This window comes from Dictyobacter sp. Z7_2 (genome assembly GCF_057551105.1).
The window spans coordinates 3,170,716-3,286,058 of sequence record NZ_BAAJPE010000001.1 but is presented as its reverse complement, the minus strand read 5'-3'; the positions used below and the strand labels follow the sequence as shown (position 1 = coordinate 3,286,058).

At 48.3% G+C, this 115,343-nt stretch carries 77 protein-coding genes (1 of these 77 running past the window's edge); 36 read left to right on the top strand and 41 right to left on the bottom strand.

Going from position 1 to position 115,343, the window contains the following annotated elements; all coding sequences use genetic code 11:
* On the bottom strand, window positions 1-37 hold the 5' end (the start) of the coding sequence (locus AC27N8_RS13005; protein ID WP_487067638.1) for an ABC transporter ATP-binding protein. Its footprint begins 1,727 nt before the window's first position; 37 of the gene's 1,764 nt are visible here — the first part of the coding sequence; its start codon is at window positions 35-37; its stop codon lies off the left edge, out of view.
* The gene (locus AC27N8_RS13000; protein WP_487067636.1) at window positions 34-1,824 is read right to left on the bottom strand and encodes an ABC transporter ATP-binding protein; all 1,791 of its coding nucleotides are present in this window, start codon (window positions 1,822-1,824) and stop codon (window positions 34-36) included. The genes AC27N8_RS13005 and AC27N8_RS13000 overlap by 4 nt, the downstream gene beginning before the upstream one ends.
* Before the next feature lie 666 nt (window positions 1,825-2,490).
* Here AC27N8_RS13000 and AC27N8_RS12995 point away from each other — a divergent pair.
* From AC27N8_RS12995 to AC27N8_RS12970, 6 genes are all read left to right on the top strand, one after another.
* Window positions 2,491-3,744 carry a cation:proton antiporter domain-containing protein gene (locus AC27N8_RS12995; protein ID WP_487067634.1) on the top strand — a complete coding sequence of 418 codons (1,254 nt, stop codon included), beginning with the start codon at window positions 2,491-2,493 and terminating at the stop codon, window positions 3,742-3,744.
* A gap of 107 nt (window positions 3,745-3,851) precedes the next feature.
* Complete coding sequence (locus AC27N8_RS12990; protein WP_487067632.1) at window positions 3,852-4,742, top strand: FAD binding domain-containing protein; 891 nt, start codon at window positions 3,852-3,854, stop codon at window positions 4,740-4,742.
* Window positions 4,739-5,263 carry a (2Fe-2S)-binding protein gene (locus AC27N8_RS12985; protein ID WP_487067630.1) on the top strand — a complete coding sequence of 175 codons (525 nt, stop codon included), beginning with the start codon at window positions 4,739-4,741 and terminating at the stop codon, window positions 5,261-5,263. Before AC27N8_RS12990 ends, AC27N8_RS12985 begins: the two co-directional genes overlap by 4 nt.
* Window positions 5,260-7,656, top strand: coding sequence for an aerobic carbon-monoxide dehydrogenase large subunit (gene cutA / locus AC27N8_RS12980; protein WP_487067628.1), 2,397 nt, complete (start codon window positions 5,260-5,262; stop codon window positions 7,654-7,656). Before AC27N8_RS12985 ends, cutA begins: the two co-directional genes overlap by 4 nt.
* Window positions 7,657-7,962: 306 nt before the next feature.
* Complete coding sequence (locus AC27N8_RS12975) at window positions 7,963-8,880, top strand: carboxylesterase family protein (protein WP_487067626.1); 918 nt, start codon at window positions 7,963-7,965, stop codon at window positions 8,878-8,880.
* Window positions 8,881-9,056: 176 nt separating this feature from the next.
* Window positions 9,057-9,974, top strand: coding sequence for a diacylglycerol/lipid kinase family protein (locus AC27N8_RS12970; protein ID WP_487067624.1), 918 nt, complete (start codon window positions 9,057-9,059; stop codon window positions 9,972-9,974).
* A 115-nt stretch (window positions 9,975-10,089) separates the two neighbouring features.
* On the opposite strand, the gene AC27N8_RS12965 is transcribed toward AC27N8_RS12970, so the two are convergent.
* Entirely contained in the window at window positions 10,090-11,052 is a 963-nt protein-coding gene (locus AC27N8_RS12965) for an alpha/beta hydrolase (protein ID WP_487067926.1), read from the bottom strand.
* A 295-nt stretch (window positions 11,053-11,347) separates the two neighbouring features.
* Here AC27N8_RS12965 and AC27N8_RS12960 point away from each other — a divergent pair, with 295 nt between their 5' ends.
* Window positions 11,348-12,286, top strand: a complete 939-nt coding sequence (locus tag AC27N8_RS12960) for a DUF4097 family beta strand repeat-containing protein (RefSeq protein ID WP_487067622.1) — start codon at window positions 11,348-11,350, stop codon at window positions 12,284-12,286.
* 12 nt (window positions 12,287-12,298) lie between these two features.
* Complete coding sequence (locus AC27N8_RS12955; RefSeq protein WP_487067620.1) at window positions 12,299-13,042, top strand: hypothetical protein; 744 nt, start codon at window positions 12,299-12,301, stop codon at window positions 13,040-13,042.
* A gap of 28 nt (window positions 13,043-13,070) precedes the next feature.
* Here AC27N8_RS12955 and AC27N8_RS12950 read toward each other — a convergent pair whose 3' ends face one another.
* From AC27N8_RS12950 to AC27N8_RS12940, 3 genes are all read right to left on the bottom strand, one after another.
* Entirely contained in the window at window positions 13,071-14,096 is a 1,026-nt protein-coding gene (locus AC27N8_RS12950; protein WP_487067618.1) for an NAD(P)H-dependent flavin oxidoreductase, read from the bottom strand.
* Between the two features lie 595 nt (window positions 14,097-14,691).
* The gene (locus AC27N8_RS12945; RefSeq protein ID WP_487067616.1) at window positions 14,692-15,636 is read right to left on the bottom strand and encodes a hypothetical protein; all 945 of its coding nucleotides are present in this window, start codon (window positions 15,634-15,636) and stop codon (window positions 14,692-14,694) included.
* A 549-nt stretch (window positions 15,637-16,185) separates the two neighbouring features.
* Window positions 16,186-16,572, bottom strand: a complete 387-nt coding sequence (locus AC27N8_RS12940) for a response regulator (protein WP_487067614.1) — start codon at window positions 16,570-16,572, stop codon at window positions 16,186-16,188.
* Window positions 16,573-16,838: 266 nt separating this feature from the next.
* On the opposite strand from AC27N8_RS12940, the gene AC27N8_RS12935 reads away from it, so the two are divergent.
* The 3 genes from AC27N8_RS12935 (at window position 16,839) to AC27N8_RS12925 (ending at window position 19,843) form a co-directional block, all read left to right on the top strand.
* A complete protein-coding gene (locus tag AC27N8_RS12935) occupies window positions 16,839-17,720 on the top strand; it encodes an intradiol ring-cleavage dioxygenase (protein WP_487067612.1) in 882 nt (293 codons plus the stop codon).
* Window positions 17,721-18,086: 366 nt separating this feature from the next.
* On the top strand, window positions 18,087-18,635 hold the full coding sequence (locus tag AC27N8_RS12930) for a hypothetical protein (RefSeq protein WP_487067610.1): 549 nt from the start codon (window positions 18,087-18,089) through the stop codon (window positions 18,633-18,635).
* Window positions 18,636-18,901: 266 nt separating this feature from the next.
* The gene (locus AC27N8_RS12925; protein ID WP_487067608.1) at window positions 18,902-19,843 is read left to right on the top strand and encodes an acetamidase/formamidase family protein; all 942 of its coding nucleotides are present in this window, start codon (window positions 18,902-18,904) and stop codon (window positions 19,841-19,843) included.
* A gap of 122 nt (window positions 19,844-19,965) precedes the next feature.
* On the opposite strand, the gene AC27N8_RS12920 is transcribed toward AC27N8_RS12925, so the two are convergent.
* On the bottom strand, window positions 19,966-20,511 hold the full coding sequence (locus AC27N8_RS12920; protein WP_487067606.1) for a P-loop nucleotide/nucleoside kinase family protein: 546 nt from the start codon (window positions 20,509-20,511) through the stop codon (window positions 19,966-19,968).
* Window positions 20,512-20,771: 260 nt separating this feature from the next.
* Between AC27N8_RS12920 and AC27N8_RS12915 the strand changes: the two genes are divergently transcribed.
* On the top strand, window positions 20,772-22,334 hold the full coding sequence (locus AC27N8_RS12915; protein ID WP_487067604.1) for a TMEM175 family protein: 1,563 nt from the start codon (window positions 20,772-20,774) through the stop codon (window positions 22,332-22,334).
* A gap of 92 nt (window positions 22,335-22,426) precedes the next feature.
* Here the strand turns inward: AC27N8_RS12915 and AC27N8_RS12910 are convergent, their stop codons facing one another.
* Entirely contained in the window at window positions 22,427-23,371 is a 945-nt protein-coding gene (locus AC27N8_RS12910; protein WP_487067602.1) for a diacylglycerol kinase catalytic domain-containing protein, read from the bottom strand.
* 37 nt (window positions 23,372-23,408) lie between these two features.
* Window positions 23,409-24,272, bottom strand: a complete 864-nt coding sequence (locus tag AC27N8_RS12905) for an SPFH domain-containing protein (protein WP_487067600.1) — start codon at window positions 24,270-24,272, stop codon at window positions 23,409-23,411.
* Window positions 24,273-24,588: 316 nt separating this feature from the next.
* On the opposite strand from AC27N8_RS12905, the gene AC27N8_RS12900 reads away from it, so the two are divergent.
* The 3 genes from AC27N8_RS12900 (at window position 24,589) to AC27N8_RS12890 (ending at window position 27,464) form a co-directional block, all read left to right on the top strand.
* Window positions 24,589-24,945, top strand: coding sequence for a MerR family transcriptional regulator (locus tag AC27N8_RS12900; RefSeq protein WP_487067598.1), 357 nt, complete (start codon window positions 24,589-24,591; stop codon window positions 24,943-24,945).
* 13 nt (window positions 24,946-24,958) lie between these two features.
* Complete coding sequence (locus AC27N8_RS12895) at window positions 24,959-25,900, top strand: LLM class F420-dependent oxidoreductase (RefSeq protein ID WP_487067596.1); 942 nt, start codon at window positions 24,959-24,961, stop codon at window positions 25,898-25,900.
* A gap of 445 nt (window positions 25,901-26,345) precedes the next feature.
* Window positions 26,346-27,464, top strand: a complete 1,119-nt coding sequence (locus AC27N8_RS12890; RefSeq protein WP_487067594.1) for an aminotransferase class I/II-fold pyridoxal phosphate-dependent enzyme — start codon at window positions 26,346-26,348, stop codon at window positions 27,462-27,464.
* On the opposite strand, the gene fxsT is transcribed toward AC27N8_RS12890, so the two are convergent.
* Window positions 27,432-30,128, bottom strand: coding sequence for an FxSxx-COOH system tetratricopeptide repeat protein (fxsT, locus tag AC27N8_RS12885; RefSeq protein WP_487067592.1), 2,697 nt, complete (start codon window positions 30,126-30,128; stop codon window positions 27,432-27,434). The genes AC27N8_RS12890 and fxsT overlap by 33 nt on opposite strands.
* 461 nt (window positions 30,129-30,589) lie before the next feature.
* On the opposite strand from fxsT, the gene AC27N8_RS12880 reads away from it, so the two are divergent.
* Both AC27N8_RS12880 and AC27N8_RS12875 read left to right on the top strand, forming a co-directional pair.
* Window positions 30,590-31,357, top strand: a complete 768-nt coding sequence (locus AC27N8_RS12880) for an alpha/beta fold hydrolase (protein ID WP_487067590.1) — start codon at window positions 30,590-30,592, stop codon at window positions 31,355-31,357.
* A 132-nt stretch (window positions 31,358-31,489) separates the two neighbouring features.
* Window positions 31,490-32,071, top strand: coding sequence for a TetR/AcrR family transcriptional regulator (locus AC27N8_RS12875; protein ID WP_487067588.1), 582 nt, complete (start codon window positions 31,490-31,492; stop codon window positions 32,069-32,071).
* Here AC27N8_RS12875 and AC27N8_RS12870 read toward each other — a convergent pair.
* The 6 genes from AC27N8_RS12870 to AC27N8_RS12845 form a co-directional block, all read right to left on the bottom strand.
* Window positions 32,068-32,262 (bottom strand): hypothetical protein, encoded by a 195-nt coding sequence (locus AC27N8_RS12870; RefSeq protein WP_487067586.1) that lies wholly within the window; start codon window positions 32,260-32,262, stop codon window positions 32,068-32,070. The genes AC27N8_RS12875 and AC27N8_RS12870 overlap by 4 nt on opposite strands.
* A complete protein-coding gene (locus AC27N8_RS12865; protein ID WP_487067584.1) occupies window positions 32,262-33,059 on the bottom strand; it encodes an SDR family NAD(P)-dependent oxidoreductase in 798 nt (265 codons plus the stop codon). The genes AC27N8_RS12870 and AC27N8_RS12865 overlap by 1 nt, the downstream gene beginning before the upstream one ends.
* A 147-nt stretch (window positions 33,060-33,206) precedes the next feature.
* On the bottom strand, window positions 33,207-34,574 hold the full coding sequence (locus tag AC27N8_RS12860) for a dipeptidase (protein WP_487067582.1): 1,368 nt from the start codon (window positions 34,572-34,574) through the stop codon (window positions 33,207-33,209).
* 203 nt (window positions 34,575-34,777) lie between these two features.
* Window positions 34,778-35,299: a DinB family protein gene (locus AC27N8_RS12855; protein ID WP_487067580.1), complete on the bottom strand. Its 522-nt coding sequence runs from the start codon at window positions 35,297-35,299 to the stop codon at window positions 34,778-34,780.
* A gap of 33 nt (window positions 35,300-35,332) precedes the next feature.
* A complete protein-coding gene (locus tag AC27N8_RS12850) occupies window positions 35,333-37,576 on the bottom strand; it encodes a glycoside hydrolase family 3 C-terminal domain-containing protein (protein ID WP_487067578.1) in 2,244 nt (747 codons plus the stop codon).
* Window positions 37,577-37,670: 94 nt separating this feature from the next.
* Window positions 37,671-40,430, bottom strand: coding sequence for a membrane dipeptidase (locus AC27N8_RS12845; protein WP_487067576.1), 2,760 nt, complete (start codon window positions 40,428-40,430; stop codon window positions 37,671-37,673).
* A gap of 311 nt (window positions 40,431-40,741) precedes the next feature.
* Here AC27N8_RS12845 and AC27N8_RS12840 point away from each other — a divergent pair, with 311 nt between their 5' ends.
* The gene (locus AC27N8_RS12840) at window positions 40,742-42,109 is read left to right on the top strand and encodes an MFS transporter (RefSeq protein ID WP_487067574.1); all 1,368 of its coding nucleotides are present in this window, start codon (window positions 40,742-40,744) and stop codon (window positions 42,107-42,109) included.
* 123 nt (window positions 42,110-42,232) lie between these two features.
* Here the strand turns inward: AC27N8_RS12840 and AC27N8_RS12835 are convergent, their stop codons facing one another.
* The 3 genes from AC27N8_RS12835 to AC27N8_RS12825 all read right to left on the bottom strand — a co-directional run bounded on the left by AC27N8_RS12835 (window position 42,233) and on the right by AC27N8_RS12825 (window position 48,535).
* A complete protein-coding gene (locus tag AC27N8_RS12835) occupies window positions 42,233-45,151 on the bottom strand; it encodes a malectin domain-containing carbohydrate-binding protein (protein ID WP_487067572.1) in 2,919 nt (972 codons plus the stop codon).
* A 1,016-nt stretch (window positions 45,152-46,167) separates the two neighbouring features.
* On the bottom strand, window positions 46,168-47,313 hold the full coding sequence (locus AC27N8_RS12830) for a cytochrome P450 (RefSeq protein WP_487067570.1): 1,146 nt from the start codon (window positions 47,311-47,313) through the stop codon (window positions 46,168-46,170).
* A 136-nt stretch (window positions 47,314-47,449) separates the two neighbouring features.
* A complete protein-coding gene (locus AC27N8_RS12825) occupies window positions 47,450-48,535 on the bottom strand; it encodes a peptidoglycan-binding protein (RefSeq protein WP_487067568.1) in 1,086 nt (361 codons plus the stop codon).
* A gap of 539 nt (window positions 48,536-49,074) precedes the next feature.
* Between AC27N8_RS12825 and AC27N8_RS12820 the strand changes: the two genes are divergently transcribed.
* Window positions 49,075-51,048: a glycoside hydrolase family 30 protein gene (locus AC27N8_RS12820; protein ID WP_487067566.1), complete on the top strand. Its 1,974-nt coding sequence runs from the start codon at window positions 49,075-49,077 to the stop codon at window positions 51,046-51,048.
* Between the two features lie 172 nt (window positions 51,049-51,220).
* The gene (locus AC27N8_RS12815; protein WP_487067564.1) at window positions 51,221-54,025 is read left to right on the top strand and encodes a tetratricopeptide repeat protein; all 2,805 of its coding nucleotides are present in this window, start codon (window positions 51,221-51,223) and stop codon (window positions 54,023-54,025) included.
* A gap of 88 nt (window positions 54,026-54,113) precedes the next feature.
* Here AC27N8_RS12815 and AC27N8_RS12810 read toward each other — a convergent pair whose 3' ends face one another.
* Window positions 54,114-56,306 (bottom strand): beta propeller repeat protein, encoded by a 2,193-nt coding sequence (locus tag AC27N8_RS12810; protein WP_487067562.1) that lies wholly within the window; start codon window positions 56,304-56,306, stop codon window positions 54,114-54,116.
* Window positions 56,307-56,687: 381 nt separating this feature from the next.
* Here AC27N8_RS12810 and AC27N8_RS12805 point away from each other — a divergent pair, with 381 nt between their 5' ends.
* Entirely contained in the window at window positions 56,688-57,503 is an 816-nt protein-coding gene (locus AC27N8_RS12805) for an MOSC domain-containing protein (protein ID WP_487067560.1), read from the top strand.
* A 92-nt stretch (window positions 57,504-57,595) separates the two neighbouring features.
* Here the strand turns inward: AC27N8_RS12805 and AC27N8_RS12800 are convergent, their stop codons facing one another.
* The 3 genes from AC27N8_RS12800 to AC27N8_RS12790 form a co-directional block, all read right to left on the bottom strand.
* A complete protein-coding gene (locus AC27N8_RS12800) occupies window positions 57,596-59,488 on the bottom strand; it encodes a protein kinase domain-containing protein (RefSeq protein ID WP_487067558.1) in 1,893 nt (630 codons plus the stop codon).
* Between the two features lie 253 nt (window positions 59,489-59,741).
* Entirely contained in the window at window positions 59,742-59,987 is a 246-nt protein-coding gene (locus AC27N8_RS12795; RefSeq protein WP_487067556.1) for a hypothetical protein, read from the bottom strand.
* Window positions 59,988-60,469: 482 nt separating this feature from the next.
* Window positions 60,470-62,176, bottom strand: a complete 1,707-nt coding sequence (locus AC27N8_RS12790) for a Na/Pi cotransporter family protein (protein ID WP_487067554.1) — start codon at window positions 62,174-62,176, stop codon at window positions 60,470-60,472.
* Between the two features lie 447 nt (window positions 62,177-62,623).
* On the opposite strand from AC27N8_RS12790, the gene AC27N8_RS12785 reads away from it, so the two are divergent.
* Window positions 62,624-64,363 carry an ArnT family glycosyltransferase gene (locus AC27N8_RS12785; RefSeq protein ID WP_487067552.1) on the top strand — a complete coding sequence of 580 codons (1,740 nt, stop codon included), beginning with the start codon at window positions 62,624-62,626 and terminating at the stop codon, window positions 64,361-64,363.
* A gap of 202 nt (window positions 64,364-64,565) precedes the next feature.
* Here AC27N8_RS12785 and AC27N8_RS12780 read toward each other — a convergent pair whose 3' ends face one another.
* Window positions 64,566-65,087, bottom strand: a complete 522-nt coding sequence (locus tag AC27N8_RS12780) for a hypothetical protein (protein WP_487067550.1) — start codon at window positions 65,085-65,087, stop codon at window positions 64,566-64,568.
* 449 nt (window positions 65,088-65,536) lie between these two features.
* On the opposite strand from AC27N8_RS12780, the gene AC27N8_RS12775 reads away from it, so the two are divergent.
* The 3 genes from AC27N8_RS12775 (at window position 65,537) to AC27N8_RS12765 (ending at window position 68,912) form a co-directional block, all read left to right on the top strand.
* On the top strand, window positions 65,537-66,304 hold the full coding sequence (locus tag AC27N8_RS12775) for an SDR family NAD(P)-dependent oxidoreductase (protein WP_487067548.1): 768 nt from the start codon (window positions 65,537-65,539) through the stop codon (window positions 66,302-66,304).
* Window positions 66,305-66,354: 50 nt separating this feature from the next.
* Window positions 66,355-67,581: an enolase C-terminal domain-like protein gene (locus AC27N8_RS12770; protein WP_487067546.1), complete on the top strand. Its 1,227-nt coding sequence runs from the start codon at window positions 66,355-66,357 to the stop codon at window positions 67,579-67,581.
* Between the two features lie 92 nt (window positions 67,582-67,673).
* Window positions 67,674-68,912 (top strand): cytochrome P450, encoded by a 1,239-nt coding sequence (locus tag AC27N8_RS12765; protein ID WP_487067544.1) that lies wholly within the window; start codon window positions 67,674-67,676, stop codon window positions 68,910-68,912.
* A 21-nt stretch (window positions 68,913-68,933) separates the two neighbouring features.
* Here the strand turns inward: AC27N8_RS12765 and AC27N8_RS12760 are convergent, their stop codons facing one another.
* From AC27N8_RS12760 to AC27N8_RS12730, 7 genes are all read right to left on the bottom strand, one after another.
* On the bottom strand, window positions 68,934-70,481 hold the full coding sequence (locus AC27N8_RS12760) for a glycosyl hydrolase family 28-related protein (RefSeq protein ID WP_487067542.1): 1,548 nt from the start codon (window positions 70,479-70,481) through the stop codon (window positions 68,934-68,936).
* 281 nt (window positions 70,482-70,762) lie between these two features.
* Window positions 70,763-72,103, bottom strand: a complete 1,341-nt coding sequence (locus tag AC27N8_RS12755) for an oligosaccharide flippase family protein (protein WP_487067540.1) — start codon at window positions 72,101-72,103, stop codon at window positions 70,763-70,765.
* Window positions 72,100-73,293, bottom strand: a complete 1,194-nt coding sequence (locus AC27N8_RS12750; RefSeq protein WP_487067538.1) for a glycosyltransferase family 4 protein — start codon at window positions 73,291-73,293, stop codon at window positions 72,100-72,102. The genes AC27N8_RS12755 and AC27N8_RS12750 overlap by 4 nt, the downstream gene beginning before the upstream one ends.
* Entirely contained in the window at window positions 73,290-74,993 is a 1,704-nt protein-coding gene (locus tag AC27N8_RS12745; protein ID WP_487067536.1) for an ArnT family glycosyltransferase, read from the bottom strand. Before AC27N8_RS12745 ends, AC27N8_RS12750 begins: the two co-directional genes overlap by 4 nt.
* A 183-nt stretch (window positions 74,994-75,176) precedes the next feature.
* The gene (locus AC27N8_RS12740) at window positions 75,177-76,331 is read right to left on the bottom strand and encodes a glycosyltransferase family 4 protein (RefSeq protein ID WP_487067534.1); all 1,155 of its coding nucleotides are present in this window, start codon (window positions 76,329-76,331) and stop codon (window positions 75,177-75,179) included.
* A complete protein-coding gene (locus AC27N8_RS12735) occupies window positions 76,331-77,083 on the bottom strand; it encodes a glycosyltransferase family 2 protein (protein ID WP_487067532.1) in 753 nt (250 codons plus the stop codon). The genes AC27N8_RS12740 and AC27N8_RS12735 overlap by 1 nt, the downstream gene beginning before the upstream one ends.
* A 26-nt stretch (window positions 77,084-77,109) precedes the next feature.
* Window positions 77,110-78,174, bottom strand: a complete 1,065-nt coding sequence (locus tag AC27N8_RS12730; protein ID WP_487067530.1) for an NAD-dependent epimerase/dehydratase family protein — start codon at window positions 78,172-78,174, stop codon at window positions 77,110-77,112.
* Between the two features lie 465 nt (window positions 78,175-78,639).
* Between AC27N8_RS12730 and AC27N8_RS12725 the strand changes: the two genes are divergently transcribed.
* From AC27N8_RS12725 to AC27N8_RS12710, 4 genes are all read left to right on the top strand, one after another.
* Complete coding sequence (locus tag AC27N8_RS12725) at window positions 78,640-81,741, top strand: winged helix-turn-helix domain-containing protein (RefSeq protein WP_487067528.1); 3,102 nt, start codon at window positions 78,640-78,642, stop codon at window positions 81,739-81,741.
* 133 nt (window positions 81,742-81,874) lie between these two features.
* Window positions 81,875-83,056, top strand: coding sequence for a cytochrome P450 family protein (locus AC27N8_RS12720; protein WP_487067526.1), 1,182 nt, complete (start codon window positions 81,875-81,877; stop codon window positions 83,054-83,056).
* 354 nt (window positions 83,057-83,410) lie between these two features.
* The gene (locus AC27N8_RS12715; protein ID WP_487067524.1) at window positions 83,411-85,261 is read left to right on the top strand and encodes a non-ribosomal peptide synthetase; all 1,851 of its coding nucleotides are present in this window, start codon (window positions 83,411-83,413) and stop codon (window positions 85,259-85,261) included.
* A gap of 20 nt (window positions 85,262-85,281) precedes the next feature.
* Complete coding sequence (locus AC27N8_RS12710) at window positions 85,282-89,352, top strand: non-ribosomal peptide synthetase (RefSeq protein ID WP_487067522.1); 4,071 nt, start codon at window positions 85,282-85,284, stop codon at window positions 89,350-89,352.
* Here the strand turns inward: AC27N8_RS12710 and AC27N8_RS12705 are convergent.
* The gene (locus tag AC27N8_RS12705) at window positions 89,346-89,972 is read right to left on the bottom strand and encodes a VC0807 family protein (RefSeq protein WP_487067520.1); all 627 of its coding nucleotides are present in this window, start codon (window positions 89,970-89,972) and stop codon (window positions 89,346-89,348) included. The two genes, AC27N8_RS12710 and AC27N8_RS12705, sit on opposite strands and share 7 nt — an antisense overlap.
* A 126-nt stretch (window positions 89,973-90,098) precedes the next feature.
* Here AC27N8_RS12705 and AC27N8_RS12700 point away from each other — a divergent pair, with 126 nt between their 5' ends.
* Complete coding sequence (locus AC27N8_RS12700) at window positions 90,099-90,500, top strand: VOC family protein (RefSeq protein ID WP_487067518.1); 402 nt, start codon at window positions 90,099-90,101, stop codon at window positions 90,498-90,500.
* 54 nt (window positions 90,501-90,554) lie between these two features.
* On the opposite strand, the gene AC27N8_RS12695 is transcribed toward AC27N8_RS12700, so the two are convergent.
* Entirely contained in the window at window positions 90,555-94,661 is a 4,107-nt protein-coding gene (locus tag AC27N8_RS12695; RefSeq protein WP_487067516.1) for an FAD-dependent oxidoreductase, read from the bottom strand.
* 407 nt (window positions 94,662-95,068) lie between these two features.
* Here AC27N8_RS12695 and AC27N8_RS12690 point away from each other — a divergent pair, with 407 nt between their 5' ends.
* Both AC27N8_RS12690 and AC27N8_RS12685 read left to right on the top strand, forming a co-directional pair.
* The gene (locus AC27N8_RS12690; protein WP_487067514.1) at window positions 95,069-96,952 is read left to right on the top strand and encodes a protein kinase domain-containing protein; all 1,884 of its coding nucleotides are present in this window, start codon (window positions 95,069-95,071) and stop codon (window positions 96,950-96,952) included.
* Window positions 96,953-97,171: 219 nt separating this feature from the next.
* Window positions 97,172-98,260: a Zn-dependent alcohol dehydrogenase gene (locus AC27N8_RS12685; RefSeq protein ID WP_487067512.1), complete on the top strand. Its 1,089-nt coding sequence runs from the start codon at window positions 97,172-97,174 to the stop codon at window positions 98,258-98,260.
* Between the two features lie 118 nt (window positions 98,261-98,378).
* On the opposite strand, the gene AC27N8_RS12680 is transcribed toward AC27N8_RS12685, so the two are convergent.
* From AC27N8_RS12680 to AC27N8_RS12660, 5 genes are all read right to left on the bottom strand, one after another.
* Window positions 98,379-99,284 carry an ABC transporter permease gene (locus AC27N8_RS12680; RefSeq protein ID WP_487067510.1) on the bottom strand — a complete coding sequence of 302 codons (906 nt, stop codon included), beginning with the start codon at window positions 99,282-99,284 and terminating at the stop codon, window positions 98,379-98,381.
* 3 nt (window positions 99,285-99,287) lie between these two features.
* Window positions 99,288-100,196: an ABC transporter permease gene (locus AC27N8_RS12675; RefSeq protein WP_487067508.1), complete on the bottom strand. Its 909-nt coding sequence runs from the start codon at window positions 100,194-100,196 to the stop codon at window positions 99,288-99,290.
* A 5-nt stretch (window positions 100,197-100,201) separates the two neighbouring features.
* On the bottom strand, window positions 100,202-101,359 hold the full coding sequence (locus tag AC27N8_RS12670; RefSeq protein ID WP_487067506.1) for an ABC transporter ATP-binding protein: 1,158 nt from the start codon (window positions 101,357-101,359) through the stop codon (window positions 100,202-100,204).
* A gap of 175 nt (window positions 101,360-101,534) precedes the next feature.
* Window positions 101,535-102,740 carry an extracellular solute-binding protein gene (locus tag AC27N8_RS12665; RefSeq protein ID WP_487067504.1) on the bottom strand — a complete coding sequence of 402 codons (1,206 nt, stop codon included), beginning with the start codon at window positions 102,738-102,740 and terminating at the stop codon, window positions 101,535-101,537.
* 382 nt (window positions 102,741-103,122) lie between these two features.
* Window positions 103,123-104,151, bottom strand: coding sequence for a LacI family DNA-binding transcriptional regulator (locus AC27N8_RS12660; protein ID WP_487067502.1), 1,029 nt, complete (start codon window positions 104,149-104,151; stop codon window positions 103,123-103,125).
* A 412-nt stretch (window positions 104,152-104,563) separates the two neighbouring features.
* On the opposite strand from AC27N8_RS12660, the gene AC27N8_RS12655 reads away from it, so the two are divergent.
* Window positions 104,564-106,480, top strand: a complete 1,917-nt coding sequence (locus AC27N8_RS12655; RefSeq protein ID WP_487067500.1) for a tetratricopeptide repeat protein — start codon at window positions 104,564-104,566, stop codon at window positions 106,478-106,480.
* 94 nt (window positions 106,481-106,574) lie between these two features.
* Here the strand turns inward: AC27N8_RS12655 and AC27N8_RS12650 are convergent, their stop codons facing one another.
* Window positions 106,575-107,138 carry a DNA-3-methyladenine glycosylase I gene (locus AC27N8_RS12650; protein ID WP_487067498.1) on the bottom strand — a complete coding sequence of 188 codons (564 nt, stop codon included), beginning with the start codon at window positions 107,136-107,138 and terminating at the stop codon, window positions 106,575-106,577.
* A gap of 263 nt (window positions 107,139-107,401) precedes the next feature.
* The gene (locus tag AC27N8_RS12645) at window positions 107,402-108,319 is read right to left on the bottom strand and encodes a class I SAM-dependent methyltransferase (protein ID WP_487067496.1); all 918 of its coding nucleotides are present in this window, start codon (window positions 108,317-108,319) and stop codon (window positions 107,402-107,404) included.
* Window positions 108,320-108,902: 583 nt separating this feature from the next.
* On the opposite strand from AC27N8_RS12645, the gene AC27N8_RS12640 reads away from it, so the two are divergent.
* From AC27N8_RS12640 to AC27N8_RS12630, 3 genes are all read left to right on the top strand, one after another.
* On the top strand, window positions 108,903-110,141 hold the full coding sequence (locus tag AC27N8_RS12640) for a cytochrome P450 (RefSeq protein ID WP_487067494.1): 1,239 nt from the start codon (window positions 108,903-108,905) through the stop codon (window positions 110,139-110,141).
* Window positions 110,142-110,480: 339 nt separating this feature from the next.
* Complete coding sequence (locus AC27N8_RS12635; protein ID WP_487067492.1) at window positions 110,481-111,491, top strand: hypothetical protein; 1,011 nt, start codon at window positions 110,481-110,483, stop codon at window positions 111,489-111,491.
* A 117-nt stretch (window positions 111,492-111,608) separates the two neighbouring features.
* Window positions 111,609-113,252: a hypothetical protein gene (locus AC27N8_RS12630; RefSeq protein WP_487067490.1), complete on the top strand. Its 1,644-nt coding sequence runs from the start codon at window positions 111,609-111,611 to the stop codon at window positions 113,250-113,252.
* A 136-nt stretch (window positions 113,253-113,388) separates the two neighbouring features.
* On the opposite strand, the gene AC27N8_RS12625 is transcribed toward AC27N8_RS12630, so the two are convergent.
* A complete protein-coding gene (locus AC27N8_RS12625) occupies window positions 113,389-114,615 on the bottom strand; it encodes an ammonium transporter (protein ID WP_487067925.1) in 1,227 nt (408 codons plus the stop codon).
* Window positions 114,616-115,343: the final 728 nt, after the last annotated feature.

Here is a 115,343-nt window from a genome sequence, read left to right as displayed (position 1 = left end):
TCAGCAGATAGTGCCAGGTTGGGAATAGCTTCTTCATAAGGAGACCTCCTCAGTGGCCACGCGCAACAATGCAGCAAAACGCGAGGCGGGATCAGCAGCGAGGGCCTGCCGAGGTCCATACTCGCGCACCCGCCCATCTTCCAACACCAGGATATCGTCAGCATATGCAATAGTGGCCAGACGGTGCGCCACGATGATGCCGGTACGGCCCGCGAGGAGCCGACCCAGCGCAGCCTGCACCAACCGATCAGTGGCCGGGTCCAGGCGCGAGGAGGCCTCATCCAGGATCACCAGATCAGGATCACCCAGCAAGACGCGTGCACACGCCAGTACTTGAGCCTGTCCAGCGGAGAGTCCAGTTCCACCCGGCAAGAGTAAAGTATCCAACCCATGAGGTAACTCCTTGAGCCAGTCAGCCAGACCCAGAGTGTCCAGCACAGAGTAAATCTGCTCATCTGGCACATCGTCCGCAAAGAGAGTAAGATTCTCACGCACACTGGCATTGAAGAGGTGCACCTCCTGCGTCACCAGACCGATACGCGTCCGCGCTGCTGCAACGCGGACCGTTCGCAGGTCCACACCTCCCAGGCGCACGATGCCAGCCGTTGGATCATAGAAGCGCAGGAGAAGCCGCGTCAGTGTCGTCTTACCGCTACCCGTACGTCCCACCACCCCCAACACACGTCCCGGAGAAATCGCGATGCTCACATTGTGTAGAACCTCCGCCTCCTCCACATAGCCGAATGAGACATTGTCCAGAGACACTGCGAGAGGACCTGGTGGCAGTGCACCATCAGGACCATCAACCACATGCGGAGCCATAGCCAGGAGTTCCTCGACGCGAGCGATGCTGGCATCCGCTTGCTGAAGATCCTGTACTTCGTTGCGGATCTGCTCGGTCGGCTGGCGCAGCATCTCGGTGCACTGAAAGATCAGATAGACGGTGCCGATAGTTAGCATGCCAGCCTTGAATAGCATGGCACTCAAAGCAAAAGCGACCGCTATGCCGAGCGCAAACAGCCCCTGACTGGTAGCGCTCATACCGTAGCCCCACATCTGTGCCTTACGGGTAATAGCCAGCCATGACCGCATCATCTCAGCGCAGCGACGCATCACAAACGCGCCCGCCCCACTGGACTGGATATCCTGTAAGCCAGTCAGATATTCGCCCAGGAAGCCAAAGAAATTAGCGCTGGCCTGGCGTTCTGCGGCCCATGAAGGTGTGGCAACGGCACGAATGCGCAGTATAGCGACCAGGGCTACGACAACAAAGAAGCTCATCCCCAGACCTACGTGCCAATCCACGTGGTAGAGCAACCCAAGCACGCCAACCAGCAAGACACCGTTGCTGAGCACATAGACAACAAACCGTGAGAAGAAGCGAGCCAGGGTAGCGACATCACCATCCACACGCTCAATCAACTCACCGGGTGTATGGGCCGTATGAAACCGGGCATCCAATCGTAACAGGTGGGCAACCAGGTCGGCACGTAGTGCGTTAGTAGCGATCCAACTCACATTTTCTGCCACGTAGGTTTCGGCCACAGCCAAACTCTGTCCCGCCAGAGCCAGCCCCATAGTCAGCAGCGCCAGCACAATCAGATCGTGCAGATCCCCACCAGAGGTGGCCTGATCAATGAAGTTGCTCGCCACCAGCGGTGCGGCTACTTGCACACCGATGGTAATGCATAGAATCAGGGCCAACAGACTCATTCGCAACCATTGGGGTCGCAGATAGTAGGATAATAGCCGCCAATAGCGACGTAGGGAATGAAAGAGGTCAGTGATCAGAAAGCGCCGATAGCGCCTCAACTGAACATGCATAAAATCTATTTTCTTTCTTTCGCTTATGAGCATAGCAATAACAATTTGCAAAATATGCTCGACATAAACAGAGGATAGCCCGCTACAAGATAAGGCTATATACAATGAAGGGGTGGTGCGGAATAGGTGGCTATATGCAACTGCATACTATAGGTGCAGGCAGACGAAAACAGCCCTTCGAGGCTAAGTGGGCTGGTAATGGAAGAAGCGAAAGAAATCCTACAGGATAAGCATAGCAAGTATCTGTAGCTTATCTACGAATAGGGCATGGTTGTATAAAGAAAAGCAATGATACGAATGTAAACAACCATGTTTTAATTATAGACGCAGCACACTTAGTTTGGCAACACCCTGGCTGTGGCTAATCGCATGATAAATGATACCTCCCTGTGATAGATTAGGTGAAGCATAACATATATTTTCCCCAAAAGCAAACCTGAAGAAGGCCTCACATATCATGCCCCAGTATTGTTTTCTCTACGCCAGAAAGCCACGCGTTAAAACAGCGGAACAGTTGCGTTTAACAGTGAAGAAACATTTCATAATTGGGTAGCAATGTTGGTAAATTATGGGATTGTTAAGTTGTGATAATACAAAAAAGACTTTGCTCAGGATTCTATCATCACTGGTTATGGCGGCACGAAAGCGCCACAATAAGGAGATGCTATGCTTACAGGACAAATACTTCTCCAGATTATCGTTATTTTGATCACTGTATTGATATTTGGATCTCTGTGTAAATACATCGGTCAGCAATGGGTGATCGGTGAAATCCTGGCAGGGTTAGCACTTGGACCTTCGCTCTTAGGCGCCTTCTTACCGGGTATCAAGATGGCTATTTTTCCCACATCGACCCTACCAACGCTCCAGACACTGGGTGACATCGGTCTTGTGCTCTATATGTTTACGTTAGGAACACGCCTTGATACTCATCTTATGATACAACAGAGCCGGATCGCTATTCTCACCTCCCTCAGCGGTATTCTATTACCCCTGATCATGGGAGCAACACTGGCCTTTTTCTTATTCCCAGAGTTCGCTGGATCAAAGGCCAACTTGGCCTCTTTTCTGCTGCTGATCGGCACTGCCATGGCAATCACAGCCTTTCCCGTGCTCTCGCGCCTGCTTACCGAAAAAAATATGCTGGGAACGAAGGTTGGAACCCTTGCCCTGACATGCGCCGCTATTGATGATATTCTGGCCTGGTGCTTGCTTGCCCTGGTCATCGCTATCGCTCAAGCGAGAGGTTTACCATCCGCCATACTCACAATAGGATTCACAATCCTCTTTATTGGATGCACACTTGCAATAGGACGCCCACTGCTAGCCTATTTGGACAGACACATCCACTCAACACATACAATGACCGTACTCAGCATCATCTTTCTATTATTCGGAGCGTATTGTACAAATACCATTGGTATCCATCCGATCTTTGGAGCTTTCCTGATGGGGGTCATCTTGCCTCGCAGAGTCAGGTTGATTGAATTCACTCGAAACATAGATCAGATCAACGGCATGATTTTTTTGCCACTCTACTTTGTCTATAGTGGCTTACGTACCCAGATCACATTGATTAACTCGCCCTGGTTATGGCTTATCTGCCTGCTGATTATCATGCTAGCGTGTTCAGGAAAGATCTTTGGAGGCATGTTTGCGGTACGAATCATGGGTGAATCCTGGCGAGACGCTCTCTCTCTGGGCATCTTGATGAATACACGTGGATTAGTTGAGTTGATTGTTCTCAATATTGGCCTGGACCTTGGTATCCTCTCACCAACCCTCTTTACCATTCTGGTCATAATGGCCCTGATAACAACTATGATGGCCTCACCTTTGCTACCATTACTGGGTTACAAACAAAAAATTTTACAGGATCTGTATGGTCGGAACGCGACACAGGGACAAGAACAAATTTAAGCAAGCCCTCTGTTTTGGCTGATTTGTATACTAATTACAAATAGTCAGAGAAAGAGGTCATTGTTTGTGACAATCAGAGGAGCGATGCGTAGCAGGCAGGCACAAAGATGAAGCCATCTCGCTTTCAATACTCTGTGCCAGAAGCGCTGGGAGAGGCTCTGACGTTGCTTGATCAGTATGGACCAGAAGCCAAAGTATTGGCTGGCGGTCAAAGCATCGTTCCCCGCTTAAATATGCGCCTGATCAGACCAACACATCTCATAGATATCAATCATCTTGCGGCGCTCAACTACATCGAAGCCAGAGATGGCTACCTGGCTATTGGGGCACTTACTCGTCAACGTGATGTTGAACAATCAGAGCTCGTCAGACTGGAACATCCACTTATTAAAGAAGTCATCCAGTACATCGGCCATCCCCAGATACGCAACCGTGGCACCATCGCGGGCAGCATCGCCCATGCTGATCCTTCGTCAGAGCTACCCGCATTACTTCTCTGTTTGGAAGGTGAATTAATCGCCCAGACAACTATCAACCAACGTACCATCAAAGCCAGGGATTTCTTTATAAATACTCTGACCACAACTCTAAAGACGCAAGAATTATTGACTGAAGTACGTTTTCCCTGGCTACCACCATATGCGGGTTGGGCCTGCCTGGAATTCGCACAACGTTTCGGAGATAGAGCGATTGTAGGAGCGATTGCAAGTGTGGTCACCAATGCCAATGGAATCTGTTTATCTGCGCGCATCAGCTATTTTGGCATAGCTCAGACCCCTGTTCGTGGGTACGCGATTGAAAAGCTTCTTCAAGGGGAAACATGGAACCATGAGCTTCTGCACTCAGCGGCAGAAGCCACTGCACACATGGTCAGCGATGGGATAGAAGACATACACGCAAAATTAGACTATAGGAAAGCACTCGTCAGTGAGGCAACATTGCGCGTCCTGACAACAGCCTGGAAGCGTGGCACATTTGTAGAAAGAGACATCAAATGAGAAATGAACCTATCATATTTGATGAGAGATATTCGCTCATATTGACAGTTAATGGAAAGCGCTACGAGCGTCAGGTGCCTGCTCGTCTACTTCTCTCAGACTTTCTACGCCACGACCTGCACCTCACAGGCACTCATGTTGGCTGCGAACACGGAGTCTGCGGATGCTGCACGATCCTGCTAAATGATAGAGCCATTCGTTCTTGCCTGATGTTGGCAGTGCAAGCCAATGAAATGGTCCTCACGACTATTGAGGGAATTGCGCACTCATCAGAAGTACTCCATCCCATTCAGCAAGCCTTCCAGGAGAAACATGGTTTACAATGTGGCTTCTGTACTCCTGGCATGATCATCTCTACGCACGCGCTACTGCAAGAAAATCCGCTACCAACAGAAGAAGAGATCAGGCACGGACTCTCAGGCAATCTTTGTCGTTGTACAGGTTATCAGAATATTATAGAGGCAGTCAAGCTTGCAGCAGAGTACCTGAACACAGATCAACAGAAAGAAGGTACTTCATGACAGCACCATGGATCGGAGCGTCGATACAGCGCAACGAAGATCCTCGACTACTGCGAGGTCAAGGCATATATGTTGATGATATAGACCTGCCAGATATGCTTTACGCAGCAGTACTCCGCAGCCCATACGCACACGCCAACATTGTCCACATCGATACAAGTCGCGCCCGAAGCCTGGTAGGTATCCACCTGGTCTTCACAGCCTCCGATCTCGGCGACATATTAGAGCCATCGCCGCTACTGATCCCCCATCAAGCCCTTACCCAGCCCCGCACCCAGCTTCCGCTCGCCCTCACAGAGGTCCGCTATGTCGGAGAAGCAGTAGCATTCGTAGTCGCTGAGAGTCGTTATCTGGCTGAAGATGCACTGGAACTTATCAACATCGAATACGAGCCGCTACCGATCGTCCACAGCTTAACAGTTGCCTCCTCACCCAAAGCACCACTTGTCCACGCGGACGTCCCGGCCAACATTGCAGCGCATCTGCTCCAAACGATCGGAACGCCAACCGAAGTGATAGCCCATGCTCCCCACGTGGGGCGCGAAACGTTCTCGATAGAGCGGGGAGCTGCGATGCCCATGGAATGTCGCGGAGTGCTGGCACAATGGGATCGCTATGAGCAGATGCTGACATGCTGGATATCGACACAGGGACCAATCCCATTACGCAATGGCCTGGCAGCGATCTTCCATCTGGCCGAACACAAAGTACGTGTGATTGCCCCTGACGTGGGAGGCGGCTTCGGAGCCAAAATCATGCTTTTCTACCCCGAAGAGATTTTGACGCCTTTGGCTGCCATGCGTCTGGGGCGACCTGTCAAGTGGATTGAGGATCGTCGGGAAAACTTTATTGCCACCAACCACGAGCGAGGCCAACTACATGAGGTCGAATACGCTTTTGATGATCAAGGTCTGCTACTTGCTATTCATGATGTATTTTCCCATGACACAGGAGCCTACACGCCCTACGGTATTATCGTACCTATTATTACAGCGTGTTCCCTCCCAGGACCCTATCGACTCAGACACTACACCAGCGACTGCACCGTGCTTTACACAAATAAAGTACCAGTGAGCCCATATCGTGGAGCGGGTCGTCCGCAAGCCGTCTTCGTGATGGAACGTATCATGGATCAGATTGCGCTTGAGCTCCAATTGGATCGCCTGGAAGTACGTTCCCGTAATTTTATCCAGCCAGATGAGTTTCCCTGGGAGGTGGGGTTGGTCTATCAGGATGGAGGGCCAACCACCTATGACAGCGGGAACTATCCAGCCTCGCTGGACAGACTCAAAGTTCTCCTCGATTATGACAATTTCGCCATGCAACAGGCGCAAGCCAGGAAGCAAGGTCGTTATCTTGGGATCGGCATCGGCTGTTACGTCGAAGGAACATCGATTGGTCCTTACGAAGGAGCGCATGTCTGTATCGAACCAGATGGTCGTGTCTTTGCCTCTACGGGCGTCACCTCGCAAGGACAATCGCATCAAACAGTGTTTGCGCAGATCGTGGCTGATCAATTGGGAACTGATCCACAAAATGTCTTTGTCACAGCTGGCGACTCCCAGACTTTCAATTGGGGGGTCGGAACTTTTGCCAGCCGAGCAGGAACCGTAGCTGGCTCGGCGATGCATCTTGCGGCACTCAAAGTACGCACTAAAGTGATCAATCTGGCTGCAGAGCTGTTTGAAGCCTCGCCCGATGATATTGAGCTATCCCACGGCAACGTCTTCGTCAAAGGGGCACCACAGCATGCGCTCACTCTGGGTCAGATGGCAATCAAAGCGAATCCGTTACGTTATACATACGGCGAAAATGCCCGCAAGCTAGCCGCGATGAATATGGCGGAGGCACGCTCCGGTGCCGCCCTACCTTCTCACCGTCCTACCCCTGGATTAGAAGCCGATGGATTCTATAGTCCTCCACACGCCAGCTTCGCCAGCGGTATGCACGGTGCAATTATCGAAGTTGATCCTCACACCTGCATGATCTCCTTCATCAAATATGTTGCAATTCATGATTGTGGGCACCTGATCAATCCTATGATCGTCCAAGGGCAGATTCATGGAGGTGTCGCTCAAGGCATCGGAGGAGCTTTTTTTGAACGCCTCGTTTATGACCAGGAAGCACAACTTCTTAACGCCTCATTTATGGATTATCTCATCCCTACAGCTACTGAGATTCCCGCAATCACCACTGATCACATAGAAACGTTATCCCCGCTCAATCCACTTGGAGCCAAAGGGGCGGGAGAAGCTGGAGTGATACCTGTGATAGCGCTCTTTGCCTCAGCCATCGACGATGCCCTTACCCCATTTCATATACGCATCCGTGAAATGCCTCTGCATCCTTGCCGCTTGTACGAAATCCTGCAAGATGCATCAAAAAAAAGATAGGTATGATATCTATCTCTCCTCTTTTTCAGCTTAAACATATATTCATTCATATCATATCTTTTATCAAATTTCTGTAAAATTTTTTTGCCATTCAACAAAAATTCAGCTTTAAGCAGCTAATCTTTCAGGATCGGGTGCAAAGATACAAATAGTTCTACTTTTTTATGTGCTTTTTGTACGAGTAGTTTCAACATCGTCACGTTGGCTCTAAATAAAGGGAGAGGCGAAAAAGTTAGCTGCATTGTAAATGAAATTAGAGCTTTTAAGCTTGTCGAGAATCAAAAAAACAGTATAGGAGCTTCCATAGTGTCTAAAGTAAGAAGATATGTTTTTATAGCTATTATAGTGATAACTATTTTCTGCACTATTATGGGTGGAGATCTCCTTCTTGCACGAGTCAGGGATGAAGTAACCCAGATACCCACTACAAAGGAAACTTCTCAGACGCTAAGCAATGAAGGATTTTCTACAAATGTCTTTACAAATACTCAAGGCAATACTTTAATTTACTATCTCTACATACCAACTAATTATAATCCTCAAGAAAAATATCCGCTGGTCCTGGTAATGCCTGGTGGCGGCGAGCGTTATAATCCTACAAAGACAGCGCAAGAAAATGCCACTACCCAACTCAATGCAGCCTATGCCCGCGTCTGGGGCACAAACTACTCAGGCAAAAATAATCCGGACATTCAAAAAAAGTATCCAAGCTTTATCATCATTCCGCAGCTCGTGCAGAAGGAGCAGTGGGTTAACGTTCCCGTCAATCAAGGATCGTATACGCAGACAGCTCAACCTACGACCTCCTTACAGGACCTGAAAACGCTACTAGATCTCTTACAAACAAACTACTCAGGCATTGATGCTCATCGACGTTACATTACAGGGATCTCACTTGGTTCTTATGGAATCTGGGATGCGATTGAGCGTTGGCCCAACTATTTTGCAGCGGCCGCACCTATCTCGGGAGGCGGCGACCCCTCCAATGTCTCAAAGATTACGACTTTACCCATCTGGGTCTTTCATGGCGCAAAGGATACCACAGTCCCGGTCTCCGGTTCACGAGACATGATCGCAGCCTTACAGGCAGCAGGTGGTCATCCACTCTACACAGAGTATCCAAACGCCCAACATGGCATCTGGGATAAGGTCTACTCACTGCCGAGCACAACAACACCTGTAGTAAACTTTTACAGCTGGCTCTTCTCCCAGAAAACATCCTGAATGTCACCATGTTCTCTCAAGCCATAGTGTACTAGTAAAAAACATAATGAGAAGATATAATAACTCAATAGCTTAACATCATTGCTAGCCGTCCTAACGGCAAAGGATTTTTCAATGACGAACTTCCAGCTTTTCTCCTGGAAAATGTATCCGCAGCTATTGAGTTACTATCTTTTATGAAAAATTTATCATCCAGTACTAACACGCTTATCATACTCAACCCCGCCGCCAATCGAGGCAAAATGGGGAAGTATCGCACATTAGTCCACAAGCATCTAGAAACCGAATGTGCAGAATATCGAGAAACGACACAGCCTGGAGATGCGACAGAACTTGCCAGGCAGGCAGCTGAGCAGGGACATTCAATTGTCATCGTAGGTGGAGATGGCACGATAAACGAGGCAGTCAATGGCATCCTGAGCAGTGGAAGCTCTGTCCCTCTGGGTATAGTCGCAGCCGGTTCCGGGAATGATCTGGCCTGGAACACCCTTCATTTGCCTCGCGATCCTGAAAGCGCCATGCTACGCGCATTGAAAGGACAACCTATCAACATAGACGTCGGTATAGCTAACGGACGCTACTTCGCGGTTTTCTTCAGTGTGGGATTAGACGCCGATATTGTCATCACATCCGAGTGGATGAAAAAGATACCTTTTATGACAGGATCAAGACTCTATACCAGTGCAGCATTCAAGCAACTGCTATTCGACTACCAGCGTTGTCCGTGGCTCAAGCTGCACATCGATGATGATCAACCGCTGGAGCAGCAGCAATTCAAGCGCTATACATTAATGGTGGTCAGCATTGGTCCTACCTACGGAGGAGGCTTTCACATCAACCCCTCAGCCGATCACAGAGATGGACTCTTTGATATCTGCATGATTCGCTACACGCCTCGTCTACGTGCTCTGCGACTCCTACCCGTTGCCAGGCGCGGCGAACATGCAGATTTACCAGAAGTTACCTTTTATCGAGCCAAATCATTACAGGTTGAAGCGCAGCGAGTCATTAACACAATGGTAGATGGAGAGGTTATGAGTGCGCTAAGCAGTGATGTCAGGATTTTACCAGGAGCGCTTTGGGTGCGAACATAACAGGAACTCTGCCTCTGCCATCTTATACCCTCCCACATGAAGAAAACGATCAAGCATCCAGTGCAAGTCGGCAGATGAATGCTTGATCGTGATAAAACCATTGAAAAGTCACTGACTAGCTTCTGAATAAAGCTCGCGTGAGTGCATCCAGTTGATCACGCGCAAATACCTGTGAGACTTTTGCGTCAGCTACCATATTGAAACCATGGAAAGCGCCAGGATAGACATGCAACTCGGTAGGCACACCTGCCCTCATTAGTCGGCGAGCATACTCCAGATCTTCCTCCAGAAACAAATCAAGAGAACCAACGCTAATAAAGGTTGGAGGAAGCCCTTCCAGATGGTCAGCACGAGCCGCCGCAGCATAAGGAGAGACATCTGGTCCACCTGGCTCTTGCCCCAGCAGTGACGTCCACCCAAAGCGATTCGCATCTGGTGTCCAGATATACTCTCCAGTATAGGGATGAGGATCGCTCAGAGTAACCGTCCGATCGTCGAGCATCGGGTAGATAAGAAGTTGGAAGGCCAGCGGCACTTCGCCGCGATCACGGGTAAGCAACCCTAATCCAGCCGCCAAGCCACCGCCTGCACTGGCTCCGCCAATAGCGATCCTGGACGTATCCACGCCAAGTTCCTCAGCATGAGCATGCAGCCACGTTAACGCAGCATAGCAATCCTCAACTGGACCTGGATGAGGCGTTTCAGGTGCCAGACGATAATCAACCGAGACAGCAGCACACCCGACGGCTGAGACAATGCTCTTGACCTGAAGATCATCCTGGTCCGCCGAGCCAAGAACGTAGCCACCTCCATGAATCCAAAGCAGTGCTGGCAGCGGTGTTGGATGATCGGTAGGTAAATAAACAAGCACACGCACATCTGGTGCTCCCTGCGAGCCAGGAACAAAGCGTTCCTGCACAGAAATGGTGGAAAAAGCTGGCTGGTCAACAGATGTCAGGGAGTTCGCATCCGAGGGAAAGGCCCGAACCAGCGGCAATGATTCCGGAGTCAATATCAGCGCGGGAAAGATGTCGAGCATAGCAGCAAGTTCTGGATCAACAAGATCTCTGGTAGTCATCATTTTCTCCTCATCAAAAAAATGGAAAACAAGCCTTCTTCTCCGCTCTCATGGTGCTTCTTTGGCCTGAGAGGCGCGATATCTGAGATGGTATCCTTCTAATGCGGATCGAAGTCGGCTAATTAATAGAACAAGAACATCGCCCTGCCTCTATTCTACCATCTCACCAAGCTGGCGAAGATTGGCCACCTTCATTTTATCATCTCATCAGGCCAGGAAGTACAGCACAAAATTAAGGACTCAACAGCGTCTATAAGAGGAAAAGGTCATAGAGAGAGAAAAGGATATCGCTTCTATGTATAATGGGCCATCATCAGGTAATTATAGACAACCTTACGGCTCCCCATATAATAGGAGAGTCGGCCGCAGGAATGGCTACGGTGGGTGTATCTCTGGGATATTGGCACTACTTATTTTAGGCATTGTAGCACTGGTGCTTACCATCAGTATCCCACAACTCGATGTATTCCACTTCTTCTATGGGGCTATCAACAACGGCAACACGGTCGTAAATACGACAGCTCATCCAACGCTCATTGTAGAAAGTCAAACGTACAACAGGAGCAGTTTTAGCCATAGTGATGCGTCTCCCATCCATATTCAGGTAGGGAGCAGCACTCAAAGTATCACCATTCAGTCCGGGAACGTGACCAGTGATCCCAATCGAGATGATGAGTCCATCGTCGTCTATACCCAGACACCTGATCAAAGCATCACCTCATTGATGATCCATTCTCAACATGTAGGGGCCATCAATATTTTTGTCCCCGAACTTACAGACCTCAAAATAAAGACCAATACCAGCTCGATTGAAGTAGAGGGCATCAACGGCCAAATGATCTTGCAAACCATTTCAGGTCCGATAGCAATCAATAAAAGCTCGATCCTGGCAGCCTCTGTCCTTACCAGCAATAGCGGCACCATCAACGTGCAGCAGAGCAGCATTGCCAGTACCGCTACATTAGCTGAAAACAGTGGAGCCCTCACCTTCAATGGAACCTTGAGTCCCCAGGCCAATTGCCGCTTCTCTGCAAATAATGCTCCACTCGACGTCACCTTGCCACATGGCGCGAGTTTCCATATCGATGCAACGACAGCGGCCGGCTCACTACAGGCAAGTTTTCCGGGAGTCAAAGGCACAGCCAAAGAGGTGCATAACGATATTGGAACAAGCCCTCAAGCGCACATCACGTTATACAGTACAAGTAGTGTAATTAAACTGCATAGCGCATAAAGGGGAAAATCGATGAATTATACGACGAGGCCACCACGGCGAGGATGTGCTGGAGCAGGTTGTGTTATGAGTATCGTTATGCTCATCATGATAGGCGTCGGTGGTTATTTTGCCTATCAATTCTTCTCGCCACTTGTGCTGGGGAGAACATTCACAATGCGGAGCCAACCGACGCTTGTAGTAGACAATTATGCATTTGGGACACTACAAATTCTGGCTAATACAGGCGGCAATGATATCAAAGTAAACAGGACCTCATTAAATAGCAGCTACATCCAGGATCGAAGCGCGAATAGCCTGACCATCGACATGGCGGATACCCTCGATCTTGCCAGTATCACCATTACAGTCCCAGCGCACACCAACCTCGAATTAAATGCCGAAACGGTCAAAATATCAGGTATTACGGGGCAGATGCAAGTCGTGGGTAGCAGCGATACAACCATTACCCAAAGCACGCTCACAGGACAATCCAGCCTCAGCGGATCGCTTATTTTTCAGGGAAGGCTTGATCCTCATGCCAGTTGTAAGATCGACGAGAACAGTAATTCTGTGGACATGACCTTCCCCAAAGATCAAGCCTTCCATCTGGATATCGCAGGGATTATGGGGCCGTTATCTTCAAACTTTCCAGAAATCGAGAAGCATATCAACGATTCAGAAGTCAATGACATACACGCTGATGTTGGAAAGGGCCAACGTGCAACCCTTTCACTGCACGTCAATGATACTGTTCTCGTTTTCAAAGGAAAATAACGACCCCTCTTGATGATGGTTGCGGGCTTCATTCCATACCAGGAGAACTCAAGACACTGCTAAGGCGATGCTCGATGATCTGCCTTGCCTCCTCCATCATCTCGCGTACAATATCGCCTGCTGGCTTGATCTCCTTCACCAGCCCGACGCTCTCGCCAGCGGTAAAACACATTTCCTCCCAATCGCCAGTCGTATCGGGGGTGGGCAGGAGAGCGGAAAACTTTGGAAGTGGCACGGTCTGACCTCCCAGGAGCGTCTGCCCGATAAATGTATCTGGTTTGGGCGCATAGACCACCTCATCCTCGCGATCAATCCACTCGTTGACCACACGATTACGTATAACGCGCATCGGCTGGTGAGGCCACTCAGGGCCAAAGATCGTCGTACGAGCAGTCTCTGCGGCCTCGGCCCCGACGATACGCCGTTTGTACTCATCGTGAGCATACGCTTCATTGCTTGCGACCAGGCGAGTCCCGATCCAGACTGCCTCCGCCCCCAGAGCCAGCGCAGCGACGACACCCCGCCCATCAGCGATACCTCCTGCCGCAATCACCGGAACGGGCGCAATGGCCTTCACCACGGCGGGTACAAGCGTGAGCGTCGTTCCCGTGCTGCGATTATGTCCACCGGCCTCCTGTCCCTGCACAATGACCACATCTACGCCACAGCGAACAGCTTCGCGTGCATCCGACAGTGAACCAACCTGCATCCATACCTTCACACCCGCAGCGCGAAGACGACGAATAAAGGATTCAGGAGGATCACCCCAAAAGAAACTAACGACCTGGACCTGCTCCTCAAGACAAACATTTATCTGCGCTTCTTCGACAAACGGCGTGATGAAGTTCACTCCAAACGGCCGTGTTGTCATTGCTCGCACAGCATGGATAAGTTCACGTAACCCATCTGGAGGCACCAACGACGCCCCTAGAGTCCCCATCCCTCCGGCATTGGAAACCGCCGCCACCAGGGCAGGCATCGCCACAAAAGCCATTCCAGCAGAAATAAATGGCACCTCAAGCCCATATTCTTCTGACAAACGTGTCTGTAACATAAATTCCTCCAGGTAGCATCGTACATCCGGCACGCGCCACGATCAAGCAGATTACAATGCCTTAATACTCATCTCCCTTACAGATCCGCTCTACATAGCTAATACTTACCAGGCGTCTTCAACAGATCCACAACTACAGAAAACAAAGAACTGGCATTGACGTTATCATTTGTATAAAGAAGCAAGTACACATGAGGTGCAAGAATCTGGGAGATACGGGGTAGGAAATACTGATGGCCGATGGTCCATAGTTGATCGTCTCCCTTCTGGCTAAGAAAAGTACAACGCTGTACGAAATATCCGATATGAACAACACAAAATTGCAGCTATCCATATCAGACAAGATTGTAGGAAGAGTAAATTTTGATATCTAATTCATAGAACGCGCAAGCATAACAAAATTAGTAGATGAGATATAAGAAGCGAAAGACAGTAGCAAAGCACTTAACCATAGAGCTAAAGGCAGTCATCGTCGGACAAAGCCTCCGCGTCACATAGAGGAAGATCTGTTTGATGATGACCACCGATCCCTTCAATCCTAAAATGAAGGAGAGTGAGAAAAGAATAATCATTCAGTGCAGCTTATCACGTATATTTAGCCCTTCACCTGATTCGGCAAGATATGAAACACGCAATGTCCCGTGTGTGTTTGACTGCCACATTCCACCTCTCGAATATACCAATGTTGCTGCTGATTCGCCAGCCGTAGCATCAGATCGAAGGAAGATTGCCACATCAGGCAGACAGGCTGTGCATGTCCTAACATCCCATACACAAAAATATTACTGTAGAAGACGAAGATAAAGGAACCATCATCAAGACGCTTCCACTCTGTCAATTTCTCACCGCGTCTACTATCAACCTCATTCATCATGATATTCAGCAAAGCACGCATTGTTCGATCGACGCCAATCAGTTTGGGAACCTGCTGCATAAGAAAAATCAAAGCCGCTTTCTGCTTGGCATCTGCTTCGACCTGATTGGCCCAATGATACAGTTGCTGCATTGGCAGTTGAGGATTCGAAAACATAATCGCTCGTGAGAGTAATGAAAAATATTCAGGGGGAATAGTAAATTGTTCGATGAGAGGAGGCCAGGACTCCTCTTTACAAAATTGAGCCAATCCCACATCGGTCAGCAAATTATCCCACTGTTGGGGTGGAATAACTTGCTTTGCGGCCTTCAGCTGATAGTACAAATGAGAGGAGAGTGAACGCTTCTTATGCGTGACACGAGGAAGAAATCCCATCTTTGGCAGTATTTCTAGAGCCATCGTGTTTTCAGCTATCATCAATGGCATTTGCGCTGACGGCACTACCTGCCAGATCATCTCTAAAATCATACGATTCTTCTGTGCGATCACATGTGTAATAGTCGAAACCGCATCCTGAGCCTGCAAGGGTAGACCATCAAGGAGATGAAATGGAGCCATTGAAATAACAGGAGGTTCATACTGAAGCTCTTGCACCAGACGCTGAAAAAAACGGGAATAAAGTGTACTTGTTATCTCATCTTGTTGCCCTATAAGTATAGCCTGCATTGGAAAAGGTTCCTGGATAAAACGACTAAATGCCTGATACGTACTCTTAGTTACAATGGTCCGGCATCCTGCTAATGTCAATAAACAGGCAAAATTCTGAGCGCGCGTCTCATTTGCATCAATGATCAAAAAAATAGGTTCATATGCTTTTTTCTGTACACTATAAGAATTGTTAAACGGGGGTTCTGTGGGGATAAATGCCATAATAACGACATCGCTTTCTCATATGATAAAATGGGTCACTCATCCACTTGAGTGATTTGGAGTTGAAACATACATATAGATCGAGTGTATCTGTTTAATGAAAAAAAGTCAATATTAATTGAACTTTACAAGATATGAAAGGCATCCTATCTTTTCCACTATGAACACGATTGACATACTCTCAGGGTTTCGTCAGATACTAGAACATTTTCTAGTAGCAATTACTGGTATAATCAATCCTTATCTCTTTCACGATGAGACAAAATTTCATCTCACCATGAAGAGATATATGCCAGGAAAGATAGTTGGCCAGGCAGGATAAATAGATATGCTTAGATGGATGGCTTATGCCTGGGGAGGTCGTTCGGAGATGGTTTCTTTTAACAAAGCCAGGAATTCATCGATATCCATAGGCTTATCGAGAAAACGAATGCCACGTTCCATCAATTGCTCCTTCGGCAGTGTAGCACTCACCATGATTGCAGGCACCAGAGAAAAGGCAGGAATAGCGTGCAAACGATCATAGAGCTCGATACCATTCATCAGTGGCAAATGGTAATTGAAGATAAAAAGGAAGGGGGAAAGGGTCGCAAGCCTTTGAAAGGCTTTAAATGGATGGTTCACCACAACTACATCGTATGGTGTCTCCTCAGAGAGGATTTGTTGATACAGCTGCCCAATATCAGGATCATCTTCGACCACCAGAATCGTGTTATTATGCGTGTCATACATACCCAATTGTTCCTCTTTTTTGGAATAGCTACCCATTTATAGTACGTGAGAGGAGAAAAAATAGTGACACAAAAGTAGCTTATACTAACACCATAATTAAGAAGATATCAACGCTTAACCTCAGACAAAAGTAGACCGTATTACATACAGGATCAAATCTCTCTGCCCCACTTTTTTACTCTCTGGAAGCTTTCACATAAAGGAGAGACCATTTTACTCACATATTCTAGCGGATAAACAACCTGAATCGAGCAAAGGAGCTACCAATGAGTGATAACACCGAGCAACAGATTACTGAGAATGTACTTAACAGCATGGCCGCAGCGCCAAACGACCGATTAAAAGAGGTCATGACCAGTCTCATTACACACCTCCACGCCTTTATTCGTGAAGTCGAGTTAACACCAGAGGAGTGGGAGCAGGGTATTGAATTTCTTACGCGTACAGGTCAGATGTGTGATGATAAACGCCAGGAATTTATCTTATTTTCAGACATCACAGGCGTTACGATGCTAGTCGACGCCATCAATCACCGCGTCTCCCAGGGCAGTACCGAGAGCACTATCTTTGGACCATACTATCGCAGCGGAGCAGCAGAACTTCCCCTGGGGGCAACTATCAGCCGGGACGGTCGCGGAGAGCCCACCCTCGTATCTGGAAAGGTTCTTTCCACCGAGGGGACGCCAATCGCTGGTGCTTTATTGGATATCTGGGAAACCGACGAGAATGGTCTTTATGAACAACAAGATCCGGAACAACCTGATATGAATCTGCGTGGCAAGTTCCGTACAGATAATCAAGGAAACTATCATTTCATAGGCATTAAACCTGTCTCTTATGCCATTCCTGACGACGGCCCAGTTGGACAGTTATTACGCTCACTTGGTCGTCATCCTTTCCGGCCTGCCCATATACATGTACTCGTTTCTGCCGCTGGCTTTCTGCCTGTCACCACTCATCTCTTTGTGAAAGGCGATCCCTACCTCGACTCAGATGCCGTCTTTGGTACAAAAGATTCGCTTGTTGTTGATTTTGTGTCCACTCATTCTGAAGAAGAGGCGGCCCGCCATCATATCAAAACTCCATATTACACTGTCAACTATGATTTCGTACTTCAGCCACTTCCCCACAATCACCTGCCCTCTTGAACTGCCTCGCCCCTGATGCACATTGCATCCGGTACTTCGTTATCGAATAGACGACTTTCTAACGAGAATGCAGAATGCGGACTGAACAAAGAAACGCAGGACAAGCTTACATCCTGTGCTTCTTTGTTCAGTCCGCATATGATAGAAAAACAATTATGAGATTCTTTTCTATCATATGCGGATGTTACTCTGTTAATGTATATATTACTAAATAATAAATATGAAGTAATTTCTATTTTACAGGCTTCATATACTGTATATATGTAAGAGATACCAGATACTAATCTGAGAGTAGTAAGTGATGAAGTATCCAAAAATCTCTTATGGCTACATAATTGTTTCTTTTTTGAAAGGAAAGTCTGTATTATGCTACACAAATCACGCCTATCTCTCATCGCGGTACTTACACTACTCTCGATGGCTCTCATGCCACAGATCACAATGGCCTCGTCATCGCATTCGGCAGGTCAGCAGATATCCGTGCAAAACATAACTACCCAACAATCATTGCATAATGACCCACATCACCATCACCATCAACACCAACATCATCATTTCCCATTTCATCCTGGGGGTTTTTTCCCACCAGTTTTCCCGCCAATTTTCCCGCCTATCATTCCACCAGTTATACCTACAGTAAACCCTAACTGTACAATGGGAACCAGTTATACCTACAGTACACCTATTGCTGGTGCAGCTATTGTCAAAATCGTCGTTGATGATCCAACATTCTCAACAGCGACAATTTTCATTAATGGTTTCCCAGCAACCGTCACACCAGTCGCTATTGGCGCAGGTGGTGTGATCACCTTACCAACCAATGTTACCATCTTAGGACCTACCATTACACTTGGAGTCAATTCGGTCACCATCCAGGGAGTAACATATCCGCTCGTATCGGTCGCTTGCGCCTGATAGCACATTACAATTAATGATAAAAACATCCCGACTTCTTTTCTACATATTGCCTTGAACGTCTGCAACATGTAGAAAAGAATACAAAAAGATAAAAAGGTGAGAGCATCGAGCTTTCACCTTTTTATGCTGTCACATCTTTAGCAGCATCAGGGCCTGCCTGCAAGATGCGCTAAGAATGGGGCAAGGCTTGAAAATTTCTATGCCTGATGTTATCTTCGATAGAGAGATATCTCAATATTTTTATGCACGCATCAGGAGGAAATATGGCAATTTACACACTTGAACCAGAACAAGGAACCCTGCATGGAAGCTTTTCTCGTGAATTTCCCCCTGTGTTAAGCATCGATACAGGGGACACAGTCGTTTTTCGTACACTTGATGTGGGTTGGGGACTGGAACCGTGGAAATCACTCGACATACCGAATCAAAAATTTGCTCCCCGCGTGCCTGAACGCGACAATGGTCATGCATTATGCGGTCCCGTAGCGATTCGCGGCGCAAGACCCGGAATGACGTTGGAGATACGCATCAACGAGATCCGACCGGGCACCTGGGGTTGGACAAGCGTTAGCAGGAGGATGATCCAAAATCTGAAAACGTTAGGCGTTGAAGAACCAACCTTATTAGCATGGACATTAGATGCAGATACCATGACTGGTCGTGATCAACATGGCAGGACCATCCCTTTACGCCCATTCATGGGTATCATGGGCCTGCCACCCGATGAGCCAGGTATTCATTCCACCATCCCGCCACGCTTCTGCGGAGGAAATATGGATTGCAAAGAACTGGTGGTTGGAAGCACACTGTATCTTCCCATCACGGTACCCGAAGCTTTATTCTCGTGTGGAGACGGACATGCCGTTCAGGGCGATGGAGAAGTCAGCGGGGTTGGCTTAGAATGTCCAATGGAGCGTGTAAGCCTCACTTTTTCCCTCCGAGACGACATCCATTTAACCGTTCCCCGAGCGCTGACACCATCCGGATGGGTCACAATAGGCAGCCATCAAGATATGCATGAAGCTTCACTGATTGCATTGGGAGCTATGCTTGATCTCCTTGAAGATCATTATCGCCTCTCCCGTTCAGATGCACTGGCCTTTGCCAGCCTCGCAGTCGACCTACATATTTCCCAGATCGTTAACGGAGGAGTATTTGGAGTCCATGCCATCCTGCCTCCTGGGGCTATCGCAGGCGTACTCTAGTCTCCACCAATTGACCCTGGCATCAGATTGTGGCTGCGAAGTCCCTCATACGATCAGGAAAGTCCCAGCAGATGTAGTACATGGATAGACACATAACATTGAGACAAGTTTTGTCGACGCAGCTAGACGCTAATGTGGGATAAAATCTCCGCTACAATCTCCTCGGGACTTTTTTCATCGCTCGGGATCTGAACAGCGAAAGCGGGAGAGGCAAACGCAGAAACGCATCGCTCAAAGCGTCCCTCGATCCAGTTAAGAGCCTCCTCAGTATGTTCGGGCTTGCGCAATGCCAATCGTTGATGGAGGGTTTCCAGCCGAGCAGTGAGGCAAAAATGATAGAAATGAGCATCAATTTGCCGCAGCCCCAGTGAAATTTCCTCAAAATAGGGACGATGCCAGAGAGTCATAGGGATAATTAATGTCCGTCCATAGACCTGTTTCAGGACACGAGCCGCCTCTATCACCAGGGGACGCCAGGCAGTTAAATCCTGAAAATCTGAGAATTTCTCAATTGGCCCCACAATAGCAGCCAGCGCCCCTCCTACAATTTCTGGATCATAAAGCATACTATGATAAAGATGTTGAACGAGCAGTTCCGCGATAGTAGATTTGCCGACAGCAAAAGAGCCATTGATTAAAATGATCATGCGCGTCACTCTTTCTTTCATCGCTGTTATTTCCTCTCGCCGCATCCTCATTCCTATCTGCAACGAGATCTAGCCAAAACGATACATAAACGATGCCCGGACGATCTTTCAGTAGAGCTGAGCCGTTGATATATTTGATACAGAAAAAGGGCACTATCTTTGGGTCTTACGATCATATCAGCATACCATTTCTGCTAACAAAGAAGTGGTAATCCATCTGGAATCATCCAACTCATCATTTTATAACTTGGCATATAAAACGGCCAGAAAGATTCAACTTTATGGAATGTCAGAACTGTTCGACAACGATGCCGCAAGGTGCGCTTTATTGTGCGCATTGCGGTTCAAAAAATACAGATGCGCATGCACAAGATTCCCAGGCACGCAAAGCCTTTCCCACCTTGCATGCTCAATCCTCGGAAAAACAGCTAGCGAACAATGATGCCCAGCCAACGCGTTCTGGTGTATTAACAGCCTCTCCATACCAGGAAAGCGGGACCAGCACGATACACACAGAACCTGAAGAGAGCCAAGAGGAAGACGCAAATGAACGTCTCATGGTCTTCAGCGATGGAATTATCGCCTTTGCACTGACGGTTGCTGCGATTACCATCAAGATCCCAGCCTCCCTTGAGCAATTAGAAGCGAACAGCACCTCAATTGTGCTACGTTGCTGCATGTACATCATCGCCTTCATCATCGTCGCGGGTGCCTGGGCTGATCACCACAGCCTCTTTCACCACATCAAGCGCAACGATTTTATCCTTGTCACGCTCAACTTTTTTTATCTAGCCGCCATCGTCATGTTTCCCATCGGACTTTTTTTCATGGAATTCGGGATAGAGCTTACTGATATCAATATGGACGTTGCGACCAGTCAGTTTGTAAATGGGCTCCTGATCTTCCTGGGATCGCAAGCTGCTGGAGGCCTGGCACTATTATGCATATGGATATATTCTACTAAACGCTCTAAACTTTTAGAGAATGGACTTGAGCCACGTTTCATCAAATATACCAGCATGAGATTGCTCTCCAAACCCATCGCCTATGTTCTCGTCCTCCTGATTGGACAGTTTATCGACAATAAAATTACTGCACTGATCTACATTGCGATTGTTGCTGCGGCCTGGATCACATATCAGATCTATCTACGCTTTTATCGGCGCGGACTTGATCTCACCACAGGTAGCGAGGTAACTCAGCGCATTCAACTCTTCAGCGATGCCGTCATTGGTATTGCCATCACGCTCGCCGTCGCTCAGATTGAATTCCCTTCCCTCGGAGAGGATGGCAAGAAGGCATTAGAAGTTGTTGACGCTCAGGGACCACTCTTACACGCCTTCATGGTAGGTATTATCATCATGGGTACATACTGGCTCTTCCACTATAATCTGTTTCGCCTGATTAAACGTCACGATAGCCTGCTCGTCTTTCTCAACAGCTTCTTCCTGCTCGATATCGTCTTAATGCTCATACCTATCAACTGGTTTGTAAACTACTACAACCAGCCAGAAATGGACGCACATCTCTTCTTTGGCATCTGGCAAATACTCACCTCACTCGTACTCGTTGTCATCTGGTTACATGCCAAACATAACAAACGCCTCCTGGCACAAGAGATAAGCTCCCATCAAAGTAAGCAGACAAGCATCATTATCATTGCCAACCCCATCATCTTCCTGGCACTCACGATTTTCTCAAGCTATGTACCGCTCAAGCCAAGCTTTTATATTGGCACATACCTGATACTCATTGGCGGAGTATGGCTTGTCCTGCAATTGGGCAAGTATAGGGACAATAAGATTGCCTCGCAAAGCACAGTAACATCTGGCCTTCAGGCTTAATATCCATAAATACGGATCTATCAACCATAAGTAAAGCCTATCTCTCTGATTTGATCTAGGAAGATAGGCTCTTCCGTCGTAGGACACTGCAGCTAGCTTCGCGTGATTAGATGTGCTTTGCGATCAGCCAAACCGATACGAGCGACAAAGCCCGAATTGAAGTTGAGATAATCACTCTCGATACCATCGCTAAAAATGACCCCATAGTCAGGCATCTGTGAAGTGATAACCAGCTCTTCGCCTGCTGTAATCTGATCAAAGACAAGGCTCGCCTGCGCAGTCTTAGAAACAAAAGGCTCGCGCACTGTAAACCAGAGTTGCTCCGACTCCCAACCAAGCTCGAACTCTTGTACCGTTGGCGGTTCATCGCTAGAACCACCAAAACGATGCGAGATATACCAGGCTCCCAGTGTGATTGAACGCAGCCAACCAGTACAACCAGCTCCAGTTGAAACAATGATACCACTTGAGCTTTGTTGTTCGCGCCTCCCCCTAAAATGAAGGGAATAAAGAGCAGAGCCATGCGTGCGAGGCCCAATGAACAGATCATTCACTGCATACAGTTCCTGTCCATCATTCAAGCTCGCCTTCACCATCGAAACGCGAGCCACCTTCACCTTCCCACGCCGTGCACGCTCAAGCCACGCCCCCGCCTCCTCAAAGGAGAACGGTGTCAAGATGCCATCAACACGATCGGGATCAGGATTAAGCGCCAGAAGAGGCTGCGTCGTCAGATACTTCGCCGTATTCACCACCAATCCATCGGGTCCAACAGTTATCACAAGATCATGGTCATCGAACTGATACATAGGAAGAAACTCGCGATCGATGAATTGCTGCTTGATACTACGCGGCAACTGTTTTTTGATGGCATCGACTGCACGCTGATACTGCTGGTCGGCCAATTCATATTCGCTAAAAGAGATCTGGTTCTGCTCCAGATAAAATCTAGCCTGAGCTTTAGAGTTCAGGCGATACACCAACTCTTCAAGCGCAGTTTTTTTCGTGACGACCACAACTCTCTCGATCTCTGCCATAATCCAGCTCCTTTTTTATTTTCTCCCAGGCCCGACATTACGACTTCAGTAACTGCTCAAGGATCTCAGATGTGATGGTCAGGTTACCAATCTTCCGCGCATTTTCGGCGAAATCACGGAATGCGAGCGCGAGTATCTGACGAGCTTCCAGCTCCTGGAATGGTGCCAGTTGAATACGCATAGCTTCAGCTTCAAATTCTGCCTTTTTGCGCTCATTTTCACCTGTGAGGTTAACCAATTCGTTACGTCGCTGTTCGAGATCAACCGAGGTAGCAAGTTCATTCTGCTTAATCTTACGTTCCTGCTCGACGGCATCGGCACGACGTGCGTAGATAGCCTGATCGGCACGCATCTGCAAAGCCTCACGATATTCAGCTTCCAAAGCCTTCGTCATCTCGGGAGTGGCTCTGATCGTCGTATAAAACAGACCAACGCATTCGATCCCCAATGTCGCCAGCGCTGGCTCTTCAAGCAACGCAGCCAGTACGCTCCGTGCGAGACGTTCCGAACTATGCAGAGCGTCCTCAAGAGCCAGTTGTTGCAACTCTTTACGTGTATGCATTTGCACTATATTGACAATACGCTGATTGAGCTTATCAGGGTCCTCCGAGCTGTAAGAACGTGTCTGTGGATCAATCGTAAAATTGAGCAATTGCGCGATAGTTTCGGGTGCCGTAATCCGATAAGTGATCTGTCCTTGCAAAGTCACTGATTGGAAATTGCCCGTGAGCTCATTGAAAACAAATGGTGCATCGACCGTCGACGCAGGCACAAGAACGATAGATGTACTTGGTCCCCAGTACCAAAAAGCGCGGCCCGTGCCCTGCCGAAAGATAGCTCCGTTAGAATATGCCAGAATATATTCGGTAGGTTCCGATTTAAAGTAACCTAATAACGCCATAACAAGCTCCTTATTCATCCATGATTATATGTTTTTGACTTAGTGTATAAATGACACTAAGTCAAATATACCTGAAAAAGACAGCAAAGTCAAGCTCCTTCTAGCGTAAACACTCCTATCTCATCGCTGAGCTAGAAGCCCATCTCTACTATGCTTTTAACAGTCATCTTACTTCTGCTATATAACTCTAGACGAGGCGTAAAAAGAATTCTTCAAATAAAATGAAATAAAATTATTTACACACAGCGATTTTCAGGCTACCCAAATAACATATTCCTCTTGACTTTGAGCGCGCTCGAAGTTTTATACTCTATCCATGGACATCGAACTACTCACCATTGAACAAGTCGTACAGCGTACTGGCCTCAGCGCCCATACGCTGCGTTACTATGAACGAATTGGTTTACTTGCCCCGGTCGGCCGTGCGTCAAGCGGCCATCGTCGCTATGCAGTTAGCGACCTCGACTGGATCGAGTTTCTCATGCGACTCCGGGCAACTGGTATGCCAATTCGTCACATGCAGGAGTTTGCTGCCTTGCGACGGCAAGGCAAGACCACTGCTGCCAGGAGACACGCCCTCTTAGAAGCCCATCAACAAATGGTGCAAAAGCACATTGAGGAACTCCAGCAGAACCTGGAAGCCATTACGCAAAAGTTAAAGCTATTTTGTTAGGAGAAATCGAAGCATGAAATATGGCATTTTGCTGCCCCAAGGCTTAATGATGGATCTGGCTAGCATAAAAGATCCGATTGAAGCTTATGAAGCAATGACCCGCACTGCCCAGGCCGCCGATGAGTCAGGCTATCATTCGATCTGGCTCGTTGATCACTTACATACCATCCCTCCATCACAGGAATTTAACTTTGAGTGCTGGACCACCACGGCTGCCCTGGCCCGCGATACCAAACGCGTGCGCATCGGCCAGGCAGTGACCTGTAACGGCTATCGGAGTCCTGCCCTGCTAGCGAAAATGGCCAGCACCGTTGATGTTCTCTCGCATGGGCGCTTGGATTTTGGTATTGGCGCCGGGTGGTATGAGCATGAGTATCGTGCCTATGGTTATGATTATCCCACTGCCCCCGAACGTCTACGTATGTTGCGTGAAGCTGTCCAGGTTATCCGGGCGATGTGGACGCAGGAAGAGGCAGTTTTTGAGGGCAAATACTACCAGATCCATGGAGCGATCAATCAACCAAAGGGCGTACAGCAACCTCACATCCCAATGCTGATCGGTGGCAGCGGCGAGAAGGTCACGCTTAAGCTAGTCGCGCAGTATGGCGATGCCTGTGACATCTCTGGCGATCTTGCCACACTGAAGAGCAAATTTGCTATTCTCAAAGAGCACTGTGCGACAGTAGGACGCGATTACAATGCCATCACTCGGACAGCAAGAACAGTCTGCATTATTGCTGATAGCGATGAGGAAGCTTTAGCCAGAACACCCGAATTTATAAAAACTCTCTTTGGTAACGCCCTGGACTCTGTGCTGATCGGCAGCCTGGACACTATTCGTCAACGCATTGCTGACTACGAAGCTATCGGTGTGCAAGAATTGAGGATCATCTTTCCGGATGTGCTCCAGTTGAACTCGATCCGCCAGTTTGCTAGCGAATTCATCATCGCATAAACGGTAATGTGTGACTTGATTTCAGACACCACTTCTTTTGTGCCAAGCTAGTCATATACATGAAGTAAGCAATTTCTTTTGGTCATCTGGCAGCCTGTAACTTTGTAAGCTTGCAGGCTGCCGAGCACAGGAACAATAGTACATGCAAGACATCATCCCTTATCAGCATTAGCGGAGAAGATCAATTAATGGTCATCCAGCAATCCGGTACTGATCGCACACTGACGCAAATAGGATTAGCACCATCGTTAGCTCACATCAACTCACATCCACAAGCAAGCAATTTCTAGAATAGGTGAGCTCTTTGGGATATACTTCATATTGTCTCTTAAATGACCCTCAAGCAATGTTTTCAACGGAAGAGGAGCCTCACCAGGGCTAAACGCATTGCTCATTCGAACAAGAACAGGTAGCTCTCTGGCAACGGTAGAAAAGAAGGAATAGTATGAAGATCAGGCCATTTCAGATCGAAAGATTTTTCGCACGCTACGAATTCCACGCTCCATATCTCCTCTCCAGTTCCGACTGTGAAGCGCTCTCCATTCAGCAACTCCTCGATCTAGAAGAGGGGGCTGCCGAACAATTTCAGCAGCACTGGCTAGGCTACACGGAATCACAAGGATCACCCGAGCTACGCAAAGCAATCACGACACTCTATCAATCCATTGATGCAGAGCAGATCTTAGTCCACGCTGGAGCGGAAGAAGCAATTTTTACTTTCATGAATGCTGTTCTGGACAAAGGCGACCACATCATCGTCCATTTCCCCTGTTATCAATCGCTTTCCGAAGTTGCAAACGCCATTGGCTGTGAGATCACACATTGGGAGACGCATGAAGAAGATGGCTGGGAGCTTGATCTCGCCAGCTTACGACAAAGCATCAAAGGAAATACCAGAGCGATCATCATTAACTGCCCCCATAATCCAACCGGCTACCTGATGAGTCGAGCCAAGCAGCAACAGATCATCGAGATTGCCAGAGAGCATCAACTCATCATTTTCTCCGACGAAGTATATCGCGGATTGGAGCAGCATCCAGAGGACGCGCTCCCGGCCGCATGTGATCTTTACGAGCATGCGGTATCATTGGGAGTCATGTCAAAGACGTTCGGCTTGCCAGGATTGCGCATTGGCTGGATTGCCACGCGTGATCAAGAGATCCAGGACTCCATGGCAGCATTCAAAGATTATCTCACCATCTGTAACAGCGCCCCCAGCGAGTTTCTAGCAACCGTAGCCTTGCGCCATAAAGAGCAAATAATCGCCCGTAATCAGCAAATCATTAAAGAGAATATGGAAATACTCATCCCATTCTTCACAACGTATCAGCATCTGTTCAACTGGATCGTCCCGAAAGCAGGCTCCATCGCCTTCCCAGCGCTTCGCTTTGATCAAGATGTTGAACAATTTTGCACTGATCTGGTACAAAAGCAGGGCGTCTTGCTTCTGCCAGGTACCTGTTACAATTTTGGGTATAAGCATTTCAGAATCGGCTTTGGTCGAAAAAATATGCCAGAATGCCTAGAAAGATTAGAAATGTATGTTCGTTCTACCCATCTCTAACAGTACGGAGTGTAACCTGGTTTGCGTCTCGATCGTCCACGCGTGATCATGACCCACCTGCAATATACGTGTAGTCAACGCACGTTGATAGAGCAAGGCTGCCTCAGAAATATTGCCTTGCATATACTGAAAATCTGCAAAATCGTGCAGAAGCGCTGCTGTCTCCAGGTGCTCAGATCCTAATACTTCTTCTCGTAGACGAATGGCCCGCTGAAAAAATACGTCCGCCTCTTTCAGTTGTCCTTGCTGGGCAGAAAGCAGGGCTAATCCATGGAAGGGATACGCCAAATTGATATGTTCCGAGCCGAGAAGTTTTTCCCAAAGCTGCAAGGCTTGTCTTTCAAGCGCTTCTGCCTTTTGATATTGTTTACGTTTTGCCGCAACAAGAGCTAACCAATGGAGCGCATACCCGCTTTCAGGATGTTCTATCTCAGTCTGTGCATAAATGTGAAGAGCACGCTGACACATCTGCTCCGTATGTTCCTCCAACCCTTGCTCATAAGAGAGAGTTGCTAAATTAAGAAGAACCAACGCAACTAATAAGTGATCTGGCCCTAAATGCCGCTCACGAATAGATAAAGCTCGTTGAAGTAGTGGCTCGGCTTGCTCATACGCTCCCATATACCAATACAGAAGTCCCAGGCCATTGAGGACAAATGCGACCTCAAGATTGTCTGGCCCCAGGCGCTGCTCAAGCAGGCGGAGAGCTCTCAGGAAGAGTACCTCGGCCTGCCTGTACTTGCCCTGCGCTCGGTAGAGAGCGCCCAGGTTGTTGAGGGCAAACGACATACTGGGGCCCTCGGCCCCCTCCTCATGCTCAAATATATGCAATGCACGCTGAAACAGTGACTCAGCCTCACTATGCCTTCCTTGCAAGAGATAGTTCATCGCCAGATCATTGAGCGATGCTGCAACTTCAAGGTGATCTACTCCCAGATGCTGCTCACGAATGTGCAAGGCTCGCAAATGAAGCAAGCCGGCCTGCTCATAGTTTCCCTGGCGGTAATGGACGAGTGCCAGATGGTGAAGTGATAGGGCAGTGCTAGGATGATCAGAGCCCAGATGCCGCTCACGAAGCTGAAGCGCACGTTGCAAAAGTGGTTCCGCAAGACTATGCAGTGCTCGCTCTTCTAAATAGATGCCAGTGCAGTCAAGAAGATCCAATGCTTCGTCAAAGAGCAATTGATACTGCTGGATCCATCTATCACATGCCTGAGCTTGTTCCAGATAACGCAGACAGAGAGGCCAGGAAGAGTTATCATTCAGCTGGACGTCGGGAAAGAGGTGTTGTACCGCTAGAACAACGCTTCTCGCCCACTGCTGTTGCTCCTCAGGCAAGAGAGATTCCATTTGCACAACCTGTACCAGACGATGAATACTTAATTGCCGTTCTCTGGTATGGCGATGAATCAGGGAAAACCCGAGCAGGGCCTCTAACATTTCGTCAAAGCGCAAGGGATCGGTCACGGCCTGCTGTAAGATTGGAGTCCAGAAAGGGGCACCATCGACGAAGAGTTCTTCGGGAATGTGATCAGGAGCTAGAAAGGCACAGAGTTGGAGGCACTGTGCAGCTGCGGGATGATGCTGTTCGAGATACTGAAATGAAAGTGACCATGTGGTCGCCACGGAGTTCGGGTAGGACGTCGTGTGTCTGCCGCGACGTGCAAGCAACTCCCGTCGATGTTGATGATAGAGGTGCAGATAGTGGGAGAGGCTGCATCCAATTTCTTCAATGTAAGCTCCCGCCTGATCAATAGCGAGTGGAAACTGTCCCAACTCCATGACAATATTGCTCGCCTCATTGATATCATCATCAGAGGTCTGATCCAAGCGATGAGCTCGACGTAATAAGAACTGTGTCCCTTCCAAAAGACCCATTGTATCCACTTCCAGGGAGACTCCAAAGTTACCAACGGCACTGGCACGTGTGGTGAGCAATAGGTCACCATGTCCACGTGTAGGAAAATAGGGGGTTGCTATCTCAATCGTATCGGCATTATCGAACACTATCAACCAGGGTTCTTCACATTTTTCCAGCCAACGAATCACCAGCTTTGCTAGCTTCCGTTCATCTTGTTCACCTTGCTGGTCAAAATCGGGGAGCAGCGTCGACAACTCAGCAAAACTGGTGAGAATGGTTTCCTCGCTGACTGCACTGATCCAGCATATATGGATATACCGTTCCTCTTGCAGACAACGGTAGGCGTACTCAATAGCAATCTGGGTCTTACCAATACCTCCTAATCCTTTGATGACCTGCGCCTGGGTAAGAGCAGCCTGACGAATTGGTTGCTGCGATGTCCTGGAGGCGAACTGTTTATCCAGAGCAGCAAGAAGATCTTCACGTCCAGTAAACAGTGGATTGCGTGCGTAAGGCACAGTCCAGATGTGCATGTGTGGTGGTAAACTTTTGGCAGGGGCGGTGGGCGAGGTCGCAGATGGAATATTGGCTGGTAATGAGGAAGCCTCCTCGAGAAAGCCTAATTCATGAGGACTCAAAGCAAAGAGGGTACACAGTTTGGTACGATAATAGAGGCTGGGTTGGTGTGTGCCCCGTTCCCAACGCTGGATAGAGAGCACGGTAGTTCCGATATGATCAGCGAGATCTTTCTGACGCCAGTTCCGCTGCATACGTTTTTGACGTAGATACTCGTTTCTAGGCATATTTCTCCTTTTATTGATTCAGGGGGAATTTCTCCTCAAATGTGCCCGTACGAGAAAAATAAATGATGGATACACTCTTTTTTCCTTTGGTATCCTACCATACACTTTACCATGATGCAAGTAAGTACTTACCTACTTATTTGTAAATTTCTATAGTAAAACTCTTCCACAAAGTTTGATAGCATAGCTTTTTCGCTTTGTTTCTCTCCTTTTCCTCTTAAAACAACAACTGGTCCAATATTTTGATCGATGAATGATCGGTGAGTGATAGGTGATGATCTCTAAGAAAATGATGATAATAGATATACTTTTTACAGAAGCACTGATGGTGTTGAGTGAGAGACTCAAAAAGCCGGTGTTTCTCTCTGTTTACATACACATGACAAGCACAGTCAAATAGTATGAACATGCTTGCATGTCTATTGACAATTTTCGTCGTTAACAGAAAGGGATTTTTTCTCATGGATTCAGACACAATTGCCACAAACATAACTGACTCGGGATCGCAATCAAACGGTCCGACTGTCATCCTCGTTCACGGCGCATTTGCCGACGCCGCAAGTTGGGCTGAAGTCACAGAACGCCTGGTAGCTGCCGGAATACCAGTACGAGCGATCGTCAATCCCCTGCGTGGACTGCACTCAGACGCCGCATACGTAGCGAGCGTCATCAACCAGACACCTGGCCCGGTGCTTGCTGTTGGTCACTCATACGGAGGTGCAGTTATCACAAACGCTGTCACTGCCACCAAGAACGTTGTGGGGCTCGTCTACGTTGCCGCCTTCGCTCCCGATGAAGGCGAATCTCTTGCTGATATCGTAGGCCGCTCGAAGGACAGCGTTCTCACTTCTGCCGTCCAAGGAAGTCAATATCCAACGGGGCAGGGTTCGGAGACCGCTACTGAGCTACTCATAGATGCCGCCAGGTTCCGCGACGTGTTCACCGCCGATCTGCCCCAGTTACAGTCCGATGTCTTGGGTCTCTCCCAGCGGCCCATTGCCGCCGCAGCTCTTGCAGAGAAAAGCGGTCCGCCAGCATGGAAGAACAACCTGCCAGTCTGGTCCGCAGTCGGCACCGCAGATAAGGCCGCTGGCAGTGATGTCGTGCGGGCCATGGCTCAACGCGCTGGTGCCGATATCACCGAGATCGAAGGCTCACACGTTATCATGATCTCCCGACCCGACGCCGTCATCGACGTTATTCTCAAGGCACTCAAGCACGTATCCTAACCTGGACACCGGAACCCCACCATTACCCGTGAGAGGAACCTTGTGGCGCTATCAAGGTTCCTCTCACGGCCCGAACTGCAAGAAGATCATTCACTCATATTCTCTCACAAAGGCAAGGGGAAAGGAGCATTAATGGAAACATCTTCAGAAACCGCCAGGCGTATCCTGCATGCATTCTTGGATCTTGCCGCAGAAAGGGGAATCGTCGCCACAACCACAAGCCTCGTTGCCAAAGCAGCCGGAGTAAATGAGGTGACCATCTTTCGTCTTTTCAAAAATAAAGAGGGGCTTATCCATGCAGTCTATCAACATGCCTCGCTTGAGCCTCGCATTACAGAGTACTCACAGGCACTCGCTCTTGGAGCCTCTCATTCTGCACAAGCTATTGCAGAGTTGATCGCATGTCTGATGTTTTTATATGAGTGTTTCTCCGAGCATCCTCAATTATGGCTCGTTGGGATAAGCGAATTTTGGCATTTCCCCAACCTCTATCATGAGCTCGACCTCCATTTCCATGCAGCTCATCTTCTTATTGAGCAAGCATTATCTCAGGCGTCGCATCTATTTCGTTTGGAAGTGGATTATGCAGGCACAGCGCTCAGCCTGTTCGGACTGCTCTTCACAATCATCTCCTGGCGATATCGAGGCTGGCTCATACTGGCAGATGAAGAAATCAAACACATGCTATCAAGAGCTGTTCACCTCTTACTCTAATCAGACCAGTTATAATTACGACATGTATCGACATCGTAATCGAGAAAAGCCGAAAAACTATCCGCTGCCAGACCTGACACGGCGAGAGCTTGTTCGCGCTCACTCAAGCTTGCAAAGCTAATCGAACCGAGATACACAACCTTTGCTCCCGGGAGCCAGAGCAATACTTCGAGCGAACAATTTTGTGGCATCAGATGAGATCGGTCATTCTGGGTTGGATAGGCAACGTTGATGCACCAGCATCAATATGAAAGATACTACCCGTCATCTGGGTTGACTCATTGGAGGCAAGATATATCACCGCATAGGCCGTATCTTCAGGTGTTTGGTGCCGTCCTAAGGGTAACATTTTCCCTTCCCGCAGGAGTTCCTCTTCGCTGATGCCCAGACTTTGCTGCAAGGCCAGTTCTCCCTCGCTCAGCACCCATCCAGGAATAAGGTAGTTGGCACGAATCCTGTCTGCTGCATACGCCCCTGCCAGGGTGCGTGTCAGTGCGAGGAGTCCTCCTTTCGCCGCAGCGTAGGCAACGAGACTCTCATGCCCTTGAATACCGTGGAGCGATCCAATATTGATGATACTACCACCTCCCGCTTCACGCATGCGAGGGACAGCAGACTTGCAGCAAAAGAAAGCGCCTCGCAAATTGAGAGCCAGGACACGATCCCATAAGTCAGATGAGGTTTCTTCAAGGGTTGCACGGGGATACCAACCAACATTATTGACCAGCACATCAAGTCGTCCGTAGCGATGTACAGCGCTCTCGATCAACGTGGTACAATCCTTCTCTTCCATCACATCTACTCTTTGGAAAATCGCCTCGCCTCCAGCTTCACGAATAGCAGCGGCGGCGGCTTGTCCGGCAAGCTCCTGGATATCTCCGATGATTACGCGCGCCCCCTCTTGCGCCAGCATCTGGGCACATGCTCGTCCAATCCCTTGAGCCGCACCGGTAACAATGGCCACTTTGCCCTGCACTCTTTGTACCATTCTTTTCCTCCGATATCTCCCCTTTTTGGATGGATCGTCGTCTCTAACCCGTAGCCAAAATAGTTCCATGTATCAAGCGATGCGGGATCTATTACAGCTTGAGTGAAACAATGTTTGCTTGTTTCACTCAAGCTATGTGAGAGCTGATTACTTTTCGCTCAGGCGCTGCAAGATTTTACAATAAGCCACGGGACCTCGTCGGAAACTACTCAGGCGAAAGAACTCATTTGGAGAATGGAACATCTCGTCTGGCAGACCAAAGGCAAAGCCCACGGTATAGACTCCCAGGTAATTAAGAAAGAGCTCGCACACAGGGATGCTGCCACCAGTCCGCGAATGATAGGGAGCTACGCCATAGATCTCAGTCAACACATCGGCGGCCGCCAGGCTTCCCCAATGATCGTCAGGAATCCGATAGGGTCTGGCAGTGCCGGGCTGAGGCCGGACCGTCACACGCACGCCAGGCTGGACATGCTTCTCAATATGAGCAGTCAGAAGCTTGGCAATAGTAGCAGGGTCCTGATCGGCAACCAGGCGACAGGTAATCTTTGCGTGTGCCTCATTAGGCAAGACAGTCTTGACACCTTCCCCCTGGAAGCCACCCCAAATACCATTGACCTCCAACGTCGGGCGAGCCGCCAGATGCTCTTGCGATGTATAACCCGGCTCAGAGATCAGAGCATTGACACCGAGATTATCCATTTGAGCCTGAGCATCGAATGGAATCAGCGCGATCGCCGCACGATCTTCGGCAGAGAGCGGCACCACATCATCATAAAAGCCCTCAACAAGAATCTTATTATCGGGGCTACGAAAAGAGTCGAGTATATATGTCAGGGCATGGATAGGATTAGTCACGGCCCCACCAAACATCCCCGAATGCAAATCAGCATTGGCCCCTTGCACATCGATCTGCACCCCCACCAATCCCTTACACGCGATCATCAGCTCAGGATGATCCTCGCTATACTGACCGCCATCGGAACTAAGCACCAGATCACAAGAAAACAAATCTTTATACTTCGCAATAAAAGGCGGCAGATGCGGGCTCCCTATCTCCTCTTGCCCCTCAAAAAAGAACTTCACATTGATAGGTAATGCTCCCTCTTCTTTAAGCAGCGCCTCGACGGCCAGAATAGGAGTAAACATATTTCCTTTATCATCTGACGCCCCACGAGCATAGACCCGATCCTCAATAATCACAGGCTCAAATGGAGGGCTATTCCACAGCGCCAGTGGATCAACGGGTTGCGTATCAAAGTGCCCATAGATCAACACCGTTGGCTTTCCAGGAGCATGTAACCATTCTCCATAGACAACCGGATGCCCCTCAGTTGGTAAAATCTCCACCTTCTCCACACCAGCAGTCGTCAGGCGATCTGCAACCCATTGAGCAGCTTGTTGTACAGCAGCAGCATGCTCAGGTATCGAAGAGATACTCGCAATGCTCAAAAACTGTAGCAACTCATCCTGGTATTGAGGCTGATGCTCTTCAAGATACGTCTCCCATGTCATAACGTCACAACTCCAATTCTAGCAAAGGCGAGGACGACACACGCTCGTTATAACAGCGATGCATGCCTTTCTCTATGACAAAGTTCCTATTAGACTATACGGATTAGCTAACAACATTTCTCACTGAAAGGCAAACGAAGAACTATGTTTAGACAAATCCATCACATAGCTCTTCGCTTATCCAGATACCGACAAAGACCCGACTAGAAGCCCTGACGAAGCCCCTCCTCAATCCACGTCACATGCTGTGCCTCATGTTGAGCATTGGCAACGAACATATCTCCGACCGTCCTATTTGCCCCAAAGGGTCCACCAGCAGGTGCAGCCAATTGCTCATCAGTAAACTGTTCCAGCAGTGCAAGTGTCTGTTGACGCGCCTCTGCCAGATCTGCAAAGAGCTTTTCTACACTATCATCGTGATGAGCATTCACATAGGTTTGATTATCCTGATTGCGCCAGGCAACCATCTCCTCACGGCTCATCGACCCCAACTTGCCAAGCAGAGTCGTATCGCCCTCAAGGGTACCACGCATCAGTGCCTGAATCCCATATTCATTGGGAGTAAGATGCGCGAGATGATCCTTGATTCTCCAAGGGGCTTCACCAGCAACCCCACTCGCAGTACATGGATTCTCAATAGTTTCTGGAGTAAATTGCTGAAAATATGTAATGATCTCTTTTTGCGACTCCGCAAGAGCATCTTGAATTTCTTGACGTGTTGGCATTGTACTCTCCTCAAAAATTTATATACAACCTGATTATACAGCCTGATTAAGCAGCACAATCAGCCCATCCACCTGCTCATCCGTAAGCAAGCCAAAGGAGACAAGCTTCACAAGCGGCAGACTCATCGCCGCTTCAAGTTGGCTATTGACATCGGCCTCCGAGCCCAGATCCTGTGAAGCAATCACAGCGTGCATCACAGCGGCAGATGACGGATAGGCAAAGAGTTCTTTGAGCGTCAGCCACTTATTGAAGGTTGGTATGATTGGAGCAGTAGTGACAGAGACCTGAGTACGTTGTACAATTTGCGTGCTCGACTGACCAAGCAGGAGCTCAAAATCGCCAGCTTCGACGCGCCATCCAGGTAACGAGACATCATAGAAAGCAAAATTGCGCGGCTCCAGAGTGAGTACAACATCTTTCTCTTCGCCTGGTTCCAGAGAAACCTTGGCAAACGCTTTGAGCTCTTTGACGGGTCTGACAACGCTCGCCTCCAGATCACGTACATAAAGCTGGACAATTTCTTTACCTGCTCGGGAGCCCGTATTACGCACGCGTACGGTGACATCCAGGGTCTCCTGATCAGTGATGGATGTCTGACTGAGCCGAACGTTCGCATACTCGAACGTGGTATAGGAGAGTCCAAAGCCAAAGGGAAAGAGAGGTGTCACCTTTTTCTGATCATAATAGCGATATCCAACAAACAGGCCCTCGCCGTAGCGTACCTGCCCGAATTCACCTGGATAATTCAGATAGGCTGGAGTATCTTCCAATCGGTATGCGAACGTCTCAGTCAATTTGGCCGATGGATTGACCTTACCGAGCAGTACATCGGCGACGGCACCACCAGACGCCTGACCACCGAGACCGGCCTCCAGCACAGCCTTAGGACTATCAATCCAGGGCATAGTGAGCGCCGATCCATTACAAAGTACAACGACCGTATGCGGCTGAACACGGGTGACTTCCTCGATCAAACGATTGTGTGCTTCAGACATATGCAGATGTGTCCGATCAAAGCCCTCGGACTCTTCTTTATCAGTCAAGCCAGCAAAGATAATGGCAATCTCAGCAGCTTGAGCAGCCCCTACAGCCTCCTGCACAAGAGCCTGGCTCAAACTATGATCCTCAGCATATCCTTCAGAGAAGGTCAGGGATATTTTATCGCCGAGCAGGATTTGCAACTCATCGAAGGCATTATCCAATTGCAGCGGATTAACTCTCGCACTGCCTGCTCCCTGATAGCGGGGGTATTTAGCAAAGCGCCCGATGATTGCGATTGACCCAACGCTCTCCGCCTGTAGCGGTAGAAGATCAGCTTGATTTTTGAGGAGAATAATAGATTCTGCGGCGGCTCTGCGTGCCAGTTGATGATGCGCATCCTGATCGAAGGTTGCATCTGGCTGTCGGCCTGCTGATCCCTGAAAGATCAGACGCAGAACACGGCCAGCGGCCTCATCGAGTGCAGCAACAGATAAAGAGCCATCCTCAACGCGTTGGACAAGTTTCTCGCTATGATTTCCGGACCTACCAGGCATCTCTAGATTCAGCCCGGCAGATAAAGCACTCACCTTATCATTAACCGCGCCCCAATCGGAGACCACAAGACCATCATAGCCCCATTCCGACCTTAAAATCTGGCGCAACAGTTCTGGATGCTCACAAGCATAGGTACCATTAACTTTGTTATACGAGCCCATCACGGTCCAGGGATGGGCTTTTTTGATCACGTGCTCGAAGGCAGATAAATAGATCTCATGTAGAGTGCGTGGATCAACCTCGGAGCTGATCGTCATCCGTTCAAACTCCTGATTATTACAGGCGAAGTGTTTCAGAGAGGTTCCCACACCCTTGCTCTGCACCCCCTGAACGAAAGCCACCCCCATTGCACCCGACAGCATTGGATCTTCCGAATAATATTCGAAGCACCGCCCGCCAAGCGGGGTACGTTTAATATTGATACCAGGACCCAGCAACACCTGCACATCATGTGCCAGACATTCTTCCGCCAGAGCTTCCCCAATCTGCTCAACCAGCGCGGTATCCCAGGAGGAGGATAAGGCTTCGGCGGCAGGAAAGCAGGTCGCAGGATACGAATTCTCAGCTAATGCATTATCCTCTAACGGCTTACGCAGTCCACTGGGACCGTCATTGACAGCGATTCCAGAAATACCCAGGCGCTCAACCCCATAGGTATGCCAGAAACCATCGCCAATAGTTAACTGAGCTTTTTCCGCCAGCGTCATCTGATCAAGCAATGCTTGGATATGTGGTTCCATCTTGTGCTCCTCCACTATGAGATTACAACAATGGACACATTGTATGACCTGATCCTACAACGTGTCCATCCACACAATAGCAGCAACGCGACGCTTAGAGAGACTGGCTACGACTCACACATTTCTCCCAGGTCTGAATATAATCCTCAGCTGAATTGAACAGCGGAACCAGATCGTCAGCCGTCAATCCAACATTTTTTAGATCCTGGATCAAATCCGGAAGCATGCCATAATGAGCGACTCCATCGAGATTAATATCGAAATCGCGCTGGCCTGCATAACTACGCTGCAAGGGAGTATTATTGCCCTGCATTGCCAGCCATTTATTCCAGATCGCCAGCACTTTGGGGTAGATATCATGGACCGTTTGAGGGTCTCGATTCGAGGTGCCTGGAGTTTGTCCCGTCTTCACTAAAAACGCCGCTCGCTGTTCCCAGGGAGCATCACCAGTCAACAGACCTGGACGCAACAACTGTGCATCACTGGTCGCGAAGAAGCCTTTCGCAAAATTCGCAACGCGCCCATTTATATCAGGAATATTGAAATTTGTCCAGGGATTGAGTCCGGCATAATAGAGCCCAACGGCCTGCCAGATATCGCGATCCATCGCGTCATAGACATTCCCCTCAAGCACGCCCTCAAAGCGGTAATGACGAGCATCCTTGATTGGTTCACTATAGCGCACACCATTCCCCTGCGCCGCAGTCTGAGCAGCCCGCAAGGGATTGCGTTCCGCATCGGCCCCTTCACCACCAACATTATAATCCAGATAGTAGCTCGAATTGAGTCCGAAGCGTGGAGAGCTAAATTTTGCCAGGCCATTGGTATCCGTCCCAATGCCAACCCCACGGCCTCCCATCTTTTCCACTGCGTACAGATATGCCTGAGCCCAGGCAGTGGCGGAGCCAGCGGAGTCCGCACTTATCTTTCCCGCCAGAGAAGGTATCACATCTCCGACAGGGCGCAGATCCTTCTGATTAGCGATGGGAGCCACCATCCCACCCAGATTTCTAATCCGTTCCACCTGTTCCGCCGTTTTCGTCTGCTCGCCAGCACATTTATGGATACTCTGTGTTTCTTCCTCCCAATGCCAGGCCAACTCTTGAAACCACGAATGTCCAGAGATCACAGGATAATCATACTGCTCTGCCAGAGTCAGGGTTGCTTCGACGGTCTTGTGAGACATATGATCGACCTCGATCATCATGCCCAATTGCATCATCCTCTGGATAAAGAAGCTGCCCAGATTTGTCAAACTGGCTGCATTCATATGTCCTTTATTCAGCGATAGATACTCAGCGTCGGGAGGATTATATCCCATTGTCACACGTAGAATATCGACGGCTGGCCCTGGATCTACATCAAGACGGTATTGAAACCCCAAAGGACTGCCATCTTCTACCTGAAAATAGTCGCCATGCAAGTAGTAATTATCCACGTTGAACAGATCATTATAGATTGCCGTTCCTCCCAGGACGTTATTCGCCAGATGGACCGGGAAGAGATGCCGAATCCCCAGATCATTGTACAGATGATTAAGATAGGTAAGGACATCAGTCGTCGTGACCGTACTTGGATTTTTCCAGCCTCCAATCGAATCGACTTCCACGCCCAGAATAACAGCCAGCTTGTTCTGATGGATTAAAGCTCGTGCATCGGCAGGAGAATAGGCAATCCCCATCCAATCTGAATGGTTTGAGACCAGAGTTTTCATAGCGGCGATCTGCGTCTCGACCGCCGTCCTATCATCATATGGAGCCTTCCCATTATACTGACTGGCAAGCAGTTCATTATTGACGGCATGAGCCACCAGCAACCGCAGACCACCATCAAAGGCGCGACGAATCCAATCGATATACATCTGCTGATGGACCATCGTAGTGAATCTCGGCCAGCCATCGAATTCAGGATAGCCTCCCACGAGATGTCCAATTCCCGAGCCATAACCTGTCTGCTCAAAGAGAGCCATCAGGACATTGCCATTGCTCCCACCGATACCAGTACCGCCAGCCCCATGAGATGGAGTACACCAGGGCAGAGCGGTATCTATCGGCCCATCAGGCTGCCCCCAGAATATGACGCCCCCAAAGGCCAGGTGAGCCATGGGATGAGAATGCACATCAGCAAATCCCCACACAGGCGCGGCGGCATCCACCTGGATCGTTTCAGCCAGAAGAGTTTGAGGAACGGCCGCTGAAAAGTGAAAGTCGTCAACATTAATGTGGCCAGACGTCGCGTTATCGATAATATGGATACGAGCCTTCTCGCCAGCCAGCGCCTGCGTATTAAAAGAAACTCTGCGTAGCCTCTCATTGCCATGCCCGGTAGTCTCAAAGACCTTATAAAATTTCCCTTGAGCGGCTAACTGGACAACGGGATAAGTTCCCGCCAGCTTTTTCGCGTTGGCTGTCGTTGATTTAATGAGCAATGAAACGCTATGAGAAGCGCTATCGTCAGTCCCACCAATCAGATAATGCAGCCAGGGAGACGCGCTATCGAGCACAAATTCATCTGACGTCAGAGTACCAGTCAAATGATTCTCGGTACTGACCCAAAAATCCCCTTGATGGCCCACCGGATGAGGACCATCCCAATAATCCCCACCGATCGAGACCAGGCCCGGCCTCACCTGACTGGTGTTAAATTTATGGCCACTAATTGGCTGCTGGAGAAATGCCTCACCTTTGGCGGTCCAGAAAGATAAATCGCCAGACTCAAAATCCAGCTTGAGTGGACGAAGCACTGCGGCCTGTGGACTAAATAGTTGCTGCCACGGTGTCACCAGTAAGCCAAGCAGACTGACAGTCGAAGCTGCCATAAAGCGACGGCGTGAAAGCCACAGCTGCCAGATCATACGGGCGGGAGGCAAGCCCTGTGGGAGAGATGTTCTTGTGCCAGGAACATCTGCCCTTCTCCCAGATGCTTTTTCAAGGAGATGAATGGAGTTGCTTTGTTTTTCTATACATGCTTTACAAATACTTTCACCGTGAGGAAGTGCTTCATTACATTTCCTGCATTTAGATACGTCCATGTTCACCTGCTTTCGAAGTATTTGACAAGTAGAATATGTATATTTTAAGGTATCGCTAGAAGCAATACAAGATGTTGACTCATTGACAAGGATTTATCCTCTCACTCTCGCTCTGCGAGAGAAAGGAACGCATTATGGAACGTAGTGAAACCTCCAGTGCAGCAGTCTCGACTACCGTATCCAACACCGCACCAACACGACCAGTCTCGCTGCTCGCTCAGATAAACCTCAACGCCTTCTGGATTGCCAATAATTTCCATTGGCAGGCGTTACTGGCAATTGTTCTCCCCAGCATGGTCGTAAAATTTCTTGGGGACGCCGATAAAGACATCAACCTGGCACTCGTTGTTATCTGGGGCACACTTGTCGCAATCATCATCAATCCATTGGTGGGTGCACTATCCGACTACGCCACCTTTCGCATGGGCCGACGCCGTCCCTTTATGATCATCGGCACCATTTTCAACGTGATCCCCCTGATCTGTTTTGCCTTTGCACCATCCTGGTTCTCTTCGACCGAATTACTCATCACCTTTGCCATTCTCTTCCTTTTTCTGCAACTGACCAACAATTTTGCCAACGCCCCCTGGAGCGCCATCATTGCTGATAACGTACCTCCACACCAGCGAGGCATCACATCCGGCTTCAACGGTCTCTTCACCCTCCTGGGAACAGCATTAGGAGCAATTGTCGCAGGACTCATCGTCAACAAAAACGATTCCCTCCCGATTTATCGCAACGAGATCGTGCAAATTTTTCTGATTGTTGCTGTCGTACAGATCGTATTCGTGCTTTATACGGTAATCACAGTCAAAGAAACACCTTTACAAACCCACGCGACGTTTGAGCTTGGGCCAATTATAAAACGATTTCTCTTCAAGCCATCCGATTATCCCGACCTCTCCTGGGTCCTACTTGCACGCTTGCTGCTCATGCTAGGAATCTGGATGGTCTTTTACTTTTTACAGTACTACTTTGATGATGTATTAGGTGGCCCTGGAGTCAAGACAATTATTTTTGGCTCAGCCTTCACTGGAGAACAATTTAATGGGGCGCTTTTCCAACCCATCCTGCTACTGGCGGCACTCCCCACTGCTCTGCTTGCAGGCTGGATTTCAGACCGTTATGGAAGAAAGCGGCCGGTCTACCTCTCAGGTACCGTGATGTCAATCGTCTGCCTTATCTTTATCATCGCCCCCAGCCAGGGTTCTATCCTGCTGGGAGCAGTCTGCTTTGGGGTCAGCTATGGAGCTTACTCTAGCGTGGATTGGGCTTTGACATGTGATGTCTTGCCACCCACCGATGAGGCTGGTAAATTCCTGGGTATCTGGACCGCTATGGGCATTATTCCACAAGTGATCGGGATCACCCTTGGAGCAGTCATCCTCCAGGCGTTACGTGGCCTGCCCAACCATCTCGGATACAGTGTCCTGTTCATAACCACGCTTCTCTTCTTCACTGTGGGAACAGTGATTATCAAGGGAGTCAAAGGAGTCAAATAAGCAACAAATAGCAAGCCAGCAGAGAATGGCAGATATCCCTTCCTCTTCCTCATCAACCATCCATCCTGCCATATCTCTGCTGGCTGCATACCAGTACTAACTAATCATCGAGCCCGATACCTATCAGGAATAGAGCTCAATGCCATTAATAAATGGATTGTCTGCTCCTGCTTGCGTAAAAGCGATCACAATCTGTCCACTGCTATTCGCAGTCACCGTAAACGACTTTGTCAGAGCCTTCTTGTAACCCGCCTGCGCATAGACATCAAAGTTGCTCAAAACTGAGCTCCCATTGACAGCCACATTAAAGACACGAGCGCCAGAGCTCTGGAATGTCAATTCGGCCCAATCAAGCTGCAATGTATAAGACTTCCCGGCCGTTAAGCCTGGCAGAGTATAGGTAAACGCGCTATTCCAACGACACGTCTGCCAGACTGCCTGCGGTGCGGGATTCGTCACACCACTGGTATTAATCGAGGTAGAGGTATCGCTGAACTGATTCCCTTGATTGAAATCTGTATCGGCGACAAAGTTACCAGTTGCACCACCGCCAGCATTGATCGCCGTCACCAAAGTGCGTGGTGTTGGGGTTGGCGTAGCTGTTGGAGTCGGCGTCGGTGTGGTTGTGCCGCCGGTAGGATTCCAGACTTCGATACCATTGATAAATGGATTGTCTGCCCCTGCCTGCGTGAAGGCAATCACGATCTGTCCGCTGCCGTTCGCAGTCACCGTAAACGACTTCGCCAGAGCCTTCTTGTAACCCACCTGCGCATAGACATCAAAGTTGCTCAAGACCGAACTTCCATTGACTGCCACATTAAAGACACGAGCGCCGACACTCTGGAAACTCAGTTCGGCCCAATCGAGCCGCAGGGTATAAGACTTGCCTGCCGTTAAACCTGGAATGGTATAGGTAAACGCGCTATTCCAACGACATGTCTGCCAAACTGATTGTGGAGCAGGACTACCGACCAGGCTGGTATCAATCGAGGTAGAAGTATCACTGAACTGATTCCCTTGATTGAAATCTGTATCGGCGACATAACTACCGGAGGCACTTCCACCAGCATTAATGGCAGTAACTAACGTTCCGCCTGGCGCTGGCGATGGCGTTGGCACAGGAGTCGGAGATGGCGTCGGCGTCGGCGTTGTGCCAGGAGGTGGCGTCGGCGTCGGTGTTGGCGTCCCAACCGGGAAACCACAGGTTTGATTTGCTGTACTCCAACCGGTATTGCCTGTTCCCGATGTTATCTGCCAGGATTGTGATCCTTCACAACTCTCGATACTACCTACAGACAGATTACTGGCAGTCACATTGCTGGCCGATCCAGTGATACTATTCACTTTATTAGAGAACGCGAACTCCGCTCCATTGATGTTGACATTATTAAAAGCGATCGTGCCTATTGGATTACCACCGTCAAACGAGATCGCAGCGAAGTTACTATTATCAATCTCATCGTTCGAGACCGTAAAGGGAGCACTGATCGAACCATTATCGGCCCAGAACATCAGTGCGCCAAACTGCGTAATCCCTTGATCACCCCAGCCAGCGATCCAATTGATCGTATTATTCGTGATCGTGGTGGTACCACTAAAATTAGCCTCCGGGCTCCCAAAATCCTCATAATCCATCATGATGCCGCCACCACGATACTGAGAGCCACTCACGATGTTGTTAGTAACGCTGTCGCTCCCACCACCATAGACGGCAATTCCATTCGCCAGATATACTGACTGCACGGTATCATGATCAAACGTGTCGTTATTATCACCAGTGGACGCGCCATTCAAGTCCGACCACAGCGCAAGGCCATCGTCGCCAGTGCCGCGAATAACGCTCTGCGTGACGGTTGAGTTGGTGACGCCACGATGGAAGTTGATACCATCAGCAAGCGTGCTATCGATGCGGCTGCCAGTGATCGTCAGGCCACTGAAGGGACCATCGAACCACATACCAACCTTGGTATGCTCGACCCACATATTAGAGATGGTCGAGTTGTTCAGAGAACCACCGATACCATTGTCCTGTATACAGTCGATACGATTTGTGATCTGGCCTTCGATAGCGAAATTCGAGATCGTCACATTAGAGCTGGAGCTACCATCATAGACATCATTTCCATAGACGCCTACGCCATTGCCGGTGCTACTGGTGGGTGCTCCCCCAAGGACCGAATACCAGGGGCCTGCGCCTGTCAGCGTAACATTGTTGACCAGAATATGGCTTGTGACCAGATAGTTGCCTTGTGGAATGTAGACACCTTTACCAGCGGCCTCACCAGCGTTGACGGCTGCCTGGATGGCTGAAGTGGCATCTACGGCGCCTGTCGGATCAGCATTATATGGAGAGGAAGTAACCGAAATGTAGCCAGCAGGCTGACCAATTGGAGTGGCTACTTGCTGAAAGTCTGCTACATCGATGGCATACGATGAAGCGGTATTTTCAGAATCAACTTGCAATTTGACCGTGCTTCCCTGAGCCATCTGAGGCAAGAGAGTATGAATCTCATCAAATTGATGATGAGCAGTGCCGCCAGGGCTATTTGACCAGTCATTGCCGTTACAATCCCCGAAATTCGGTGATCCATACAGCCAACTATACTTGGAGGTAAGTTGCAGATCATTGGCTTGCTTTACGCCATTGATGTAGATACTCAATGAAGCGTTGATACCACCGCCGCTGGCAGAATCAGGGATACTATAACGCAGGTTGATTGAATTCGCTGCGCTTGGGAGCGTAAATTGAACGTATTTTCCCTGTGTCAACTGAACGATTGTGCGATCTACGGCATCCGAGGCCAGATCACCCAATTGCATGTCAGGACCAATGATTGTACCGTTCGTGGTAGCACTATGAGCTTCTAGCTCCGTATAAGGAAGGGTGGCACCATTGTTACTTGTCACGCTACTTGGACCCACCTTGGCCGCATTGACTATGCGTGGGAAAGTAAATAGAATTCCAACAGTACCTGTTACCAGGAGAAGTGCAACAATTGCTCCAAGGAGTTTATTGCGCTTTTTGCTCTTTGCATCCTGCATCGTGCAATTCCCTTTCAAGGCTTCTAATTTACACCATACCGCCAGCCTGAGAGACAGCATAGTTTATCTATATCGCTGGAATAATCAATCATGAGATAATCTGAATAACGGTATCGATTTTATCTGGAACCCGGATTGTTACCTCCTTTCTTCATCCAGAACGTCAGCACTCAAAGTAACGCAACCTGATAAAAGCTCTCCTTCAGCGAGAAATCTGCATAAAAAAGACATGATGTGTCTACGTCATGTTGTAAGTACGTCATAAAAACCAGGCAACATAACGAACTTCAATAAAACAACTTCAACTTTGAGTAACTTTCCTATGCAGGCGTTAACAATGCCAGAAAGTAATTAGTAGGAAAGACTGAAATGACATCTCATGTGGAAAGAGGGCTGAAATGATACATGCCTGCACGCAATGCCAAGCACGGAGGAAACAAAGAATGCCACAAATACAGAGAGAGTGCTGATCTGGAAGAAATAAGCATCATAGCTGAAAAACCTCCTCAAAGATATTTCGTCGAACATTGACGATAAACGCACGAAGCCAGAAACAGCTTTTATATGGGTGCGACAATATCTCATCTAGCCGCATCCATGCCAGTGAACATTCCTGCTTCCCTCTTGTGCTCCAGAGCCGCGAAACGATCATCCTTTATATTCGTTGCCCGGTAGACATGCTGTAAGAGGAAATTAGGGTAACGTTTACCTTTTTCTTGCTTAAAAGGAAAGGTAGCATAGAAAACGGAGATTGTCAAGATCCTTGTTCTTGGGGAGAATCAATTTCATACTGACCTATTGCTGCGTAAACAGCGATCTCTGCTACTATATATCAGTATCAGGAAGGATGAAGAGATCAAAAAACGAGCAAAAGAGGTGTCTATTTATCCCAGATTTTAGATAAACGATCCTCCGATTTATTAGGGAATCGTTTACCTAAAACCTAAAGTAACGCAACAAATCATAAGCACAAAACAGGTAAGTTAGCGAATTTTGATGCCACAAGCCTCTACGTATTAGACGCGTGTGAAGGTGATCGGCAAATGATGAACACCCCCACTCAAAGGTTTCACAATCCCTACCTTATTTTCGTCAGATGGATGGCAGGTGATGGTTGACATACGCTGAAAGAGCATTTGAAAAGCTATACGCGTCTCCAGGCGTGCCAGCGGTGCTCCCATACAATGATGAATCCCTGCGCCAAAAGTCAGATGACGATTAGGGCTGCGCCTGATATCAAATATCTCAGGATTAGTAAATTGTGCCTCGTCCCAATTAGCCGACAGAATCCATGGAGTTATCCATTGACCCGCTTTGACCTCTTGTCCATCGATAGTCGTGTCGATGGCCGCAATACGGGGAAATTGTGTGACAGGAGGCAGATAACGCAGCACCTCCTCCAGAGCGCCCGGTAACAGGCTCAGATCGGCCCGCACCTCTGCCAGAGCATCGGGATAGCGATCAAAGCATAACAGCGTGTTGCCAATCAAATTTCTGGTGGTCTCATTGCCCGCAATCAGCAACAAAAAGCAGAAATTTACCACCTCTTCCTGTGACAAATGATTTCCATCGATTTGTGCCTTAAGCAAGGCGCTGATTAGATCATCTTGTGGCTCTCTTCGTCGTTGCTCCGTCAAAGCGATGAAAAAGGCCGCCATATCATACTTTGCCTGCTCGGCGCCGGGATGCAGCACTGAAATAAACAGATCGGACCACTGACGCATCTGAGATAAATGCTCCTGTGGAATACCCAGAAGTTCCATAATCATCATCAATGGCAACGGGACAGCAAAATCCTCGATCATGTCCATTTCACCCCGATCAATCACCTGATCGATCAGAGATTGAACATGCGTTACCAGGCGCGGCTCTAAACGTTCAACCGAGCGCGGAGTGAAGGCTTGAGAAAGCAAAGTACGCATTCTACGATGCTCAGGTGGATCAAGATCAATCATACTCTTCGTACCAGGTTTTGTTTCACGTGGATCGAGATGCCCACCCCTTTGAGAGGTAAAGGTCTTATAATCGGAAAGGGCTCGCTGAACTTCAGTATAACCAAAAACCTGCCAGGACTGCCGCTCGGCATCATAATAAGCTTGCTTGTTTGGTGTGGGAAGTAGACCGGGCAGAAAATAACCAGTCTCTGCATTTCCTTGCAACATGTACTCTTGCTCCTTAGCGCGAGAAAAGATACGTATGAACATCTTTTCTTGAGTATAAAACATACAAGCAGAATTGAGAAGGATTAATTTCTACCCATGACAAGATTTAATCTTTACTACTTACCTGGATACATTCTCATCCTACCAGTTGCAACCACGTCTGAGGGCCAGCAATCCCATCAACGCCCAGTCCGTGAGCGCTCTGGAAGTCGCGCACAGCCTGTTCAGTTAACGGACCAAAGTTGCTGTCGACGCTCACACTCTCACCGTTGGCATTCAGTTGTCGCTGCAATGCCTCAACCGCCGGCCCCGTACTTCCATTACGTGTTTCAACGATCAGAGCTGGCCACGTCTGAGGTCCCACCATGCCATCCACGCCTAACCCATGAGCGCTTTGAAAATCTTCGACCGCAGATTTCGTGAGTGGTCCAAAATCCCCATCGACCGAGAGAGAATAGCCACGCGCATTAAGCATCAACTGAATGCTGGCCACATTCTCACCACTGCTCCCCTGGCCAACATTTGGCCACACCGCACTGGGAGAACCAGTACCACCAGAAAGTGAGAGATGGAGAATTGTTAGATCGCTATATCCCTCCGTGTAGCCCACATGATAACGAGCATTATTGTGTGCATCCACCAGGGGGCTACTACCAGTTTGTACAATGAGAGAAGTATGTCCTTCTCCCTCATGATAGATCACCACATCGGCCAGGGCGGCATTGGCAGGATGGTTCCCCACATCAGTACCTATATTGTTGTCTACCAGATATTGATACAGGCCATTAATGCCAGTATTATACCCGCCAGACGTTGTCCATCCGACCCAGAGCAGATCATATGTCCTGCCATTCTTAGCCACGTAATTTCCATAAGCTGATTGCGAAGAGCTTGTCGTCAATCCTGGTATCAGCCCTTCTGTCGAGAGGGCACGCGCGACGAATTCAGCACACTGAAAATTAGGTTGTGCCGAACCAGCTGATACTGTCGAAGTGCATGTAATATTCGCGCAATTCCAATAATTATCCGCATACGTCACAGCAGTATTACTGGCAGCATGAACCTGATTGAATGGAAAAAAAAGTACCAGGCCACCCAGGACAGCGGATAATACAATTACGCTTAGTGCTTTTAGCCAGATGGCACGTAGTAGCCATACTGGATGCCAGACATCGTCAGTCATAGACGACTGTAAGGTTTGCTTTTTCATCATGAAGTGCATCAGAACTTTCCTTGCTAATACAACCTATCATTCACAGTAATCTCTCCGCCACATCCTCCGCTGGGGAACAAGCCCTTTCATCTGTCTGCAATCCTTTCTACTTATCTTTTCTGCGAGGTCCGAAATCAATCATAGAGGAGAAATGTAGGATGGGGAATAACATTTAAGTATCATTTGGGAGACATTCCGTAGATGCCCATGGAATAGAGGTAGTTTCAGGCAGCTAGCGAAGACTTGACAGGACTTTATTTAATCCTTATAATAAGTGTAACATTAATTAAGCAATGTCCTCATGACAAGTGTCCAGATAAGTAAAATAATTGTAGAATGAGCTAGCTCAGTAAGGATACCGCAGTATTGGCGCTGCTCTTCCTTACCATCTAATCAGATCTCTGCCTCATACAAACATCGGGATAAATTCCCACTCGCCATCAGCCGCCCTCGCACTCGTCTCGTCATGAACGGATTGACTCAGCTTTAATGTTGCTACTCTTGGTAGCCATTCGTGTATGATCGACAAAATTATCAAGGAGGATTATATGTCTCGATTTATCCCGAAAATTGGCTTCGCTTGCCTGACTATTTTTTTAATGCTCGCCATGCTTTCTCCCACCATTACTGCACAAGCGCATGGGATAGACCAGAATGAAAAAAATGTCAATGTCTGGCTGACGACAGCTGATCAGAACAACCTGTTAAAACAGCAACCCTCCCTCGCGCTGTCAGGGAGTAGCACGCCACATGCAGCGACAATTACGGTCAACAGTGGACAAAAATATCAAAGTATCACCGGCTTTGGAGCTTCACTGACATCATCTGCGGCCGTACTACTCACGCAACCCAACGTGGCACGCACTCAGGTCATGAATGAACTCTTCAATCCTCGCAATGGTATCGGCTTAAGCTTCTTGCGCCAACCGATGGGCTCATCCGACCTTGCGCCTCCACAAGATGCCAGCAAGGGATGGGTCGGCGAATATACGTATGATGATATGCCTGCTGGTCAGACTGATCCTACACTGGCCCACTTCTCTATCGCCCAGGACGACAAATACCAGATCACCTCACTCTTGAGAGAAGCACTCCGCATCAATCCCAACCTCAAAATTATGGCGACCCCCTGGTCACCACCAGCCTGGATGAAACTGCCCGGTAATAGCTGGGGACATTGCACAGCCTGTGATAATGGCAATGCTGGCTACTACGATGGGAGCAATAGCTGGGATAACACTGCCAACGACTCCGTTTCGATCACCTTTCAGGGAACACAGATTAAATTCTATGGAGTTGTTGGAACCAGCCACGGTATCGGAGCCTTCTCGCTTGACGGCGGCACAGAATCCATGATCGACTTCTATGCTCCTACCAGCGCAGGTCATACGCTTCTCTACACCAGTCCAGTATTACCTGCTGGTCAGCACACCCTCAAAGTGCGTGTGACAGGCCAACAAAACAGTCTGGCAGACTGGAACGGCATCAATCCCGACAGCGTAGATATCATCTCAGCCAGCGGAGTTACCACCGTTGACGATAGTGTCCAGGGGGCGGGACTCAATCAATTCCTTTATGCCGGCGCCGCCACAGCCAGCATCAACCAGGGATATCTAAATCCTAAATATTACCAGGCTTATGCCCAATACTTTGTCAAGTTCATCAAAGCATACGAGCGCGAAGGCATTCCGATCTACGCGATCACGCCTCAAAACGAGCCCCAGAACGGCAATAACATGCCCACCATGCTCTTGCCCGCCACCAGCGAGACAGCCGCGGGACTAAACTCTAACGGGCTCGCTATCGGCAACGAGGCAGATTTCATTACCAGTATGGCCAAAGCCTTTCAACAGGGGCACGTCCACACAAAAATTTTAGCCTTCGATCATAACTGGGATACCCCACAATATCCGAGCGCCATTTTGAGCGGTGCGGCCGGCAAGTATGTAGACGGCATTGCTTTCCACTGCTATGGTGGTGATGCCAGTGCACAGGACGCATTTTACGGTGTCAAAGACATCTATGAGACCGAATGCTCAGGAGGTACCTGGGAAAACAACAATCAACCGACCTTTGCAGCCACCCTCAAAGACGTCATGGAGCTTGGCATCGATTCCATTGCCCACGGCTCCAAAACAGTCGTGCGCTGGGGGCTGGTACTTGATCCTGATGGGAATCCCCATCTCAACACCTCTGGATCATGTAGTACCTGCCGTGGTGTGATCTCCATTGCAGCCAATGGATCCGTGACCAAAAATTCTGATTATGCTGGTCTTGGACAATTCAGTAAATTTGTAATCCCTGGTGCAACACGTGTTGGTTCAACGAGCACAAGTAGCAATCTTGAAAATGTGGCCTTTACCAATCGTGATGGCAGCCAGGTCTTAATCGTCTATAACAGCAATGATTCCAGCAGCGGTACAGCAACAACCTTCCAGGTGCAGACAAACAGCAAAAACTTTACTTATACATTACCTGCTGGGGCAGCCGTTACATTCACATGGCCGAGCGGACGACACTAGTATTAGTAGAACAATTATAATCGAGAGCAAAGCGTATTAATGGAATATGCTTTGCTCTCTTCTCCTCCTTTTTCCTGGCCAGGAGCTAAAAAAATTGCATCTGTCAATTTGTCACGTTTTCTCCATAGACATTTATCTCTTCTTCTGTTTAAATTAAAAGAAGGAGGTTCTCATGACTGAATCCCATCCAGATCAACTACCAATCAGACGCATTGAGCAACATGCCCAGACTATTTATAACCAGTCTTTTAAGGACCCCTGGGCACCACCATTAATGTTACCGCCTCAAACTCAAACATTTGTCGGACATGAAGAAGACCTGAAATGGCTGATGCAGCAACTTACGACGCCGTCAGCAGATGACAATACGATCATTGCCATCTGTGGACCAAGTGGTATAGGCAAAACGACGCTTGTCGCTGAAGCAGTCAGACGCCTGAGCGATCAGGGAGCGTTTAAGTCGCGCTTTCCTGATGGTACCTTCTATTATTCTTTCAATACACACCCGGCGCCCTCTATGGCTTACGAGGAGCTGGCACATATCTTTGATATTTTTGATCAAGAGAAAGATGATGATCCACTACGTGCGGCTACCCATAGTCTCAGTCGTCGGCGCGCACTCCTGATCTTTGACGGACTTGAAGCGTTTGCAGAAGCATTGATCCCGACGCTCTGCTCCCTCGGGCAAGGGAATATGATATTACTGATCTCTCGTCGGCCCAAAGACGCATCATACGCAACATTAAAGCGTAATATTTCGCCACTCACACAATCTGAAGGAGTCATGTTGCTCCAGAAGATCGCTGAGACACAAGTCACAGATCAAGAAGCTGCGGGACAACTGGTAGCACAAATGAAAAGCATTCCGCTGGCACTCCAGTTCATTGGAGTTCACCTCCTGGTTCACCAGGAAAACGTTACGGACTACCTGCAATGGTTTGAGCGAGCGAAAAGTGCCGCGCTCAAGAAAGGGAAGCAACAAGCCTCAAGTCTCATCATGCTTCTTCAGCGTACCTACGATACACTTGATCCATGTGAGCAACAGATGTTCGCGCTCCTTGGACTCCTCGCCCCGACACCTTTTCCCAAAGACCTCGTCCAGCAGATATTAGGAGTCTCTCCCGAGACCCTACAAAAAGCCCTGGATACACTGGTAAAGGTCAGCATCCTACGCAAATCTGGCGAAAACTATGAAATCAGTCATCCACTCTTGCATACATTCGCCAAAGAATATCTCGCCACCCAGATCCATGAGCTCCCAGCCAACCTCACCTTTCCTGCGCCCACATGGATCAAACACATTACTCGCGTTGGTTCCATCCGACGCTCATCCTCACAGATCTATAGTACATGGCAAAATCAGCTCCTCACACTTTTACAAGCCCATTTCGCCAAAAATGATCCTCTGGATACAGCAATTGAGACTCTCTGGTTACCACAGGTACTTCCCCTGGTGGCAAACGAATACGAGACATCCCCACAAAGTCTGATCCTGGCAAATCTATTTAATAGTGCCGCCTTCACTGCCAGAGCCCAGGGAAAATATGTCCTGGCCAAACTCCTCCTGCAAAATGCGCTCGCTATCCGCGAAGAACAAGCAGGTGAAGATCACTCTGACACGGCACAAAGCCTCAACGATCTCGCGGAATTCCGTAGCAAGCAAAAGGACTATATAGCCGCTGAAACGATGCTTAAACGTGCTCTTGCCATCCGCCAGCAACATGTAGATCTCATCTATCCTGACACAGCACTCACGCTTAATAATCTAGGACTCCTCTATCAAACACTGGAGCAATATGATGAGGCTGCACCCCTCTTTAAACGGGCTCTCGCCGTCAGTAAAAAGCTGGCAGGTCCTGTCCATTCTGACACAGCATACATCATCAACAACCTGGCGCAGCTTTACATAAAGCAAGGAAAACATGACGAAGCCGACCCCTTATTACAACTCGCCCTTGCCATCAGAGAACAGCAACTAGGGCGCACCCATCCCGATACGGCACAAAGCTTTTATCTGCTCGCCGCTTTCTATCAGACACAGGATAAAGATGCTGAAGCCGAGCGTTTCTACAAGCAGGCACTCGCTATCCGTGAGGAACGACTTGGTGGTGAGCACCCCAATACCATCCTCAGCCGCAACACACTTGCCACATTCTATAAAGTCAGGGAGAGATTTGCCGAAGCCGAGCCCTTATTCCTGCGTGCCCTCACCATCCGTGATGCGCAGTCAGGTTCTCCTCACCCTGATACGCTTCACACCATAATCAATTTAGGAACAGTCTATTATGAGCAGCAGAAATATACTCTGGCTGAACCCTTATTCCAACGGGCTCTTACCATCTGTAAATTGCATGTAGACCCTATTCACCCTGACATAGTCCGTGTCCTCAACCTCCTTGCCACTCTCTATCAGGATCAGGGGAAATATGATCTTGCCGAACCTCTATTTCAACGTGCACTCATATTCTGCAAGCAACAGGTAGGGGCCAAACATCCTGATATGGCACACAACCTCACCAATCTAGCAACGGTCTATAAGGACCAACGCAAGTATGCCGAAGCCGAGCCCTTATTCCTGCGTGCCCTCGCCATCCGCGAACAGAGCCTGGGACACGATCATCCTGATACAGTGCAAAGCATCAACAATCTGGCCGCGCTGTACCGTACACGGCAAAAATATGCTGAAGCCGAACCGTTATTTCAGCGTGCCCTCACTATCCGCGAGGAACAGTTAGGACCCACTCATCCCGATACAGCCATTAGCCTTAACAACCTGGCCGCACTCTATAAGACCCAGGGGAAATATATTCTTGCCAAACCCCTCTTCCAAAGAGCTCTGGCCATCCTGGAACCATATCTAGGACGATCACATCCCACCACGATTACCGTCAAAAGGAATCTCGCCTCCCTCTCGCACTTAATTAACGAGGAAAAAGCGTCTGCCAAGCAACAGTTACAAGGTAGAGAAGGAGCATAGTCAGAAAACCACTAAAAAAGCAGCTTTCCTTGCCCATGATCCCTTGGATTGACACGGGCAAGGAAAGCTGCGGAGAGGATCAACCTACCTATGGTTCAGGGTCCAATGGCGCTGGCCCGGGAAGATGTGATGTACACAGATCCAACATGGGTGTTGTATCCACAACATACGAGCTGGGTGGGTCGCGTATAATATTCACCGTGCTATACGGCATCGAATTTTCACAATTGATGATAGCTTGATCACCATACATGCGTGATGCAACCCCTGTCCCTATAAAGAGATCGATATGCCCATCTGCTCCACAAGCCTGGCAACTATCATCGCGGATAAAGTACTTTTTAAATTCCGAGATGTAGACCCTCTCACCTTGCGCATAATTATTCGCAAACGCTCCATCATATGCAGATGCAAACGTGACAGGATTGTCATAGGTGCCCAGTCCACCGGCATGAGTACGACCAGGTATGGCGGAGCCACCTATATTATCCTCATCGGCCGGATCATTATCTGGATACCCATAAAAAGTGATGTTTCCATTTGTCCCACCAACGGGAATGACGTTTCCTGGAGGCGTTCCTCCCGCGCAGGCTGGCGGATTGGTTGGTGCATTCACCAACGTTCCGGCAGTTCGAGGTACATCTGGCGTGCGCGTCGCGTTCGCCGCTGGATAAACCTGCGACCAGGTCGCTGTATTGTTGGCGATCGTAATATGAAACAGCTTCGATCCATTCGTCGCCCAACCGACCGTATCACTTATGAAATCGAGATTACTTAATGTCGAGGGATTGACGACCGCAGTCAAATCGTCGGCAGAGATCGTACCATCAGTCGCATTCGCCAGAGTGATCCAATTGGTGCCGTCAAATTCGTACAGGTGCCCATCGCCGTACGTCCCATTGGTCTGCTCCTGGCCAATAACAAAAACATGATTCTTATCAGGAGCTGACAAAGAATGTTGCGAGTATATGATCGGTACACCAAAGGTAGTGGTTGGACTCAGCTCGCTAATCACATAGTTTCCATTGGCTGTCAGAATTTTTACGCTATACAGATGTAAGGTAAAATGCGTTGGATCATCCCCATCGGGATCGCTCTGTACTTGAATAGGAAAGATTCCTGTGCCATCTGAATACATAATCGGCGGCATCGACGCCACCAATGAGTCATTGTTCTGCTTAGCCGTGCCACCTGGAATAGGAACAAAATTTGTTCGCACCCACATAGAAGGTGCACCCATCTGCTGGCTCATCCACACACGAGCCCCATTGGTTTGCATGCCAGTCGCCATACCAACGTAGGCTCCAATAGTGTTTACTGTGCATCCCTGCACCGTGTCAGGAACAGGCGCGGGGCAATGAGCCGCATTGCCAATATTACACGTTGGAGTGATTGTCAGGCCAGACAGTTGTCCTTTGATAAAAAGTTGATCCGCTGCCGCTCGCTGAGACTGTTGTGTACTGTGCGATATAGCAGACGACACGGCAGAGCTCAACCCACTTAACGTTACAAAAATTCCGCCAGGACCACCTAGACCTGGGATTACAAAGGGTACTTGCTGGTTCCAGGTCACGCCCCCATCAAGCGTATGATAGATATCACCAACGGTGCTGCCATCATTGTTTGGCGCAAGCATTACTTCCAACCAACCCTCGTGAGCATTAATAAAATACGGCACAGCCAGGCCCACAATATTTTCGACCTTGATTGGCTTGGATGACATCCACGTCACACCACCATCAATGGTCGAACGCACAATAACGCTGGTGCCAAGCGGCGGAACATTGCTTGTATTCACCGTTACCGTGCCATTGGCACTAACAGTAGGTGCTCCTACCGCAGTTGACGCAGCATCAATATCACTCTGTGATACAGTTGTTTCTCCTATAATCCAGGCACGATTAAAATCCAAAAAATAAGCCCCGATGATTCCTTGCATTTGATCCGTAGACTTCGCAGGTGTATTGGCAGTCTCAGCCGTCTCCCAATCCAGAGGTGTCAGATCAGTCCAAGTCTTACCACCATCGCTAGTGCGCATAATCGACTGAGGCGTCGTCGCCCAACCATTATCCTTACTAAACATTTTGAGCTGTGAAAAATCGTTTTTACCAAAGACCTTATTCAACGTATTACTAGAAGATGACTGTGGGAGGGGTGGCGTACCAGAGTCTGTACCAGCACCTATACAGAGCGACCCCATCAGCAACGGAGCGACCATGAACACCATGAGCAAGAGAAAAGGTCTTTTCAGCTGACGCTTCTCATGCAATTTTTTTTCCATTGCACAAATATCCTTATCGACTACTTACTTTCCTGGCTTTTTCACTCTCACCATCGTTCCATTGCCATCCAGCACACACATTTACAGGCAAACTAGTACCTGATGCTTCATAACCATGTCAGAGCTACACATTTCAGGAAATTTACTGTTAAGGATTTACCTTAAATACGCAAACATATTCCTATCTTTTAACAGCACATATTCAGCGACAGCATCAATCGCATCAGACTCGCAGGTGTTAGAAAAATGCATATATATATAATAGAAGAAAGATTTCAAATACCTAGAGGAAAATAGGGACAAATTCATGGCATTAAAACTCCTTGCGCAGTGATATAATAATGTTGGAAACGTTCAGCATGACTAAAAGGAGCTTCTTTTGTGACGTCCGAGATGTTTTTAAGCCGTATTCGTATTTATCCCATTAAAGGCTGCGCTGGAACTGATCTCCAGCAAGCATCCATCGATAACTATGGCTTGCATTACGATCGGCGTTGGATGCTGATCAACGAGCAAGGCAGTGATCTGCACCAATTTGACTATCCACGACTTGTTAGCATAATTGTCTCGTGCTATGAATCCATACTCCACATCCAGGCCCCCGGCATGTCACCTCTTGCCATATCAGTACAGCCACAGCAAGCCGCTCCACTTGTCGTGCGCTGGTTCGATGGGATCAGCGAAGCCCTGCCAGTAAGTAGCCAGGCAGACAAATGGTTTCAAGACTTCCTCCACATTTCATGCCGACTTGTTTTTCTCCCCAGGGGCGTACAACGTGCGATAGAATCAGCTGATTCTACCGATCAAATATCCACAGCCTTCACAAGCCATCAATATCATCTTCTCGGCGATGGCTCGTTAGCCGACCTGAATCAGCGTCTGGAAACGCCTGTCTCCATCGAACGTTTTCGTCCCAACTTGATCATTGGCGGAGTCCCGGCCTTTGCTGAAGACAACTGGCGTACACTTCAGATCAATCAACAAACGTTCCAGATTGTCGGACCATGTGAGCGCTGTGCCATCACGACTGTCGATCCACTCAGAGAGGTGATGACTGGCAAGGAGCCTCTCAAGACACTGGCACGTTATCGCACCTTTAAGCGTAAGGTGCTTTTTGGGCAATACCTTCTCTCCAGAGAAGCAGGCACGCTCCATGTAGGCGATGCGGTACGTGTCTTAGGATATCAATCAACGTAATCAGCGGCAGCTGAAGAGGAGCCTTTTGGCATTAATATTAAAGGCATTGTCAAACCAGGCGATGGAAATAGCTCTAAGATTTCCTCTATTGATCAGGGAGAAACGCAAACCTGGATCATATCGCCGCCGCCGGAGGCAATATATTTCCCATCAGGTGACCAGGAAAGCGTTCGGATTGGAGCATTATGAGAAAACGTCAATAACTTGCGATTCGTCATCGTGTCCCACACCTCAACCATCTTATCTTCACAGCCATAAGCAAAGCGCCTTCCATCGGGAGACCAGACTACCACATCAAGGGGAGCAGGATAAAGATAACTCAATACCTCACGATTTGAAGAGGTATCCCACATCTGCACCTGCCCATCGGCTCTTCCGCAGCCAACGCGTGAGCTACTATATATATTTGACGCGGAAGAAACATTCGAGGCTGAAGTATATACATTCGGTGACCAGGCCACACTCATTACCTTCGTCGCTCCCTGACCCTCACCATACACAGCCACCTTTTTTGCTGCGAAAGCTTCCCAAATCTGAACCGAGCCATCATCGCCGCCTGAAGCGATCTGATAGGCGCGTCCAGGCAATGATGCCGGGCCACTCGGTGACCACGCCAATGAATTTACACTACCAGTATGATCACGATAAATCGAAACAACCTGCCCTGACGTTGCATCCCACACATGAACCGTACCATCAGCGGCAGCGGTGGCAAGCAATGATTGAGAAGGAGACCAGGCCATCGCATTGACCATCTTGCCAGCATGACCACGATATGTGCTTATCAGGCGATTGGTAGCGAAATCCCAGACCCACACCTGAGCATCACTACCAGCAGTTGCAATACGCGAGCCATCGGGTGACCACGCTACCACGCGCACAGCCTCGGAAGCATCTTGATAAGATTTATACTCGCTACCTGTCATAGCATTCCAGATATGCACCGTCTTATCATTGCCCGAAGAGATAATCCGCGAACTATCAGACGACCAGGAAAGGGAACGCACTTCATGCTGATGCCCCCAGTAGCGACTGATGATTGTTCCTGGCGGCCCCACCTGGACCAAAGAAGGTACAGGAGTAACAGGATAGACAGTCGGAGTTATGCTACCCTCAAAAGGATCACTCGATGGAAGTGCAGGTACAGTGCTAACCTGCTCGGGCCTGGAAGTTCCCACCTGGCTGGCCTGCTCAAGCGCCTGAGCAAAGGCACGAACATTGGCAAAGCGCTTCGTGGCATCCTTTTCCAGGGCAATCATCACCACACGCTCCACATCAGGAGTCACCCCCTGCATTTTTCCGCGCAACGAGAGAGGAGATGCCGCCAGATGTTGTGCTACGATCTCTGCAAGCGAGCCACCATAAGGACGCTTACCAGCTAACCATTCATAGGCGATGATGCCCAATGAGTATTGATCGCTTGCGGGACGAGGATAACCCTGTATCTGTTCAGGTGCCATATACGGCAACGTACCAGCCACATCCTGTACACGCTGAGATTGCAACGTCTGAGCCATCAGAGCGATACCGAAATCGCTGAGGAGCACCTCATCACGCCGCCCCAGCAACATATTCTCTGGCTTCACATCCCGATGGACCAACTTCTCATCATGAGCATACTGCAAAGCCTCAGCGATCTGCTTCACATAAGAGACCACTGTCGGAAGCGGAACAATCGTACCACCGGGATGGCGCTGACGAAGTGTTCCATTCGAAGCATAATCCATTACCAGGAACGGAGTCGTATCCTCAACGCCAAACTCCAGCACGCGCACAATATTTGGATGAACAAGATGCGCAATATTACGAGCCTCGGTACGAAACCAATCCAGCGAATAGTTTTCCGACTGCGCTTTAAGCACCTTGATAGCAGCCTGTGTACCCAGATAAATATGCTCTCCCAGGTAGACCTGAGCAAACGCTCCCTCCCCCAGGAGGCGGAGAAGTTTATAATTACCAAACTGCTTTTTTAAATAATCGTCCATACGGCAACCTCATCGAGTAGATGCACGTGATTCATCTTTTTACATCTCGTAGGGATAGCATAGCATACCAGGAATAAATCATCCACCCCTCACAAAAGTTGTGCGTCGTACGCTTGCCATACGCTATCCTGGACGAGATCGCCTGTTATGGAGGAAACAGAGGAAAAGTAGGAGTCAGGTAGGAGGTAAGTAGGGATGGTCGACATCATCGGCAAAGCATGGAGATCGTCCATCCCTACCATAAAGAGTTGTATCACTGTCCAGAAACACGCTTTTTATAAGCATTCCAAGCTCGCTCATCAATATTAGCCTTTGCTTTGAGCGCACATAAATCCTCTGAGCTCAAAAATTCCTCTGCGAGATAGCAATATCGCCCTAACTGTTCCTCTTTCACTGTACGTGTCATTGGCAGGACGCGCCATCCGCGGCTCCGAAGCTCTCGCACATCTGTGAGAGCCTGCAAGAAAAGTACCTCGACCGACTTGAATGTATTTATCATCTCTTTTTCCCTGCTATCCCTCAACAATGAGGGTCTAAAAGCTAGCAATATTCAATCCCGATGCAAGCATAGCACATTTATGATACGGAGAAAGAGTAGAACAATGGTGCAGAGCAATTTAGAGCAGGAGAAGAGACTTATTAATACTGAAGACCTTAAGCAATGATTGGATGAAAGACTTCAAAAATCGGTCAATCTACACAAATTTTTCTGTTTTTTCACGCCCTTTTTGTATGATCATTTTCCTTCGCGATGCCACTACATCGCATCAATAGAGAAATTTTGTGCAGAGTATACGAATTTTTCAGGAAATTTGTTTGTGCGAAATTTCCATGTTTTAGCTGCTGAAAATACTAATCCAATATCACACAAACCTCCTGACTAGCGTAGACGCCAGGACCCTCTGGAGGAGTTAAACGACGACATTGTCTCTCCTGCTCGCATAGCCATGCTAGTTATAACTCCTGAACTGCAAAGGCATCCTACCTTTTTTGCTCCGATGAAAGTAGCTCCGAAGCTGTCACCCCCTGCCAGTCGTTATCATCTATCTGTTCGTGCACTGAAAGGTTTTCCTGCACCACATGGGCAATCGCCGAGGCATGCGAAAGAAGAGTGCGCATAGCACTGAGCACATCGAGATGGAGGGCGCTCGACTCGACGCTCGAGGATATTCCCGACTGCACACGGCGCATATGTTGTATCTGTAGCAGACGTTGCTTCTGGCTAAGCATAGTCTTCTGAGTAAAAAAGTTTGCTGCTGCTTGAGCATCTTGTGCGGCCAACGAGGCAAAAGCAAGCTGCACCACAGCCATCAAATCGCGATGATAATCCACAATCTCCAGCCAATCCTGTTCAAAAAACACGATCTGCTTCCGGCGTTTGCGTCGAGCCAGACGCATCCACTGCTTATCCAGTAGATCGCCCATGGCTTCCAGATCGGCAATAATATACAGCAGCGCCACCTGACGCTGCTTTTGTGAGACTGTCATCTGCGCTTCATCGAGTTGAACAAGATAATATTTTAATGCTTCATTGAGCTCATCGAGATGATCATCTAAAGCCTTGATTTCTGTAGGGATATCAGAGCTTTTCTCCTCAAAGGCATGAATACTCTGCGCCAGCATCTCAGTAAACAGATCCGTCATATGTCCCACCTCGCGCATAGCCAGTCCGAGAGCCACGGCTGGCAGGACACAAAGATCGGTGCTCAGTACATGAGAGATGCTCGAAGCCATCGTATCCGGTTCGCTTAACAGTTTCTCGACCAGACTCGCCAGCGGTCGGGCCAGAGGAATGAATAACAGGGCCAGCACAAGATTAAAGCCAAGATGTGATAACGCCACTACCGTGGCTGGAGGTAGAGGAAGACGAGAAAGCATCATCGTTACAGGAGCAAGCACGAGCAAGCCAATACACGCGACCACAAGATTCGTGCCAGTATGCACCAAAGCAAGCCGTCGGCCTGCAATCGAGCCTCGCGAAAGGGCCGTCAGCATCGCAGTTACAGTCGAGCCAATATTAGAGCCCAGCATGAGAGCAACCGCCGCTACCAAAGGCAACGAACCATTCGAAGCTAAGACAATCACCAGACCAATACCAGCAATGCTCGAAGAGAAAGCCATCGTCAGCACCATCCCAATCAGAACCAGCACGAGCGGAGACGCCACCAGAGCATCAAAGATTAACAAGATAAGATGATTTCCCGCCAGAGGACGACTTCCGGCCTCAAGAGCAGCCAATCCAAAGATCACCAGACTAAAGCCAAAACAAGCCTGACCGATCCCACTTCTCTGACCATGACGTGTTATCATAGCCACAAGAGCGCCCACCCCCATCACGAAGCAAGCAAGATCAGTGATAGGAAAAAGTAGAAACTGCACCATAATAGCCGATCCCACATCTGTTCCTACCAGCGTGATAATCGCAATCGTGAGCGGAAGCACTCCTACACTAACAAGGCTCACAAGCAGAGAAGAGATTGCTCCACTACTTTGCGTCACCATCGTCATCCCCATGCCAACCCCAAAGGCCACCAGGGGATATCTGGAAAGAAATTGAATAGAGCGACGAAGTCTGAGTCCTGCATTATTTTGTAAGGCATCGGTGATAAGTCGCACACCATACAGCAGTGAAAGCACACCACCAAAGATTAACCCCAGGAGGGCTGTTGGATTAGTTGTCTGTAACATGAATATCCTTACATCATCAAAATAAAAGAGCCAACAAAATAAAAATACCAGGAGCCATGGATAAATTTCTTGCCGCTACCTAAAATTTATATTAACACATTATTAAGCGAATGTTAAGGGAATGTTAAATAGATCCTAAAGGCCCCTAAAAAGAGAGGAAGAGGCCATCGCCAACTATTTCAGCCAGCTACACACCTGATAGCTTCAGACAGCTTACTGGCCTGGCACTTGATCGGCTATGGACAGAAGCCGATAACAGACGTATCTTCACGACAGAACGTCGGCTTATTGAGTAAGACCAATGAGCTTAATGAAACCGAGAGCATCAGTAATTTTGCTTTTTTTCTTGACTTTTAAGTGTGCGACTAGTAGTATGGTGACACTGTTAAGAATGCATATACATTTTCTTTCGTTAAAGACTATACTACTAAAGTAGAGGAACCACTGTTGAAAGATGTTCGTCTATTCAATCGAAAATTTAATTCACATACCCTTATTGCAACTGCAATCATTGTATTTGCCGTAGTTTTGCGTCTGATTCTTGTCCTCTTGCATTGGCCCGCCACCAATAGTGATGAAGGCATCATGGCTATTATTGCCGATGATATCGCCTATCATGGTAAATTTCCCTTAATATTTTATGGACAAGACTATATGGGTATTACTGAAGCCTATCTAGGGGCTATTTTTTATCATCTGACTGGAGGGCCATCTATTACAGCTCTACGTCTAGGTGTTATTTTAATTGTTGGGCTTTTCTTTACCGTTATCTACCATCTTACCCGCTTAATCTACTCACCCAGATTAGCCTTAATCACCCTGGCATTTCTGAGTGTCAGTACACTTTCCTATGTAGGGCGTTTGGTTTTAGCAACGGGAGGATCAGCCGAGACAATCTTATTTGGTACACTCTCCTTCTTCATCGCAGCTCGTCTGGCCCATTCATACGAACGTGGAGCCAACAGACGTACACAACTTTTACGCCTAACGGGTTATCTCCTCTTTGGCATCGTCGTCGGACTGGGAATCTGGAGCGATATGTCGGGGCTTCCTCTGTACTCCATGTCCACTCTTCTGCTACTCATCTTTTGCTGGCGAGACATTTTCATCTGGGGAGGCTGGCTCACCGGATTAGTTGGAGGAGCAATTGGTCTACTCCCAACGCTTATCTATGCACGCCAACATCACATCAACCCGATCAATGACCTGTTTGCTAAAGCTGTAGCTACACGTGCGGTCGCGACTGTGGAGCAATTAACGCCCTGGCATAAAATCGTCGAAACCTTTCAGGTCAGCATCCCAACCATCACCAGCTCTCCTTTTTGCCCGGTGATTGAATACCCTTTCATGGGTGACAATACCCGCCGCTCTCTCACCTGTGGCATCATTCAGTCGAGCTGGAGTATCGGTTATATCCTGCTCATCATCGCCTCAATCACCATCACAGTTTTAGCCCTCAGACACCTCAAAACAAAGCATCCTGAACTAAGTGAACTTGAGCAATACAAGAAGCGCGTTGTCTACGTGACCCGCCTGTGTATGTTAGGCACGGCTGTTCTGGCCATCCTGGTCTATACCAACAGTGCAGGTCCAGTCAATCAGCCAGGTTACCATGCCCGCTATATGATCAGTCTGGTACCGATTATGCCTGCTATTCTGGCTCCTCTTTACTATGCAGCGCGTCGTCTGCAACCAGAGCTCAAATGGGCCAGCCTACGCCTCTATGGCAGCCGGGCTATTTTGGCCGTACTTGCAATCATTTTAATTGCCGGCACATGTATCGCCTTCATCGAAGTGCCCAAAGCGCAAGCAGCCAGTATGCGCCGCCAGCAACTGATTAGTCAGCTGATAGAACTCCATGTAACATATCTATATACTGATTATTGGACCTGTTATAACCTGATTTTTGCTACGATCAACACCGATCACCCAATTGTTTGTGCCGTCATTGATGATCAACTCAGTAACCGACACAATCGAATTAAAGACGACCAACTCCTGGTAGATCATTCAAAAAGGGCACCTTTTATGTGTGCATCAGATTTAAGTCTGACAACCAAGGATACTTACAATTGCTTACCAAGACTCACTGCCATGGTACAAAAAACTAATAGCCAGATAGGACCCTATTTCGTGCGCCATGTCCTGGATGGATATGTTCTTTATCGAGCCGAACCAAAATCCTGACAGCTTTTGAGCGTCAAAATATGAGAACATCGCCATCAAAACCCGTCCTTGCAAAAACATCAAAATACTACCAGGGTAACCACGATATAATGTCATGATTATCCTGGTACTAAATTGCCTCTCTCTGCTCCTCAAGATGCATGATCAAGCGCCATCAAATTTCATGGAGTGGCGCAGACCAGTAGAAGATTCCTTATCCTCGTTAGTGCAGCAAGAAGTTAGACTTTAAAATGCTCTCTATTGCACGGACATCATTAACAAGGCTCTTTTCGATCGGGCTACTTGCACATGATATATCTGGACTCCTTTTCCCCCCACTCGAAATATACATACTAATACCAAAGCTCGTTGATTTGAAACAGAATGTAGTCGGAAGTGCATCTAACGGTTGAGCGGCACGTATATCCCGAAAAAAAACTGTTGAAAGTTCTTGCGCAAGAGCGCGCTGACCTCGATGTGAACAGGTCACGTAAGTAGCCAGGCCTGATACATAGACCGTAATAGTAGATGAACAGGCATTTGTAGAAGCTGTGATCAGAATGGTTGCACTGTCATCGATGCGGTTAGCATAGATCATACTACGAGAAAAAGGGTTTACCTTGCTCATATGAGACTGAGCAGACTGAGCAACAAAAGCATGCGACATCTGAGGGTATATCAAAGTGAAACCAATAACACCTGATAGAGTACTACTAACAAGCATCGTCAAAAGTTGCGTACGCATAAGTATCTCCTCTTCTCAATCAAAACGACACTCAAACCCTCTCATCATTGCAGTGACAATCAAGTGGCAAGTACTGAGATAGGGCAAGAAAGTGCAGGTCTAAAAGCCCCCTATATCGATAAAAGATGAATATATCGCTACTGTAAAGATTACAGTCAATCCTTCATACGATCAAAATAACCATATGGCACAGTCAATATACACGAAAACTTAATTTACGTCAATTTCTATCTCAAAATACATCAAATCAAAAAAAATCATAATTACATATCTTATATATATCCAGCTACCGTATAGGTTCATAAAGAATTGGATTTATCAGCGCTTTCAAACAGAGCATGTCTATGTTATCGTTTAAGTGAAACCGGTGCTTCACAGTGAAGCTACACTAAAAGCCTTTAGTGCAAGATCCTTAAAAATTTTAGTTACCTGGGTAGCAGGAGTACTTTATGAGATTACAAGAAAAGATCGCTATCATAACGGGAAGCGGTAGAGGAATCGGGGCTGCCATCGCACGAGGATATGCTCGCGAAGGAGCTTCAGTTGTACTTGTGAGCCGTACAAAAGCGCAACTCGAAGAGCAGGCTCAGCGAATCCAAGCAATGACCTCAGTGAAGCCCTTGACGATCCAGGCCGATATCGCCGAAGTTAACGACATCCAGCGCCTCGTAGAAACAACCATCGCGACATACGGTAAGATTGACATTTTAACCAACTGTGCTGGAATCACGATGGTCTCTCCCTCCGAATCATTATCGCTTGAGAACTGGCATAAATGCTTAAGGATTAATCTCGATGGAACCTTTTTATGCTGCCAAAAAGTCGGACAGCATATGATTAAGCGTGGTGGTGGTGGAAAGATCATCAATATTACCTCCATCGTCGCGCATGCAGCGATCCCCGAACGCGCCGCCTATGCCGCCAGTAAGGGGGGAGTAATGCAATTAACACAAAATCTGGCCGTGGAATGGGCTCGTCACAACATTCAGGTCAACGCCATCAGCCCGGGCTTCATTCGTACCGAGATTGTGCAAAACCTGATTGAGACGGGTGTACACAAGCCGGATAAGATGATTGCCCGCATACCTGCGGGTAGGCTCGGTGAGGTCGAAGATATCGTTGGACCGGCCATCTTCCTGGCCAGCGAGGAAGCCAGCTACGTCACAGGGATCGTCATGAAAGTCGATGGCGGCTGGCTCGCCAATGGTTATGTCTGATACATATCCACGCCGGATAGGCACAATAACCACAGACGGGAAACAACACAATGAAGATCACTGACATCAAAGCCACCACAGTCACCGTTCCTCTGGAAGCTCCTCTGCGTCACAGCAATGGAGCTCACTGGGGCAGATTTGTCCGCACGATCGTCGAGGTGATGACCGATGAAGGCATTACAGGACTCGGCGAAATGGGAGGTGGTGGAGAAAGTGCCGAGCTCGCCTTGCAAGGACTCAAATACTACCTGGTCGGACACGATCCTTTTGAGCTCGAAAAACTTCGTTTCGCCATCACAAATCCCACAGCCAGCCTCTATAATAATCGCACTCAACTACATGCAGCCATCGAATTCGCCTGCCTGGACATTATCGGAAAAAAACTCGGCATTCCTGTCTATCAACTCCTTGGAGGAAAAGTCAGAGACGAAGTAGAGTTCGCCAGCTACCTATTTTTCCGTTATCCCAATGAGCAAACTGGAGAGAACGAAGTACGAACTCCAGAGCAACTGATAAATCATGCACGCAGCTTGAAGCACCAGCATGGCTTTACAACCCACAAGCTCAAAGCGGGCGTCTTCCCACCAGACTACGAATTGGAGTGTTATCTCGCACTGGCCAAAGAGTTTCCCCAGGATCAACTCAGATATGATCCTAATGCAGCCTTGAGCGTCGAACAGGCCATCCGCTTTGGTCAGGCCATCGAAGGGCTTAGAAATGATTATTTTGAAGACCCCACCTGGGGATTAAATGGCATGCGTCGCGTACGAGCCATGGTACGCATCCCCACAGCCACCAATACCGTCGTGATCAACTTTGAGCAGCTCGCCAGCAACATTCTTCATCCCGCCATCGACGTGATTCTGCTTGATACGACCTTCTGGGGAGGCATCCGACCGTGTATCAAAGCCGCCGGAGTCTGTGAAACCTTTCAGCAAGGTATCGCCATCCACTCCTCAGGCGAACTAGGCATTCAACTCGCCACAATGCTCCACCTTGGAGCCATTCTCCCTAATCTCGCCTTTGCGGGAGACGCTCATTATCATCAATTAACCGACGATATCATTCAAGGAGGCAAGATGGTCTACCGCCATGGAAAAATCGCAGTCCCCGATCAACCCGGACTCGGTATCGCATTGGATCGCGACAAATTAGCTCAATATGCAGAACTCTATCAAGAACTGGGAGGATATCCATACGATCGAGACCCACATCGTCCCGGTTGGTATCCACTCATGCCAAGCTCTTCTTTCGCCAACCCATATAACTCATTCTAAGTGCTGAATTGATACAATTCTGTTCCATGGCACTCTATACTAAACGCATAGGACGACAAGCTAAAAGAAAGCATCGAAATGGAGAAAAGCGTATGGATTCCTTGCCACATGCCCCAACTGGCAAGCAACAGGCTGAATTAAGTCTGTATCATCTTCTAGATCCAGAAGTGCTGGCAGATCCATACCCTTTATATCGGCGTCTGCGCAATGAAGATCCAGTGCACTGGGACCCATTTCTGCACGCCTGGGTTGTAACACGCTACAAAGACGTCCAGACCGTCTTCCAAAACTTTTCGGCCAACCGCACACCTACCCCCAAACAGCTTGACGCGCTTGGACTCTCGTCATTGAAACCCCTGGCACAGGTGATGGTCAAACAGATGCTTTTTCTCGATCCTCCGGCTCATACACGTATCCGTGGTATCGCCTCGAAAGCCTTCGCTCCACGCCGCATAGAGAAGCTACGGCTGCATATTCAAGAGATCGCCCACAGCTTACTGGATACCATCCAAACCTCGTCGTCTATGGATATCATTGCAGATTTTGCCTATCCCCTCCCTGCCATCGTCACAGCCGAGATGCTAGGCGTAGCAACCTCTGACTGGAAACAGTTGACGATCTGGTCAGCAGATTTTGCGCAGGTGTTAGGAAATTTCCAACATAATCCCGAGCGCGCAGCCCAGGTCATACACAGCCTCGAAGAGATGATCGCTTATTTCCGTGCCGCCATCGAGGACCATCGAAACCATGCCTACGACGATTTAATCAACGACTTTCTTACCACCGAAGTTGAAGGAGAATATCTGACTGAAGAAGAAGTGATTGCCAATACCATTGTTACCCTTGTAGGCGGTCAAGAAACAACCACTAACCTGATTGGAAACGGCATGCTCACATTATTACGCCATCCCGATCAACTCGCGAGAGTGCAAACTGACCCATCTCTGATGCCTTCAGCGATTGAAGAACTCCTGCGTTATGAAAGTCCGAGTCAACACACCGCTCGCCTTGTCACAAAAGAGACAGTACTGGGAGGGAAACAGCTTCATCCACGTCAGGCAGTCATCGTGATCATGGGAGCCGCTAACCGCGATCCCGCACGTTTCCCCGATCCCGACCTACTCGATATCACACGTCAGGATAATCGCCATCTAGCCTTCGCCTGGGCCAATCATTTTTGTTTTGGAGCACCGCTGGCCAGGCTAGAAGGAATTATCTCCTTCAGCACTATCCTCCAACGCTTCCCACAGATACAACTTCAGCCCGGGCCAATCTACTGGCGTGAAAATTTAGGATTAAGAGGACTCAAAGCACTACCTGTTCGATTATAGCAATCAAAAATATCCACATGATTAACTCGTATGCTGCCACACATCCGCACGAATAGTACCAACGTCAAGATCCTGGGAGACTTTTGATGCATTATAAAGTGTTACAGTAACTTTATCGGCAGCTGTAACGGCTCCAGAGATCAGCATACCAGCAGGCAGCGCTACAGAGAAGCCTGTGGCAACGGTATCACCCACTTTTGCCCCTGTAACGGTCACGGAAGTATTTGCCTGCATGCCAATCTCAATCGCTCCTGGCGTCCAGGATGCCGTCCCCGAAAGATGCTTACTGATCCAGGAGCCACCATTCCAGCGCACCTGTCCATCGTCCTGTATCTCAAAAATCGCTGCATCGAAGGAAGTATTCAAAACCTGAAAGATGCCATTGGCGTTCCTGATCCATTTCTCCTTAGCCGGACTCCGAATATCATCGAAACCAACGGCAGTAGAAAACCCTCCCTGACCATCCGTCTTAAATACACGTGGGCCAAGCTGCATCGTAAAGGAAGAGCGTCTATAAAGATTAATAGTAGTATCTGTGAACGGAGAATCTTCGAAGATCTGATATTGACCTAGGAAGAAATTTGCGCCACTACTCCCAACATGCATATGAGCCAGGGGAGAACCATCAAAATCAAGATTATCCAGCAAGACGCCGTTCGTTGTATCATTAATCGATAAATTATAGCCTTTCGTATTGCTATTAGTCATATAGGCCCCATCTATCTCAATCATATATCCATCACCGTCTATCAGCACCGTACTCGAATTTGTTGAGCCTCCAGCCCAGAGACGCAAAAAACGGCAGTGAGCGACATTATGCAGAGAAACAGCAGTCGTAGGATAATTATCAGCTACAACGTTGACAAACGCATGAAAGACAGCGGACGAACCACCAGCATAGCTCGATTCAATTTTGAAGCCTCCAGCACCACGTGTGTTATACAACGAACGAACATCCTTTAAATAAACCCCACCAGTATCCTTGATATTCGTACGCGTATAATGATATCCATATCCCTCATTGTTGCGACAAGTAATATTATCAAAATTTATTTCTGTTCCTGCAGGATCATCGCCATTGACGTAAATACCATCACCTGCAATATCGTTGATCTGCAAACCATTAATTCTGGAATCAAAATTCCCTGTGATACTCACACCACAGGTACCACCATGAATTTTTCCGTCTATCCTCAAATTCACGAGATTACAACGTGTGCAGCCTTTATAAATGAAGGCCGTATTGTGAGAAGTAGGAGCAATACAGGTTGAACCGCCATTGCCAGCAATACACAAATCGATCCGATCGATAATAGAGATGCCATCAACCTTATAGATGCCACTAGGAATAAAAAGGTTCCCTCCAGTGGCAGGCATACTACTGATAGCTTTTTCAAAAGCCGCAGTATCATTTGCGACGCCATCGCCCACAGCTCCATAATCCTGGACATTATAAGAGGGCTGGACACCTTTGAGCGTACCATCACTCCTATGTCCAACAGCCAGGAAATCATTGAGAAGCTTTCCCCAACGTCCTTCATCTCTGCCCGGTGTTGGTAACTTTATCATGATACACATGCTTTCTATCTACCATAAGTGCCTGAGCCATATGCCTTCGAGGCAACCTCACGTTCAATTTTTATATGAAACAGATCAAAGAAAGAAGTACAAGATCCACTCATTAAAAAAATCGTTATTGATAAGAAACACTTTCTACTTATCTTGCGCCCCATAATTTCTTCGAAATTTTTTTTATCCATTTCTATTACTATCCTTTCCTATAAGCTCAACACCTTTAATCCACTGTGTTCTGATTACAGTATACGGAAAAACTGAAATGAATAAACAACTCACTCCAACATTATTTTTACGCTCTCAATCCTTCTACCTTTTTGATACACAATCCCCCATACAATCATTAATGCTATCACAAGTGCAGCATTGGCAATCAGTACGCTATTTACTATTTGAGCAATCGTATTGTGGTGCCAGCAGATCAGCACGATTTGTAATATACATGCAATCCCGATCACCAGTACAAAGATACGGTTGCCGATCGCGAGAAAATACATGGTTATCACCTGCGCAAAAGCCAACAACAACATAGCAAGGCCATAGAATGGCAACTGCCCGGCGATAGCAAGAAAATCCCGACCAAACATGACGCGTGTAATTAATGCCGGGGCCACACAGAATGCAATCTCCACCACAACTGCCAGCACGATAACCCCTAGCAATGCCTGGACCACAAGATGGGTGTGGGGCTCATTGCGCTCATGGAGTGTAATAACCTTTGGATACATGATGATGGCAATTCCACTGGTTATAAATAAGACAATCCGCCCCATTGTCGCTAAGGCAGCATATAAACCGGCATCTGAAGCTGACAAAAAATGTTTCGCCAGCACGGTATCTATGCTATAGAGAATCACTATTCCCGTTGCCGCAACCGCAGTAAAGGCCGAATATATCCACAAGCTACGTAGCGAACCAACACGTCTGCGTGGTCCACGCAAAACGCTGCGCAACGGAAGAAAGCTAATCAGATAAGCGCAAAATGTACTCAACACAATACCTAATATTGCGCCTTTAACTCCAAGGCCAAATAACACAAAACCAATGGCGAAGATCAGACGTAAGAAGGCCAATATGAGCGTGACCATCGCATACCAGCTAAAGGACTGCAATCCTTGTATCACTCCCTGATTTAAAGGCACTACGAATGAGACAATAAAGATCACGCCGAATAATATGACCTCCTGCTGCGAGTCAAAATGGAAGAACGAGGTTATTGGGCCACTGACAAGCATATAGATACCTGTTCCAACAGCTCCAATGATCAGTAGAATGAGCGTCAGACGCCTGATAAAATCATTCAGCTGAGCATAGTTTTTGCTCGTCGGCAAAAATGAAGCGTATTTGGCAGCAACGGTGGCAACAACCTGTGTAGGAGTGGCTAAGACGAGTGATAGAGAAATGAAGGTTGCCACCTGGCCATACGCTTGCAGGCTCATCATCCGTCCGAGGAAAGGGTGCAAAAGATAGGCAAAGACACCGGAGAGCACATTTGTGACGAGTAGCAAAAGATTCTGGCGCAGCGATGTATTGGCGATCACCTGCCTGAAAAGTCGCCGTCGTGTACTCAAGAGCTTCAAGCCAGGTACGCTAGCCTCCATGGCATATTTTCTCATACCTTGATCGCATCCTTCCTGAAACTATGGATCTCTGCGCTCGTGGAGATCTCAATAGATGCATAAGCCTTAAGTGTTTCTCTCGCGACACATTCCCATTCAAACATGCGCACTCTCTCTAAACCACGTTGCTGCATGGTTGTTTGTAACGTGGTATCGCTCAGGAACCTCTGCAAAGCTAAAGCCAATTGTTGCACCTCACGTGCCTCAAAGACCAATCCCGCATCGCCAACGACTTCAGCAACGGACGGCGTTGACGAGGCGATCACTGGTGTGCCACATGCCATAGCTTCCAGAGGAGGAAGTCCAAAGCCCTCTACCAGCGATGGAAAAACAAAGAGATCTGCAAGACTGTAGACAGCAGGCAGATCCGCTTCTCGAATCATACCGAGCCGTAACACGCGCTCCTCAATTCCATGCGCAGCGATGCGCTCCCCTACCACATCAGGAAAACGCGGATCACGTTCTCCTCCAAGCACCAGATTTGGAGTCAGAGCAGGATCAAGGCAAGCAAAAGCATCCACCAGCGTCTCCACATTTTTATGCGGGCGACCCGCTCCCACAGTCAGAATAAAATGTTCAGGTAAACGATAGCGTAGGCGCACATCAGCCAGCACAATGGGATCGTGTATCCGACAAAACGTCGCATCGATGGCATTCCCAATCATACGGATACGTTTCTCATCCACGTGATAGTACTCCTGAATATCACGGCTGGTCGTCTCGGAGACAGTCAGAATCAAATTAGCCCGCTTGATACTCATTCGTGTCACTGGCCCATAGAACTTTTGCAGATAGCTTTGAGGTCGATATTCAGGATAATGTTCAAAGATGAGATCATGGACGGTAATTAACATGCGCACACGTGATAACATGGGAAGTACAATATAAGGCGAGTGGAAGAGATAGACGCCAGCCCGAGCCAGTAAAGACGGCCAGATGCATTGTTCTTTCGGCGAATATAGTGGCAGTCGTACTGTCCGCAACTCCAGATTCGGGCGCCCCTTTAACTTCTCCATATCAAAGCGTGTGTTTGGGTAGTCGGGGTTATAAAAAGCGATGTATTGACGACGCGTGTCGAGTTGAGAGAGCGCATCCAACAAATTATAGGCATGGCGTCCAATGCCATGATAGCGGTCATTGATGTAACGGGCATCGAAGGCAACGATTTGCTTTAGATTCATGTTCATTGTAGCCAGCCTCCCTTCCAAATAATTGATACACGCTGAAGAGGACGTAAACCAAATGGATATCTCGCTATAGAATCTTCCTGCCACACAGGCACTGATAGACTTGAAGAAGCACCTGGCACCACTCTCTCTGACATCGGTTTGATTATGCCAGAATTAAACTCATACAGACCCACCGTCCAGAAGCTCGCATCACTCTGCACAAAGAGAGGATGGCTATTCTTTATAATCCAATTGTAGAGTTGAGGTGTCATAGCATCATATCCTCCCCAGGCATCCTTAGCACTCAAGATGAAATAGCGTGCATGCCTATCGATTATCGCGTGCGTATCGCGATCCAGCAAAATATTATATGGCGGTGATAGATAGTAGACAGCCACGTCATCACTTGCTTCTATATCCGTATTATGTGGAATATGCTTTTCTACATACCTGATGATATTCATATAAGCATTACCAGAGCCAAGCACATACGCACTTGTCCAGACATACCCATTGTAGAGAAACATCAATATAAAGAGTATAAAAATTGGCCTCCACATCCTTTGATAGACATAAGCAACTGAAGCTTGAGAAAATAAGCGGCCACCTGGCTTGACAAGCTTATGTTTGCGAAAAGAGGCAAAAGCAATATCAAGATGCAAAGTTAAAACATATCCAACAATCACAGTCGAGGGTACAATCAGATAATAAAAGTACTGATCGCTGACATTTCCCACTACCAGGCCGAAAATTAAGCTGATGATTCCCCAGATTGTGAGATATCGCGCTACCAACAGATGTCTGAGCCGCAGCATCATCAGACATGTAAAGAGTGCAGCAAAGGCAATCAGCACATAGCTTGTTCCATACTGAGAAACTCTTAACCACAAACTATTGAGTATGTAGCCCTGACTCGCGGCTACGAGCGTAATCGAAGATGAATGTGCCGAATGATGAGTAATCGAGCCAATGACACGTTGTATCCCAAACAAAAAATAGACTAAGAAATTCTCCTCCTGCCCCACGGAAATCAGCCACAGTGGGTAAATAAGATAGACAGCAAACGCGATGAAGATAACCCATACAATGTCATGCAATCGACGACGTCTGAAACAAAACACGTAAACAGCCAACGTGAATAGTTCAATTAACATAGGTTCTTTCGTCAAAAGCGCTAGTCCAAAGGAGATCCCAGAAGCCACATAATGCCACCTGCGCAAACGCAGACGGCGTGAAAAAAAGAAGTAAAATCCCAAAAGCACGAGCAGCATAGAGAGAGTCTCAAGCATATTGCGACGATTAATACGCTGCACATATGGGTCCATCAGGAATAACATAGCCATAAGCATGCCTGCCTTATAGCTATGTAACTTACCACCAAAGAGTACGAGTACCCCTGCGGTAAGAGCAGAAAAGAAGACATTGATATACCTGACAGAAAGCCCTGCTACCAGTATGTTGGCATTAGTAAGTCCAGCCAGCCTGATATAAACAGACTCTAGAATCATAAACAGGGGAGGATGCCACAAGAAAACTTCTTTGCCTACCTCCAGTACAGGTCCAAACCCTTTGGCTATGTTCATGCTAACCAGCAAGTACACACCTTCATCCGAGAAAACGTCGGGAGAAAAACTTAGGCGATATCCTTGAATCAAAAAGGTCACAACGCACACCACAATGAACACAACGCTCAGGGGTACACGGATCAGAACGGTCATAAATCTCTTTAAGTACAAGAATACCGTTAGTTGATCTATCAGCTTAGGATCCTGAGACATTGAGATCTTCAACTCATGCTGTGCTTCGTTAAGCTCAATGAGAGCCTCATCTTTGGTGCGAGCCGATCTCTTATCTAAGGCTGATACGTTATTCTCCTCCTCCTCCATGAATTGTCCCCTTCCTCACACCTCATACGAGGCAATGAGTTTCATCATGACACGCTCATACTCGCGAATAGTGTACTCTTTATCAAAATCTGCCGAGCGAATACGTGCACCAGTTGCAAGTTGCTGTACAAGTGCAGGATTATCACGCAGGTTACGCAAGATAGTGGCAAGTGCGTCTTCATCTCCTTGAGGGAAGAGAAAGCCATTTTGTCCAACCACCTCGCGCACACCAGGCAGATCCGATGCAACGGGTATACAACCCGCGGCCATACCCTCTACCAGAGCCAATCCAAATGCCTCCAGACGTGATACCGAGGGCACAATCACGACATGAGCCCGCTGATAAAGCAAAGGAAGCTGTTCATCATCGACCCGAATGTGAAACTCTACCCCCAGGCCAAGTTCAGCCGCTAACGAGCGATAAGCACGTTCCTCCGGCCCTTGACCGGCCACAATCAGATGAGCATCCGCCACCTGAGACATGGCTCGTAACAGGATATCCACACCCTTCCAGGCACGAAACTGCCCGATAAACAAGACCGTGAACTGCTCATCTTTTGGCTGGGTAGAACGAAAATGTGCCAGGTCTATCCCATAAGGAATCACAAAGCCTCGGCGAACATTTCCCAGCAAATTCAAAGTATCTCTTGTCGCGGCAATCGAGGCATCGGCTCTCGCACTTAACCGATGGTGAACAGCATTGTAGATACGCGTCAGAAAGCCAGCAGCCTTAAAATCTAGATCCACGTGATGAGTATAGATGATCAGCGGGCGCGCACGACACAGGCCAATCAGCAACAGGCTAATATCACTGATCGTAGGAGTAGTCCCATGAATATGGATCACATCATATTCATGCAATCGTCGCAGTACGTGTGGCATTTTAAAAACCAGGCTGCTCAAACGCACCTCTCCCCAGACCAGTCGCCCAACAACAGGATAGGCGAGAATATCCATCCGATGTCCTCGCGCTTGTAAACCATCATGGAGATAGCCAACGATACGAGCAATACCTCCACGCACGGGAGGGGCCTCGGTAGCAATTTCAAGTACACGCAGCGAACGCTTCGCTTCGGGAGGAAGTTGCCCGGAGTCAAATTCAACTGACCGCCCTAACGTCGCTGCGTGATGACGCAACTGAGCAAAACGACCTTGTCCTGATAACGCCATCAAATCCCCTCAGTGCCTGCATGCACAGGCTGTGGAAGATGGCGTTTGTAATCCTGACGTATCTGCATCAGCCCTAACACATGAGTCCATCCAATCCCAGGCAGCTTACTCAGACGATAAACTTGCGTTTGTCCGGCGGCTCGCAGCCGATGGGTGACAGGTAGTTCCTCAAGCGTGTTCCCGTGCGACCAGACGCGAGCAATAAATTCCCACCAGAAGCCTTGCGAAAGTACACCCAATTCCGGGATCAACTCTTTGATAACACGCCTGGGTGCAAGCACAAATGGGCAGCTAGGATCATGAATCGTGATGCCGAAAAGTATTCGGTAGTAAAGTTTGAAGGTGCCAGACAAGAATTTTCTCAACATTGTATCCTGCCGATTGACACGCCATCCAATTAAGACATCTGCTTGAGCACGGTTGCGCCAAAACGCTGCAAAGTCAGCAGGATCACACTGCCCATCTGAGTCCAGACAGAGAACGTATGGTGCTTCAAGGGCCTTCAAACCATCAACGACAGCACGCGAATAGCCTTTCCTCTCTGGACCAGTAATAAGCTTCATCGGATAGCGTGTTGCCAATTGCTTTAGAATAGTGGGAGTATCATCGCTACTCCCATCCTCTGAGACAATAAAGCTCATGTTTGCCACAGGCGAGATCACACGATACATCTCTTCAATCGTCCCACTGATACTCTCCGCTTCGTTATGGACCGGCAGGATGACTTCCACTTCGATATCTTGAAGTGCCATGATTGTATTCCTATCTTCTCTCTCAGTTACGCAATAGCACGCTCCAATAGCCGACCAGCAGTACGTTCTATCAGCCACACATCCAGATGCTCGCGCACAACATTACGATCATGATTTGCAAAGTACCAGTTGATAGTACGAGCCAAACCTTCATTGAAAGATGTCTGCGGCTCCCAATGGAGGACCCGACGCGCATTGGTAAGATCGGCAGCGCGACTGTATACTCCCGTAGGTTTTGAGGTGTCAAAAAACAGGTCAGGGGACTCATTGGTCATTTCCAGCACAAGTTTCACAGCATCGCGTACCTTTGTGTGTTCAGTAGCACCCAGGTTGATCGCAGTTCCGTCACTAATAAATTCAGCCGTTCTCAGCATGCCCTCCACAATATCACCAACATAGGTAAAGTTCCTATCCTGCTCCCCGGTTCCCCAAACGACAAAGGGATTCTGCTTCACAAAGGCACGAGCGATCCAGGCAATCACAGCATGCGTTTCATTCTCACGCTCTCCATACGCGGTAAAAATGCGAGCGCTAGCCGTCTTCATTTTAGACTGACGACTATATGCTTGAAGTACCATTTCCCCCATCAACTTCGCCCATCCATATTCGCCATCCGAGAAGGCTTTATTCGGCTCATATGTATTCGCCATATCCTCTCTCAGATAGACACTATTGCTATTACGCACCTCTTGCTGCAGGGTAATCGGATAGACGCAAGCTGAACTGGCAAAGCAGACATGCTCGACACCAGATCTATATGCTGCATCAAAGACGATGCCATCCAACACCATATTGCCCGCACACTCAACCGGATGAAGCTCAATATACCCACGTCCACCGTGGAACGCGGCCAGATGAAAGACGTTCTCCATCCCTGAACATGACAGAGCGGCAAACGAGGTATTCATCAAGTCTCCTTTGATAAACTCAATGTGCTCAAAGGAATTTTTAAGGTTATCAATATGGCCGCTTGATAGGTCATCCGCAACTCTTACACGAGCACCTAAAGCGACTAAACGATCAACCAGATGGCTTCCAATGAATGACGCTCCACCGGTAACCAACACTTTGCGATTTTTCCAGTACGTCAATTTCTGTCTCCTTACCTTAACAATTAGTCTTTCTGTCTCTACATTAGATGCTACGCTAGCGAGAAAAAATGTAACATCTAATCAGACCAAACATCGTAGAAGTTCAATGACGACAGTAGGCAAAGCCAAATGTGCATCGTGTGTTTTTTATCCACGAGGATATTCGACTAATACTCTTTCCTTATTCAGTGTTATTATATCAAATTTCATTTCAAGTGTCAAAGCATTATTACACTATAAGTTAAAGCGCTACTTTAATCAAGGTTTAGCTTAGTATAATATATCTCATCTATCAGCAAGATTTTTTCAACTGGTCATCCAGCCAAACCGATAAACCCTCCTGTCAGCTTGCTACATAACACATTTCTTTCTTCTGAGAAATAACCCTGCTCCCGCTCAAACGTAGTATTCAACAGCATCACAATGTTAGGTAGCAAGATGCACAATCTCTTTTGAGAGGGACATATGCCCAGACATGTACACTATCAGGTACAGTGGTCAGCGCTTATGCAAGAATACGCTGTCACGTATCATGGAAAGCAACTTACTCCAGGCATCCAGCCCACAAGCCCACACTGGTTTGACTGGCTGGAGTCCATCGCCTCTTTCTCCTTTCAGAGCCGATCAGGAGGAAGCTGTACTGTGCGCAAAGAGACCGTACAGCGAGGAGGAGTATACTGGTATGCGTATCAGCGCAAAGGAAGGCGCATGTTGAAACGCTATCTTGCTCGCAGCACCGATCTGACGCTGACACGTTTAGAACAAGTCACAGCCTCTTTCAACGATGCCGAAGAGCACTCTGGCTCATCAGAGGCAACCATCCTATCGCAACTGCTTCTCACGACCAAGCTGCGTATTCCGCAGCTACCCGTGCAACATATCTCACGTCCTCGCCTGCTTACGCATCTCCAGCGGGATATACAGGGACCATTAACCCTGGTCTCAGCTCCAGCCGGTTCTGGCAAAACAACGCTCTTAGCAGAATGGGCCTCCAGCATCGATTTGCCAGTGGCCTGGATCTCGCTTGAAGCAGCCGACAACGATCCCTGGCGCTTTCTGTCCTATTTCATAGCCGCTCTGGCCAGTCTGGACGAGCTCATTGACGCGGCCATGCGAACGTATCAGTTCACCAGCACCCAGGATATCGAGCACGTACTCATCAGCTTGCTCAACGATCTCACGCGCCTGCTGAAGCAAGAAGTAGTTGTAATCCTGGATGACTATCACGTTTTGACAGAGGAGGCTATCCATGCTCTCCTGGATACATTCCTCACACATCTCCCACCACACCTGCATCTGGTGATTGGAACACGAGTCGATCCTCCGCTGGCGCTGGCACGCCTGCGAGCACGCATGCAATTAAGTGAAGTGTACATCGAAGAGTTACGCTTCAGCTCTGGCGAGGTCGAGGCGCTCGTGCATACAATGGGATTAAAGCTCTCTCTCGAAGCGTTACGCTTACTGGAGCAGCATACAGAGGGCTGGATTGCAGGCATACAGTTACTTGTGCTGGCTTTGCGAGGACATGCTGATGCGACAACGTTTCTAGGCACATTCAAGGGAACTCATCGCTTTCTCCTCGAGTACGTCAGTGAAGAGATCTTAGCGCAACAGGCCCCTGAAACGCAACGTTTTCTACTCTTAACATCTGTTCTGGACCAGATGACTGGTCCGCTCTGTGATGCGGTCACGCAACTATCTGACGGACAGGCGTGCCTGGAAGGATTACTGAAAGCCAACCTCTTTGTAAGTGCTCTCAATGACACGGAAACCTGGTATCGTTATCATCCTCTCTTCGCCAATTCACTACGCGCCCAACTTCAGAAGCTCGAACCAGACTTAATCCCACAACTTTATCTGCGGGCCAGTCGCTGGTACGAACAGCATCAGCGCCTGGAAGAGGCATGTGATTACGCCTTTCTCGCCGGAGATCTCCCTCAGGCCGCACAGTTGGTCGCCAGACACCTACCTCACATGGTAAAGCAGGGACACTTCGAACGACTGAAGCAGTGGTTAAATCAAATTCCACCAACGATCATCGCCGCGTCTCCTCAACTCTACATCACCATGCCCTGGTTACACTCATTAAACTCGCGCACACCAGAAGTCGTCGAACAGTCGCTACTCCGCATGGAAGAGTACGTACAGGAACAACAACAAATAGCGGCTACATCCTGGGAAGAGCCTCAAAGCGTGCTTACACTTTTCCGTGCCGTCACTGCTCTCACACAGAACCAACCGCTGCGTGCATTCACGCTGACGCTTGAAGCATTGCGTGTCCTGACGAGACGAGCCACTGACTTGAGCCAGATGCTGACACAATTTCTCCAGATCGTTCTCAGCCTCACCTATGGTGCCCGTGGGGACTTAGTAACAGCCGAACGCATACTGCTTGATCTCAGTGTTTTACAGTCAACAGACACATATTCGGTTGTAAATATGGGAGCCACCTTTCTACTGGGAGAATTATATAGAGCACAGGGCCAGCTACCCAAAGTAGCGTTGCTCTATGAGGGACTCCTCCAGACAGTTGGAACACGCCTCAATCTCGCGCCGATACCCTCAACCTTGATAAGTTTCACGCAGTTACGCAAAGCCAGCGTATTCTATGAATGGAATCGTTTACCAGAAGCTTCATATGAAATGCAACAAGTGCTGAAGTTTATATCACGTGCGCATCATTACCCCTTTCTCGGAATTGCGCTCTGGGCACAGGCACGTATTGAGCTGGCACAACATCGACCCGAAGCCGCCAGACATTTTCTGGAACTGGTCCGTAACCAACCAGAAATATGCGGAGAAGTTCCCCACGGCCCAAAAAATCCTCCGATAGATATACCAACGCTTGCGGCACGTCTGGCACTCGCCTGTGGGCAGATAGCAGAAGCCGAGCATTGGGCAAGCACGTATGGAATATCCTACGATGACGCCCCTAAAACGCTCCTGGAAAGCCAGCAGATATTTGCATATATGACACTCGCGCGTATCCTGATTGCACGTGGACGCTCGCAGAACACCACAGCAGCGTTCATGCAGGCATTGATCATACTTAAAAACTGGGGAGAATGTGCTCTCCATCTGGATTTCCACGGCTGGCTGCTTGAAATCCAGATGCTCACCGCCCTCACCCTGCAAGCGCAAGGGAACGTACATCAGGCACTCAGTCTCCTTGGAGAGGTTCTAGCGCAGGCAGAGCCAATGGGCTATATACGCCTCTTCGTCGATGAAGGCCAGCCAATGGTACTCCTGCTAGCACAAATCTCGGCATATACTACAGCTTCATCCTTTTACATTCAAAAACTTCAGGATGCCATGCCACCTACGCAACTGATGTTGTCCGACCACACACAAGTAGAAGCTTCTCAGGTACTCATTGATCCGCTGAGCACGCGCGAACTTGAGGTCCTCTCCCACATGGCCACGGGGGCCTCCAACCAACAGATCGCCGATCAACTGGTAATCAGCCTCAACACAGCCAAACGCCACGTCAAACACATCCTGGCGAAGCTCGCCGTGAGCAATCGCACGCAGGCAATCGCACGTGCGCGCGAAATTCAATTGTTATAAACTCATCAACCAACAAAAAATACTCCCATAGAATGCTCCTAAAGGGCCATGGAGACTGCTTCCAGTTGCTGTAGACTAGCTAAAGTTAATGAACAAGCAATAGCCAAAGCATCTCAATCAAAGGAGTTTTGATATGACACAGATTAGTATCGAGAATCTCGTGGCCCAGGAGGCAAAGAGAAATCCGCAAGTATTCTACACGCAACTACGCGCCGCTGAACCGCTCTACTTTGTGGAAGGCTTAAACGCCTGGCTAATAACAACCTATGAGGACGCATTACTTCTGCTAAAAGATCCTCGTTTCGTAAAGGATAGGCGGAAAGTCTTCCCTCCCCAGCAAGACGAGAGAAGCGTTCTTATGGAGAGCATTTTTCAAAACCTGCTCACCCTTGATCCACCTGACCATTCACGCCTGCGCCGTCTGGTTTCAAAAGCGTTCACGCCACGCATGATAGAGCAGCTCCGTCCTCGTATCCAGCAGATTACTGACGAGCTATTGGATGGCATTCAGGAACAAGAAACGATGGATCTGGTCACAGATTTTGCCTATCCGCTTCCCATCACAGTCATCTCCGAAATGCTAGGCATCCCCGTTACAGACCGAAAATCATTTCGCACCTGGACCCAGGCACTGGTAAACAATCAAGGGGAAGAGGAATCTATAAACGCTATGAGAGCCTTCCAAAGTTACATTGAAACACTCCTGATTGAGAAACGCTCCCATCCAGCCAATGATCTGACCAGTAATCTGGTCCAGGTGGAGGAAAATGGAGATCAATTAAGTAAGAACGAACTGGTCTCAATGATCTTCTTGCTCATTGTCGCCGGCCATGAAACGACCGTAAACCTGCTTGCCAATGGCACATTAGCGCTCTTACAGCATCCCAAACAGATGCAGTTGCTCCGGACTGATCCCTCTTTACTGCCAGCAGCAGTCGAAGAACTCTTGCGCTACACCACACCAGTAAGCCTCTCCGACGAACGCTGGGCAAGCGAGGACATCGAATTACATGGCAAAGTGATCCACAAAGGCGACCAGATCCACGCAGCATTAATCGCCGCCAACTCCGACGGACAGCAGTTCACCGATCCAACCGTACTGGACATCACACGTCAGGATAACCAGCACCTCGCCTTTGGCAAAGGGCTCCATTTTTGCCTGGGGGCGCCTCTGGCACGTCTAGAAGGACAGATTGCATTCGGTACCTTGCTTCGCCGCCTGCCAAACCTGCACCTGATCGACGATCCAGAACAACTCATATGGAACCGCAACCTTATGCTGCGCGGCCTCATCAGCTTGCCAGTAGCTTTTTAAACCCTTAAATGCATTCTTGCACCTTTTTACACGTATGTAAAAAGGTGCAATTTTCTCTTCTTGTATAGATATGGCCAGCACTCGATACATATAGATTAAAAATATATATTGAAGAACTTACATAACAATTTATTAAATAATTTATTACTATAGTACTATCACTACTGATGTATTTTTGACATAGATAAAAAATATGGATACACTCAATTTCAGCAGTAGTAATAGTATCAATAGAATATGTATCCTTGACCACCATTCAGATCCTATACGATTTTCGGCTCTACCTCCTATCATCTAGCCAGAGAGCCCTCCACCCACAAATGCAAAAAAATTCAACTAGAGGAGCTCATAATCATGAACATAGCAGCAGAAAATTATCAGCAGATAGCACAATTAATAGAGCAGCAATCCATTGCGACACCGGAGAGGCTGGCACTTACCGCAGGAGAGCAGACACTCAGTTATGAGGATCTCAATCGGCGAGCCAATCAACTGGCACAATATTTGAGTACACATGGAGTGCAACATGGTACACCGATAGGTCTATGCTTAGAGCGCTCTATCGATATGGTAGTTGGATTATTGGGCATACTCAAAGCGGGGGGTATCTACTTGCCGCTAGAGCCATCCAACCCTGTAGAGCGGCTCAACTTTATGCTGCAAGACGCGCAGATCCCCATCTTGCTAACGAGCCAGCATCTCAAGGAACGTTTTACACTGCAAGAAATTGACATTATCTGTCTGGATACCGATGCCGGAGAGCTCGCGCAGCAGAGTACATCCACGCCAATCATCGAGATCAGAGAGAGTGACCTCGCCTATATCATCTACACCTCTGGTTCCACCGGTCAGCCCAAAGGGGTACAAATCAGCCATGGCAGCCTGCTCAACCTCATACTCTGGCATCAAAGAGCCTTCGGAGTAACCAGAGTTGACCGGGCAACACAGATTGCCAGTCCTGCCTTCGATGCCACAGGATGGGAACTCTGGCCATACCTCACAATCGGAGCCAGTGTACATATCATCGACGAGGAGACGCGTGTCGTCCCCACGCTGCTACGAGATTGGTTAATCCAGCATGAGATCACAATAACGTTTCTACCAACTCCTCTCGCAGAAAGTGTGATAGATCTCTCATGGTCTTCCACCACAGCGCTACGTTTCTTGCTCACCGGAGGCGACACGTTACGTCGTTATCCTGCGGCCGCCCTACCATTCACATTAGTCAACAACTATGGACCAACGGAAGCTACCGTCGTAGCGACATCAATCAATATTCCACCGACGGAACACCCATCTAAAGCGCCATCAATTGGTTATCCCATTGATAACACTCAGATTTACATTCTTGACGAGCAGATGCAACCTGTTGCTCAAGGCGAGGCGGGAGAAATCTATATTGGAGGAGCAGGACTAGCCAGCGGTTATCTTCATCGCTCCGAGCTCACCGCCGAAAAGTTCGCCGCCAATCCTTTTAGTGCAGATCCCCAGGCACGGTTGTATCAGACCGGGGATCTGGCACGCTATACGCTCGATGGTGCTATCGACTTTATTGGACGCATCGATCGCCAGATAAAGCTAAGAGGTTTCCGTATTGAACTGGGAGAGATCGAGGATACATTAAGTCATCACGCAGCGGTACATCAAGCCATAGTGAGTCTAAGAGAGGATGCCTCTGCTGAAAAACATCTGGTCGCGTATCTCGTCGTTGATAATCAAGCCTCTCCATCTCTGACAGAGTTACAAGATTTTCTGGGTACACAGTTGCCAGATTATATGCATCCAGCTGCCTTTGTACTTTTAGATACCTTACCGCTCACCCCCAATGGTAAAAGAGATCTTGCGGCCCTACCAGATCCAGACGCAACAAATACCTTACGAGATAGAATGCTCTCACTACCAGAGACAGCCATGGAAAAGAGTCTGGCCGAAATCATAGCCCCCTTACTGGGCCTGGAGCAGGTAGGGATCGATGATAACTTCTTCATGCTTGGTGGACACTCATTATTAGGAACACAACTCATTGTTAAAATAGTGACAGCCTTTGGAGTCGACTTATCCTTGAGAACCTTGTTCAACGCTCCAACCATCAGGGAATTAGCCTTTGAAGTAGTTACGCTCCTCACCGCCAAGGTTGAAGCGATGAGCGAAGAGGAGGTTCAACAGTTATTGCAGCTAGAAGCCACCCCACAGCTTCCGTTGTAGTTGACGAAAGGAGAGCGAGATTGAACGAAATACAACTTTCAGCGACAAAACAGGCCTTACTTGAGAAATATCTACAAGGCAACATCGCAGTAGCAAAAAAAGAAGCTGCAACGATCCAGAAAAGGGGTGAGGAAGCACCCGCACCGCTCTCCCTGGGGCAGCAACAGATGTGGTTGCTTGCACAAATGACACCTGATGTGCCTGTCTATAATGAGTCAGTGACGCTCCGTCTTCCGGGACAACTCAACATAGACGCATTGGAGCAGAGCTTCAATGAAATCATCCGTCGTCATGAAGTTTGGCGTACCAGCTTTCCCATTATTCATGGAGAACCAATCCAGCGTGTACATCCTACGTTGCAGCTCAAGCTGCCAGTTGTGGACCTGAGACATCTTCCTGAGACGCAGAGAGAACCAGAAGCTATCAGGATTGCTACGGAACAGGCATTACCGCTCTTCGATCTAAGCCAGATTCCATTATTGCGTGCTATCCTCATCCACTTGAGCGATGAAGATCACAGATTATACGTTACATTACATCATATTCTATTCGACGGCAGTATTTATGATATATTTCTGCCAGAATTATTCGCTCATTACACAGCATTTGCCAGTGGGAAGCCATCACCTCTAGCCCCATTGCCTCTTCAATATAGTGACTTTGCCGTCTGGCAGAGAGCGCATCTACAGACCAGCGAAGTCAACGATCAGATGACTTATTGGAGACAACAACTGGCACAAGCACCTGCCACCCTGGATCTCCCCATTGATCGAGCACGACCAGCCATAGAGAGCCATCGCGGTGCTCGCTTGCCATTCAGGTTATCAGACAATCTGATAAAAGATTTAAAAGCACTTGGTCGTCGTGAGGGAGTAACATTCTACACAGTATTAGTTGCCTCATTCAATGCTTTGCTCTATCGCTATTCAGGGCAAGAAGATATCATCCTGGGCACAACGATCGGAGGCAAGGACCGTAAAGAAGTGCAAAATCTGCTCGGGCTTTTCCTCAATTCGCTGGTACTGCGAACCGATCTCTCCGGCAACCCTACATTCCATGAGCTCTTACGGCGTATGCGAAGCGTGATTTTAGAAGCCCATATGCATCAAGACATTCCACTTGAATATCTCGTCAAGGAACTACACCAGGAAAGATATCCAGGACAAAGTCCATTTATCCAGGCGATGCTCTCATTAGAGCCTCCTCTGCCAACACTAGCATCGGGCTGGACAATCACGCAATCCGATGTCGATATCCATACCGCTAAACTTGATCTCTATCTCGAGCTCGATGACCGTCCAGATGGCTTTGCAGCCTGGCTCGAATACAACACCGATCTGTTCGATGAGACAACAGCGCAGCGCATCATTGGACACTGGCAAGCCATCCTGCACAGCATTGTCAGCGATTCAACGCAACACCTGACAGATCTGCCAATTCTCACCACTGATGAGGAGCAGCAGATCCTGATCACATGGAATGCGGCAACCAGAGAGTATCCACAAAACCTTTGTCTGCACCAACTCTTTGAGTCCCAGGCGCAACATACGCCGGAAGCATTGGCGATCAGCTTCGAAGATCAGCAACTCAGCTATCGAGAACTCAACGAGCAAGCAAACCAACTGGCACACTACCTTAAAAAGCGCGGAGTAAAAGCTGAAATGCTGGTAGGTCTTTATCTCGAACGTTCTATCGATATGGTCATCGCGCTACTTGGAGTCCTCAAAGCTGGCGCAGCCTACATCCCCCTTGATCCGACGCATCCTCAGGATCGCATCGCCTATGTTCTTCAGGATAGTCAGACAGCGCTTGTCTTGACACAACAAAAAGTGCTCGCCAGGATGTCCCACGAGCTACCCGCCACCATCTGTCTGGACACCGATTGGCCTCTCATGGCCCAGGAAAGCAAGATGAATCTGGACAGCGAAGTTTCAGCTACTAATCTCGCATACGTCATATACACATCCGGCTCCACGGGTCGCCCGAAGGGTGTACAACTCCTGCATCGTGGGGTCGTAAACTTTCTTTCGTCCATGCAAAGAGACCTCAAGGTAACGGAGCAGGATATCCTTCTCGCTGTCACAACACTTTCTTTTGATATCGCAGTCTTAGAACTCTTCCTGCCATTGACAACAGGTGCCAGACTCTTGCTTGTCTCACAGGAGACAGCCACCGATGGACGTGAGCTCGCCAAAACGTTAGCCACCATTCGTCCAACGCTCATGCAAGCGACTCCTGCTACCTGGCGCATGCTACTGGACGCCGGAATGCCTGCGATCCATCAATTGAGTATCCTCTGCGGGGGCGAGGCCTTGCAGCCCAACCTCCTGGAACAACTGATTGCTCGCAAGCCCACCGCCATCTGGAATCTTTACGGGCCAACGGAGACCACCATCTGGTCAAGCATGCAAAAGATAGACACAGACTCGCGCACAATCACCATTGGACGCCCCATCGACAATACACAGATGTACGTAGTTGACACAACTGGCAAGCCCACACCGGTTGGCATACCCGGAGAGCTCTGGATCGGCGGGGCAGGACTGGCACGCGGATATCTCCATCAACCTGCATTGACAGCCGAAAAGTTTATTCCTGACCCCTTCAGCCGCAATCCTGAAAGTCGCTTATATCGCACAGGAGACCTGGTCCGTTATCTCCCGGATGGCCAGATTGACTATCTCCATCGTAGCGACAATCAGGTAAAGATTCACGGCTTTCGCATCGAACTTGGAGAGATAGAGACGATTCTAAGACAGCATCCGAGCATTCAAGAAGCTGCGGTCATCGTGAGAGAAGATGCTCAGTCAGACAAACAGCTTAGCGCATATATTGTTACGGCCCTGGAAAACAATCTCACAACCGAAAATCTGATACAAGCTTTGCAAGAAAAGCTCCCCAACTACATGATCCCAACTTCTTTTATGCAGCTAGACGCTTTACCATTGACTCCCAACGGCAAGATAGATCGCCGCGCATTAACAGACACGCACGCCACTGCATTTATAACAGGAAAAAGCTCAGTACATCCAACCTCAATGATCCAGTATCAATTATTGCAAATCTGGGAAGAGTTACTCGATAAGCACCCAATAGGCATACGCGATAATTTTTTCTTACTCGGAGGACACTCTTTGCTAGCTACTCGTCTGCTGGTCAAAATAGAGCAGACATTTGACAGAAAAATCGCACTCCCGACTCTCTTTGCCGGGCCAACCATCGAACAACTGGCAAGCGTCCTACAAGCCAAAGATCAAGCAGAGAACAGACCTGCCCTTATAGGGATACAAACGCAAGGCACGCAACGTCCCTTCTTCTTTCTCCATGGAGACTATGCAGGTGGACCAGCATACTGCTATTCCTTAATGCGCATACTCGGCAACGATCAACCATTTTACGTACTCGAACCATATCGCTTCGACACCCCGCAGGACACACCTACGATAGAGACAATGGCCGAGGCGCAACTCAAAGCCATCCGTAGCATCCAGCCGCAGGGACCCTATGCGCTCGGAGGATTCTGCAATGGAGGACTCATCGCCTACGAGATGGCCCGACAACTCCAGGCGCAAGGAGAGCAAACAGATATGTTGATTATCATCGATGTAGCCTATCCACCATTATCGCAAAAACTGGCTTATCATACCTTTAAACTCATCGGGGACAAGCTGAAATTTGGGCAACAGAAACAATTCGAATGGTTCTTTGCCTTGCGGCACGCATACCGCTACATCGTACATTCGAAAAAGCCAGAAAATATCGAGACATTTGCTATGGCTGATCCCAACATCGCAATGCTCAATCCGACCATCGACCCACTGCTGATCGAGACGATAGCCATATCCAACTGGACCATCGCAGCTTACGACTATACGAAGGGTTATGAAGGGAAGGTCATCCTACTCCAGAGCGAAGAAGAGCCACTCGGTACAGTGTGGAAACGCAAAATGCACCATGAAAAGGGAAGTGATATCGAAATGTACCGCGTACCTGGTACGCATCTCGGCTGCCTTACCGACCACGTCCAGGAATTGGGCGCAGAAATAAAACATCAACTGGCACGCCGACCCAAAGCAATTCCGCATCATTGAGGATGACGATGTATATAACTGACAGTCCAGATAAGAAGCCCGATAAAGATCCCAGACTTAAGGAGAGAAGAAATCAGAAGAAATAAAGATGCAGGCAATACGTAGCTAAATATAATCTGCACAACAAACTCAAGAGTCATCCCACACCCCCAGACCAGAGTCATCAAGCGTAAGGCGGCCTGGACGTCAGGCACATGCCAACTCGCGTTAAATTCGGCGATCCAGACAGGATTATTTTTCGTAGTCAGTTGTCGACCAATATAAAAGATGATAGGCCTGCGCAACAAAAGCGAAAGCAGGAAAAAAATTCCGATGATCCCTGTCGTAATCGGAAAGAGCATGACCTCACGCGCTCCGAGCAAGCCAGCCGCGCCACTAATCAACAGAGCGACGATCACAAGCAAGCCAACCACGTCAGGACGATGTCTGGAGACAACACTCAGCAGACAAGAAAGCAAAGGAAAAATCCCACACAGCATCAAGACCGCCGCTGCTGACATATCAGGAAAAAGGTGACGAAACAGTTTGAAGGCAAGCAAAGGACATAAAATATCGATAAAAAAAAATGGCGATAATCCACGAAAGGTAGGCTTTACCGCAGATGATTGACTACCAGACATTGCACATTATCCTTTAGGCCTGGTACGGCTCTTCTGGCTAAGAGATTACACGTTGACGCGATTTTTGGTGTATAGTGAGGTATATCGACCAGCAAACAAATTTAAGATAGAGAGGAAATAAAAGATATGACGACTTCGATTCCAGGCTTCAGCCATCTCGCATTACGTGTAACCGACGTAGCACGTTCCAGAGCATTTTATGTTGATGGCTTACAGCTTCCAGTGAAATTTGAGGTGCCCGGTCGCCTCGCGCTCGACGTCTATGGGACGATGGTAGTACTCATAGGCAACGATCCACACACAGCCAGCGATGATCGCTTCAATCCATATCGTGTTGGACTGGATCACTTAGCACTACACATTCCCAATATCCAATTGCTCGATGAATTGCTCGCAAAGCTCAATCAAGCCAGCATCCCCAACAACGGCATCCAGTACGATGAGCCATCGCACTCCACCCACATCAGCTTCTACGATCCCGATGGCATCGCCTGGGAATTCTACTTTTCATCCGCACGTCAAGAGTAAGATCATCCTGGCATTGCAGAGATAGCATATCCTGCAGTTAGATTCTTCAGCCGCCTAGCGTTGAAGAATCTCTTCGGTCGAGCCAAAAAATTCGGTCGGCTGGATACGAATTGCCGCACCAGTCGGACAGGCATCGACGCATGCTTGATTATTATATCCTGCGCAGAGATCACACTTGACCGCAATCTTCTTGCGCAACTCATCATAGGCATCGTGCTGAGGCCGCTCAAGCGGTCCGGGAGCAAGCTGACTTCGCTGGAGCATCGGAAGATTTTTACTCTGGCGCTGTTTCTTCGGAGCACCTTTGCCAAATAAGCTATTGAAGCGCTGCCAGGATGCTTGCTCCTGCTGACTTCCTTTCTCACCCTCACTATCCACAATCGAGATGGCATCATAAGGACAACGTTCGGCGCAGATTCCACAGCCAATGCAACTCTCAGTGATATAAACTTCTCCGTTCGCCTTGCGTGCAATTCCTGCGCGGCTACACAGCATACAAACGGGGTCCTGACATTGACGGCAAGTCGTGGTAATACTGATGTTACCAATCACCTTCCCGGTACGGTTCATACGTGAGTGTCCATGCCGACGCTCACAAGCCTCTTCACACTCGTTGCAATGGATACATTTATCCAGATCGATCACCAGTACTTCGGTTCCTTCGACAACGCCCTGACTAACCAGCGATTGCAATCCTGAACGGACAGGAATTTCTGGCAACACCTTCGAACGTTTTCTGGCGCCGCTAACCGCCGGCAATGAGGTCTGCGTCACGGTAGCCGTTTCGACATACTCCCGCAGACGCTGCGTAAAGCGCTTGTGCACCTGCGGATAGCTTTTGAAGAACGTCAACATTATTTGTCGTGGAATCTCGGCAACGCGCACACGATTGATAGTTGTGACCGTCACAGCCTTTCCATCACCCAGCAGATCCAGCCCGCCAATAAAATAGTCGCCTCCTTGGCGATAAGCCATCACACGTTCAACTGTACCTCCAGCCACGGTCGGCTGCTCCTGCGTCACTTTCACAAACCCCTCTAAAATGACATGGAGTGTCTCCAGTTCCGGACGCTGTTCTGCCTGACTGTTCTTTTCCACAAAGAGACGCTGATCGCGATCATATTGTTTCACCTGAATTTGTGTGATCAGCGCACGGATGCCAGCATCGGCAACATCCTGGAAGAGAGCCATACGCTTCAAGATAGAATGCAATGAGCGGAGATTGTTTGTTTGATCAAAAAACACCTTGACCTGGGGCACCAATTCCATCAGATGGTGCATAACCTGATCGGGTATCTGCAAGATGATGGCAGGAGTCTGCACTTTAGCCGTCGCATTATAGCGCTGCCCGGTTAACATGCCATCTTCGCCAACAGACTCGCCTGGATTGAGTACAGCTACTGGAAACTCTTTCTTATCGCCTCCCACGGCAAAGAGATCCAGACGACCCTCAAGAATCAGATAGAGATCACGCCCATACTCACCTTCGCGAATCACCGTCTCGCCAGGTTGGAGCGCCAGAAAACGCGAGGCGGAGACGAGATGTAACAGATAATTTTCAGGAACATCTTGAGGATTATGTAAAGCCGTCTGAAAGCGGACCCGTTGCATCACTTGAGGAACGCTCCAGCCTTTGGGAAGCATATTAGCGACATGCTGACTGCTTGCCGGGCTTTCCCACGAAGCTCCCAGCCGTTGCTTTAATGAGAGCATCAGGAGGTCGCGATGATTATCCACAGGACAGACAGAGACACAGGAGCCACACATGATACATTCTTGCGTAAAGCGAGCAACCTGAGGCGAGACCTTCTCCTGAGCGGTCGCCTGATTCAGATCAGCAATGGTGACCATAGATGAAATAGGTACAGGGCACGCAACCATACAACGATCACAGCCAATACACATATCGAGCTCAAAGCTAATGCGCTCCGCCTGAAGCGACTGAACAGTGGGACGATGACTCAACCCAGGCACCACATGCATCGGTAATGCTTTCGACTCTTGTACCAACGGACTCTGGATCGCCGTCATCTGAAACGTACTCGTCTGTTCCCTGTCAGGAGCGGGAGAGAGCGATTGCGGAAAAGAGTAGTAGATGAACATATTGCCAATCACAACACCATCCCCGTGCAACAGATTGTACGCGTTATTAATCTTGACTTTATTCACAAAAACGCCATTACGGCTATTCAAATCGCGAATATAGAAACCATCGTTGGAAGAAAAAAGTTCGGCATGGGTATGGGACGTTGCAGTATCATCCACAGTGAGAACGTTGGTTGGATCACGTCCAATCGTTGTACGCTTATCCAAAGCCAGCGGCACAACGATCGGTTGAGATCTCTGGCCCATCAAGACCAATGTGGGCGTGAGTGGTAATGCGGCCAGGACACTTTCGGGGATGCGACGTGTAGCATTCGCGTTGAGTTGTGTTCCCTGAAGATGTTGAAATGCTCCTTGACGTCGCTCAAAGCGCATTTGGACATCGCCCAGCCTGATGTGGTCATTCTGCTGGAGGATATGTTCTTTGTAAGGAAGCAAAGCTATATTATTCACAAATGTCCCATTCGAGCTCCCCATGTCACAGAGCGTATAACATCCATTGCTGTACTCGATCTGAGCATGAGTACGTGATACGGAGAGATGCTCAATGTATAGCTCTACTTGCGCTTGCCTGCCTATTATAATCTGATTTTTTTGATACAGCGGAAATTCTCTCAGAGGAATGGCAACCCTGGGATGAATGATAGGGACAAGTACAGCCTCTTGCCCATGCGCCATGGCGTTTTCAGCTTCAATTGCATTGGGATTGTCCAGATAAGGCTTCATACTCTTCTGCTGATATACGGTAAGAAGGGCTGGTGGCACCTGTTGCTGATCCAGCCAACCTTCAAAGTCAAAAGTATTGTCAAAGAGTTGAGCGGCAATAGTTGTAACATCAACATGATGATCGATTGCACGTTTGAAAGCGAGGGCCTGATCACGTTGGCCCAGAAAGAGGGCGCCAACAAGGATACCATTTTGCAGGACTGCTTTGCGATAATTGCGTGGTTCAGGGAGAGCGATTATCTCTTTATAAAAAGTATTTGCTTGCCGTCTGGGACTCGTAGTCTGTCCAATCGAGACGAAATCGAGCCCAAACAAAAAGCTAGCATTGTAATAGTTGCGGTATTCACGCGACCACGCATACAGATCCGGTTGCAAGCCGGGGGACGTATGCAGTGCGGCATACATATTGTGAGCCGCCGTACGCGCCTGTTGCGTTGACGGATACCATTGCCCCAGGAGACGTGCGCGTCCACTTACAATATCAGTTGTTTCGATGACGTCGCCAGCCGCATAAATATCCGACACACTTGTGCGCATATGATTATCAACCTGGATCCCTTGCTTGTACCCGATACCGCTCGCTTTAAGAAAATCCAGATGGGGCTCGATGCCGATGGCGACAAGGACCAGTTCACAGGGGATCTGTTCTCCATCATTCGTCATTACCGCGCTGACCTTGCCTTTTTTGCCAACGATCTCGACAATCTCCGTATTCAGCCGCACATCGATCCCCACCCGTTGCTCCTCATGCAGCACAAGATCCGACGCAGCCGGGTCCAGTATCTCAGACCACAGGGTAGTACCACGTAAGAGATGGGTCACCTTACGTCCCTGTTTCTGCAACGTCTCAGCACTTTCCAAAGCCAGAGTACCACTCCCACAGATAACCACACGCGTCACGTTTTTGAGATGGCGAACAATCTCCTGATAATCAGCCACGGTACGCAATGTCGACACCCCGGCCAGATCGCTTCCTGGACAATCCAGTTGTTTGGCACGAGCTCCCTGAGCCAGCAGCAATTTCTGATAATAGAGTTGTTCCCCGTTATGAAGTTGCACACAATGCTGTCCTGGATTAACCCCGACGACACGAGCAGGGATAAAACCAATACGCTGTTCCTGATAAAATGACGTCGGACGCGCCCATAGCTTCTCTTCTGGCATTTGACCGGCCAGATAGTCTTTAAGCGCAGGACGATAATAGACTGGGAATGGATCATCTGCCACAATTGTAATCAGAGCGGTCGGGTCTTGTATCCGTAAATTCTCAGCCGCCGTAATACCAGCGATGCCGTTCCCGACAATGAGGTAGGTTATCTGCGCATTTGCCATAGAGCATATTTCTCCAAGATAGTAACGTATCCCCATTTACACGCTGTAGCAGGCCGATTTTTACCATTTTTGGACGTTTTTTCGGCTTATTTTATGCAATAAAGAAATTTAGTATGAGACATCGTGAACACATCTGAATAATCTTAACCACGAATATCCTTTTTACACCCACAAGTCCTACATATTGAAATTTCAATTGACGCCAGCAATGCATCTCCGTTACATTCAACATAAAATAGTTACAAAACAGCCGGATACATTCCGATAACAAACGTGTCGTAACACATTTGTGCGCCAGGGCCATAGCGTAATTCGCTCGATCGCGACATATCTCGATGTCCTTGGATGTAAGATATTCCATTTTGATCACCGCTTTAGTCGGATCAAAGAAAGCGAGAGATGCACGTATGCAAACAGTTTTACCTGTCAATAACCTCGTTGGCACCATGCTGGGCGACTACCAGATCGAGCGACTGCTCAATCACGGGACGCTAGGAACCGTCTACATTGCTAGAAAAAACGGACAAAATCAGTCTGTTATGATCACGTTATTCTCCCTGCCAGGAAATTTCCCCGAGCAGGCACGCAACGCCTTCTGGACACGCTTCCAGCAAGAGGGTCAGAAACTGATCAAGCTACGTCACCCACATATCCTCCCGCTTCACACCTATGGTCAGTATGCATCTTATCCATACATCGTCTCGTCCTTTGTGAAAGGGCGCTCTCTGGCCCAGATCATGAAGCAGCAGCCTCTATTTACGCCACAGCAAACCTTAAACGTCCTCAAACAGGTAAGCGTGGGACTTGATTATATCCATAATCATGGAGTTGTCCACGGATTATTGAATCCGACCAGCCTGCTCGTCGACAACTTCCAAACGGTACAATTGGGAGGGATTGGTCTGAGGCCAATTCTAGAAATGTATGGCATCGAGCGTAGCAACCATCCCTATGCACATCTCTACAGCATAGCAGAGACATTTCTAGGCGCACCTGAATATCTGGCCCCCGAATGTGCCCGCAGCGAGCCAGTGGATATACGTAGTGACATCTACTCACTTGGAATTATTTTGTTCGAAATGCTCACGGGAACGCGTCCATTTACTGGAACGGACAAAGTTGAAGTCGTGATACAGCGCCTCCAAAGTCCTATTCCATCGCTACGTACCGTATTCCCTCAAGCTCCAATCAGATTAGATCGTGTCATACAGAAAGCCCTACAACAGCATCCATCCCAACGTTTTCAAACGGTGAATGAACTGACCCAGGCTCTGGAACAAGCCTTGCAAGATCAGGAGGTCAAAGAAAGAATTGGAGATAGCCTCGCCGGCGTGAACCAGACAGATGCAACCCTTCCACCGACAGTCGACTGGTTCGCCGAAGAAACGCCTGTCGACATCTCGAACCATGGAGTGCCAACAACCACGATGAGCTACCTCTCATCGATCGAGCCAGCGTCGGCCAGAATGTCCGCGCAACCGCGCCAGCCACAACCAACCGAGCCATCACCGGAAGGACACACGATGGCATTTCATCGACTCTCCAGCAGTGCCCAGCCACCGAGTGCCAAAGTCATCGGAGGAGATCCTTTTGATATGTGGTCGGCCTCCTCAGCCAGACTCGAAGCACAGCCCGCATCAAATCGTAAACAGCAAAGCCAAAAGACTGCATCCGTTGCCCCTGACAAACAGAGGAGTCAGAAAACAGCATCCGTCTCACCTGCCAAACAAAAAGGGAAATCTGCCTCTAAATCCGGGCGTCGTAAAGTAGTCGCCTTCCTGGTAGCGGGAAGCGTCACGGTAGCCGGACTAGGATTTTTTGAGAGAATGAATATTGCCAACGCACTCCACCTGAATCAGACAGCCCAGATGGCTCCGACACAAAAAACCACTACAGTCGCTCAGAAAAGCACCGCACCTGCACAAAAAGCTACCAAGGCTCCTCAGGCCAAAGCGACCACAAAAAGCGCACCACCGGCCACGCATACAGGAACAGTCATAGGAGCAACAACGCTGGCCAAAAATTCTTCAAAGGAATTCAACAATCCAGCCGACAACAATCAGAGCCTACTCATTCGCCTGGCGGATGGAACCTTCGTCGCAGGAGAACGAGCCTGCACACACGAAGGAGTTCCAGTCAATTATGATAGCGCATCAGGCACGCTCATCTGCCCACGCCATGGAGCAATATTCGATCCAGCCAAAAACTTTGCCGTACTGAAAGGACCAGCCACCACACCATTGACAGCAGTCACCATCAAAGTAAATAGCGACGGCACCATTACCGTGTAATACCCTGTCAAGGTTCATCGCGACAAAAAGTAGCATCGGACGCTTGCATCAATACGACGAAGATAGGGAGAAATCCCTTTTCGACCACACTGCTACGTCAGCTGGCTTGATCTCTGTGGGGAATCAGCAATTAAGCATGATATAATGCCAAAAGGAAGCATAAACGTCATGCCCACTATCGCTGCTAGAAGTGGGTTCATCGAGCAAAGAGGAGCGTCAATGAAAGCCGCAATCTGCTATGCATATGGTCAGCCACTCAGCGTCGAGGACGTACAACTTGATGCGCCACAACATGGAGAAGTCCGTGTCAGCATTAAAGCGGTCGCCGTCTGTCACAGCGACGTCCATCGCATTCGTGGGGATTGGAAAGGACGCTTACCTATCGTGGTGGGACACGAGGCAGCGGGCATCGTCGAAGAGGTAGGAGATGGAGTCCAAACCGTTCAGCCAGGCGATCGCGTCGCCGTCTCACTGTTGCGCTCATGTGGACGATGCATCCAATGCGTTTCCGGAGCCACACATCTATGCGAGGGCACATTTGCGATTGGAGTAGAAAGTCGCCTTCATAATCAACAAGGGCAGGCGTTGCTACACGGACTCAACACAGCGGCCTTTGCCGAAGAGACTATCGTCGACCAATCGCAACTGGTACGCGTCCCCGCCGAGATACCCCTGGATCGCGCCGCATTACTGGCCTGTGGAGTCATCACCGGAGTAGGAGCAGTCATCAACACCGCGCAGGTGCGTCCTGGCTCAAACGTCGTAGTCATTGGAACCGGCGGAGTCGGACTCAACGCCGTCCAGGGAGCAGTGCTTGCTGGAGCCAGCCAGATCATCGCGCTCGATATTTTAGACCATAAATTAGCCACTGCGATCATCTTTGGAGCCACCGCAACGATCAATGCAGCCGACGAAGACGCACGCCAGGCGGTGCGCGACCTCACTGCTGGACGTGGTGCGGACTATGTGCTGATCACCGTAGGCAGTACCCAGGCAATCGCTCAGGGATTATCACTGCTACGCACGGGAGGGACAGCCGTCGTCGTCGGACTACCGCAACGCGACGCTCTGGCTCAGATAAGTGCCTATGATCTTGTCTCCAGAGGACAACGCATGCTTGGAAGTTATATGGGATCATCACGTCTCACCATCGACGTTCCCTGGCTAGCTAAACTTTATCTCCGGGGACGCCTAAAATTAGATGAACTCATCACCGAACGTTATCCGCTCAGCCAGATCAACACGGCCATCGAAACGATGGAACGTGGTGATGCGCTACGCAACGTCATTATAATTGGAGAGGAATAAGCATACAGCTACGTGAGACTCTCTCCATTACGGGACGATCGAGGATATGACAAACGACTAACGCTAGCAGTCTAAAGGTTTTATCGTTTGAGTGTAAAAACGATAAAACCTTTATTTTTTATTGGCCCTTCAAGCGCACGACAAATTGCGTTGGCTTGACAAATATGAGGGCAATCACAAGGACTGTCATAGTGGTGAGCATATACACGACCGCCATCGCATTGATAGCCTGTTCGGGCCGCATACCAGAAGCAAAAGCATCGCCATAGAGCGTTACAACCATCGTCTGGGCATCGGCATTGGCCACCAGATAAGTAAGCTCAAACATCGCCATAACGCGTACGATAGTCAGAACACCTGCGGTGAGTAAACCGGGAATAATTAGGGGCAGCACGATGCGCAAGAAGGTTTGCAGCCGATTAGCGCCGAGCATCTGGCTGGCAGATTCTAATGACGTGTCTACTTGCTCGATAAAAGGCTCAAGCACAAGTATCACGAAGGGCAATGTTGGTATCACATTGACCAGGACAACGCTCGGAAGATCTCCTCCCAGATAGCGCAGCAGGATCGTTGCCAGAGGGATGCCATACGCCAGCGGAGGAATAAGCATGGGCAGAAGATAAAAACCCATCAGAATGCCTTTATAACGAAATTTCCTGCGAGCCAAAACATAGGCAGCCGGGAATCCCAGCAGAAGAGCCAGCAAAGTGGCACCAAGAGAAACGATCAACGTATTTGAAAGCAGTTGTCCAATGTCATGATCGCTAAACTCATACGCATACCATTGCGTTGTAAATAATCCTTGTGGGAGCCAGCTATCAAACCATTGCTGGCCCAGCGAACCAATCAGCACCGTTCCAACCATGCCAAAGAGATTCAGCACAAACAGGCCAATGGCTACATAGAAGATGACTGTCCCCCAGATGTTTTTTCTGCGCCGGATCGGTCGTTTTTTGGGCGGCGCAGATTGAAGTAAAGCATCAGAGGTTGTATCCATCATCTCCTGAAAAGCGTCAGTCCCCATAGCTTACGCTCCTTTTCCACCGCTGATAGTCGCTCCACGCGCCGTTTTGGCCTGGAGCCATAAGACGAGTACAATTACCACAAGCTCAATCACACCCATAATCAAAGCAATAGCCGTTCCTAGCGGGATATTATAATTTGTAAACGCTGTCTCGTAGGCAGAAATCGCCAGCACACGCGTCTCATGCGATGGCTCTCCAACAAGGTTCGCCGTAGGAAAGACACTGAAGTTCGCAACAAAATTCAAGCAAAAAGCCACTGCAATCCCTGGGAGTGAAAGAGGCAACACCACACGCCAGAATGTCTGTCGCGCATTTGCACCCAGCATGCGACTCGCACGATCCAGATCGGGACTGATAGCAGACATGTAGCCAAGAATGAGTAAGAATGTAAAGGGAAAGCCTTGAATAAACAATGCAATTTCGACCGCCAGCCAGTGATGTAAAAAGAGCAATGGCTGCGAAATAAGATGTGCCCCAAGCAGGATACGATTGAACCATCCAGTTGGTGAAAAATAGTCCAGCATCGACTGAGCCACCAGCACATTGCCCAGGGTAATCGGCAGGATCAATACGATTGTCAGCAGGCGCTCAAATTTGATACCGCCGCGCATATAGTATGCCAGCGGAATGCTGACCAGAACGCTAAAGAGAGTGACAGGCAACGCAACCTGGAAAGTTACCCAGATCGCCGCAACCTGATCAGGATCACTAAAAAACTGGATATAATTGGTCAGACTCAGTGCAGTTGAGTTCTCCGTCGCATGCAAACTGGTTGCCAATCCATTCAGCAGCGGATAAAAGAACAGTCCCAGAATCAAAACGACTGCTGGGAGCGATAATAAAATAGCCACATAGTCTATCCCGAATCTCACAACTCTGGGCGTTGTCGCAGGATGCATCACTTCTGCCATGCCATTTACCTCTCTGCTTTATGGGTAGCGACTTCAGCGGGATTAGCATTGAGAGTGGAACTAGCAGCATGCACATCAGGATCAGAAAAAAGCAAGAGGCGCTCGGGTTGCACGCCAAACTCGACGACAGCACCACTCTCAGGGATATGAGCGCTATGCACCAACAATTGCAGATTGTTCACACCGTCCACCTGCACAATCGACTCGTATGACCGTCCCATATATTCGATAAGCTTCACACGACCTTGCAGACGATTTATATCCGGTAGTGGATCAGAGGTCGTTTCGTCTGGTCGGCTACACGCCAGGATGCGCTGACCTACTTTCCAACGCGTACTCTCCTCGGCAGTCGAGCGAGCGCTCAATTTGATCCCATTGGGAGCTTCTATCTGCCAGAGATCTCCATCCTTATCCAGAATAGTGGCCGAAAATTGATTGAGATAGCCCATAAACTTCGCGACAAATAGACTTTTAGGATTATTATAAATGTCCTGCGGCGTCCCAATCTGTTCTATGTGTCCTAACTGCATTACCACGACAAGATCAGAGAGAGACATCGCTTCAGACTGATCGTGTGTAACATAGAGAGTTGTCAGGCCAAGCTCATTATGGAGGCGCTTGATCTCAATGCGCAACTCATTGCGTAGATTGGCATCCAGATTCGAGAGCGGCTCATCCAAAAGGAGCATAGCTGGCTCTAAAACGATCGTGCGTGCAATCGCCAGACGCTGCTGTTGACCTCCGCTCATCTCTGAGGGATAACGCTTCCCAAAATCGTCCAGATGAACCTGCTCAAGCGCTCGCTTGACACGCCTCTCGCGCTCGGCCTTTGGAACGCCGCGAATCTCAAGTCCATAGCTCACGTTGCGCTGTGCATTCAGATGCGGAAAAAGGGCATAGTTCTGAAAAACCATCCCGAAGCCGCGTTTCTCCGCAGGCAAATGCTGTATCGGCGTGCCATTCAGGATAATCTCTCCATCGCTCAGATCCAGCAAGCCTGCCAGGCAATTCAGAGCCGTCGACTTGCCACAGCCGCTTGGTCCCAGGAGAGTAATAAACTGACCGCCTTTAATATCCAGAGTGAAGTCATACAAGGCAGTAGTATTTCCGAAACGACGCACTATTCCCTTGATCTCAAGTTTCTCAATTTTTTTCATCATCATGATCCAACTTCGATCCAATGTGGCCTTTCCCCGCATGCGATAAGCCCGTTCAGAGAGCATCAAGCAATCAAACCGGCAGCCCCGCTTGATTATTGTGACCGTTGAACGAGCTTACAGCTAAAGGGAATACACCTTCATGCTAGAGGAACATCTACCGACATTGCGAGCACAGGCATTAAGAAGCCTTATACTTACCGCTTCCAATATCTTTATCCCACTTGCTAAATGCCAGTACTAACTGATCTGTCTTTAGCGGTAATGTAATCGGCACCTGCGTGATGAGTTGGTCATATGAGGATCGTCCATACTGCGAAATGACTTGCTGACTGGCAGCCGGAGCCATGGATATACTTACACCCTTTACGGCAGGTCCTGGATAGAAGTAGCCTGAATCGTAGTTAAACGCCTGCTGATCTGGCTTAAGCATCCAGGCCATCACAGCCAGAATCACCTTCTGATGTGCTTGATCCAAGCCTTTGGGCATCATCATAAAAGCAGCATCAGCCACCATCGTCGTATTTTTCAGGACAAACGTCTTATCACCTGCGGGGACTTGCTGGAGGAAGCGTGGATTGATGTCCCAACCCAGTGTGCTCGCAATAATGGATACCTGTCCTTTGGCGAGTTCGCTCATCGTGTCACCGGTACGCGTAGGATACGAATCGATACCTGAACCAGCATCTTTAAGAAATGCCCAGGTTTTATCCCAGCCATGGGTTGGATCTTGTGGGTCCTTATCACCAAGCAAGTAGGGTAGACCCATCAACATGGTACGTCCAGGACCGGAGTTTGAGGGTCGAGCATACAGGAATTGTCCCGGATGAGCTTTAATCCAGGTCTGCAATTCCTCGATTGTGGTGGGCGGATTAGGAACCTTGGCTGGATTATATTCAAACACGGGTCCACTTGGCGTATAGGTAAACACCAATCCATAGCCCTGGGCCAGATCGGTGTAAGCTTTGGCAGCGGGAAGATAATTGCTATCGAGGTTCGGGAAGGAGTCAGAGTGTGTGGGAGTTAATTTTTCAACCAGTCCTTGCTGAGTAGCGCTGGATAAACCGTCATATCCAGTAATAATCAGATTATCCTGCACATGGCCAGCATCTTCTTCGGCTTTCAGCTTGCCAGGCAGCTGAGGAGCCTGGATACGAGCAGGATACACAATCTTCGATACAAGTTCTGGATGAGCCTTTTGGAACGCTTTCAACATGGGCTGTACCTGTGCTGAATAGCCTCCAGCATCGACAACCTGCAAGACGATCGGGCTACTGCTCCCCTTGGTCGTCGGACTACTAGAACCACAGGCAGCAGCGACAACAAGAACAAACAAAAATATCAGATAGTGGGCGGGATACCTTGCCAGTGTTTTTGCTCTAAACATCTTGTACTTCTTCCTTGATGAGTACTATCTTGACGATAAGCAAATGTAATAGTAGGTACATTACGTATTCCTAATGTATTACCGCAAAACGTGTTAGGTGTCACGAGTAGAATCAATAGAAGGGGACTGTATCTGGACTGTTTCTTTTCCGATCCGTCGGTAGGATACTGCACGGGAAGGTGAAGCCATAGACAGCCCTTGAATGTTTCTTAACAAAACACCTTTCTTGTTTAGTCACACGTGTATTATACACAAGCATATGGCAGAAAATATATGGTCTGGAGTATCATTTTCCCAATTGATGGTAATTCACACCATTTTCAGAAAATATTTCCATATATTTTCTAAAAAGGTACCATAGAAGAAAGAGCCTGTCAAGCAGCTATCCTCGCTGAGAAGACAATAGACCAGTGGATTCGCGCACGATCAGTGGACTTTCTAGCAGTGTATACCCATTACTGGGTGTATTGCGCCCATCCATGATTTGTCGCAATGTCTGTATCGCCAGTTGCCCCATACGATATTTAGGCTGCTCAATCGTTGTCAGAGGCGGATTTGAGTGGGCCGCCATAGAGATACCATCGCATCCCACCACGGAAATATCATCTGGAACACGCAAGCCGTAGGTGCGAATGGCATGCAGCGCTCCTAAAGCCATAATATCGTTATAAGCAATCACAGCCGTAGGTTTTTCTACGCTCGGTAGCGTCAGCAGTGAGCTCATCGCTTGAAAGCCACCTTCAACGTTAGGGAAACTTGTAGGACACCATTCGGAAGGCAGGTCGAGACTAGCTTCCTGTAAAGCCTTCTCGATCCCCCGTCTTCTTTGCAACGAGGGACTTGAGATACTATTGCCGGCAAGATAGGCAATTCGCTGGTGCTTTAATTGCAGCAGATGCTGTGCTGAACGATAAGCAGCATTTTCAAAGTCAACGAGGATACAGGGAATCGCGGGATGATTAAGATTACGATTAATCACCACCAAAGGAATTTTGTTTTGCTCATACAGAGCGATCAGAGCAGTATTCGAGATACGTGAAGCACAGACAATAATCCCATCAACGGGCTGCATAGCCAGAGAACTAAGCGCCTGAGACTCGCGCAATGGGTCTTCGCTGGTATTACAGAGGATCATGGTCAGACCATTTGTACCCGCCCCATCTTCCACTCCCCGCACAATCTCTGGAAAAAAAGGATTTCGAATATCACTAATCACCAGAGCCACCATACGGTGCCCGACGCTTACCGAGCTCGGAATGGTCGTCGAAACTTTATAGCCCAATTCAGCGACAACCGCAAGCACGCGAGCACGCGTCCTCTCGTTCACAGGAGCAGTGTTGTTCATGACACGCGAGACCGTCGTCGGAGAGACGCCTGCGATACGTGCCACATCGATTAATTTTGCCGTCATTATATGTTCTTTTACCTGTCATATTTCATGAAAATGATAGTATACATTTCATCATTTGTCAATGAAGAAATGCCAGCCATACAGCAGTGAACACCGGAACTCTTCCGGTAAGCATTGATGTACCCTCATTTGATTGTATAATAAAGAGGGAAGGTATGCATTTCTTGATCTCCTCTACCAAGCCAGCAAATCAAATATATATATTGTAAAATGTCACCTCAACAGCGTTACTTATAGTAGGGTTAAGTATCCTTGTGACGTATAACATATATATCAGATCAGTTAATAATGTCACTCCGACAGCGTTACTTATAGTAGGGCTAAGTATATTTGTGACGTATACATCAGATCAGTTAATAATGTTGATCCATATGCTCTCTTATATAAAATATACCGATGGAGGTACTCTACAATGGAAAATGACTTCTCACAAAACGAAGAGAAGCCACCGATGACCCCCCAGGCACAACCTAATGCTGCCATGGATGCTTCCTTCAACGAAAATCCAACCGTCAGTGAAAATCCAACCATTCAGCCATCTGTCCCGAATTACGCATCAGGACCATTCCCACCGGCAGCACCCAATAATCCTTCTGCGCCTAACTATCCATCGGGACCGTTCCCACCAGCGACACCGCATAATCCCTCTGCCCCCAACTATCCACCCGGGCCTTTTCAGCAATCAAACTATAACTATCCATCTGGGCCTTTTCAGCCCACGGTTCCCAATTATCCAGCTGGACCATCTCAGCCCTCAAATCCCAACTATCCAGCTGGACCTTTTCAGCCCGCGAGTCCTAACTATCAACCAAATTATAATCCTTATACAAATCCTAATAATAACCCACAGCCAAACTATATGCAGCCTCCGCAGCCACAACGTCCTCCCAGACAACCTAAAAATCCGGGAAGGCTGGCAAAGCCATTACCACTCTGGGCATTCTGGGGAGGCCTTGCACTAATTGTGGTACTAATGATCGTGCTTCATCTAACTGGCAGTGACTGGGCGGCTGGATCTTTGCATGCATCATATGCAGCACTGATCATCGGCATTGCCCTTGTCATCGCGCTGATCGTCCGTTATATCGATGGGATAAACTCGACACTCAATCCGACACGCACGCGTCAACAAGTCATCTCAATCGCCTGTATTCTACTCTTATTTCTCTACTCGTTTATCGCGCAAGCGCTTCAGCCAACTCTGCACATAAGCCAGGGACAAGCGTTAGAGAATCAGCAACAGTGGTCACAAGCAATCAGTGAGTATACACAAGGAGGAGAGAAGGCACCCACAAGCGTTAATCTGGCACGTACATATACATCATGGGGATTAGCGTTGGATAAGCAGGGACATCATGGTGATGCCTCGCAAAAATTCCTCACCGTCATCACCCAATATAACAGTCCAGAAACAGCGACTCAACTCAAGCGTGCCCAGGATGGCGATATCAATTCTCGTCTGGCACCTGCGCAGCAAAGTATGCAAGACAAAAATTATAGCCAGGCCACCAATAGCTATGACACTATTTTACAGCTCTCGTACTGCACAGCTGATTGTAAATCGAAGGTTGGCAATCTGGACGCTACCGCCTATGATGATCTAGGCCAATCCTACGTTCAACAAAAAGACTATCAGAACGCGGTGCATGCCTTTGATACTGTGCTCAACAAATTTCCCGATGCCCCCAACGCCGCACAGGTACGCACCACAGACGCCACAACCTACTATAACCTTGGCAGAACACAGCTCCAGGACAAAAGTTACAGCGCCGCAGTCACATCGTTCGACACACTCAAAAGTCAATTCCCAAGTGCGCCTGAAGTCAAAACATCGCACAGCTACATGTCCAAATCGCTACTGGGATACGGTCAACAGACCCGCGCCTCCAGTTGTAGTGACGCAATCCCGATCTACCAGCGCCTGGACAAAGAGTTCGCAGATACCAATGAGGGAAAAACAGCGAAAGATGCTCTTAACGCACCGCAAACCGTCAAGGGACATTTTACCAACGTCGAGCCCAACATCCCCTTCAGCCAGATGGCTCTGACCCAGGGATTAGAGGGTGGCATGAGCCAGGATGCATTATTCTCTCATTGGGACAACGCATCGATGAAGACGGATATTGACGGAAGTGGGAACTTTACTTTCACCGGTGTCAATCAGGGGACGTATAACCTGCTCTGGTATGCCAATGATGGCACCTATGAGCATGTCGAATTCATCTATTCACAAACGACCTTAAAACCATACTACAACGCACAAGTCGGTCCCCTATGTGCAGTCAACGCAGGTGATGTTTCAAATTCACAGGTCACAAGCTCATTCTAAAGCGGCGTCAGCAGTGTATGCGCAACGCCATTACATCAAGAAAAGAGGCACATCCACGATTGGATGTGCCTCTTTTCTTGATGTATACAGCCTGCTACTGAAAAACCGTCGTACGCCGAAAACAATCGGGAGCATGATCATCCACCATCCCAACAGCCTGCATAAAAGCGTAACAAATCGTCGCGCCAACGAAGCGAAAGCCACGTTTTTTCAAATCCTTACTCATTACCTCGCTTTTGGCCAGCGCGTTCTGTTCCTGAGCATTGATCAGAGGCTTCCCACCCACGAACTGCCAGATATATGCATCAAAACTGCCAAATTCCCGCTGAACTTCCAGGAACGCTTTGGCGTTTTCAACCACGGCATTGACCTTCAGACGGTTACGTATAATACCTTCATTTTGCATGAGAGCTGCTTGCTTGTCTGAGTCGTAGTGAGAGATTTTCTCGGCATCGAAATTATCAAACGCTGCGCGGTAATTCTCACGCTTCTTGAGGACCGTCAGCCAACTCAGCCCTGCCTGTGCGCCCTCCAGATTAAGCATCTCAAACAGCAGGCGATCATCATGGACGGGGACGCCCCACTCCTCATCATGATATGGTATAAATAAAGCATTAGATTCTGCCCAGGTACATCTTACTTCATTCTGTATATTCATTATATCCTTACTAATGAGATTGCCATATCTTCATTATTAGTACAAATCTGTTCATCTCACGTGAATGTGCTGAACAGCCTCAAGCACCGACCAGTATAGTCTTTCTCTATAGTATGCCTACGTGTAAATGAGGTGTCAAGCAGGAAGCAGCTCATAGAAGAGATAAAACATATTCCTTTGAGCAGTTAGTCAGCGTCGGCAGAAAATCTTTCAATGAAAGTGATTGTGTTGAAGTGAGAAAAATAAAGTGGAATAGAATAATCTTATGCCTGCCCATAGACAAGCGAAAAGCGATAACTGGCATGATTCTTTTTCCACTCTTCGGGAGCAGCCTGCAAGACGTTATCATAGATGTCGGGGGCAACATTCAGTTGCGAGCACACTCCTGCTTTGAGTGCTCCATAGGCCGCCAGACAATCAGTCTCCAATAGAGCCCCAACATGTGTATTCCAGGTTCCAACAGGCAGATCCAAATAGCGAGAATGAATCTGTTTAATCCCTGCATTCTCGGCCATGATGGACAGATCCTCCATAAGCTTAGCATCAATGCCACGCGCGATCAGAAACCTTTGCGCCCATTCCAGCAACTTCAGCGAGGCCGGTCCAGCATTAATAATGGTAGCTCCTATCTCAAGGAGCTCGATCCAGCCACCAGGACGTGTCACACGTACAAGTTCGCTCAGACATTGTGGCCATGATTTTGCGGGGAGAGCCAGAGCAAGCATACGCTGATGGGTAAAATCAAAGGAAGAGGTCCGAAAAGGCAGACCCTGAAAGAGATTACCCTGTACGTACTGATAATTGGGTGGCGGGATCATGATAGAGGATGAACGTGAAAGAGATTGAGCAGGTTCTAAATCAAGGCCAACTATCCGTGCTTGAGGAAACTCTTGCGCCATCTCCTGTCCCCAGATACCTGTACCACTACCAACATCAAGGATAGCAGAAATGGCATCTTTGTCGACAGGAGCAGCATAGTTACCCTTAAGGGCATAACGAAAGAGATAATGCTGAAGATTAAGTCGATCTCCCTCCATCAGGTCAGTGGGCAGAGCATAAGGGATATCTGAGCGATGATAACGATTGCCTGCTATCACGCGGGGATGCTCGGAGGCATCGGTCTGTGCCGGCACAGTATCTGTTCGTGGACGAAGACCAAATAAACGTTGAAAAAAGCTCACGATAGACATCCTCCCTACAAGTAGGATACATTTAATAAAAAATAGCGTCGTCGCCCATATGTTGTCGTCTCGGATACAAATAATGGCTCAAGTCAGCTCAGCCTGAGACCGCAACGTTGCGGCATCAAGCTGAGCTGACTTGAGCCATTCATTAGACATACATGTTTTTATACATTTCAATAGCACACAAATAATGACAATTTATTCATCCTGCTCCCTCTATTATACAGATGTATCAATCAAAAGATATAAAGATATTATTAAAATTCTCTTTCTCTTTGCTACTTGTTGCGCCCCTCAGCCGCCAGATCTAAGGCCATCGCCTAATCGTAACCAAAGAGATACACAAAAATTCAAATAGCACAACTCAAATGATTTTTATGAGATATCATAAGATCAGGAGCTATAACCAGCTATAAAAGAAAAGCTTATGCGTTTCTTTCCTTACGAGCTTATTTTCCTTCAAATGACTGCAATAATTGCAACATGGCATCACTATCTAACGTATTTCATTTGATAGAAAGAAATAGTGACGATAAGATAATTATTCCATGTACATAGCCCTGGACGAAAGGATTTTTTGATGGACGTCTCTATCCAACAATCCCATGATGAAGAGCAGCAGCAATCTGAAATTTCAGGCCGTACCCGGCGTGAATTCAAATTAGATCCACAAGCCATGAGCCTCAATCCATTTCCCTGGTATCAGAAAATGCGTGCCTCAACACCCATCTTGCATGACCCCGAAAATGATTTCTGGCAAATCTTCCGTTATGCGGACACGCAACAAATTCTCAACGATCCTGCCACCTTTTCATCTGAAGTTATGCAGCGTACAAGCACTTTGACAGAAGAAGAGAAAGCGCAAGCCGGAGAGCCGAGCATCCTTAACCTGGACCCTCCACGCCATCGCCAACTGCGTTCTTTTGTCACGCAGGCATTTACGCCGCGCACGGTGGCCAATCTTGCGCCCCGCGTGAGTGAAATCATTCATGAGCAACTTGACCACGTTGCGGCCGATGGTCATATGGATCTGATTGAAGATCTGGCCTATCCACTACCAGTAATCGTGATTTCCGAGCTTTTAGGTATTCCGTCTAGCGATCGAGATATGTTTAAGCGCTGGTCCGATGATGTGGTTAGTCAGGATCAAAGTCAAACCATGCAATCTGTACGCGAGATGAGTGAATATCTCAAGGCAATCACCGATGAGCGCAGAAAAAAGCCAAAAAACGATCTCATCAGTGCTCTGCTGGCCGCACAAGTCGATGGACAGCATCTTACCGAAGGCGAGCTCATCAGCTTCTATATTCTTTTACTGGTTGCTGGCAATGAGACAACGACCAATCTCATTGGCAATGCGTTCACTTGCTTTGACGACTATCCACAGGCGCTTGAGCAGCTACAGGCGGATCGTACACTGATCCCAGGCGCTATCGAAGAAGTGCTACGCTTCCGTTCTCCAGTCCAACGCCTGATACGTATCACAACAAAAGATACCGAAATTGGTGGACAGCAGATACCAGCTGGACAGATTATTACTCCCTGGCTGGGCTCGGCCAATCGCGACGAGACTCAATTTTCCGATCCCGATACCTTTGACATTAGACGCTCTCCCAATCGTCATGTTGGTTTTGGACACGGTATCCACTTCTGTGTTGGTGCGCCGCTCTCCCGACTTGAAGGAAAGATCGCACTGGAAATCATGCTCGAACGCTTCAAAAACATCAAGCGCGACGACAGTGTGCCATTAGAACGCATTCCCGCCGCCTCAGCATTCTTTGGTATCCAGAAGCTAAAAATCACCTTCGAGAACGCATGACGCAACTCCAAGACTTACCCAGTGACTGTAATTATTACCGAGAAACTTTTTGCGGACACTGGAGATAACAGACGATAGTAGATAGTGAATAGATCACCCTTTGTGACAATCTATTCACTATCTTTTTTATCCGCCAATCTGCTTACTCACAGCGAGAATGAGCATGCATTGCTCTACCCACACAGTAACGCCGTTGTTTAGCACAAAAACACCGAAGCTATTCGATTCAAAATGTAAAACTCATCATTATTCAGGTTACGCATTGAAATTATTAGTAAAACATACTATAATAAACCCCATAGTTTTAATAACAATATCGCTAAAGGATGAAATCTATTGGTGCATATACACATCTCAGAACCAAATATGTTTTCACTATCGGTGATGCCATCAAAGGGTCTATCCAGATTAGTATCCGCAGATGCTGATCTCTTTCGCGAGGTATTCAAAACAGAGCCAACCTACTACTGCAATAGCTGGCTCTACATGCTTCGTGCCACCAGAGATGATCAGGGCGCATGCGGCTATAAATTTGTAGGAAAGGATGTATTGATAGGTATTGGCTATCGCAATCAAACCGTCTATCTGGTCCATCCTATGGGAAATAATCGCTTCACAGAGACGCTCGCTTTATGCCAAAAGATACAACATGATATGCATTGCGCAATCATCTTAAAAAAGGTAGACCAGGATCTCTATCAATACCTCCATACGACCCCACTCTTGACACAACACCATGCCGCATCAATGTCTTCTGATGAAACGTTGCTACAGTATCCCACTACTACCACGCTGCTAGAAGAAGAAGCGTTTCCCGAACAGATGCTACATTTGAATGATTTATATGGTTCAGCCACTGAAGGCTATAAGCAACCTGGTTCATTTATTAAAAAAATAAAGAGGTTTGAGAAAAACGCTATTACATTGTGCCTCCGCAACAATTGTAGCCAGATCGAAAACATGCCAGGTTTCTCGACGTTGCTTGCACCAGATTCAGACAAATATAAAAGTTATCTTCAAATCATCCGCGAGGTCAGCCAACACAAGCAGAAGGATGAGCGGTACAAAGTTTGCGCCTATTATGACGAGCAGAAGACACTCCACGGCCTGTATATAAGTGAAGCACTTGGAGAGGGCAAGATGGGTCTCTACTGTGCAGTTTCATCAAAAGCATTTCCTGGCATTACTGAGTGGATGGATCATAATTTTTTTCAGCAACTCTATCGCGATGGTATCCAGTTTCTCTATCTAGGAGGTGCAGAAACACAGGGAGTCAATAGGTATGTCAAAAAGCTTTTTCCCATCACGCCACCTTATCTTCTACGGCCAATGCATATAGATAGGGTGTGATTCATTTTTGCAATCGGAGACGTTTTATGGACGATACCGTAACTGCGCTCGACCTCTTTCTGCTTGCCTCCCAAGGCAGTTGGCACACTTATCTCTTCGAATATCAGGAGGCACTCAATGCGTTCACACATTCGTATCGTTGTTGGATCGATTATCGTCATCAGCCTACTCATGATGCTCACTTTAGGCTTGCACGTGGGAGGAAATAATCTCCTCAGATTTGGCATCTACTCGCCTCTCCTGGGAGCATTTCTCGGTGGTTGCCTGGCACTTATCTCCATCAACATTCCTATGGGGCCGGAGGAAAATGTAGAGCCATGGACAAAATATGAAAAATTATCCTGGACGCTGATCGGCTTGAGCTGCATTGCCTGGGGGATAGGTGAGTGCTTCTGGCGTTATTATATTGCACACGGTGAAAATCCTTTTCCATCTCTGGCTGATATTGGATATGTAAGCTTTTTACCGTTAGCATTTCCAGCGCTCCTGCTTCAAAGCTTCACCAAAAGCAACACGAATACCAACAGGCATGCATTTTTACTCCTGGACAGTCTGATTGCAACCGGTGCTCTATTAAGTATCGCCTGGTCTCTGCTCTTAGGACCATTAGCACAAAGCCCTGAACAACCGCTCCTCGGCAAATTTCTGGGACTCTATTATCCTATGGCTGATATAGCCCTCCTCAGCTGTACCATTTTCTTACTCCTTAGAGAACACGCTTCCAATCATCATATTAAGGCTCGCAGCATTAGCTTGTTGCTCGTTGGAGTTGGCTTGACCATTTATGCCACTTCAGACTTTTCCTTTAATGCGCTACAGAATATGGGATTGCCGGTAGACGCAAGTTGGATCGATCTCGGATGGCCCATTGGCATGATGATCATCGGCCTGGCCGCCTATCTACGGCGCTTTTTACCAGGACGAGCAAGAAACAACCTCAGAGATGAGCCAGATATTATAAATTCAAAGGAGAAAACATTAAATTTCTCTCCTTTTTTACCTTATCTACTACTTTTTTCGCTATTTGTGGTATTGGCATTTAACGTCCTTTCCGACGATGCAATACAAGAAAAAACGCGTCCCGTCCTCATTGTAGCTACCTTCATCGTAGTCAGCCTGGTCATCATACGTCAAATCATCACAGCACGAGATAATATTCGCCTCATGCAGGAAAAGGTAGAAACACTTGAGCAATTGGAGCTTGTCTATCAGGATGTTGAAAGGCGTCAGATGAATCTGGAAGCCGGAGTAACTCATTTGAAGGAGATACAGACTCGACTGGCGAATGGGGACGTCCAGGCACGAGCTCAAATTATGAGCGGTGACCTCTGGCCACTGGCTAGAGGCTTAAATATTATGGCTGATCGTATGATGCGCTCAGAACAGCGTCAAAAGTATGCCTACAATTTAATCAAAGCCATCAGAGATCTCAATACCGTCCTTGAGCATCGCGATACCAGCATACCTTTTGTTCTTCCCTGCTCCTGTGTAGATGCACCACTGGAGTTACATCACCTCTTACAGATCATTGGCTTGAAGCCCCAGCAGAATTTGGCACACGATTCACTACCCACCTCTGAACCACTCCCAATTATTAGCTCACCACTCACACCTGAACCGTTACCGATATCACTACCATCGCCGGCGTTCTCTTTACCGACTCACCCCGATCCATCATCCATACCGGGAAAGAGGCTGACTCACCCCCATCGTGTCTCTCTTCTGGCCAAAAGTAACGATGATAACCTCTTATCAGATTAAGCCATGCAACGAGAGGCATCCTCACAGCGCATCATCTTTCAGGCGCAGAGAAGGCGTCTCTGATGATCAGAGACGCCAACAGCATTGAATCATGCCAGATTAACCAACAAAGGAGGGATCTTAGCTCGTTCAGTACCTATAAGCGATAGCCCTCTTCACCATGTACCGCCAGATCGAGTCCTAACTCTTCATCTTCTTTAGGTACACGCAAGCCCATCGGAGTAAGCAATTTGAGGAGGATAAACGTGATAACAAAGGCGTAAGCGACGCTGACAACTACTGCGAGAAGCTGCGTGAGAAATTGACCAGGATTTCCAAAGAGCAGGCCATTATTGCCAGCGCTATTGATTGCTTTTTCGGCGAAGACACCTGTCAACAAGGCACCAACGACTCCACCCATGCCATGGGCAGCCCAGACATCGAGGGTATCGTCGATACGTGTATATTTGCCTCGGAGCATGAGCATGAGATACGTGACAAGACCAGCCAGGATGCCTATCGCAATACTTGCCATTGGGCCAACAAAACCACTGGCCGGTGTGATAGCGACCAATCCAGCCACAGCACCCGTTGCGGTTGCGGTTGCACTCGGCTTCTTATGTTGAGCCCAACTTAGCACCATCCAGGTCAAAGCGGCTGCGGCTGCGGCCGTATTTGTGACCACAAAGGCGCTGACTGACAGCGGAGATGCTGCTAATGCACTTCCTGCATTGAAGCCGAACCAGCCGAACCATAGAAGTCCAGCCCCTAACAGAATAAAAGGAACATTATTCGCAGTAGCAGGTGTCCCTTGTCTATACTCCAGGCGCTTACCTACCACGATCGCCGCAGCCAGACCAGCGAAACCAGCACTAATATGGACGACAGTACCACCAGCGAAGTCTAATGCTCCCAGACTATGCAACCAGCCACCCATACCCCATACCCAGTGCGCGATCGGATCATAGACCAACGTGCTCCAGAGGAGGACAAATACAACCAGTGTACGGAAGCGGATACGTTCGACAAAGGAACCAATGATGAGTGCCGGGGTGATAATGGCAAACATGCCCTGGAAAACCATAAAGGCCAACTGAGGAATCGTGCCTGCATAATCGGCATTCGGAGCAAAACCAACGCCGCGTAAGCCGAAGAAATCCAGGCCACCGATCAGCCCCAGACCTGTATCTTTGCCGAAGACCAGACTGTATCCAATCACAACCCATTGAAGGCTGACCAGCCCGAGAATAACAATGCTCTGCTTGATAACGCTCACAACGTTTTTGCTAGAGACCATTCCCCCATAGAAGAAGCCAACAGCCGGAGTCATCAGCATGACCAAAGCGGCAGCAGTCAAAACCCAGGCGGTATCGCCAGAATTGATTGACTTGGCATCGAAATCACCTGCCGATGCGCCCGCAAAAAACTTGGACGCAACACCTATCAGAACCCCTAACGCCAATAAAATGATGACTTGAATAATAAAAGGACGCTTGCTCGCTCGTGTGACTTCCTGTTCAGCTGAAGGAGATTGAATCTCGGTCGTAACCATGCAATTACTCTCTTTCTCGGTGTACTGTTCTACCCATTCTACTCTAGATAAGAAAAATGCAGATCCATCGGGAGGACCAGCTTCTACGACCTCCTCATCCTTTACATCCCATCCGGCTCGCAGCCAAAACTGGCCTGTTGTGCCTGTGAGCCGGATGAGCATACCATCTGACCTCCACAAAAGAGGACATATGATTTAAAGGAGGTGAGTCTGAGATCTTTACACCTTGATGTCTTGTTCCTATTTCGGCTGAATAAAGAAAGGCGGATCTTACATAGGTATACAATTATCTGTCGATAAAAGCACTAGTGAGCAGCATTGGTGAGAGGAAAAATCAACATTGATTTTATCGTGATTGCCTGTTTCTTTATAAGCCAAGTATAGAGCCATTACCTCTGATCTTCCTACGGCTAATCTGTTCAAAAAACAACGGTAATTTTTTGTGCATAGTGCACATAAATGAATATTTTTTAAGAATTTTTTAAGAATATGTTACCATAATTTCAATATATTTTAAGTAAATAGGTGGATAATTTGGGAAATATTTATGAAAAACATAC

Excerpts from the sequence above, each read along its gene's own strand:
- AC27N8_RS13000 (WP_487067636.1), bottom strand. The coding sequence starts at position 1,824 with ATGCATGTTCAGTTGAGGCGCTATCGGCGCTTTCTGATCACTGACCTC.
- AC27N8_RS12995 (WP_487067634.1), top strand. The coding sequence starts at position 2,491 with ATGCTTACAGGACAAATACTTCTCCAGATTATCGTTATTTTGATCACT.
- AC27N8_RS12990 (WP_487067632.1), top strand. The coding sequence starts at position 3,852 with ATGAAGCCATCTCGCTTTCAATACTCTGTGCCAGAAGCGCTGGGAGAG.
- AC27N8_RS12985 (WP_487067630.1), top strand. The coding sequence starts at position 4,739 with ATGAGAAATGAACCTATCATATTTGATGAGAGATATTCGCTCATATTG.
- cutA (WP_487067628.1), top strand. The coding sequence starts at position 5,260 with ATGACAGCACCATGGATCGGAGCGTCGATACAGCGCAACGAAGATCCT.
- AC27N8_RS12970 (WP_487067624.1), top strand. The coding sequence starts at position 9,057 with ATGAAAAATTTATCATCCAGTACTAACACGCTTATCATACTCAACCCC.
- AC27N8_RS12965 (WP_487067926.1), bottom strand. The coding sequence starts at position 11,052 with ATGACTACCAGAGATCTTGTTGATCCAGAACTTGCTGCTATGCTCGAC.
- AC27N8_RS12960 (WP_487067622.1), top strand. The coding sequence starts at position 11,348 with ATGTATAATGGGCCATCATCAGGTAATTATAGACAACCTTACGGCTCC.
- AC27N8_RS12955 (WP_487067620.1), top strand. The coding sequence starts at position 12,299 with ATGAATTATACGACGAGGCCACCACGGCGAGGATGTGCTGGAGCAGGT.
- AC27N8_RS12950 (WP_487067618.1), bottom strand. The coding sequence starts at position 14,096 with ATGTTACAGACACGTTTGTCAGAAGAATATGGGCTTGAGGTGCCATTT.
- AC27N8_RS12945 (WP_487067616.1), bottom strand. The coding sequence starts at position 15,636 with ATGCAGGCTATACTTATAGGGCAACAAGATGAGATAACAAGTACACTT.
- AC27N8_RS12940 (WP_487067614.1), bottom strand. The coding sequence starts at position 16,572 with ATGTATGACACGCATAATAACACGATTCTGGTGGTCGAAGATGATCCT.
- AC27N8_RS12935 (WP_487067612.1), top strand. The coding sequence starts at position 16,839 with ATGAGTGATAACACCGAGCAACAGATTACTGAGAATGTACTTAACAGC.
- AC27N8_RS12930 (WP_487067610.1), top strand. The coding sequence starts at position 18,087 with ATGCTACACAAATCACGCCTATCTCTCATCGCGGTACTTACACTACTC.
- AC27N8_RS12925 (WP_487067608.1), top strand. The coding sequence starts at position 18,902 with ATGGCAATTTACACACTTGAACCAGAACAAGGAACCCTGCATGGAAGC.
- AC27N8_RS12920 (WP_487067606.1), bottom strand. The coding sequence starts at position 20,511 with ATGAAAGAAAGAGTGACGCGCATGATCATTTTAATCAATGGCTCTTTT.
- AC27N8_RS12915 (WP_487067604.1), top strand. The coding sequence starts at position 20,772 with ATGGAATGTCAGAACTGTTCGACAACGATGCCGCAAGGTGCGCTTTAT.
- AC27N8_RS12910 (WP_487067602.1), bottom strand. The coding sequence starts at position 23,371 with ATGGCAGAGATCGAGAGAGTTGTGGTCGTCACGAAAAAAACTGCGCTT.
- AC27N8_RS12905 (WP_487067600.1), bottom strand. The coding sequence starts at position 24,272 with ATGGCGTTATTAGGTTACTTTAAATCGGAACCTACCGAATATATTCTG.
- AC27N8_RS12900 (WP_487067598.1), top strand. The coding sequence starts at position 24,589 with ATGGACATCGAACTACTCACCATTGAACAAGTCGTACAGCGTACTGGC.
- AC27N8_RS12895 (WP_487067596.1), top strand. The coding sequence starts at position 24,959 with ATGAAATATGGCATTTTGCTGCCCCAAGGCTTAATGATGGATCTGGCT.
- AC27N8_RS12890 (WP_487067594.1), top strand. The coding sequence starts at position 26,346 with ATGAAGATCAGGCCATTTCAGATCGAAAGATTTTTCGCACGCTACGAA.
- fxsT (WP_487067592.1), bottom strand. The coding sequence starts at position 30,128 with ATGCCTAGAAACGAGTATCTACGTCAAAAACGTATGCAGCGGAACTGG.
- AC27N8_RS12880 (WP_487067590.1), top strand. The coding sequence starts at position 30,590 with ATGGATTCAGACACAATTGCCACAAACATAACTGACTCGGGATCGCAA.
- AC27N8_RS12875 (WP_487067588.1), top strand. The coding sequence starts at position 31,490 with ATGGAAACATCTTCAGAAACCGCCAGGCGTATCCTGCATGCATTCTTG.
- AC27N8_RS12870 (WP_487067586.1), bottom strand. The coding sequence starts at position 32,262 with ATGCCACAAAATTGTTCGCTCGAAGTATTGCTCTGGCTCCCGGGAGCA.
- AC27N8_RS12865 (WP_487067584.1), bottom strand. The coding sequence starts at position 33,059 with ATGGTACAAAGAGTGCAGGGCAAAGTGGCCATTGTTACCGGTGCGGCT.
- AC27N8_RS12860 (WP_487067582.1), bottom strand. The coding sequence starts at position 34,574 with ATGACATGGGAGACGTATCTTGAAGAGCATCAGCCTCAATACCAGGAT.
- AC27N8_RS12855 (WP_487067580.1), bottom strand. The coding sequence starts at position 35,299 with ATGCCAACACGTCAAGAAATTCAAGATGCTCTTGCGGAGTCGCAAAAA.
- AC27N8_RS12850 (WP_487067578.1), bottom strand. The coding sequence starts at position 37,576 with ATGGAACCACATATCCAAGCATTGCTTGATCAGATGACGCTGGCGGAA.
- AC27N8_RS12845 (WP_487067576.1), bottom strand. The coding sequence starts at position 40,430 with ATGATCTGGCAGCTGTGGCTTTCACGCCGTCGCTTTATGGCAGCTTCG.
- AC27N8_RS12840 (WP_487067574.1), top strand. The coding sequence starts at position 40,742 with ATGGAACGTAGTGAAACCTCCAGTGCAGCAGTCTCGACTACCGTATCC.
- AC27N8_RS12835 (WP_487067572.1), bottom strand. The coding sequence starts at position 45,151 with ATGCAGGATGCAAAGAGCAAAAAGCGCAATAAACTCCTTGGAGCAATT.
- AC27N8_RS12830 (WP_487067570.1), bottom strand. The coding sequence starts at position 47,313 with ATGTTGCAAGGAAATGCAGAGACTGGTTATTTTCTGCCCGGTCTACTT.
- AC27N8_RS12825 (WP_487067568.1), bottom strand. The coding sequence starts at position 48,535 with ATGCACTTCATGATGAAAAAGCAAACCTTACAGTCGTCTATGACTGAC.
- AC27N8_RS12820 (WP_487067566.1), top strand. The coding sequence starts at position 49,075 with ATGTCTCGATTTATCCCGAAAATTGGCTTCGCTTGCCTGACTATTTTT.
- AC27N8_RS12815 (WP_487067564.1), top strand. The coding sequence starts at position 51,221 with ATGACTGAATCCCATCCAGATCAACTACCAATCAGACGCATTGAGCAA.
- AC27N8_RS12810 (WP_487067562.1), bottom strand. The coding sequence starts at position 56,306 with ATGGAAAAAAAATTGCATGAGAAGCGTCAGCTGAAAAGACCTTTTCTC.
- AC27N8_RS12800 (WP_487067558.1), bottom strand. The coding sequence starts at position 59,488 with ATGGACGATTATTTAAAAAAGCAGTTTGGTAATTATAAACTTCTCCGC.
- AC27N8_RS12795 (WP_487067556.1), bottom strand. The coding sequence starts at position 59,987 with ATGATAAATACATTCAAGTCGGTCGAGGTACTTTTCTTGCAGGCTCTC.
- AC27N8_RS12790 (WP_487067554.1), bottom strand. The coding sequence starts at position 62,176 with ATGTTACAGACAACTAATCCAACAGCCCTCCTGGGGTTAATCTTTGGT.
- AC27N8_RS12780 (WP_487067550.1), bottom strand. The coding sequence starts at position 65,087 with ATGCGTACGCAACTTTTGACGATGCTTGTTAGTAGTACTCTATCAGGT.
- AC27N8_RS12775 (WP_487067548.1), top strand. The coding sequence starts at position 65,537 with ATGAGATTACAAGAAAAGATCGCTATCATAACGGGAAGCGGTAGAGGA.
- AC27N8_RS12770 (WP_487067546.1), top strand. The coding sequence starts at position 66,355 with ATGAAGATCACTGACATCAAAGCCACCACAGTCACCGTTCCTCTGGAA.
- AC27N8_RS12765 (WP_487067544.1), top strand. The coding sequence starts at position 67,674 with ATGGATTCCTTGCCACATGCCCCAACTGGCAAGCAACAGGCTGAATTA.
- AC27N8_RS12760 (WP_487067542.1), bottom strand. The coding sequence starts at position 70,481 with ATGATAAAGTTACCAACACCGGGCAGAGATGAAGGACGTTGGGGAAAG.
- AC27N8_RS12755 (WP_487067540.1), bottom strand. The coding sequence starts at position 72,103 with ATGAGAAAATATGCCATGGAGGCTAGCGTACCTGGCTTGAAGCTCTTG.
- AC27N8_RS12750 (WP_487067538.1), bottom strand. The coding sequence starts at position 73,293 with ATGAACATGAATCTAAAGCAAATCGTTGCCTTCGATGCCCGTTACATC.
- AC27N8_RS12745 (WP_487067536.1), bottom strand. The coding sequence starts at position 74,993 with ATGACCGTTCTGATCCGTGTACCCCTGAGCGTTGTGTTCATTGTGGTG.
- AC27N8_RS12740 (WP_487067534.1), bottom strand. The coding sequence starts at position 76,331 with ATGGCGTTATCAGGACAAGGTCGTTTTGCTCAGTTGCGTCATCACGCA.
- AC27N8_RS12735 (WP_487067532.1), bottom strand. The coding sequence starts at position 77,083 with ATGGCACTTCAAGATATCGAAGTGGAAGTCATCCTGCCGGTCCATAAC.
- AC27N8_RS12725 (WP_487067528.1), top strand. The coding sequence starts at position 78,640 with ATGCCCAGACATGTACACTATCAGGTACAGTGGTCAGCGCTTATGCAA.
- AC27N8_RS12720 (WP_487067526.1), top strand. The coding sequence starts at position 81,875 with ATGACACAGATTAGTATCGAGAATCTCGTGGCCCAGGAGGCAAAGAGA.
- AC27N8_RS12715 (WP_487067524.1), top strand. The coding sequence starts at position 83,411 with ATGAACATAGCAGCAGAAAATTATCAGCAGATAGCACAATTAATAGAG.
- AC27N8_RS12705 (WP_487067520.1), bottom strand. The coding sequence starts at position 89,972 with ATGTCTGGTAGTCAATCATCTGCGGTAAAGCCTACCTTTCGTGGATTA.
- AC27N8_RS12700 (WP_487067518.1), top strand. The coding sequence starts at position 90,099 with ATGACGACTTCGATTCCAGGCTTCAGCCATCTCGCATTACGTGTAACC.
- AC27N8_RS12695 (WP_487067516.1), bottom strand. The coding sequence starts at position 94,661 with ATGGCAAATGCGCAGATAACCTACCTCATTGTCGGGAACGGCATCGCT.
- AC27N8_RS12690 (WP_487067514.1), top strand. The coding sequence starts at position 95,069 with ATGCAAACAGTTTTACCTGTCAATAACCTCGTTGGCACCATGCTGGGC.
- AC27N8_RS12685 (WP_487067512.1), top strand. The coding sequence starts at position 97,172 with ATGAAAGCCGCAATCTGCTATGCATATGGTCAGCCACTCAGCGTCGAG.
- AC27N8_RS12680 (WP_487067510.1), bottom strand. The coding sequence starts at position 99,284 with ATGGGGACTGACGCTTTTCAGGAGATGATGGATACAACCTCTGATGCT.
- AC27N8_RS12675 (WP_487067508.1), bottom strand. The coding sequence starts at position 100,196 with ATGGCAGAAGTGATGCATCCTGCGACAACGCCCAGAGTTGTGAGATTC.
- AC27N8_RS12670 (WP_487067506.1), bottom strand. The coding sequence starts at position 101,359 with ATGATGATGAAAAAAATTGAGAAACTTGAGATCAAGGGAATAGTGCGT.
- AC27N8_RS12665 (WP_487067504.1), bottom strand. The coding sequence starts at position 102,740 with ATGTTTAGAGCAAAAACACTGGCAAGGTATCCCGCCCACTATCTGATA.
- AC27N8_RS12660 (WP_487067502.1), bottom strand. The coding sequence starts at position 104,151 with ATGACGGCAAAATTAATCGATGTGGCACGTATCGCAGGCGTCTCTCCG.
- AC27N8_RS12655 (WP_487067500.1), top strand. The coding sequence starts at position 104,564 with ATGGAAAATGACTTCTCACAAAACGAAGAGAAGCCACCGATGACCCCC.
- AC27N8_RS12650 (WP_487067498.1), bottom strand. The coding sequence starts at position 107,138 with ATGAATATACAGAATGAAGTAAGATGTACCTGGGCAGAATCTAATGCT.
- AC27N8_RS12640 (WP_487067494.1), top strand. The coding sequence starts at position 108,903 with ATGGACGTCTCTATCCAACAATCCCATGATGAAGAGCAGCAGCAATCT.
- AC27N8_RS12630 (WP_487067490.1), top strand. The coding sequence starts at position 111,609 with ATGCGTTCACACATTCGTATCGTTGTTGGATCGATTATCGTCATCAGC.